The organism is Streptomyces lusitanus (assembly GCF_042647945.1).
GTDB lineage: Bacteria > Actinomycetota > Actinomycetes > Streptomycetales > Streptomycetaceae > Streptomyces > Streptomyces pseudogriseolus.
Genome location: NZ_JBHRWL010000003.1, coordinates 356,786 through 470,921, shown reverse-complemented (window position 1 = coordinate 470,921; position 114,136 = coordinate 356,786). Strand labels below are relative to the sequence as shown.

Here is a 114,136-nt window from a genome sequence, read left to right as displayed (position 1 = left end):
GTCCCGCCCGCGCCCGGCATCCGACCGCCCCTGCGCGTGACCCCGGCGCAGGCGTACGCCGCCAACGCCGGCACCGGCAGCGTGGCCGGGGCCGCCGCCACGCTCCTCGTCACCCACGACACCGGCGAGGCCGCCGAGGCCGTCCTGGCCGGCTCGCCCAAGGCCGCGCGCTACGGCCCCGCCGCCTTCAACTCCGTCCTCGGCACCGAACTCGCCCGCACCGGCGTGCTGGTGCGCGGCGGGGACCGGCTGCGCCAGCTGGAGATCGCCGACTCGCTGGTCCTGCACGCCGACGCGCTGCGCGGCCTGCCCCCGGCCGAGGACGAGGAGCCCGCGCCGTACCACGACCCCGTGCACCCGTGGGCCGAGGCGGTGCTCGACGCGGCCCGCCGGGCCGGGCTGCACGTCGTCGTCACCGGCGGCTCCGAACTGAAGGACATCACCCGCCTCGCCGACGAGGTCGCCCCCGCCGACCTGCCGTTCGGCGACGCCGTCCGCGCCCTCCAGCAGGACGGGCACATCGTCGTCAGCGTGGCCCGGGTGCCCGCCGGCGGGGACCGGGACGTCGCCGACGGGCTGCCCGCGGGAGACGTGGCGATCGCCCTCACCGACGGCCGCTCGGCCGTCCCGTGGGGCGCCGACGCCCTCGCCCCCGGCGGGCTCGCGGACGTCTGGCGGCTCCTCACCGCCATCCCCGCGGCCCGCCGCGTCGGCCGCCGCTCGCAGACCCTGGCCCGCGCGGGCGCCGCCCTCTCCGGCCTGATGGTCGCCCGCGGCGGCACCCCCGGCGGCCGTGTGTGGCGGCGGCTCACCCGGCACGCCCCGGTGAACGTCGCCGCCGCCGGCGCCCTGCTCACCGGCTGGACCGAGGCCGTCCGCGTGGCCCGCGCCACCCCGCCCGAACCCCGGCTGCACGTGCCCTGGCACGCCCTCGAACCCCACGAGGCGCGCACCCTCCTCCGGCACGCCCGCACCGAGGCCGAACCGGTCGGGCTCGCCCTGCTCGGCTCCCGCGTCCGGCAGCGTGCCGCGCGCCTCGCCGCCACCGGCGCCGCCGCGCCCGCCCGCTGGACCTGGGACGCGGCCGGCGCGGTCCGCCGCGAGCTCGACGACCCCCTCACCCCGGTCCTGGCCACCGGCGCGGTCGCCTCGGCGCTGCTCGGCTCGCTGGTGGACGCGCTGCTCGTGGTCGGCGCGATGGACCTCAACGCGGTCGCCGGCGGCCTCCAGCGGCTGCGCGCCGAGCGGGCCCTCGCCCGGCTCGCCGCCCGCCAGCAGCCCCGCGCGCGCCGCCGCCTCACCCCCGGCCGCACCGTCACCGTCGACGCGACGCGGCTGCGGCCGGGCGACCGCATCGACCTCGCCGCCGGAGACGTCGTACCGGCGGACGCGCGGCTGCTGAGCGCCGAGGGTCTCGAGGTCGACGAGTCCTCGCTCACCGGCGAGTCGCTGCCCGTGGCCAAGGACGTCGGACCGACACCGGGCGCACCGGTGGCGCGGCGGACCTGCATGGTCTTCGAGGGCACCACCGTGGTGGCCGGCCGCGCCGAGGCACTGGTCGTGGACACCGGCGACCACACCGAGGCGGGCCGCGCCGTCGCCCTCGCCTCCCGCACCCCGCCGCCCGCCGGTGTGCAGGCCCGGCTCCAGGAGCTCACCCGCAAGGCGCTGCCCGTCACCCTCACCGGCGGCGCGCTGGTGACCGGCCTGTCCCTGCTGCGCGGCAGCCCGCTGCGGCGCGCGGTCAGCGGCGGGGTCGCCGTGGCCGTGGCCGCCGTCCCCGAAGGGCTCCCGCTGGTCGCGACCGTCGCCCAGATGGCCGCCGCCCGCCGCCTGTCCCGCCGGGGCGTGCTGGTACGCACCCCGCGCACCCTGGAGGCGCTCGGCCGGGTCGACACCGTCTGCTTCGACAAGACCGGCACCCTCACCGAGAACCGCCTCCGCCTGGTGCGGGTCGCCACCGCCGACGGCGCCGTCCTAGCCCCGGACGACGGGCGTGCCGTGCCGGTCGTACGGCTCGCGGCGCGCGCCTGTCCCCAGGAGGAGACCGCCGAGGGCCGCAAGGTCGCGCACGCCACCGACGAGGCGGTGCTGGACGCGGCCCCGCCGGACGAGTCCTGGACTCCCCACGGCGAACTGGCCTTCGAGGCCAGCCGCGGCTACGCGGCCGCCGTCGGCAGGGACGGCGAGGACGGCGCGTACCTCGTCGTCAAGGGCGCCCCCGAGACCGTGCTGCCCGCGTGCGCGGACCTGCCCGAGGAGGCGGCCGGAGCCGCCCACACCCTCGCCGGGCAGGGCCTGCGCGTCCTCGCCGTCGCCCGGCGCCGGTACGCCGGCTCCGACCCGGACGCCGAGGTCCAGGCCGGCCTCTCCGGACTGGAGCTCGTCGGGTTCGTCGCCCTCGCCGACGTGCCCCGCGACACCTCCCAGGAACTCCTCACCGCGCTGCGCAAGTCCGGCATCCTGCCCGTCATGCTCACCGGCGACCACCCGGAGACCGCCCGCGCCATCGCCCTGCAACTGGGCTGGCCCGAGGAGACCGAGGTGGTCACCGGGGACGACCTGGTCGCCATGGGCCGCACCGAACGCGTCCGCGCCCTGCACGGCGCCGGGGTCGTCGCCCGCGTCGCGCCCGAGCAGAAGCTGCACGTCGTGGAGGCCCTCCAGCAGGCCGGCCGGGTCGTCGCGATGGCGGGCGACGGCGCCAACGACGCCGCCGCCATCCGCGCCGCCGACGTGGGCGTCGGCATCGAGGCCCGCGGCTCCGCGGCCGCCCGCAACGCCGCCGACATCGTCCTCACCGGCGGCGACCTGTCCGTCCTGGTGGACGCCTTCGCCGAGGGCCGGGCGCTGTGGCGCAGCGTGGCCGACGCGGTGAGCATCCTCATCGGCGGCAACGCCGGCGAGGTCGGCTTCAGCGTCCTGGGCACCCTGCTCGCCGGCTCCTCCCCGCTGTCGACCCGCCAGCTGCTCCTGGTCAACCTGCTCACCGACATGTTCCCGGCCATGGCGGTCGCCGTGACGCCGAGCTCCGACCCGTCCACCGCCGCGCACGCCGCGACCGGCCCCATGGGTCTCGACGTGCTCGGCACGCCGCTGCTGCGCTCCATCCGGCGGCGCGGCGTCACCACCTGCCTGGGCGCCGTCACCGCGTACCTGATCGGCCGGTACACCCCCGGCACCGAGCGCCGCTCCACGACCATGGCCCTGTGCGGGGTGGTCGGCGCACAGCTGGTGCAGACCCTCTCCGGACGCCGCCACAGCACCCTGGTGTGGGTGACCGCGCTGGGCTCCGCCGCGGTCCTCGCCGCCCTGGTGCAGACGCCCGGCGTCAGCCACTTCTTCGGCTGCGTCCCCCTGGGCCCTCTCGCCTGGACCGGCATCGCCCTCGCCATCACCCTCTCCGCCCTCGCCCCCGCCTGGAACGCCTCCCGGCCGTCCACCACCTCTACGCCCTCGCCACCCGCCTCACCCTCCGCCTGTCCGACTCCGCCCGCCACACCCGCGACCTCCTGCACACGGGGATCGCCCGGCCGGTCGCCTGAGGGGCGTCCACGGCTTCGAGCCGCAACGCCCTCTCGGTGCCGGTGGGGGCGGTTGCGGGGCCGGTTCTCCGCGGCGGTGGGGCGGGGGACCGCGCGCGGCGGCTGTTGAGCGCGGGAGCGCGAAGGTACGGGCATCGGCCCGGTCCGGGGCGCCATCGGCCCGGCTCGCCCCGGACCGCTCACCGGGCCTGACGCCGGCCAACTCGACCCGGCCGCAGGCCCGGCCCTCGGCGCGAGGCCGCTGGTTCGGCGGTTGCAGGCGCGTCGGTGTGGGGCGGCCGCGTCGGCTGTGGGCCGCGCGGTTCCGCCGGCGGGATCGGCACCCTGGCTGCCTCGGCCGTCTCGGTCCAGGCGAACCGGCGTCCCGGCGGGCGATCCGACCCCGTTTCCGGCCGGGCCGCAGGCCCGGGCTTCGATCGCGGTGCTGTCGGCCTGGCGAAAACCCCCCCGCCCACCGGCCGCGGACCACACGGCGCTGACGGCGGAGCGCGGTGACCCGGCCGTTCCGGGCCTCGGAGGAGCGATGCCCGTCGGACAGGCCCAGCCCGGCACGAGCACCGCAGGCCCGTCCCGGCCGCGTCCTCGGGCACGGGCTCGCTCGTCGGGGCGACGCCGCCCGGGGACGTGGGGGTGTCGGGTGGCCGCGGGGGCGGCGGGGCCGTGTGCCGGCGGCGGGGCGCAGTGGCCCGGCCGTGCCCGGCCCGGGGGCAGGCCCCCGCCCGACGTTGCCGGACCCGCCCACCGCACGCGCGGGCGCCGTCACGGAGGGTGCCCGCACCTCACCCCGCCCGTGGCGGCGAAACGGGCACACCGCGCACACACTGGAAGTGCAGGGCGGTTCCGGAGACCCCGGCTCCGCCGACGCAGGCGGGCGCGCGCGCCCGGCGTCGAGCCCGCCGCTCAGCGAGAAGGGTGAGGATCGGCATGAAGGGTTACGTCTTCCACGGCCCCGGGCAGTCCGCCTGGGAGGAGGTTCCCGATCCGGAGATCCGGGAGCCCGGCGACGTCATCGTCCGCGTCGACGCCGTCACCATCTGCGGGACGGACCTGCACATCCTCAAGGGCGACGTGCCCGAGGTGCGCCCCGGGACCGTCCTCGGACACGAGGCGGTCGGCGAGGTGGTCGAGACCGGCGCCGACGTCCGCACCGTACGGCCCGGCGACCGGGTCCTGGTCTCCTGCATCACCGCGTGCGGCCGCTGCCGCTTCTGCCGCGAGGGCGTGTACGGGCAGTGCCGGGGCGGCGGGGGCTGGATCCTCGGGCACCTCGTCGACGGCACGCAGGCCGAGTACGTGCGGGTGCCGTTCGCCGACCTGTCGGTGTACCCGCTGCCCGGCGGCCTCGCCGACGAGGACGCGGTGCTGCTGGCGGACATCTTCCCCACCGCCTACGAGGTGGGCGTGCTCAACGGCCGGGTACGGCCCGGGGACACCGTCGTCGTGGTCGGCGCCGGACCGGTCGGGCTGGCCGCGATCGCCGCGGCCCAGCTGTTCGGCCCGGAACGCGTCGTCGCGGTGGACCTGGCGGCGTCCCGGCTCCAGGCGGCCAAGGAGTTCGGCGCCGACGCGGTGGCCGACGCGAGCGAGGGCCCCGAGCAGCTGGTCGAGGATCTCACCGGGGAACTCGGCGCGGACGTGGTGATCGAGGCGGTCGGCCGCCCGGAGACCTTCGAACTGTGCACCCGGGTGGTGCGCCCCGGAGGGCACGTCGCCAACATCGGCGTGCACGGCGCGCCCGCCACGCTGCACCTAGAGGACCTCTGGATCAGGAACGTCACCATCACCACCGGCCTCGTCGACACGCATTCCACCCCCACGCTGCTGCGGATGGCCGCCGCCGGCCGGCTGCCCACCCGCGGTCTGGTCTCCCACGCCTTCCCCCTGGACCAGATGCAGGAGGCGTACGACGTCTTCGCGGGCGCCGCCGAGACGGGTGCGCTCAAGGTCGTCCTCGGCGTCCCGCAGCACGAGGTCGTCCCGGTGCGTCCGACGGCCGGCTGACCCACCGGTCCGGGCGAAATCGCCCGACGGTCCGGATAAGGACCCGTTTCGCGAAAAGGCCCGTTCCGCCCGTGCGGGACGGGGGAGAACGGGCCACCCTGGAGGTGGTGGCGCGGACGGCACCCGCGCGAGGAGGTGACCTCCCATGGCGACGACGCATGGCGCGAGGCCCAGGGTGCCCTGGTGGCGATGGCGGGACAACCCGCTGTGCCGCCGCAGCGACATCGCCGAGGCCTGGCTGCTGATCGCCACGGCCGTCCTCGCCCTGGTCCTCTCGGGGTTCGCCGGACTCGCGGCGGCCGGCGGGGTGGGCGCGTCCCTCGACGACCGCCGCGAGCGCACCCGCCCGGTCCCGGCCGTGCTGGTCGAGGACGCACGCGACGCGGCCCCCGCGCTGGAGTCGGAGAACGGCGGCAGCGGCGTCTGGGCCGAGGTGCGCTGGACCGCACCCGACGGCACCCGCCACACCGGACGGGCCGAGGTCCCCGTGGGCAGCAAGAAGGGCGCCGAGGTCACCGTCCACAACGACGAGGCCGGCCGCCTCGTGTCCGCGCCGCCCGCGGGCGCCGAGGCGCATTTCCAGATCGCCATGGCCGGCATCACGGTCGCCGTCGTCACCGGGGGCATCGTGCTGCTCTGCGGATGGGCCGCCCGGGCCCGGCTCCGGCTGCGGCGCCTGGACCGGTGGGAGGAGGAATGGCGCCAGGTCGAGCCGATGTGGCGCAAGCGGATGACCGGCTGAGCCCCGCCGAAGCCACCCTCAACCACACAGCGTCCCGATCCCTCAACCACACAGCGTCCCGATCCGACGCAGTGATCTGCTGAATTGCAAATTTTCGCAAGTCACTACATGCTTGCCTCGTCATGTCGTCGTGAACGAAGCAGAGGGGCTGTGTCCGTACCGCTGTCACCGGCCGGGTTCCGGTCCCGCATCACCTCGCTGCTCCCCGCCCGCGCCGACCTCCGCCAGGCCCGCCGCCGTCCCCGCCGGGACCTGCTGGCCGGGCTGACCGTCGCGGTCGTCGCGCTGCCGCTCGCCCTCGGCTTCGGGGTCTCCTCCGGTCTCGGCGCGGAGGCCGGACTGGCCACCGCTGTGGTCGCCGGCGCCCTCGCGGCCGTGTTCGGCGGCTCCAACCTCCAGGTGTCCGGACCCACCGGCGCGATGACCGTGGTCCTCGTGCCGATCGTCGCCGACCACGGACCCGCCGGCGTCCTCACTGTCGGACTGATGGCGGGCGTCATCCTCGTCGGCCTGGCCCTGCTGCGGGCCGGCGGCAGCATGCGCTACGTGCCCGCGCCCGTCGTGGAGGGCTTCACCCTCGGCATCGCCTGCGTGATCGGGCTCCAGCAGATCCCCAACGCCCTCGGCGTGGCCCAGCCGGACGGCGAACGCGTCCTGACCGTCGCCTGGCACGCGGCGCGGGAGTTCGCCCGCGACCCGCAGTGGACCGCGCCCGCGCTGGCCGCCGCCGTCGCGGCCGTGATGCTGGCGGGCGCGCGCTGGAAGCCCACCGTCCCCTTCTCCGTCCTCGCCGTGATCGCGGCCACCGTCGTCGTCGAGACCACGGGACTCGACGGCGTACGGCCCATCGGCGACCTGCCGGCCGGGCTGCCCGCGCCCTCCCTGTCGTTCCTGGACGCCGGCGCCATGGGCAGTCTGCTCGCCCCCGCCCTCGCGGTCGCGGCGCTCGCCGCGCTGGAGTCGCTGCTGTCCGCCTCCGTCGCCGACGGCATGACCGTCGGACAGCGGCACGACCCCGACCGGGAGCTGTTCGGCCAGGGGCTCGCCAACATCGCCGCCCCGCTGTTCGGCGGCGTCCCCGCCACCGGCGCGATCGCCCGCACCGCCGTCAACGTCCGCACCGGCGCCACCTCGCGACTGGCCTCCCTCACCCACGCCGCAGTACTCGCCGTGATCGTCTTCGCCGCCGCCCCGCTCGTGTCGCGGATCCCGCTGGCCGCCCTCGCCGGGGTGCTGCTGGCGACCGCGGTGCGCATGGTGGAGGTGGGCTCGCTGCGGGCGATGACCCGGGCCACCCGCTCCGACGCGGTGATCCTCGTCCTCACGGCCGTCGCCACGCTCGTCCTCGACCTCGTCCAGGCGGTGATCATCGGCCTGGTCGTCGCCGGCGTGCTCGCCCTGCGCGCGGTCGCCCGGCAGGCCCGGCTCGCCCCGCTGCCGCTCGACCGCGGCGACCACACCGACGAGGAGCACGAGCTGCTCGCGCAGCACATCGTCGCCTACCGCATCGACGGCCCGCTGTTCTTCGCCGCCGCCCACCGCTTCCTGCTGGAGCTCACCGAGCTGGCCGAGGTCCGCGTGGTCATCCTGCGGATGTCCCACGTCAGCGTCGTCGACGCCACCGGGGCGCTGGTCCTCAAGGACGCGGTGACCAAGCTGCGGCGGCGCGGCATCGTCGTCATGGTCTCCGGCGTCCGCCCCGGCCAGCGCCGCGCCCTCGACTCCGTCGGCGTCCTCGACCTGCTGCGCCACGAGGGCCGGGAGTACGCCACCACCCCCGAGGCGATCGAGGCGGCCCGCGCGCACCTGGAGCGCGACGGGGTGCTGCGCACCGGCGGCGCCCCGGCCGCGGCGGCGCCCGTGCCCACCGGTGACGCGCGGTGAGGTCCGCGACCCCGCAGGCCGCGCTGCCGCACCGGCACGTGCTCACCGTGCCCACCGGCCCCGGCGCCGTGCGCGTCGCCCGCGAGACCGCCGAGCGGGCCCTGGCGGAGTGGGGGATCGACGAGCGGCACCCGGCGGTCGGACCGGCCCTGCTGATCCTCGGCGAACTGGTCGCCAACACCGTCCGCCACGCCGCCGCCCTGTCCCCGCAGACCACCGTGTACTACGCGGCGGGCCCCGACTGCCTGGTGCTCGCCGTGCACGACCGCCACCCCCAGCGCCCCGACCTCACCGGAGGGCACGCCACCGGCCCCGGCGGGCTGGCCACGGTCCTGGAGCTCACCCACGCCCTGGGCGGCACCGCGGTCGTCCGGGGCGACGCCGACGGCCCGGGGAAGAGCGTCTGGATCACGCTCCCGCTGTGAACCGGGCACGCGCCGGGCACCTCACGGGCCAGGGACGGCCGGGACAGGGCCGGGCACCTGACGAATTGCTAATGTCGGAAACTGTCGAGGCCGATGGCGACGCACAGACGAGGCGAGGGACCGAGGACCGGGTGAACGGGCCGTACCGCTGCCGCGCCGGAAAGGGGACGGCACGATGACCACGCCGCTGTACCAGCTGAAGGCCGAGTTCTTCAAGACGCTGGGCCATCCCGCCCGCATCCGGGTGCTGGAGCTGCTCAGCGAACGCGAGCACTCGGTCGGCGAGATGCTGCCCCACGTGGGCATCGAGCCCGCGCACCTCTCCCAGCAGCTGGCGGTGCTGCGCCGCGCCAACCTGGTCGTCGGCCGCAAGGAGGGCTCGACCGTCTACTACTCGCTGACCGACCCGCATGTGGCGGAGCTGCTGCGGGTCGCGCGCACCATCCTGTCCGGCGTCCTCACCGGCCAGGCCGAACTCCTCGCGGACCTCCAGGCGGCCCAGGGGGAGACCCGGTCCGTGTCGTGACAACCCGGGCAGCCGGGCAGCAGCCGGGCAGCCGGGTCGTCAGGCCGCCTCGCCGCGCCGGCAGTGCAGGAACAGCTGCGGCTCCGGGCGGGCCGCCGGATGGCTCGGGGTGAACATCGTGCTCTCCTCCCACTCCACCTCCAGCCCCGCCTCCCGCACCAGGGCGTGGACGTCCTGCGCGGCGAAGCTGGTGACCCGCACCGGCTGTCCCATGAAGACCCCGTCGAACTCCTCCACGTCCAGCGGCACGGTGGCCAGCACCAGCAGGCCGCCCGGCCTGAGCGCGGCCGTCAGCCGGCCCACCAGCTCCCGCTGCTCCTCCCGGGCCATCTGGAGCAGCGAGAAGTACACGCAGACCGCGTCGTACGAGCCTTCCGGGAGCGCCATCCGCCGGACGTCGTCGCACCGGAACTCCGCCTCGGGCACCTGCCGGGAGGCGATCTCCACCATCACGGGGGACACGTCGACGCCCAGCACCCGGTGCCCCGCGCCGGCCAGCGTGGCGGCCGTGGGCCGTCCGGTGCCGCTGCCCACGTCCAGCACGGCGCTGCCGGGGGAGAGCCGTTCGAGCAGCCAGGCCAGCGACGCCCGGTGCGCCGTGGAGGACGCGAAGGCCTTCTCGTAGTCGACGCCCAGCGCGTCGAACACGTCCGCCGCCGGGGACCCGTGCACCTCGTCGCCCACGCCACCGCCTCGCTTCCCAGTCGCCGATGCCGGGCATCGTGCCACTCGTGTGCCGCCGTCACAACGGCACACGGAGGGATCCCGGCTTGCGGGCGCGGCGGCCGGCACGGCAGGGTCGTGCCTGTGCCGACCCTGCTGATCGTCCACCACACGCCCTCGCCGAACTGCCAGGCGATGTTCGAGGCCGTCGTCTCCGGCGCCACCGCCCCGGAGATCGAGGGCGTGAAGGTGGTGCGCCGCGCCGCGCTGTCCGCGACCGCCGCCGACGTCCTGCACGCCGACGGCTTCCTGCTCGGCACCCCCGCCAACCTCGGCTACATGTCGGGCGCGCTCAAGCACTTCTTCGACCAGGTCTACTACCCCTGCCTGGACGCCACGAAGGGCAGGCCCTTCGGGTACTACGTGCACGGCGGCAACGACGTCACCGGCGCCGTGCGGGGGATCGAGTCGGTCACCACCGGCCTCGGCTGGCGCCGCGCCGCCGAGGCGGTGACCGTCACGGGCGAGCCGGACAAGGCCGCCCTGGAGCGCTGCTGGGAACTGGGCGCCACCCTCGCGGCGGGGCTGGCGGACTGACGCCCGCCGGGCCCCGCCCGGCCGGACCGACGCCAGCCAAGACCGACGCCAGCCAAGACCGACGCCCGCGGCCCGCGTCGCACGTCCCGTCAGGCGCCGTCCATCTTCTCCCGGTCCTGCTCGTCCCAGGCGCGGGTGTCACGCGGCTGCGTGTACGGCTCCTCCTCCGGCGGATGCCCGCCGGCGATGGCCCGCTGCCGGGCGATCTCCGCGTCGAACTCCAGCCCGAGCAGGATCGCCAGATTGGTGATCCACAGCCAGATCAGGAAGATGATGACACCGGCCATCGTGCCGTACGTCTTGTTGTACGAGCCGAAGTTGGCGACGTAGACGGCGAACCCGGCGGAGGCGGCCAGCCAGATCAGCAGGGCCAGGAAACTGCCCGGGGTGACCCAGCGGAACCCCTTGACCTTGGCGTTCGGGGCGGCCCAGTACAGCAGCGCGATCATGACCGTCACCAGCAGGACCAGCACCGGCCACTTGGCGATCGACCAGACCGTGAGGGCCGTGTCGCCCAGCCCCAGCAGATCGCCCGCCTGACGGGCCAGACCGCCGGTGAAGACCACGATCAGCGCGCTGATCCCGGCCATCAGCAGCAGTGCGACCGTCACCCCGACACGGACCGGCAGCACCTTCCACACCGGGCGCCCCTCGGGCATGTCGTACACGGCGTTCGCCGAGCGCATGAACGCCGCCACATAGCCGGACGCCGACCAGACGGCGAGCAGCAGACCGACGACCGCGACAAGCGAACCGACGCCCGCGCCGCCCTGAAGCTGCTCGATCGCCTGGGTGATGATGTCCCGCGCCGCACCCGGGGCGGTGAGCTCCTGGACGTTCTCCAGCACCTTGTCCGTGGTCGATCTGCCGGTGAGGCCGAGGATCGAGACCAGCGCCAGCAGCGCCGGGAACAGCGCCAGCACCCCGTAGTACGTCAGGGCGGCGGCGCGGTCGGTGAGTTCGTCGTCCTTGAACTCCCGCACACTGCCCTTCAGGGCGGCCTTCCAGGCGCCCTTGGGCAGCTTGGCCGGGCTGTCCGGCGCCGCGCGCTCCACCGCGTCGCTCGGGCCCGGCTCCTGCGCCGGCTGCCCGGCCCCCCGCGAGGATGCGGACTCGTCCGGCGCGTCCTGGTGTGCCGGCCGGTCGTCCCGGCCCGGGATATGCAGCTTCATGGCCACCGGGTGCCCCCGGTCCGCCATGTCACGCCCGGGCGCACGGGTGAGCGGGGCCGGACACCAGGGGCTTGTGGGAGCGCTCCCATGAGTGCAGGATGTCGGTCATGGCCGAGTCTCCCGCCGTCCGTCCGTACCGCCCCGAGGACCGTGCGGCCCTCGACGACATCTGCGTCCGCACCGCCCACAACGGCCAGGACAGCCGCCCCCACTACGCCGACCCCTCCGTCTTCACCGCCGCCTTCGCCGCCCCCTACGCGCATCTGGAGCCCGAGCTGGCCTTCGTGCTGGACGACGGGCGGGGGAACGCGGTCGGCTACGTGGTCGGCGCCGCCGACACCGCCCGGTTCGCCGAGCGGTTCCGCGCCGAGTGGCTCCCGCTGGTCGCCGAGCGCCACCCCGAGCCGTCCGGCCCGCCGGCCACCCCGGACGAGACGATCGCCTGGCTGCTGCACCACCCCGAGCGGATGGTCGTGCCGGAACTCGCCCCCTGGCCCGCCCATCTGCACATCGACCTGCTGCCCGAATGGCAGGGGTGCGGTCACGGGCGGCAGCTGATGCGCACCCTGCTCGCGGCCCTGGCGGGGCGCGGGGTCCCGGCCGTGCACCTGGTGATGGCGGTCGCCAACAAGCCCGCCCGCGCCTTCTACGACCGGTTGGGCTTCGAGGAGATCGAGGGCGTGCCGATGGACGCCTCGGTCGTCTGCCTCGGCCGCGCGACGGGCGCTCTCGACCGCCTCTGACAAGGTCCGTCCGACTTCCGCCGTCGAACGTGTCGAACACGCCACCGGGTGACGGAAGTGGCGGGATCGAAGGGTTGCCCCTTCCGTCGTCCGGAGGCAGATTTCCCCTGGGAGCGCTCCCACCGGGCGTGCGGCAGGTGCGCGCGCCCGCACTCCATGACCCCCACGGCGGAAAGAAGGAACCCATGAGTTGGCATGCGCATGCTCTGTTATCGCGAGACCTGCTGCGGGGCCGGCCCCGGCTCGCGCTCGTCCTGAGCGCCGTCGTCGCCGCGCTGCTCTGCCTTGTCCCCTGGAGCGGCACGGCACACGCCCACGGCTCCGTGGTGGACCCCGCGTCCCGCAACTACGGCTGCTGGCAGCGGTGGGGGAGCGACTTCCAGAACCCGGCGATGGCCCAGCAGGACCCGATGTGCTGGCAGGCCTGGCAGGACAACCCCAACGCCATGTGGAACTGGAACGGCCTCTACCGTGACGGCTCGGCCGGCGACTTCCGCGCGGTCGTCCCCGACGGCACGCTGTGCAGCGGCGGCAACACCGAGAACGGCCGCTACCGCTCCATGGACACACCCGGCGCCTGGAAGAAGACGAGGGTGGGGAGCAGCTTCACCGTCAACCTGTACGACCAGGCCCGCCACGGCGCCGACTACTTCCTCGTCTACGTGACCAGGCAGGGCTTCGACCCCACCACCCAGCGGCTGCGCTGGGACGACCTCCAGCTGCTGACCCGCACCGGCTCCTACGCCCCGGCCGGCGACTACGCGATCCCGGTGAGCACGTCCGGCCTGACCGGCCACCACGTCGTCTACACGATCTGGCAGGCCTCGCACTCGGACCAGTCGTACTTCCTGTGCAGCGACGTGGACTTCGGCTGAGCGGGACCGGCCAAGGCGGCCAAGCCTGACCCGCCCCGACCGGCGAAGACGTCACGCGATCGCCCTCCGGGCCCTCGCCGGACGCCCCTGTCCGGCGAGGGCCGTGTGCGTCCCAAGTGGCGTGCGGTTGCCGAGATTTCCGGAAGAAGTTGTGAGCCGGTTGAACACGACGCGGTCCGCCTGCGTATGACGCGTGGGAATCGAATGCCCGTCCCCCGCGACAGAAGCGTAGGAGTACTGCCTTGGCACGCAACACACGCAGACGCCCCAAACAGCGCGCGACACTCGCCGCTTTCGCCTTGATCCTCGGCGGCGGCGGCATGATGGCGGCCAACGTCTACGCTTCCGCCACGGACGGCGGGACGACGGACGCGCAGGTCCTGTCGGGCGCCGCCACCGTCGACTGCCCCGACGTGGCCACCCAGCTCACCGCGGTGCCCGACCAGGCCCGCGCGGAGGTGGACAAGGAACTCGCCAACCTGGACGCCCAGATCGCCGAGGCGTACAAGCGGATCGGCGAGTCGGCCGACGCGATCCGCCAGGACCCCGGCTTCGCCGAGAACGCCATCGCCGGACCGCTGAAGGACAAGCGGGCCGCCGTGCTGGGCCGTATCGGGGCCGCCGTCGAGAAGGCCGGCGGCGAACTGCCGCAGGGCTTCGACGACCTCGCCGCCTGTGCGGTGCGCGACTCCGGCAACGCCCCCGCCCCCGAGGAGGGCGGCGACGGCGGTGACCAGGCCGGCGACGGCCAGGACCAGCAGAACGGCGACGGCCAGCAGCAGGGCGACGGCCAGCAGGACGGCGGCGACCAGCAGGGCGGCGACCAGGGCGGCCAGGACGGCGGCCAGGACCAGGGCGGCAACGGCGGCCAGGCGGGCAACGGCCCGGTGGCCGGCGACTACGTCTCCATCGAGAGCGTCCAGCCCAACGTCAACAAGCCGCAGCCGTCGGGGGACGCCTCCACCGGCACCTTCGTCAGTGACTGCGGCGTCAACGCGAACGGCGTGTTCAACTCGGACAACGTCATCGCCGCGCCCGGCGTGAGCAACGGCGCCCACCACTTCCACGACTACATCGGCAACCAGGCCACCAACGCCTTCGTCAGCGACGACGAGCTGACGAAGGCTGAGACCAGCTGCGCGGACCAGCGCGACAAGTCCTCCTACTACTGGCCGGTGCTGCGCCTCCAGAACGGCACCGAGGAGCGCGACGCCCAGTCCCCGGGCGGCGGCATCGAGGGCAACGCCGGTGAGATCGTCACCCCGAAGGACGTCACGCTGACCTTCGTCGGCAACCCGAAGGGCAAGGTCACGGCCATGCCCCGGCTGCTGCGCATCATCACCGGCGACGCCAAGTCCTTCGTCAACGGCCCGGCCAACGCCAACGCCTCCTGGAGCTGCACCGGTTTCGAGGACCGGCAGCTGAAGGACAAGTACCCGCTCTGCCCCGAGGGCAGTGACGTGGTGCGCTCGTTCGCCTTCCAGAGCTGCTGGGACGGCCGCAACATCGACAGCGCCAACCACCGTACGCACATGGCGTTCACGGACGCCGAGGGCAACTGCCCGGCCGGCTTCCAGCCGATCCCGCAGCTCGTCCAGCGCATCGTGTACGACGTCGACGCGCCGAGCCTGGAGGACGGCGGCAAGACGGTCCCGCTGTTCGCGGTGGACTCCTTCCCCGAGCAGCTGCACAAGCCGATCACGGACCACGGCGACTTCATCAACGTCTTCGAGGAAGACCTGATGAACGAGATGGTCGCGTGCATCAACGAGGGCCGTGAGTGCGGCGCCGGCGGCGACAACGGCGGCGGCGACAACGGCGGCGACAACGGCAACGGCGGAGACGACGGCAACGCCGGTGGTGACAACGGCGGAGACGACGGCAACGCCGGTGGTGACAACGGCAACGGCGGCGGCGACAACGGCGGTGACGACGCCGGCGGCGACAACGGCGCCGAGCAGCCCTCCGCCACGCCCGACGACCCGGGCCAGGGCGACAACGGCGGCCAGGACGACGGCAACCAGGGTGGTGACAATCAGGGCGGCGGTCAGGACGACGCCGACCAGGGCGGCAACCAGGGCGGCGACCAGGGCGGTCAGGACGGCGGCCAGGAGCAGCCCCCGGCGACCGAGCAGCCCGCGGACGACCAGGCCACGGCCCAGCCGGACGTGAAGGTCTCGGAGCCGGCCGACGCCGGTGGTCAGGACAACGGCGACCAGGGCGGCGGCCAGGACGAGGGCAACGGCGACGACGGCGGCCAGGCGGCGCAGGCCTCCCAGGTGCCCGGCAGCCTCCCCGAGCTCGAGAACAGCGCCCAGGCCCAGGGCGGCAGCGGCAGCCTCGCCGAGACCGGCGCGCAGCTGTGGCCGGCCGCCATCGGCGGAGTGCTGGTGATCTTCGGCTTCTTCGTGCTCCGCAGCGTGCGGCGCAACGCCTGACGGTCACACCCGACACACCGGGCGGCAGGACCCTTCGGGGCCCTGCCGCCCTTGTGCGTGCCGGACCGGACGCCGGGCGCGTTCAGCGGTCCGCCGCCGTGCTCGTGCTCTCGCCCGCGTCCTCGCCCTCCGCGTCGATGTGCGGCAGCAGGCGGTCCAGGCGGCGCGGTGTCCACCAGGCGTGCGCGCCCAGCAGCGTCATCACCGCCGGCACCAGCAGCAGCCGTACCACCGTCGCGTCGATCAGGACGCTGACCGCCAGGCCCAGGCCCAGCATCTTCACCACCACGTTGTCGCTGACCACGAACGCCGCGAACACGCTGACCATGATCAGCGCGGCGCAGGTGATGACCCGCGCGGTGATCTCCAGGGCGTGCGCCACCGAGGCCCGCGCGTCCCGGGTGCGCCGCCAGGCCTCGTGGACGCGGGAGAGCAGGAAGATCTCGTAGTCCATGCTGAGGCCGAAGACGATCGCGAACATCATCATGGGCACGTAGCTCTCGATCGGCACCGTGCCCGACACCCCCAGCGCCGGACCGCCCCAGCCCCACTGGAACACCGCGACGACCACGCCGTACGAGGCCGTGATGGACAGAACGTTGAGCACGGCCGCCTTCACCGCGACGAGCAGGCCGCGGAACACCGCGAGGATGATCAGGAACGCCAGGGCGACGACCACGGCGATGATCCACGGCAGCCGTTCGGCGACCAGGTCGCGGAAGTCGACCTGCGCGGCCGTCGTGCCGGTGACGTACGTCGAGGCGTCCGTGCCGCGCACCGCCTGAGGCAGCGTGTCGTCCACCAGGCGGTTGGCCAGGTCGGTGGTGGTGGCGCTCTGCGGGCTCGCCGTGGAGTACACCGTGCCCACCAGCACGTCGCCGTCCTGCGTGGGCGTCAGCGGCGTGACCACGGCCGCCCCCTCGACGCCGTCCAGCGTCTGCTGCGCCTGCGAGGCGAGGGAGGAGCGCTGCGACTGCGGCACGGAGGACTGGTCGACGACCACGGTGAGCGGGCCGTTGGAGCCCGGCCCGAACGCGTCGGTCATCAGGTCGTAGGCGCGCCGGTCGGTGAACGAGGTGGGGTCCGCGCCGTCGCCGATGTGACCGAGCTGGATGGAGAACACCGGGATCGCCAGCACGGCGATCACGGCGACGCCCGCCGTCAGGAACGTCCACGGCCGGCGCGCCACCCGCTGCGCGTACCGGTGCCAGGCGCCGTGCGGTTCGGCTCCCGGCCCGGCGCCGGTCTCCGCCACGGTCCCGCGCACCCGCCAGCGGTCGATCCGGCCGCCGGCCAGCCCCAGCAGCGCCGGCACCAGGGTCAGCGCGCCGAGGACGGCGGAGACCACCGTGACGGCGGCGGCCAGTCCCAGCTTGGCGATGAACGACACGCCGGACGCGGACAGTCCGGCCAGGGCGACGATCACCGTGCAGCCGGAGACCAGCACCGCCCGGCCGCTGGTGGACGTGGCGTGCCCGGCCGCCCGCACCGGGTCCGTGCCGTTCATCAGGTCCTGCCGGTGACGGGTGATCAGGAACAGCGCGTAGTCGATGCCGACGCCCAGACCGATCATCGTGGCGAGGGTCGGGGAGACGGTGGCGAACGTGGTGGCCACGGCCAGCAGCCCGAGCACGGCCAGCCCGGCGACCACCGCGATCAGCGCGGTCAGCAACGGCATGACGGCGGCGAGCACGCTGCCGAACCCGATCAGCAGCACCACGACGGCGACCCCGAAGCCGATCAGCTCGCTGATCCGGTCGTCCGGCGCGGGCCGGGCCAGCTCGCCCAGGGGACCCCCGTACTCGACCTGCGCGCCCGCCTCCCGCAGCGGGCGCACGGCGTCGTTCACCCCGCTCAGATAGCCGTCGCCGAGCGTCGAGGGCTGCACGTCGAAACGCACCGTGATGTACGCGGTCCTGCCGTCGGACGACAGCGGTCCCACGTCGGGCTGCGACGAGCCGGAGGACGAGCCCGCGGCGGTCAGCGGGTTCTGCGCGGACAGGACGTGCGGGAGTTGTTCGAGGGCGGAGACCGTCGAGGACGTCTGCGAGCCGAGGGCGGTCAGTTGCCGCTGGTCGTCGTGGAGGACGATCTGGCTGCTGTAGCCGCCGGCCTGCGGGTCGTGCCGCTGGAGGACCTCGACGCCCTTCTGCGACTGGGAGTCGGAGAGCGTGAAGTTGTCCGAGTAGGCGCCGCCGACGGCCCGGCTGACGACCTGGAGCACCACCAGGGCGACCAGCCAGGCGACGATCACCACCACGAAGTGGCGCGCGCACCACTCGCCCAGCCGGCGCAGCACACCCGCCCGGGGTCCGGCGCCCGCCCCACCGCGTGTCGACGGCATCGACGTGCTCTCCTCCGCCCGGCCGGGCGGATCCCGGCGCCTGCTGCCCATTAGAGGGCGGGGCGGTCGCCCCGGCATCCCCGCGCGGCGGCCCGGGGGAGCGGGCTCACCTGCCCGGCGGGCCGGCGCGTCCGACCGCCGGACCCCGGACCGCGCACGCCCCGGTCCGTCACGCCGTCCGTGTGTGACACTTGATCGCACGAGGCCGCGGCGCTGTCCGAGGGGGGAGCGCCGGCCGCCGGAGAGGGGAAGCGCCGTGAGCCGTGACGCCGTACGCGCACAGGAGGACGACGACGTGGCCGCCCGGGCCCGCCACGCCCGTTTCGGGAGCCTGCCGGAGCCCGTCCGGGTGGAGGACCTGATCGAGGAGCGGCCCGCCGTGGCGCCGGACCCGGCCCGCTTCGCCTACGACTCCGACGAGTGGCTGGTGCGGTACTGCGCCTGAGCGCGCCCGCCCCGTGCGTCCGACCCCTGCCGGCCCCGGCCCGCGCGGGTCAGCGGGGCTCCGCCGCGTCGTACGCGGTGAGCAGCAGCGCCACGTCGTCCGGCCGGTCCTCCGCGCGGCGGGCCGCACCGAGCATCCGGTCGGCCAGCTCCTCCATGGAGTCGGTCCGGCTGACGCCCAGACACATGCGGACCGTGTCGATGCCGGTCGCGATGTCGCTGCCGGGCACCTCGACCAGCCCGTCGGTGTAGAGCGCCAGGACGCTGCCCGGCTCCAAGGTGAGTTCGGTGACCGGGTAGTCGGCGTCCGACTGCACCCCCAGCAGCACACCGCCCGCCAGTTCCAGGCTCTCCGTGCTCCCGTCGGGGCGCCGCAGCAGCGGCGGCGGGTGGCCCGCGCGCACGGCCCGGGCGTGCCCGGTCGCCGGGTCCAGCTCGATGTAGCAGCAGGTGGCGAAGACGTCGGTCTCCAGCTCGACGAGCAGCTGGTTGGTGTGCGTGATGACCTCCTGCGGCGGCCGCCCGCTCGCGGCGAAGGCGTGCACCGCACTGCGCAGCTGCCCCATGACGGCCGCGGCGCCCACGCTGTGCCCCTCCACGTCCCCGATGACCAGCGCCACCCCGCTCCCCGTCCGGATGACGTCGTACCAGTCGCCGCCGATGTCCATGCCCTTGGTGCCGGGCAGATAGCGGGCCGTGATGCGCAGCCGGTCGATGGCGGGCAGCCGGTGCGGGAGCAGCCCCTCCTGAAGCCCGCGCGCCACCGCCGACTCCGCGTCGTACAGCCGCGCCCGCTCCATCGCCTGCGCGGCCAGCCCGGCCAGCGCGGTCAGCGCGCTGCGCTCCTCGGCGGTGAAGCGGTGCGCGGTGTTCCAGCCGAGTATGCAGGAGCCGATCGCGTGCCCGGAGGCGATCAGCGGCAGGAACGCCCAGGACGTCATGGGGTCCAGCGCCAGCCTCGGGTACGCGCCGACCAGTTCCTCCGGCGACTCGAAGAACAGCGGCAGGCGCGCGGTCAGCGCGTGCACCCCGGGCAGCTCCGCCTCCAGCGGCACCCCCTCGAACGGATCGAGGAAGTGCTGCGGATAGCCGTCCTCCCACAGCAGGTACATCCGCCCGTCGCGCACGGTGTACAGGGCGACCTCCTGCGCCCCGAACGCGGGCAGGAGCTGCTCGGACACGGCCCGGCACACGTCCTGGACGGTGACGGACTCGGTGAGCACGCTCGCCATCTGCACCACGTGGTAGAGCGCCCCCGCGCGGGCCGTGGTGACCAGCCCGGTCGGCGGCACCGCCGGCTGCTCCGCGGCGGGCGTCAGCGGCCGTCCCGGCTCCGCCCCGGCGGGGGCGGCCGTGCGGAAGACCCGGCCGGTCAGCCCGTGCGCGCCCGGGTAGAGCACGAAGCCCAGCCACACGCCGTCCGGGTCGTGCACCAGGTACGACACCGGCTGCTGCGTCAGCATCGCCGCCCGGTAGCGGTCCTCGTACGCCGGGTCGCGCAGCCAGGTCAGCACCTGCCAGGGGTGGTGGCCCAGCAGCCGCTCCAGATCGCAGCCGAGCAGGTCCTGGCAGCGGCGGTTGGCGTAGATGACCCTGCCGTCCTGGTCCAGCGAGAACAGCCCGTCGGGCAGCCGCTCGGCCGCCTCCGCCGCGGTGACCCCGCCCGCCACGTCCACCAGGGCGCCCACCAGCAGCCGTTCGGTGTCGCCCGCCCGCACCACGTGTCCCCACAGCTCCACCGGCCGGTAGTGGACCGTCTCGCTGTCGTCCTGCGACTCGTCCAGCACCCGGAAGTGCCGGCCCCGGATCTGCCCGGTGTCCTCGGCCTCCCGGCGCGCCGCCCGCAGTTCGTACAGGTCGTCCGGTGTCACCCGCACCTCGACCGCGGCCATGGTGCCGTCGAACTCCTCGCGGGACACCCCCAGCAGTTCCAGCGCGTCGTCGTCGCCCGACCAGCGGTCGCTGTCCAGGTCCCACTCGATCATCCCGACCGCGACCGCCTGCGCGGGCGGCGTCGGCAGCCGCACACTGACCGGCTGGTCGTCGTACTCGATGCCGTACGACAGCGCGTCCGCGTCCGTGCGGCCCGGCAGCCCGCGCGCGAACCCGGCGAGGCGCTCCTCCATGTCCAGCCCGGCCAGGCGCAGCGCCTCGCGCACCTCCCGCTCGCCGGCCGGCTCCTGGGCGGAGGAGTGCAGCACCGCGAGGACGCCCACCGTCTCCCCGCCGACCCGCACCGGGTGGTAGGCGTGCGCGAACGAGTACGGCAGGGCCGCCGTGAACTGTGGGAAGCGCAGCATCGTCGCCCGGTCGTCGGGCAGATAGAGGGTTTCGCCGCTGCGGAACGCCTCGCACATCGGCAGCGTGCCGCTCACCGGGATCCGCCACCACGGCTTGAGCAGCGAGCGGGGTACGCCGGACATCACGCACAGCACCAGTGACCTGCGGTCCCGCGACCGGAGGTAGACCGCCCCGCCGTACCCGCCGGTGTTCTGCACGGCCGTCACCACGGCGTCCGCGAGCGCGTCCTCGACACGGTTCTCGCCGCGCAGGGTCCGGCTCTCCTCCGCGTCGGGCGCTGGCACGCCCGCCGGCCGCTTCCCGCGCGGTGCGGCGGCTGCACCACCCATGTAGCGCCCTCCCGGTGCACATGGAACGGGACGTTCGTCCGCTCCCCACCAGCATGTGCCATGCGCGCCGGTACGGCGACCGGCCGAACGTACCGCAACCATCGGGTCATCCCGGTCGTCTCACCCGATACCAGAACGATGGCGTCCCAGGGGGCCGAAATGATTCAATCAAGAACAATCTGCGCGACGGTGGTGCTGCTCGGCGCCACGCTGGCGACGGCGGCGGTTCCGGCCGTGGCCGCCCCGCCCGCCGCGCCCGCCGCGGCCACGGCCTGCCCCACCGGCTGGGGCAGCGGCGACAAGGCGGCCGGCGCCGCCACCGCCGAGTCCGTGCGGAACGTCCGCACCGGCCGGCACGACTGCTACGACCGGATGGTCGTCGACGTGCCCGGCGCCGCGCGCGGCGACCTCGGATACTCCGTCCGCTACGTCGACCGGCTCCACCAGGACGGCTCGGGACGGCACATCCCCGTCTCCGGCGGCGCGGTCCTCGAGGTGCGCGTCACCGCGCCCGCGTACGACCCCGGGACGGGCGGCGCCACCTACCCCGCGCGCGCCGGACGTCCCCTGCCGGGCGTCGACCTCACCGGGTACCGCACGTTCCGCGACGCGCGGTTCGCCGGCAGCTTCGAGGGCGACACGCAGCTCGGCCTCGGGGTGCGCGGACGGCTGCCGTTCCGCGTGCAGCAGCTCGACGGGCGTCTCGTGATCGACGTCGCCCACACCTGGACCGGCGCCGCCCGCTGAGCACGCGCGGGGCGGTGGGCGCCGGGCGGCGGGCCGGGCGCCGCGCGGCGGGCCGGGCGGTCAGCGGTCCGCGCCGCCCGGCCCGCAGATCTCCCGTGCCACGTCCCGCAGCTTGGTGTTGGTGCGCTGCGACCGGGTGCGCAGCAGATCGAACGCCTGGTCCTCCGTGACGTGGTACCGGCCCATCAGGATGCCCATCGCCTCGCCGATCAGATGACGCGTGGTGATGGCCTCCTGCATCTGCTCGTCGGTGCGGGCGGCGGCGAAGGCGACCGCCGCGTGCGACGCCAGCAGCCAGCCCGCCGTCTCGCTGTCCTCGGTGAACGTCCCCGGCTTGCGGGAGTACATGTTGAGGGCGCCCAGCTCCTCCTCCCGCGTGTACAGCAGGAAGCCCATCATGCTGCCCACCCCGAGCTCCCGGCACCGGGGCACGAAGTGCGGCCAGCGCTCCGGGGGCGCCGTCAGGTCGGGTATGCGGAAGAGCCGCTCCGGGTGGTCGGGCCGCGCCGCGTCGAAGCACGGCCCCTCGCGCAGCTCCCCCTGGAGCCGGTCGCTGTCGGTGACCAGCTCGTCCGTCGGCGCCAGTGACCGCACCCGTCCCTCGCTCAGCACGAGGATGCCCGAGGCGTCGCAGCCGTCCACGAGCTCCACCGCCGAACGTGAGATCTGCTCCAGCGTCGCGTCGAGCGTGTGCTCCGCGAGCAGATCCCGGGCCATCGACGCCATCCGCTGGGCGAACACCCGCCAGTCCACGTCCGTCTCCTCCGTCCGGCCGGGCTCCCGGCCATCGTGGCATCCCCTCACGGATCGCATCTTTCCCACCCCGCACGAAAACAGGCCGCCCACCCCGTGAACCGGTGAACACCCCGGTGCGGTGAACACCCCGGTGCGGTGAACACCCCGGTCCGGTGAGCGCGCCGATCGGGGGCAGACGGCGTACGTGATCTTCGGCGTGCCCGGTCGGCAGGGACGCCGGGGCGGTCCGGCTGTCCACAGAGAGGAGTCACCACGGTGACCATGCCCGAGCGTCGTACCCGTGCGCTGCGCCCCGGCCGGCGCTTCGACCTGCGTTCCACCGCCATGTTCTTCGGCCTGCTCGCCGCGGCTCTGGTCACCGGGGGCCTGGCGGTGCGCGCACTGGCCGGGGCGGTGCAGCGGCGCCCGGTGTGGGCCGTCGTGCTGCTCTGCCTGGTCCTCGCCGTCGCCGTGGCCCGGGGCCGCCGCAGACGGCGGCTGTCGGCGGCGCGGATCGCCCGGCAGGCCGGACGCGCACTCGCCCGGGGTACGTCCACCGCCCTCGACGCCCTGGACACCCCGCCGCCCGCCCCGCTCACCGTCCCCGCCCAGGCCGGCCCGCCCGACGAGGTCACCTCACCGCTTCCCGTGGCCCAGGGCATCGACCACGAGGCCCTGACGCCCGACGAGTTCGAGGCCGCCACCGCCGAGCTGTGCGCCCGGGAGGGCTGCACGCGGGTGGAGGTGGTGGGCGGCGCGGGCGACCTCGGCGCCGACGTGACGGCCCTGACCCCGGACGGCCGCCGCCTCGTCGTCCAGTGCAAGCGCTACGGCGAGGACAACAAGGTCGGCTCACAGGACCTCCAGCGCTTCGGCGGCACCTGCTTCACCGTCCACGAGGCCGACGTCGCCGTCGTCGTCACCACCGGGGAGTTCACCGTTCCGGCGCTGGAGTACGCCGAGCGGTGCGGCATCGTCTGCGTCGACGGCGAGGGGCTGCTCGCCTGGAGCCAGGGCCGCGCGGCGGCGCCGTGGGCGGCGGTGGCGTCGGAGGAGCCGGCGTAGCGGCCGTCCCCCCCCCGGGCCGTTGTCAGTGCCGGATGTCACCCTGCCGTCATGGACGAGACGGAGTTCATGCGCGGCCGGGTGTACGGGGCGGACCACGACGACCCGGGACCGCGCGAGGGACGGGTGTACGCGGAGCTGTCCGGCGGCCCGCTGGACGGGCTGCTGCTGGACGTGACCGACCACGGCCCGGCGGAGCAGCGGCACGGCGTGGGCCTGCCCACCGAGATAGGCCGCTACGGCCCCGGCGGCCGCGCGGTCTACGCGCCCCGCGCGCCCGGCGACCGGGTGTACGAGTGGCGGGGCGACGTCCCCTGACCCGCCCCGCCTCGCACAGGACCGTCCCGCCTCGCACACGGGTACGACACCGGCGACCGGGGCAGACGTAGCCGTAGGACACCGGCCGTCCCGGCCGGCGGGAGGAGGCGCCACCGGCATGAAACGGATCGCCGAACCCGCCTCGGCGCTGCGCGACCGCATCGGCCACGCCATCTTCTCCCGCGTGGCCGGACCGGACGGGCCGGACAACCGCGCCCGCATCCACGGCACCCCCGGCCCCCGCTGGTTCGGCCCCGACCGGCCGGTGCGCCAGGTGCACGGCGACGCGTCGATGTTCATCGGCGGACTGTCCGCCCTGCTGCTCCAGTCGCTCCACCCGCTCGCCATGGCCGCCGTCGCCGCCCACTCCGGCTTCCGCGGCGACCCCTGGGGCCGGCTCCAGCGCACCAGCACCTTCCTCGCCGTCACCACGTACGGCACCGCCGACAGCGCCCAGCAGGCCGTCGACCGGGTGCGCGCCGTCCACGACACGGTCCGCGGCACCGCGCCCGACGGCCGGGAGTACCGGGCCGCCGACCCGCACCTGCTGTGCTGGGTGCACGTCGCCGAGGTCGACATGTTTCTGCGCGCCCACCAGCGCTACGGCGCCCGCCCGCTGGACGACGCCGGCTGCGACGGGTACGTCGCCGACATGGCGCGCATCGCCACCGCCCTCGGCGTCCCCGACCCGCCCGTGAACCGGGCCCAGCTTGCCGAGCGGCTGGCCGCCTACCGCGACGAACTGCACGCCACCCCCGACGCCCTGGCCACCGCCCGGTTCCTGCTGCTCGACCCGCCCGTCCCGCTGCTCGCCCGGCTGCCCTACGGCGTCCTCGCCGCCAACGCCGTCTCCCTGCTGCCGCCGTGGGCGTCCCGCGAGCTGCGGGTGCCCCGCCTGCCCGCCGAGGGCGTGTGCGTCCGCCCGCTCGGCACCGCCGTCACCGCCGGCATCCGCTGGGCGCTGGCCCCCACCCGCCCCGCCGCCTGACCCGTCCGGCGGCCCCTCCTGGTTGACGGCGGCCAGACGGGGCACTCAAAGCTGACCGGTGGCGCTCAGGGACACAGGAGGCAACAGTGGCGGTTCGTCATCGCTTGATCCGCACCGACCCGCGGTCCGTATGGGCCGTGCTGGAGGACGGCACCCGCTACGCCGACTGGGTGGTCGGCACGTCCTCGTCGAAGCCGGTGCGCGGCCACTGGCCGCAGCTCGGCTCCGCGATCGGCTACGAGGTGCGCCTCGGCCCGCTGACACTGCACAACGAGTCCGTCGTCCGGAACGTCGTCCCCGGCGAGCTGATCGAACTCGAGGCCAAGGCCGGACCGCTGGGCACCGCGCGCGTCGCCATCGAGATCCGGCCCTGGGGCGACCAGACCCTCGTCAAGGTCGACGAGCACCCTCTGCGAGGCGCGGGCGGCCTCGTGCACAACGTGGCCGTCGAGGCGCTCATCCAGATCCGCCACCGGGCCATGCTCGCCCGGCTCGCGCACCTCGTGGAGTCGGAGGCGGCCGAGGCGGAGGAGCGCCGGCACCTCGGCCAGGTCGTGGCGCCCGAGCCCGACGCGGGAGGCGCCCGTGGCTGACGCCGTCGTCATCGGCGCCGGACCCAACGGCCTGGTCGCGGCGAACCTGCTCGCCGACGCCGGCTGGAGCGTCACGGTCCTGGAGGAACAGCCCGAACCCGGCGGCGCCGTCCGCCACGACCACGGCGTCCACCCCGACTTCGCCAGCGACCTGTTCAGCTCCTTCTACCCGCTCGCCGCCGCCTCCCCGGTCGTCTCCGGGCTCGGCCTGGAGGACCACGGGCTGCGCTGGAGCCACGCCCCGCACGTCGTCGCCCACCCGCTGAGCGACGGCCGCTGCGCGATCCTCGACCGTGACGTCGACGTCACCGCCGACTCCCTCGAGGCCTTCGCGCCCGGCGACGGCGACGCCTGGCGGCGGCTGCACGCCATGTGGGACAAGCTGCGCCCCGACCTGCTGGACGCCCTGTTCACGCCGTTCCCGCCGGTCCGCTCCGGGCTCCGGCTCGCCGTACGGCTGCGCGGCACCGGCGGGCTGCGCATGGCGCGCACCCTGGTCCTGCCCGTGCGGCGCATGGCGGAGGAGGAGTTCCGCGGCGAGGGCGGCGGACTGCTGCTGGCGGGCAACGCCCTGCACGCCGACCTCGCGCCCGAGGCCGCCGGCAGCGGCGGCTTCGGCTGGCTGATGTCCATGCTCGGCCAGACGTACGGCTTCCCCGTGCCGGTCGGCGGCGCGGGCGCGCTCACCGACGCCCTGGTGCGGCGCCTGGAGGCACGCGGGGGAGTGCTGCGGTGCGGGCGGCCCGTGCGACGCGTCGTCGTGCGCGACGGGCGCGCGGTCGCGGTGCGGCTCGCCGACGGGGAGACCGTCCCCGCCCGGCGCGCCGTCCTCGCCGACGTGTCCGTACCCGCCCTCTACGGCGAGCTCGTCGCCCCCGAGGACCTGCCGCAGCAGTGGCTGTCCGACCTGGAGCGCTTCCAGTGGGACTTCGCCACGTTCAAGGTCGACTGGGCGCTGGACGGGCCCGTGCCGTGGCGGTGCGAGCAGGCCGCGGGCGCCGGGACCGTGCACCTCGCCGACGGGCTCGACGAACTCACCCGCTTCGCCGCCCAGCTCGCCATGGGGCGAGTGCCCGACCGCCCGTTCTCGCTGTTCGGGCAGATGACCACCTCCGACCCCTCCCGCTCCCCGCGGGGCACCGAGTCCGCCTGGGCCTACACCCATGTCCCGCACCGCGTCGTCGCGGACGCGGGCGACGACGGGCTCACCGGCTCCTGGGACAAGGACGAGCAGGAACGCATGGCCGACCGCGTGGAACGCCACGTGGAGCGCTTCGCGCCCGGCTTCCGCGACCGGATCCGGGCCCGCCGCATCCTCGCCCCGCCCACCCTGGAGTCCCTCGACCGGAACCTGCACGGCGGCGCCATCAACGGCGGCACCACCGCCATGCACCAGCAGCTGTTCTTCCGTCCCGCCCCCGGCACCGGACGGCCCGAGACCCCCGTCAGGGGCCTGTACCTGGCGTCCGCCGGCGCCCATCCGGGCGGCGGCGTGCACGGCGCGCCCGGCGCCAACGCCGCACGGGCCGCGCTGCGCCCGTCCTTCGGGCCCGGCCTGGCCGCCGCCCAGCGGCTGCTGGCCCACCGCGACCGCACCGGACGCTGGCAGCCCGACCGCGGCGAACGGCACGCCTGACCGAATACAGCGACCACAGAAGGAGGCGAGACGATGAGCGGACAGGACGGACAGCCCGACGACGGCCCGGACCGCCGGCACCGGCGCCCGGAGGGCGTCAGCGACGAGACGGTCGAGGCGCTGGGATCACTGTCGAAGGCACTGGAGACCACCGAACGGGCCCGCGGCCACCTCTACAGCTTCCACCAGCTCACCGGCACCGCCGACCTGGAACTGGACCGGGCCGTGGAACTCCTGCACAAGGCCGGACACCCGGACTGGGCGGAGACCGTGCGCACCCAGGTGCTCGGCCGCAACGTCATCCCCGGCCACTGGACGTTCCAGATCGTCGAGGCGTACGACCACACGTACTACCGGCCGTTCCGGGAGCTGGAGCAGGCCGCGCTGGAGGAGCTGGCCGACGGCCGCGACCACCTGTACGAGGCGGAGATGAAGGAGGCCCGCAGGACCGCCGGCCACCCGCACCACACCGCCCGCCCCGACACCGACCCCCAGGTGACCGGCGGGGACGACGGATGAGGCGCGGCCCGCTGAGCGGACGGACCGCCGTGGTCACCGGGGCCGCGCGGGGGATAGGCGCAGCCCTGGCCCGCGACCTCGCCGGACGCGGCATGCGGGTGGCGCTGCTCGGCCACGAGGGCGACCGGCTGCGACGGCTCGCCGACGAACTGCCCGTGCCCGCCCTCGCCCACGAGGTCGACGTCACCGACGACGCGGCGCTGGCGGTCGCGGCGGACGCGGTCCGCACCGGGCTCGGGACGCCGTCCGTCGTCGTCGCCAACGCGGCCGTGGCGGACGCCGGGCTGTTCGCCGACTCCGACCCGGCGCGGTGGCGGCGCGTCATCGACGTCAACCTCACCGGCAGCGCCGCGACCGCCCGCACGTTCCTGCCCGACCTGACGGCGACCAAGGGCTACCACCTCCAGGTCGCCTCGCTGGCCTCCATCGGGGCCGCCCCCCTGATGAGCGCGTACTGCGCCTCCAAGGCGGGCGCGGAGGCCTTCGCCCACTCCCTGCGCGCCGAGGTCGCCCACCTCGGCGTGGCCGTCGGCCTCGGCTACCTCACCTGGATCGGCACCGACCTGATCGAGGACGCCGACCGCCACAGCGTGATGCGGGAACTGCGCGGGCACATGCCGTGGCCGGTGCGGGACGTGTACCCGGTGGACCGCGCGGCGGCCCGCCTCGCCCTGGCGGTGGAACGCCGCAGCACGGCCGTCTACTACCCCCGCTGGCTCCGCCTGGCCCAGCCGGTACGCGCCGCGATGCCGGCCGTGGTCACCAGGGCGACCCGCCACTACCTCCCACGCATCGAGGCGCGCTCGCCCTTGCGCCACACGGACCTCCTGGGCGGAGGCGGCACGGCGGACGCGGAGGCGACGGGGCGGCCCTGAGACGAGGCCCCGCGTCGTTCCGCCCGCCGCGCTGAGGGTGCGCGTTGCTTCGCCATCCCGTCCGGCCTGTCGGCCGGGCCGCCGGTGGCTGAGGACGCCCGGACGCCCCTGCTCCGGCGCGAGATCCGGCAGCCGTCCACGTGCCTCGTCCCGCCTGTCGGCCGTGGGCCGGTTCACGCGGTCGGCGGCTGCACGGCAGGACGTCGGAACGGGCCGCGCGGCGGAGTGCGCCGCGGCCGGTGCGCCGCGCCCGGCCGGTGGACCCGGTGCGTCGGGCTGCCGGACCTGCCGGGTCCGGTGCCGTGTCTTCGGTGCGGCCGTCGTTCGGCCGTGTGGCGAGATGTGCCGCCCCGGCGTGCGGGTTGTCTCATCGGTGGGTCTGGTGTGCCGGGATGTTCGAACGCATGGGGCCTGGCGCTGTGCCGCTGGTGGGCCGTCGTCCGGCCGCGCGGCGGAATGCGCCGCGGCCGGTGCGCCGCGTCCGGCCGGTGGGCCCGGTGCGTCGGGCTGCCGGACCTGCCGGGTCCGGTGCCGTGTCTTCGGTGCGGCCGCCGTTCGGCCGCGTGGCGAGATGTGCCGCCCCGGCGTGCGAGTCGTCCCGCCGTGAGTCCGGTGGGCCGGGACCTCCGAACGTGCCGGGCGCGGCGCCGTACCGCTGACGGGGCCGCCGCCGGCACGGTGAAGCCGCCGCCCGTCCGGCCCGCCCGGTGAACCCACCGGGCGGGCCCCCTCACGCCCCCGGGAACCGTCCCGTCGAGCGGAGTGCCCAGCGGCGTTCCGCGTAGGCGAGGTCGTCGCGCCACAGGCGGGCCGACGCCGTGCGGACCAGGGGGCGCAGGAGGGGCGCGGCGGCTCGGGCGAGGGCGAAGCCGCGGCGGTCGGACGCGGCGACCACCGCCTCGATCACCGCCGTGCGCGGCCGGCCCGACGCGTCCGGGCCCAGGGGAGTGGCGTGGGTCTCGACCACGGAGCCGGCCCCCTCGCCCTCGGTGATGTGCATGACGACCGTGCGCGGCTCGGGAGCCGTGAACACCGCCCGCACCGGCACCACCAGACGCCCCGCCACCTTGAACGACACGTCCACCGCGAACGCGTCCTCGTCCGGGCCCACGGGGCCGTCCGAGGCGTCCGGCGTGTCCACCACCGTGAGGTCGACGAACGAGTACGGGTGGAACCACGCCCCGTGCCAGGGGTCCAGCCGGTTCGCCACGACGTCCTCCGGCTCGCAGACGCCGGCCCCCGCGTACACCGCCGTCAGCGCGCGCGCCGGGACCGGGCGGCGCGGCACCACCGGCGCGTCGAGCGGCTCCTCGCCGCCCACCGCGTCCAGCCGTACCCACACCAGCACCCCGTCGTCGTGCGCGGGGAACGGCTCCCAGCCGGCGAACGGCCCGCCCTTCAGGGAGAGCCCGTGCCAGTGGCAGACGAGGGTGCCGCAGCGCACCGGGCTGTCCCGCAGCGGCGCGCCCAGGTGCGGGCAGACGCCCGGTCCCGCGACCGTACGGCCGTCCGCGTCCCGCCAGACCACGACTTCCTGCCCCGCGACCGTCCGGCCCAGCGGGCGGTCGCCGCCGAGGCCGCGGGAGGCGCCCACGACGTACCAGTTGCCCGACGGGCGTGCCTGCGCCCGCTTCAGCGCGCCGGCGATCAGGGCGGGCCTGGCGTCCCGCCAGGTGGGGCGCTGCCGTTCCCACGCCACCGCGTCGCGGCGCAGGGAGAGCGGCAGCCGCCGGCGCCTGCGTCCGTCATCCGCCATCACGCGACCTCCTCGACCATCCGCGGCCCGACCGGGCCCGCGCCCGTCAGCGGGACGCCGTTCGCTTCGCCGGCGGCGGCCGACCTGGCCCGCAGCCGGGCCGCGGCCACCCGGGCCAGCCCGTCCGCGGCGACCACGGCGCGCCGTCTGCGCGGCACCACCGACCGCCGGTGCAGCACCGCGTACCCGTCCTCGGCCACCGCGTCCAGGATCCCCCCGTACAGGACGAACGCGGTGCGGATGCACGGGCGGGACACCGGTTCGAGCATCGCGAGGCCCGGCACCGCCTGCCGGTACACGCCCCGGGTCAGCCGTTCGAACGCGCGCAGCGCCGAGGTGATGCGCGGGTCGCGGCGGCCGGAGTCCCGGCTCCACCGCAGCCGCTCCCGGTCGACGCCGTGCGCGGCGAGCAGGTCCGCGGGCAGGTACACCCGGCCCCGGTCCAGGTCCTCGCCCACGTCCCGCAGGAAGTTGGTCAGCTGGAAGGCGACGCCGAGGGCCGCCGCGTGCGGGGCCGCCGTCTCCCGGTCGGTGACCGTGCCGAGGACGGGCAGCATCTCAAGCCCGATCACCGCCGCCGACCCGTGCATGTACCGGCGCAGGGCCGCGTAGTCGGCGTAGTCGGTGACCACCAGGTCGGACCGCATGGCGGCCATGAAGTCGGCGAAGTGGGCGTGGTCGATGCGGTAGCGGCGCGCCGTGTCGGCGAGGGCCCGCACCACCGGCTCGGCGCTCTCCCCGTCCCGCAGCCCCTGCTCCAGCTCCCGCTCGAGGACCGCCAGTTCGGCGTCCCGGCGGGCGGTGTCCGCGCCCGTGCCGAGCGCGTCGACGATGTCGTCCGCCCAGCGGGCGAAGCCGTACAGGGCGTGCACGGCGGGCCGCCGCTCCACGGGCAGCAGCCGGGTGGCGAGGAAGTACGTCCGGCCGTGCCGGGCGTTGAGCCGGCGGCAGTGGCGGTACGCCTCGCGCAGCACGGGATCGGCGACACCCGCCGCGTCCAGTTCACGCTCGGTCATGGGGGGCCTCCTGGGCGGAAGACGAGGTGGACGCGCGACCGGCGGGGCCGCGGGCGCCGGTGACGCGCCGCGCCGCCAGCTTCCCGGACAGCAGCACGGTCGGCACGCCGACACCGGGGGTGGTGCCGCAGCCGGCCAGCACCGCGTTGTCGGCGGAGCGCACCAGGTTGCGGGGCCGGAAGGGGCCCGTCTGGGCGAAGGTGTGGGCGGTGGCGAACGGCGTCCCGGCCGCGTGCCCCTGCGCGGCCCAGTCGGCGGGCGTGACCACGCACTCCGCCTCGATCGCGGAGGCGAGCCCGGTCAGGCCGCGCCCCTCCAGCGTCCGCAGCACCGCGTCGCGGTAGCGGGGCGCCAGGTCCGTCCAGTCGGCCGCGCCCGGCCCGATGTCGGTGTTCGGGCACGGCGCGAGGACGTAGTGCAGATGGCGTCCGGGCGGCGCGAGCGACGGGTCGGTGGCGGTGGGCCGGGTGATCAGCAGCGACGGGTCGCTCATCAGCCGCCCGGCGCGGGTCAGCTCGTCGAAGGTGCCGCGCCACGCCGTCCCGAAGGACAGGGTGTGGTGCGCGAGTTCGGGCCATGTCCGGTCGGTGCCGAGGTGCAGCACCACCGCCGACGGCGAGTGCCTCAGCCGCACCGGCCGCCGGGGCGCCCCGCCCAGCAGCCGGTAGGCGACGGGCAGGTCCGGGGTGAGGACGACCGCGTCGCAGGGGATCCGCTCCTCGCCCGCGACCACCGCCGTGACCCGGCCGCCGGACCGCTCCAGCCGGGTCACCTCCCGCGCGAACCGCAGGTCGGCGCCCGCGTCGGCGGCGGCGTCCGCCATCGCCCGCGGCAGCGCGTGCATGCCGCCGCGCGGGAAGTACACCCCGGCCACCGTGTCCATGTACGCGATCACCGCGTACGCGGCCAGCGCCCGCGCCGGCGGGACGCCCGCGTACAGCGCCTGGAAGGAGAACACCCGGCGCAGCCGCTCGTCCTTCAGGAAGCTCCCGATGCGCGCGTCCAGCCGGCCGAACCCGCCCAGTGCCGCCAGCCGCACGAGGTCCGGGTGGAGCAGACCGAGCGGCGAGTCGAAGTTCGCGTCGATGAACCGGCCCATCTGCGCCCGGTACAGCCGCCCCAGCCAGTCGCGCAGCCGCAGATAGCCCGCCGCCTCACGGGCCCCGGCGAACCGCTCCACCTCGGCGGCCATCGCCTCGGCCCCGGTGTGCACGTCCAGGCCGCTGCCGTCGGCGAACCGAGCCCGGTAGGCGGGGCGCAGCTCCACCAGCTCCACCCGCTTGCGCAGGCTGTCCCCGACCGCGGCGAACGGCTCGTCCGCCAGGTCGGGCATGGTCAGCACGGTGGGCCCGGTGTCGATCCGGTACCCGTCCAGCTCCAGCCGCCCGGCGCGCCCGCCCGGCTGCTCGTCGCGCTCGACGACCGTCACCCGCCGTCCCGCGCCCAGGAGGTGCAGCGCCGCCGACAGACCGGCGAGCCCGGCCCCCACGACGACGACATGGTCCGTGCGCCCCGGAACGGTGCGGGTCACCGTCCGGCCCCCGCCCCGGCGGTACGGCACGGCACACGGCGCCCCGCCGTACGACCGTCCGCGGCCCCTGTCACCGCAACGGTCCGCACCCGGACGGTGGGTCGCGGCGGACGAGCCGGGCGCGGCGCGCGCGACCGGGTCGTCGCGCGGTGTCTCTTGGCCCCGATCGGGAGCATCCGGTGTTTCCTTCCCTCGGCATGCGCATCGCTCCGGTACGCAGGACGACCGGCGCATGCCTTCCCGGCCGCGCCCGTCGTCTCACGTCCGAGTGACCCGGATCCGACCGGGCACACGGACGGGAACAACCGGCCGTGCGTAACCGCACGGGGTCGCAGCGAGGAGGGTGGTGCCGGCGTGCTGGAGGCGGACGTGGCGATCGTCGGGGCGGGGGCGGCCGGGCTGTCCCTCGCCCACCGGCTGGCCGGTCCCGGCAGCGGGCCCCGGCCGCCGTCCGTCGCCCTGCTGGAGGCGCCCCCCGGACCGCTGCGGCCGCCGCGCCGCACCTGGTGCTTCTGGGAGGCCGGTCCTGGCCGCTTCGACGCCGCCGTCACCGCGTCCTGGCGGCGGCTGCGGGTCCGCGACCGGGCGGGCCGCTCCATCGACGGGGACATCGCGCCGCTGCGCTACAAGATGATCCGCTCCGACGACTTCGAGCACCTCGTCGCCCGCGACCTGGCGGGCCAGGACGGGGTACGGCGCGTCGAGGGCACCGTCGACACCGTGGAGGACGTGCCCGGCGGGGCGCTGGTACGGCTGCGCGACGGCGACGGCAACCCGCGCGCCGTACACGCCCGCTGGGTGTTCGACTCGCGCCCGCCCAGCAGCCTGCCGGCCGCCCGCACCACGCTGCTCCAGCACTTCCACGGCTGGTTCGTGCGCACCGCCCGGCCCGCCTTCGCCCCCGGCACCGCCGAACTGATGGACTTCCGCACCCCGCAGCCCGCCGACGGCCTGTCCTTCGGCTACGTCCTGCCGCTCGGCCGGCACGACGCCCTGGTGGAGTACACCGAGTTCTCCCCCCGCCCCCTCACCCCCGACGCCTACGAGGCCGCCGTACGGCACTACACCGACGACGTGCTCCGGCTCGGCGACCTGGAGGTGCTGTCCACCGAGACGGGCGTCATCCCGATGACCGACGCGGTGCTGCCCCGCCGCACCGGCCAGTCCGTGTTCCGCATCGGCGCGGCGGGCGGCGCCACCCGCCCCGCCACCGGCTACACCTTCGCCGGCCTCCAGCGCCAGACCCGTGCCGTCGCCGCCGCCCTCCGCGCGGGCCGCCGCCCGGCGCCGCCGCCCGCCCACTCGGCCCGCTCCCGGGCCATGGACGCCGTGCTGCTGCGCGCCCTGGCAGGCGGCCGCGCCGACGGACCCGCCCTGTTCTGCCGCCTGTTCGACCGCGTCCCCATGCGGCGGCTGCTGCGCTTCCTCGACGGCGACACCCGCCTCCACGAGGACCTCGCCGTCGGCCTGCACGCGCCGGTCGGCCCGATGCTCCGCTCCGCGCTCGAACTGCCCGGCCTGCCCCGCCGCCCCTACGAAGGCCCCCCACGCCCCTGACGCGTCCCGCCCCTGCCACCCCGGAGACCCCATGACCCTCCTGCGCGACGAGCACCTCGCCGCCGCCTTCGACCACGCCGCCCGCAGCTACGACACCCTCGTGGCCGCCAACCCCGGCTACCACGCCCATCTGCGGCGCTCCGCACGCCGCCTCGGCCTGCCCCGCGGCGGCGAGGGGCTGCGCGTGCTCGACCTCGGCTGCGGCACCGGCGCCTCCACCGCCGCCCTCGCCGAGGTGCTGCCGAGCGCCGGCATCACCGCCGTGGACGCCTCCGCCGGCATGCTGGAGCGGGCCGCCGCCAAGACCTGGCCGCCGAACGTCACCTTCACCCACGCGCCCGCCGAACGGCTCGCCGAGGCCGGCGTGACCGGACCCTTCGACGCGGTGTTCGCCGCCTACCTCTTCCGCAACGTCACCGACCCCGACGCCGTGCTGCGCACCGTGCGCGACCTGCTCACCCCCGGCGGACGCCTCGCCGTGCACGAGTACACCCTCGGCGGACGCCGCACCGACCGCGCCGTGTGGACCCTGGTCTGCCGGGGCGTCGTCCAGCCCGTGGCGACCCTCCTCGGCGACGGCGACCTCTACCGCCATCTGTGGCGCAGCGTCGTCGAGTTCGACACCGCCGGCCGCTTCGCCGACCGGCTGCGGGCGAACGGCTTCGACAGCGTGCGCCGCCTGCCGCTGCCCGGCTGGCAGACCGGCATCACCCACACCTTCACCGGGCGCCGCCCCACCACGACGGAGACCGCCCGATGACCCGGCCGCGCCGCCCGGCCGCCGCCCGCCGCGGCCGTGACCGCCGCGCCCGCGTGCTGATGCCCCCGCCCGGCGCGCCCCGCGTCGACGGCGACCGCCGGCCCAGCACCGCCGTCGTCGGCGGCGGCATCGCCGGACTGGCCGCCGCCACCGCCCTCGCCGAACGCGGCGTCGACGTCACCCTCTACGAGGCCCGCCCCTACCTCGGCGGACGCGTCGGCGGCCGGCCCGTCGCCCTGAAGGACGGCACACCCGCGACGATGAGCCGCGGCTTCCACGCCTTCTTCCGGCAGTACTACAACCTGCGCGGCCTGCTCCGGCGCACCGACCCCGCCCTGGAACGCCTCACCCCGCTGCCCGACTACCCGCTGCGGCACAGCGACGGCATGCACGACAGCTTCCGGCACGTGCCGCGCACCCCGCCGTGGAGCGCGCTCGCCTTCGCCGCGCTCAGCCCGTCCTTCCCGCTGCGCGACCTGCCCCGGATCGACGCGGCGGCCGCGCTGCCGCTGCTCGACGTCCGCGTGCCCGAGGTGTACGAACGCCTCGACACGGTCAGCGCGCACGACTTCCTCGACGCCGTCCGCTTCCCGGCGAGCGCCCGGCATCTGGCATTCGAGGTGTTCTCGCGCAGCTTCTTCGCCGACCCGCGGCTGCTGTCGGCGGCCGAGATGGCGCTGATGTTCCACATCTACTTCCTCGGCTCCTCCGAGGGCCTGCTCTTCGACGTGCCGAACGCCCCTTTCCCCACGGCCCTGTGGGAGCCGCTCGCCGCCCTGCTCGCACGGCACGGCGCCGACCTGCGCACCTCCACCCCCGTCGAGCACGTCGACCCCCTGGACGACGGCGGGTACGCGGTCGCCACCGACCGGGACGAGCGCCGCCACGACACCGTGGTGCTCGCCCTGGACGCCGCCGGACTGCGCGCCCTCGTCGACCGCTCCGGCCGGCTCGGCGACACACCCTGGCGGGAGCGGATCGCCCGGCTGCGCAACGCCCCGCCCTTCCTGGTCTCCCGCCTCTGGCTGGACCGCCCCGTCGCCCCCGACCGGCCCGGCTTCCTCGGCACCAGCGGCTACGGCACCCTCGACAACGTCAGCGTTCTCGAACGGTACGAGGACGAGGCCGCCCGCTGGGCCGCCCGCACCGGCGGCTCCGTCGTCGAACTGCACGCATACGCCCTGCCCCCGGAGGCGTCCTGGGAGGTCGAACAGAAGCGGCTGCTGGAGCAGTTGCACCGGATCTACCCGGAGACCCGGAGGGCGGGGATCGTCGACGCCCGCCACGAGTGGGGCACCGACTGCCCGCTCTTCCCGGTGGGCGGCTACCAGGACCGGCCCACGGTCCGCACACCCGACCCGGGCCTGACGGTCGCCGGCGACCTGGTGCGCACGCCCCTGCCGGTCGCCCTGATGGAGCGCGCGGCGACCACCGGCTTCCTCGCCGCGAACGCCCTGCTGGAACGCTGGGGCGTCCGGGGCCAGCCCCTCTGGACCGTCCCGGACCGAGGCCGCAGCGCGGTCCTGCGCGCGCTGGCGGGGGCGGTGGGGCGGCGCAGGTGACGTGGTGTCACGGGGGCGTGCGAACGGAGGCGTGCACGTGAGGGCGGCATGCGGGGGAGTGTCCGCGCACGCCCCCCGTCAGACCACCGTGTCCGTGACCGCCGGGTCGGTCCGGCCCGTCAGACGGGCGGCGCCCGCCCGCACCGTGGTGAGGGCGCGCGGGAAGTCGTGCAGACGGTCGGCGAGGATGTCCAGGCCGGTCACCAGGGAGTGCGGCGGCACGTTGCGCGCGGACAGCACGTCCGCCGTCCAGCCCAGGAACTCGGTGAACACCTCGACGGCGTCGACGTAGAGGGCGGTCGCCAGGAAGTCGACGACGTGCGCCAGGTCCTCGGCCGTACGCTCACGCTGCGCCACGCTGTACTCCCGCATCGGCGGGAAGCGGCGCTCCAGCTCCGCCAGCGTCTCCTTGACCAGCCGGCCGCGCGACTGCGTGACCATGCTGTACTCCTGGTCGGCCAGGTGCGGCAGGTCGTCGACGGCCTGCCGGACCCCCGTCGGCCTCGCGAGCCCCGCCTCCAGCACGGCCGCCGCTCCCCGCGCGTCCGGGGCCCACGCGTCGGCGCCCAGGGCACGCGCGTACCGCCCGTCCACGCCGAACGCCCGGCCGCCCACCACCACCGGCACGCCCACGGACCGGCAGGCGGTGATCGCGGTGTGCGCCCGCGGCAGATGCGTGGGGATCGAACCGGAGAGCAGCACGGCGTCGGAGTTGGTGTGGTGCTGGTGCGCGACCAGGTGCGGGGTCGGTGTCTGGGCGCCGAGGTAGTCGACCTGCCAGCCGCGCAGCCGCAGCGTCTCGGCGACCAGCCGCGCGGGGAACGCGTGCCACTCGCCGTCGACGCAGCTCACCGTGACCCGGCCCCGGACGGCGGCGGGGCGGGTGCCGGAGCGGTGGTGCACCAGGGCGGTGATCACCCGCTCGTTGATCGCCGTCGCCGCGTGCTCCTGGGCGACGGTGATGCGGTCGGCCGCCCACTCGAGGCCGATCCTCGCCTGCACCGCCGCGACCACGTCCAGCAGCAGGTCCTCCTCCTGCCAGCCCCCCGCCATCGCGCCGCCGACCACGTCGACGGCGTCGTACTCGTCGCCGTCGATCACGGCCTTCCACAGCGCCTCGCCCAGTTCGCCGGCCGAGGCCCTGGGTCCGCTCATGCCGTCCTCCGTGCTCGTCCGCCCGCACCGTCCGGTGCGCGGTCGTCCGCCGTGGGGCCGGTGCGCGGAGCGCCGATGGCCACGACGGCCATGTCGTCGTGCCGGCTCCCCGGCTCCAGCCACTGCGCGGCCAGCATCTGTACGTGTTCCACCATCGCCTCGCCCGGCATGCCGCCGCATCCTTCGAGGGCCGACCGCAGCCGCTCCTCGCCGAACAGCTCGTCGCCCAGGGGGCCGCCGCGGGCCTCGGTGATGCCGTCGGTGTAGAGCAGACACGAGTCGCCGGGCGCGAGGACCGTCTCCACGGTGTGCGCGGTGACCTCGGGCAGCGCTCCCACGAGGGTGCCCCGCGTGAGCATCTCCTCGACCCGGCCGTCCGCGCGCACCACCAGCGGCGGCAGGTGCCCGGCGCTGGTGAGCCGCAGCCGTACCGAACCGCCGTCCTGGCGCTTCACGGACGCCAGCACCAGCGTGGCGAACCGGGCGTGGTGGGAGGTGAGCAGGGCGCCGTTCAGCAGCCGCAGCACCTTCAGGTGGTCGGAGGCGAGCGGCAGCAGCGCGTGCAGCGTGTTGCGGATCTTCCCGGTGAGGACCGCCGCGTCCAGGCCCTTGCCGGCCACGTCGCCCAGCGCGACGAACGTCTCGGCGGACGCGTCCGGGCCGGGGTGGACGTCGTAGAAGTCGCCGCCGACCCGCTCGTGGTCCAGGGCGGTGCGGTAGCGGCCCGCGTAGTCCACGCCGTGCACTCGGCTCAGCGGCGGCGGCAGCAGCTCCCGCATCAGGGTGCCGGTGACGGCCGTCTGCTCGCTGTACAGGCGCGCCGCCGACAGCGCGGTGCCCGCGCGGGAGGCGAACAGCCGGGCGAACACCTCCTCCTCGGGCGAGAACCCCTTCTCGGTGTCCGCGCGCAGCAGGATCAGCGCGCCCGCGGGCACCCCGTGCCCGGGCAGCGGCGTCACCAGCACGGAACCGACAGGACCGGAGAAGCCTTCCGGGATCACCCAGTCCGGGACGGCGTCCGGGTTGATCCAGCGGGCCGGCACCGGCGGGAAACCGCGCAGCGCCTCGTCGAGCCCCGGCACGGTGAGCGGGTCGATCTGCCGCGTCTCCTGCACCACGCGCCGGCCGCGCAGGGCGTGGGTGACGGCGTACCGGTGGCCGGCCGGCGGGGTGATCAGCACGGCGGCCTCGGCGAGGTGGTCGGTGGCCATGCGGGCGGCGACCTCCGCGCAGCGCGGCACGTTCAGGGAGGACAGCAGGGTGCTGAAGAGGTCGGAGGTGGCGTCGGCCCGCTCACGGGTCTCCCGTACGGTCTCGTGGGCCCGTACGAGGTCGGTGCGGTCGAACAGCCACCAGGCCACACGGCCGTCGGGGAGGGGCGAGGGCCGGGCCTCGAAGGAGCGGCCGGCGAGGATCCCGGCCGGCGTGCCCGCCGTCGCGCCGAGCGTGCCGGCGACATGACGCCGGTGCGCCTCGGCCAGCCACGACGGCGGTACGTCGGAGGAGGAGGCGGCGGAGGACGGGGCGGGGGAGGACGCGGTGAGGCGGCGGGCGGCGCGGTTGCGGCCGGCGATGCGGCCGCGGGAGTCCAGCACCAGAACAGGGCAGGGCGCGTCGTCCCACGTGGGGACGGACCCGTCGCGCGTATCGCACGGATCGGCGCTGGAACCGGGGGAAGAAATCACGAAGGAGGTGCGCGTCGCGCACCCACCTCCTCTCTCGTCGCCGTCAGCGGGTACGGCGGCAACGGTCCCCCATCCGTGCCCGCGAAGCAACCTGCCTGTCCGGCAAGGCAGTCCCTACCGCACTCAGTATCCCGGAGCAGGTGTGTGATGTCTCACGGCAGCGTCCCGCACCGCCCGGTGCACGGCCCGCGCCAGCCGCGCCCCCCACAGCGACCGTGGACCGGCGAACGCGTGCGTCTCCCGGCCGGGGGCCGGGGCGTCGGCGACCACGCACACCGCGTCGGTCGGGGTGCCGGAGCAGTCGAGGCCGCTCTCCACCAGCGCCTGGACCTTCGCCTCCGTGGCGGTGGCGACGGCGTTCACCAGGGCCGCGTCCGTCAGCGCGGCCGGCACGGCCACCACGACGTTGATCGTGCCCGGGTCCGGGGCGCCCGCCGCGCCCTCACCGGGCCGCGCGGCCCAGCCGCGCACGTTCACGCCCGCGGTGACGAACGTCTCCGCGCCCCCGTCGCGCGCGTGCGTGTACGCGGACACGTCTGCGGCCGTCATCAGACCCACCCCGGTCCCGCGCATGCCCGCCTGGTCGGCGAGGGCGGCGAGATGACGCTCGGGGTCGGTGCGCCGGTAGCCGTGCGCCACCTGCGCGTTCAGGATCCAGGCGCGCTCACCGATGCCGCCGCCCAGCACGGCGCTGCTGATCATCCGGCGTCCGGGACCCGCGGTCCACAGCAGGGCGTGCAGCCGTTCGCCGTCCTCGGTGCGAGACAGCCGGCGCGGGGCCGGCAGGGCGGGCGTGGCGGGGTGCGGGGGCGGCAGGACGGCGGTCACCGGGCGGGGCTCCTTGCGGGGGTCGGCCCGGCCGATCGTAGGCCGGGCCGGGTCCGCGTCCCGCGCCGGGGTGATCACACCGCCCGGATCGGTCACACCGCGGCTGTGGCCTCCGGCGCGCGGAAGCAGGCGGTGACCGTCTTGCCGTGCGGGCAGGGCCGGGCCTCCCACGTGTCGGCCAGGACGTCGACCAGCATCATGCCGCGCCCGCCGACGCGCTCCTCGCTCGGTTCGCGCGGCGTGGGCAGCGCGGCGGACCCGTCGTGCACGGAGATGTGCAGGCAGCGGGTGTCCCACGACATGACCAGCTGCGCGTCGCTGCGGGCGTGCACGTGCGCGTTGGTGACCAGCTCCGACACCGTGAGCAGCACGGCGTGGACCGTCTCGGGCGCGGTCTCGTCCCACCCCAGGGAGGCGAGGTGCTCCTGTGCCCAGTCACGGGCGGCCTTCACCCCCTGGCCCATCGGCAGGGAGCGGGCCCAGCCCACGGTGCGGACCGACGATTCGTTCATGGAGTCCTTTCCGGTGATCGGCCCGCGGTCCGCACGCTCGCGCGCGGCACCGTCAGGCCCCAGGGCGGCTCAGCGCCGGCCGCCGCGCAGCCGTCCCAGCAGCCGCTGGGCCTGCGCCCGCCGCCGGGGGTCGGCCGCGGCCCGCCGTACCTGCTCGGCCGTGCGGCGCCCCTGCGGACTCCGTGCGAACTGCTTGATGCGCTCCACCATGCCGGGCATGGGGACTCCTCTCGGTGGGCGACGTGCTTGCCGTCATCCTCGTACCCCCGAAAGGCGGGCGCAGCCCGGCGCGGCGCGGAATTCCGCGAACCGTTCCCCGGCTTCGGCCCGTTGACCGCGTTGGACCGCGTTGGACCGCGTTGGACCGCGTTGGCCCGCGTTGACCGTGAGCGGCGCCTCGTGACCCGATGTGTTTGCCGGGCCGCCCTGCGGCAAACCGGTGTCCATGACCGAACAGAACAAGAATGCGAACCGGAAGACCTCGACCGCCGGATCCACGGGATCCACGGCATCCGCGGCGTCCAAGGCGTCCAAGGCCGCCTCGGCCGCCGACCGGACCACCGGCAAGGCGACCGAGTCCGCGAAGAGCGCCGCCAACGGCGCCACCGGCAAGGCGGGTGACGCCGCGTCGGCCGCCGCGTCCGGCACCGAGCGCGCGGCCCGCGCGGCGAACGGCGCCGCACGGTCCGCCGTCAAGGGCGTGGAGGCCGGCCGTCGCGCCGTCGTCACCGCCTCCGGGCAGGTCGCCGCCGGCGCCAAGACCGCCTGGACGGTCGTCGCCAACCGCCGCCTGGTCGCCGCGGGCGCGGCCGCCGGACTGACCGCGCTGACCGCCGCCTCCTACGCCGTGGGCCGCCGCGCCGAACGCCACACCCACGGGCCCCTGACCCGGATGACCGGCGGACGCATCTGACGCGGGCGGGGCCGGGGAAGCCCACTCGCGCGGCGACGGCCCGGCGGGGAAAGATGTCCCCCGCAAGCGTGACAACCGACCTTCTGCCAAGGAGTGGGCACATGCAGCACGAGCGAGCGGGCGGTCCGGCCGGTCCCGAGGACCTCGTCGACGTCGCTCGGCTGGTCACGGCGTACTACGCGCTCCACCCCGACCTCGACGACCCGGGGCAGCGCGTCGCGTTCGGCACCTCGGGGCACCGCGGCTCGTCACTGACGGCCGCGTTCACCGAGGACCACATCGCCGCGACCAGCCAGGCCATCTGCGAGTACCGCGCCGCGCAGGGCACCGACGGACCGCTCTTCCTCGGCGCGGACACCCACGCCCTCTCCGAACCGGCGCGGGTCACCGCCCTGGAGGTGTTCGCCGCCAACGGCGTGACGGTGCTCGTCGACAGCGCCGACGGCTACACGCCCACCCCGGCCGTCTCGCACGCCGTGCTCACCCACAACCGGGGCCGCGGCACCGGACTCGCCGACGGCGTCGTCGTCACCCCGTCCCACAACCCGCCCGCCGACGGCGGGTTCAAGTACAACCCGCCCAGCGGCGGCCCCGCCGGCTCGGACGCCACCGGCTGGATCCAGGACCGCGCAAACGAGATCATCCGCGGCGGCCTCAAGGACGTCCGCCGCATCCCGTACGCCCGCGCCCTCGCCGCGCCCACTACCGGCCGGTACGACTTCCTCGGCACGTACGTCGCCGACCTGCCGGGCGTGCTGGACCTGGACGCGGTCCGCGCGGCCGGCGTCCGGATCGGCGCCGACCCGCTGGGCGGGGCGTCCGTCGCCTACTGGGGCCGCATCGCCGAGGAGCACCGCCTGGACCTCACGGTGGTCAACCCGCTCACCGACCCCACCTGGCGGTTCATGACGCTCGACTGGGACGGCAGGATCCGCATGGACTGCTCGTCGCCGTACGCGATGGCGTCCCTCATCGAACAGCGCGACCGCTTCGACATCGCGACCGGCAACGACGCCGACGCCGACCGGCACGGCATCGTCACCCCGGACGCCGGCCTGATGAACCCCAACCACTATCTCGCCGTCGCGATCGGCTACCTGTACGCGCACCGCGAGCGGTGGCCCTCCGCCGCGGGCGTCGGCAAGACGCTGGTGTCGTCCGCGATGATCGACCGGGTCGCCGCCGACCTGAAGCGCGAACTGGTCGAAGTGCCGGTCGGCTTCAAGTGGTTCGTGGACGGACTGGCCGGCGGCACCCTCGGCTTCGGCGGCGAGGAGTCGGCCGGGGCGTCCTTCCTGCGCCGCGACGGCTCGGTGTGGACCACCGACAAGGACGGCATCATCCTGGCGCTGCTCGCCTCCGAGATCACCGCGGTCACCGGGAAGACGCCGTCGCAGCACTACGGCGAACTCACCGCGCGCTTCGGCGAACCCGCCTACGAGCGCATCGACGCCCCCGCGACCCGCGAGGAGAAGGCCCGCCTGGCGAAGCTCTCCCCGGCCCAGGTCACCGCGGACACGCTGGCGGGGGAGCCGGTCACCGCGGTGCTCACCGAAGCGCCCGGCAATGGCGCGTCCGTCGGCGGCATCAAGGTGACCACGGAAAGCGCCTGGTTCGCGGCCCGCCCGTCGGGCACGGAGGACGTGTACAAGATCTACGCCGAGTCCTTCCAGGGCCCCGAGCATCTGCGCCGGGTCCAGGAGGAGGCGAAGGGGGTCGTCCTGGCGGCGCTGGGCGGCTGAACGGACGCCTCCGCCCCGGCCGGCCCGGCAGCCGGCCGGTCGGTCAGCCGGTCCGGATCTCCGTGGCGGACGGGGTGGTGAGCCCGGCCGGCACGGAGGTCCCCGAGGGCAGCGTCACCGGGGCCTCGGACTGCTGGAGCACCGTGTCGCCGGGCCCCTCGACCGGAGTCCCGGCGCCGGTGGACAGCTGGGACCAGGCGCCCAGCGCCAGGGCGATCGCGGCGGCCGTCCCCACGACGCGCCCGACCCGGCGCAGCCGGGCCCGCCCGTCGAGGTCCCGCCAGGCCGGACCCTCCCACGGATCGTCCGGCGCCCACAGGTCGCCCACGGCGTCCGGGACGTCGTGGCGCGGCGGCTGCCGCACCGCGTGCGGCGGGACGTGTGGGGACCGTCCCGCCGCACGCTGCGACGCGGACGGCTCCTTCGGCGCGGACGTACGGATCGCCTGCTCGCTGTCCCCGAGGAACCGCTGCCAGACGTCGTCGGGCAGGGACGGCACGCCGTCCTCCCGCTCCTGCGGCGTTCCGCCGTCGCCCGGTCCCTGCGCGGTCACGTCCGTCCGCCTCTCGTGTCCTGGAGCCCGCCGGCGACACCGCGACGCACGCGCGCCCCCGGGCCCGCCAGGATCATCGCACAGCGCTGGGACGGCACAGCGGGGGACCGGCACGCGGGTTCCGCGAGGCGGGGCGGGGTTTGCGAAACCGGCAACATCGCTCGCCGTCCGACGCCGCCGCGGCGCATGCTCGGCGTACGAGCCGGCCCCCGGGCCCGCGCACGCCGAACGACACTGGAGCAAGCCGTGCAGCCACCGACGTCACCCCGCCCGGCGGGAGCGCCCGTCCACCGTCTGGTTCCCTCGCCCGCGGGGCGCACGCATCTGGTGGAACAGGGCAGCGGCCCGCTGGTGCTGCTCCTGCACGGCTTCCCCGAGAGCTGGTACTCCTGGCGTCACCAGCTGCCCGCGCTGGCGGCGGCGGGCTACCGGGCGGTGGCCGTCGACGTGCGCGGCTACGGCCGTTCCTCCCGGCCCGCCGGCCTGGACGCGTACCGGGTGCGGGAGCTGGTGGCGGACGCCGTCGCGGTGGTCGAGGCGCTGGGGGAGCGGACCGCCGTCGTCGTCGGCCACGACTGGGGCTCGTCCGTCGCCACCAACGCCGCCCTCATGCGGCCGGACGTCTTCCGCGCGGTGGCGATGCTGAGCGTGCCCTACGCCCCGCGCGGCGGCCCGCGGCCCACCAGCGTCTTCGCGTCGATGGGCGGCGACGAGGAGTTCTACGTCTCCTACTTCCAGGAGCCGGGCCGCGCCGAGGCCGAGATCGAGCCCGACGTACGCGGCTGGCTCGCCGGCTTCTACGCGGCCCTGTCCGCCGACACCATGCCCGGCCCCGGCGCGCCCTCGCCCCACTTCACCGGGCCGGGCGGAACCCTCCGCGAACGCCTCCCGGCGGACCGGCTCCCCGCGTGGCTCACCGACACCGAACTCGACGTGTTCGCGGGTGAGTTCGAGCGCGCCGGGCTGACCGGCGCGCTGGCCCGCTACCGCGTCATGGACCGGGACTGGGAGGACCTCGCCGAGTACGACGGGGCTCCGCTCACCCAGCCGTCCCTGTTCATCGGCGGCGAACTCGACGCGTCCACCACGTGGATGGCCGACGCGATCGACGCGTTCCCGGTCACGCTTCCGGGCCTGGTGTCCTCGCATCTCCTCAAGGGCTGCGGGCACTGGGTCCAGCAGGAACGCCCCGAGGACACCAGCCGCCTCCTCGTCGACTGGCTGGCCGCCCTGCCCCCGGCCGCGTGCTAGGTTCCCGCACGACAGCGAGCGCGTGAGGCCCGGCGCGGCCGGGCTTCGGGGACGGACGGCGGCGATCCATGACGTCGGAGCACACCGGCACACCGGACGGCGAGGCACCTCTGCCCCGCATCCTCTGCGACACGGCCGCACTGGCCGCTGCCGCCGGCGACGACCGCGCCGGCGCGCTGTGGCGGCTCGCCGAGTCCGGACGCCAGCTCGACGCCAACGTCGTCCGGCTGCCGCCCGGCCACCGGGTGGACACCCACCGCGAGCCCGACCTCGACGTCCTCCTGCTGGTCCTCGCCGGCCACGGCACCCTCACCGCCCCGGACGGCGAACACCCCCTGCCCACCGGCGCCCTGACCTGGCTCCCCCACGGCTCCGCCCGCTCCCTGGCGGCGGGCCCCGACGGCCTCACCTACCTCACGGTCCACCGCCGCCGCCCGGGCATGACGATCCGCCCGCGCGAGTCCTGACCGACGCAAGGGAGCCGGGCGGCGTCCGCGGACGCCCGCACGGCCGATCGTTATGATGCCCGCATCGCTCAAACGAACATTCCGTCGCGGGGAGGGGCCTCATGCGCGAGCCGGTCGAGGTCAGGAGGCAGCGGATCCTCGCTGCCGTGGAGTCCCGGGGATCCGCGCGGGTGAGTGATCTCGCCGCCGAGCTCGAGGTGTCCGTGGTGACCGTGCGGCGGGACGTGGAGGAGCTGGCCCGGGAGGGGCGGCTGCGGCGCGGGCACGGTGTCGTGCGCTCCACCCTCGCCGCCCGTGACATCCCCGCCCCGCGCCCGCCGGACGGCGACACCGTGGCCGTCGTCGTGCCGGAGCGCCACACCTACCTGTACGAGTCCCTGCACGGCGCCCGCTCGGTGCTGGAGGCCTCCGGCAAGCGCATCGCCCTGCACATCGCGCCCCAGGTCGCGGGCGCCGAACGCCCGCTGGTGGAGCGCGCGTTGGAGGACGGCGCCGCCGGGCTGCTGCTCGCCCCGCGCTGGCGCACCCTCGCCGACGAGGAGGCCGACCACCCCTGGCTCGCCGCGCTGGAGGTGCCCGCCGTGCTGATGGAGCGGCGCCCCGCCGCGGGCAGCGCGCTGCACGCGATGGACTCGGTCTGCTCCGACCACGTCCACGGCGTCCACCTGGCCGTGGAGCACCTGGTGGGCCTCGGACACCGGCGGATCGTGTTCGCCACCCGCGACGACAGCCCCACCGCGCGCACCCTGCGGTCGGCGTGCGCGCGGATCGCCGGGGCGCACCCGCTGGTGGAGGCGTGGGCGTGGCTGCTGAGCGCTCCCGAGGCCGGGCAGGAGGGCCCGTACGCCCCGGAGGAGACCGCCGGGCTGCACGAGGTGCTGCGGCGGACGGGCGCCACGGCGGCGGTGCTGCACGGCGACGTCGACGCGCTGATGCTGGTGCAGCGGCTCGCGGACCACGGGGTGCGGGTGCCGGAGGACTGCTCCGTCGTGGCCTACGACGACGTGGTGGCCGGCCTCGGCACCACACCCCTCACCGCCGTCGCCCCGCCGAAGGCGGACGTGGGCCGGGCCGCCGCCGGACTGCTGCTCGAGCGGCTGGACTCCGAGGCGGGCGGGCACACCCCCGTCCGCAGGGTGGAGCTGCTGCCCTCCCTGTCCGTCCGCGGCTCCACGCGACCGCTCTGACCTCCGCACACGGCACATGAGCGTTTGAACGTTTTAGTTTCTTCTGATCGATCTATTGACCGTTCAGTGGTGCGGCCCCGACGATTCCCGTGTCCCGAACAGCCGTGTCCCCGACACGCCAGGAGCCGCGGGAGGCGCCATGCCCGGTCGACACCGCCGTCGGTCCGTGCTCGCCACGATGGCCGCCGCGCCGCTTGCAGGAGCCCTGGGCGCCTGCAGCGGGAGCGCGGACGACGCCCCATCAGGCAGCAGCAGCACCGGCGGGAAGAAGCCCGTACGCATCACCTTCTGGTCCGCACTGCGCGGCAGCCAGGAAGTGGTCGACGCCTTCAACCGCACCCACGACCGCGTCCAGGTCGACTTCCAGCAGATCCCTTCTACACGCCCGGCATCAGCCCGGTCATCGACCTGTTCGCCCGCGCCGACATCACCGTCGACTTCCTCGGCGTCCACACCGTCCTGCCGTCCATCGTCAACATCGCCCTGTGGAGCAACCTCGGCTACAACATGGTGATCTTCTACGCCGCCCTCCAGGCCGTGCCCCGCGAGGTGATCGAGGCCGCCGTGGTCGACGGCGCCGGACCCGTGCGCACCGCGCTCCAGGTGAAGACGCCGCTGGTGCGGGCCTCCGTCGTGACGGTCGCCATGTTCACCCTCATCTGGGCGCTCCAACTGTTCACCGAGCCGATGCTGCTCAGCCAGTCCTCCCCGATGATCAACTCCCGTTTCTCGCCCAGCATGTACATCTACGACGCGGCCTTCACCCGCAACAACTACAGCCTCGCCGCGGCCGCCTCGGTGATCCTGCTGCTGTGCACCGTCGCCCTCTCCTACGGCGTCACCCGCCTCACCAGCCGCGAGTCCACCGCCGAGGAGGCCCGATGAGCGCCACCGGCTCCACCCTGCCGCGCCCCCGCCTGCTCGGCCGGGCCACCGTCAACGCCGTCGTCGCGATCTCCGTCCTCTACACCCTGCTGCCCGTGCTGTGGCTGGTGCTCGCCGCGGCCAAGAACCGCGACGCCCTGTTCGGCAGCGACCTGCTCTCCCTGGACGGCTTCTCCTTCGGCCGCAACCTGACCGACCTGTTCGCCATGGACGGCGGCCTGTACGGACGCTGGTACGTCAACAGCCTGCTGTACGCGGTGCTCGGCGCCGCCGTCGGCGCCCTGGTGAGCGTCGCCTGCGGCTACGCCTTCGACAAGTACCGCTTCCGGCACAAGGAGAAGCTGTTCGGGCTGGTCCTCGCCGCCGTGATGGTGCCGCAGACCGTGCTCGCCCTGCCGCTGTACCTGATGGCCTCCGAGGCCGGCCTGGTCAACACCTTCTGGGCGGTGTTCGTCCCGGTCCTGTTCAACCCGTTCGGCGTCTACCTCGGCCGCGTCTTCAGCCAGGGCTACGTCCCCGACGAGGTGCTGGAGGCCGCCCGCATCGACGGCGCCGGCGAACTCACCATGTACGCGAGGGTCGCCCTGCGGATGCTCGGGCCCGGCCTGGTGACCGTCTTCCTGTTCCAGCTCACCGCCATCTGGAACAACTTCTTCCTGCCCATGGTGATGCTCTCCGACCAGGACCTGTATCCCGTCAGCCTCGGCCTGTACACGTGGAACAGCTCCGCGTCGGTCTCCCCCGAGTACTACCCGGTGGTCATCATGGGATCGCTGCTCGCCGTGGTGCCGCTGATCCTGGCCTTCGTCCTGCTCCAGCGCTTCTGGCGCAGCGGTCTGACCGCCGGCGCCGTCAAGTGAACGCCCACGCAAGGAGTCACCGCACCGCATGACCGAGCCCACGCCCGGCCCCCGTCCCCGCGCCGCCCTCGCCATGTCCCCGGACGTCGCCTCGGCCGTCCTCGACCCCGAGTCGCGCGCCGCCCTCGACGCCCTGTGCGACCTCGCCCCGACGGTGCTGGAGGATTTCACCACCTCCGCCGCACGCACCGTGCTCGCCGACCGCGAGCTGCTGATCACCGGCTGGGGCTGCCCGCCCCTGGACGACGACGTGCTGCGGGCGGCGCCCCGGCTGCGGGCCGTCGTGCACACCGCCGGCAGCGTCCGCGGCCATGTCACCGACGCCTGCTGGGACCGGGGCGTCGAGGTGTCCTCCGCCGCCGCGGCCAACGCCCTCCCCGTCGCCGAGTACACCCTCGCGATGATCCTCCTGACGGGCAAACAGGTCCTGGAGAGCGCCCGCGCGTACCGCGCCGCCCGCACCCGCGCCGACTGGCTGCGCACCCCCCGCACGGTCGGCAACCACCGCCGCACCGTCGGCATCCTCTCCGCGTCCCTCATCGGCCGCCGCGTGATCGACCTGCTGCGCCCGCACGACATCGACGTCCTGCTGCACGACCCGTACGTCGACGAGGCGGAGGCGGCCCGGCTCGGCGTACGCCCGGTCGGACTCGCGGAGCTGTTCCGGCGCAGCGACACCGTCAGCGTGCACACCCCGCTGCTGCCCGAGACCCGCCGGCTGGTCTCCCGCGAACTGATCGACTCCCTGCGGCCCGGCGCCGTGCTCATCAACACCGCGCGCGGCGCCGTCGTCGACCAGGACGCGCTCACCGACGCCGCCCTGGCCGGCCGCATCCGCGCCGTGCTCGACGTGACCGACCCCGAAGTCCTGCCGCCCGACCACCCGTTGTGGGACTGCGAGCACGTCCTGATCACCCCGCACCTCGCCGGCTCGCAGGGCAACGAGTGGCGCCGGCTCGCCGACACCGCCGTCTCCGAGGTCGCCCGCTGGGTCTCGGGAGAGGGCTTCCTGCACCCCGTCCGACGCGAAAGGCTGGCGTTCCTCGCATGAGCATCCCGTTCCACCTGCCCGCCGACGACCACGACCTCAGCCCCCGCACCGGATACACCCGCGCCCACTGGGAGGCGGTGGCGGACGGGCTGCTCACGGCCGCCCGGCGGTGGGCCACCCCCGGCGGCGCCCTGCTGCACCTGCCCGGCCGCCCCTCCCGGTCGGGGGTGCGCTCCGACGGCCTCGAGGGCTACGCCAGGACGTTCCTCGCCGCCGCCTTCCGCGTCGCGGGCGCCGCCGGCGACGACCCCCACCACCTGCTGGAGCGGTACGCCGACGGGCTCGCCGCCGGCACCCGCACGCCCGGCCGCGACGACACCGAGTCCTGGCCGCTGATCCTCGACGTCGACGTCCAGGGCCAGCCAATGGTGGAGTCCGCGTCCGTCGCGCTCGGCCTGCGGCTCACCGCGCCCTGGCTGTGGGACACGCTGGATTCGGCCGTGCAGGACCGCGCCGAGGAGTGGCTGCGAGGTGCACTCAGGCACACTCCCGCCCCGAACAACTGGTACCTCTTCCCGTACACCGTCGCGGGGTTCCTTCAGTCCGTCGGCCGGGGCGACGCCGAGACCGCCGCCGCCCGCCGGCGGGCGCAGGACCTGCTGGAGAGCTGGTACCGCGGCGACGGCTGGTACGCCGACGGCGACGGACGCGCCTTCGACCACTACAACGGCTGGGCCCTGCACCTGTACCCGGTCCTCGACGCCCACCTCGCCGGTGACGCCGACGCCCTCGCCCACCACGGCGGACGCCTCCGCGCCCATCTCGACGCCCTCTCGATGATGTTCGGCGCGGACGGCGCCCCGCTGCACTTCGGCCGCTCGCTCACGTACCGCTTCGCCGCGTCCGCCGCCGTCTCGCTGGGCGCGGTCACCGGCCACACCCCGCTGACACCGGGCGCCTCGCGCCGCATCGCGAGCGGCGCCCTGCGCCACTTCCTCGACCGGGGCGCGCTCACCTCCGACGGGCTGCTGTCCCTCGGCTGGTACGGCCCGCACGAGGCAAGCCTCCAGGAGTACTCCGGTCCCGCGTCGCCCTACTGGGCGTCGAAGGCCTTCGTCGCGCTGCTCGCGCCGGCGGACCACGCCCTGTGGACCGACGCCGAGGAGCCCGCCCCGGTGGAGGAGGCCGACCGGGTGCTGTCCCTGCCCGGACCCGGCCTGCTCCTCCAGGCCACCCGCGCCGACGGCACCGTACGGCTGCACAACCACGGCAGCGACCATGTGCGGCCGCACGAGGGCGAGTCGGCGGCCGACGACGACCCGCACTACGGCCGCCTGGCCTACTCCACCCGCACCGGACCCACCGCGAGGGCGAACGTGGCCGACAACCACCTGTCGGTGGAGGTGGCCGGCCGGCCCAGTGTGCGCCGGCGCATCCACCCTCTGGGCGCGGGGCACGGCGACGGCTGGGGCTGGGCCGCCTCGTGGCACCGGCCCGTGTTCGTCGCGGGCCCGCCGATGGTGCCGGGCCTGAGGGTCGAGAGCGTCACCGTCGCGTACGGCGAACTGGAGCTGCGCGTGCACCGCGTGGTGGGGGCGCCGCCCGGATCGCGGGTCACCCTCACCGGCTGGGCCACCGGCCCCGAGGAGCCCACGGTCTCCGCCCTGCACGGCCTGTACGGCTGGGACGACCCGTCCCCGGAGACGGTCCCCGCGCCGCAGGGCACCGCCTGGACCCCCTGGGCCCGCGTGCCGCGCCTCACCGGCGGCTGCGGGGGCACCAGCGTGCATCTCGCCCTGGCGTGTCTCACGGCCGGCCCGGACGCCCCGTCGCTGGGGCGGGCGGTCACCGACGTGCGCGTGGAGGCCCAGGCCGTGGAGCTGACCTGGACGGAGGACGGCTCCCGCACCCGTGTCTCGTTCGAGCCGCCGGAGGTGCGCCACACGCGGCCGTGAACGCGCCCTGCCGGACTCAGGACCGGGCGTCCGCCGCACGCTCCGGGGCCGGCGTGCCGCCGTCGGGCGCGGTGTAGAACACCGAGGTGCCCTGCTTGCTGCGCTGGGCCTGGTTGCGCGCGACGAGGCCCTCCAGGGTGGAGCGGATCACCGTGACCTTGACGGTGCGTCCGGGATGGGCCTGGCCCAGCGCCGCCGCGATCTCCGCCGCCGAGCGCGGCTCCTTCTGCTCGCCCAGGTGACCGCGGACCAGGTCGACGAGCTTCGGCGCGTCCGTCTGTGCGGACTGCGCGGCCTTCGCCGGCGCCTTGCGCGGGGTCTTCGCCGCCGATGCCTTCCCTTCGGGCGCGGGGGCGGCCGGCTTGCGCCCGGCCTTGGCACCGGCGGCCTTCGCCGGACCGGACTTCGACGCGCCTGTGCTCTTGGCCGCGCCCCCGGCCGTCACCTTCTTCCGCTCCCGCTTCGGCTTCTGCGCCCCGGACGTGACGCCGCCGCGGCTGCGCGGCGCGGGCACGGTCGCGCGACCGGACGCGGCGGTCCCCTCAGCCGGCCGGGCGGTCTCGTCCGAGGTCTCGGTGACGGCGGAGGGCTCGCCGACCGCGACGGCTTCGGCGACCCCTGCGTCCTCGGCGGTGTCCTCGGCGGCGTCCGCCGCGGAGTCCGCGGGCGCCGCCGCGAGATTCAGCGCCTGCCGCATCTTCACCAGCAGGGCGTGGTCGCGCCGCAGCGCGGCCAACTGCCCCTGCAACTCGGCGATCTCCGCGCCGACCCGCTCCTGCTCCTTGGCGTTGCGCTCGAGGTCGTTCGCGACCTGGGCGACGTACTGCGAGGTGAGATCGGTGGCGACGGTCGAGTGGTCGGACATGTGGGTGTCCTTTCGTCGTGTGGTCTGCCGGTGGCCAGTCATGGTACGGCCGGGCGGGGTTGACCGTTTCTCCTCCGCGGCCTCCCGGAGAGGTGCCCGGTTGACGCCCGTGAGGCGCGAGGTGCCCCCGTTCTCTTCCGGATGCCGTGTCCACGCCATTGACAAGTGATGCGCGAGCCGGAAACTTCAAAGCGAGAGCCGCAAGAAATGAACGACGTCCCGCAAATTACGCATCAGGCGTCGGCAATCCACGGCAGGGGCATCGGGCTGCCCGGGTGGCCGCACGCCCTCGACACCCGCCGTGGAACGAGGACTTCATGAGACGCACGCGTTTCGGCCTGCGTACGATCACCGGCCTGCTCCTGGCCGGCCTGGTCGCCGCCGGCCTCTCACCCGGTACGGCCGGAGCCGCCGCGCAGGCGGTCCGCGGACCCGACCTGGCGCTCGGCAGAGGCGTCACGGCCACCGGGTCCCATCCCGAGTACCCCGCGACCAATCTGACCGACGGCCAACAACTCACGTACTGGGAAGGCCCCTTGGGCTCCTTCCCGCAGTCCGTGCGCGTCGACCTGGGCGGCGCCGTCCGGGTCGACGAGGTCGTGCTGAAGCTGCCGGCCGCCTGGGAGGCACGCACCCAGACCCTCACCGTGGAGGGCAGCACCGACGGCTCGTCGTTCACCGCGCTGTCCGCCTCGGCCGCCCACCGCTTCGACCCGGACCGGGCCAACACCGTCACGCTCACCTTTCCGGCGCGCGACGTACGCCACCTGAGGGTCCGCGTCACCGCCAACACCGGCTGGAACGCCGCCCAGCTGTCCGCGATCGAGGTGTACGGCGAGGACGGGGGAGGGGAACCGGAGCAGCCACCGGCCGACGGGACCGATCTGGCGCGCGGCAAACCGGTCGAGGCGTCCTCCACGATTCACTCCTTCGTGGCGGCCAACGCCAACGACGGGCGCCTCGACACCTACTGGGAGTCGGCCGGTCACCCCGCGACTCTCACCGTCCACCTCGGCGCCGAGGCCGACCTCACCGCCGTCGTCGTCAAGCTGAACCCGGACGCGGCATGGGAACGGCGCACCCAGAGCATCGAGATCCTCGGACGCGACAGCGCGTCCAGCACGTACACCACGCTGAAGGCCCGCGCCGACCACACCTTCGACCCGGCCGGCAACGGCAACAGCGTCACCGTCCCGGTCACCGGACGCGTCGCCGACGTGCAGCTGAGGTTCACCCACAACTCCGCCGGTTACGGCGCCCAGGTCGCCGAGCTGGAGGTCCGGGGCACGGCCGCGCCCAACCCCGACCTCACCGTCACCACCCTCGACTGGACCCCCGCCGCCCCCACCGAGACCGACCCCGTCACCGTCCGCGCGACCGTGCGCAACGCCGGCACCGCGCCGTCCGCCGCCACCACCCTGGACGTCAGCCTGGAGGGCACCGTCGTGGGCAGCGCCCCCGTCGGCGCGCTCGAACCGGGCGGCTCCGCCACCGTGGCCGTGGACGCGGGCACCCGAGCCCGGGGCAGCTACACCGTGTCCGCCGTGGCCGACCCCACCGACACCGTCCCCGAGCTGGACGAGACCAACAACAGCCGGACCGCCACCGACCGGCTGACCGTCGCCCAGTCCCCGGGGCCCGACCTGGAGGTCACCGCGATCCGCACCAGCCCGGCCACGCCCGCCGCGGGCGCGCCGGTGTCGTTCACCGTCTCCGTGCACAACCGGGGCACCTCACCCGTCGCCGCCGGCTCGGTCACCCGGCTCACCGTGGCCGGACGCACCGTCGACGGGACCACCGGCGCGATCGCCGCCGGCGCCACCGCCGAGGTCGCGCTCGCCGGCACCTGGACCGCCACCGAGGGCCCCGCCGTCCTCACCGCCACCGCGGACGCCACCGGCACGGTCACCGAGACCGACGAGGACAACAACGTCCTCACCCGCTCCCTCGTCGTCGGCCGCGGCGCCGTCGTCCCGTACACCGAGTACGAGGCGGAGGACGGCGCCTACCGGGGCACCCTGCTGACCGCCGACGCACAACGCACCTTCGGGCACACCAACTTCGGCACCGAGTCCTCCGGCCGCAGCTCCGTCCGGCTCGACTCCGCCGGCCAGTACGTGGAGTTCACCTCGACCGACGCCGCCAACTCGATCGTCGTACGCAACTCCATCCCCGACGCCCCGGGCGGCGGCGGCACCGAGGCCACCCTCAGCCTCTACGCCGACGGGACGTTCGTGCGCAAGCTCGGACTCAGCTCCAAGCACAGCTGGCTGTACGGCAGGACCGACGACCCCGAGGGACTCACCAACACCCCCCAGGCTGACGCGCGCCGCCTGTTCGACGAGTCCCACGCGCTGCTCGACGGCAGCTACCCGGCGGGCACCGTGTTCCGGCTCCAGCGCGACGCCGACGACACCGCCGCCTTCTACGTCGTCGACCTGATCGACCTGGAGCAGGTGGCCCCGCCCGCCGAGCGGCCCGCCGGGTGCGTCTCCATCACCGAGTACGGCGCCGTCCCCAACGACGGCATCGACGACACGGCCGCCATCCAGCGGGCCGTCACCGCCGACCAGCGCGGCGAGATCGGCTGCGTGTGGATCCCGGCCGGGCAGTGGCGCCAGGAGCAGAAGATCCTCACCGACGACCCGCTGGACCGCGGCCAGTTCAACCAGGTCGGCATCCGTGACGTCACCGTCCGCGGCGCCGGCATGTGGCACTCCCAGCTCTACACCCTGACGCCCCCGCACCAGGCGGGCGGCATCAACCACCCGCACGAGGGCAACTTCGGCTTCGACATCGACGACAACACCAAGATCTCCGACCTGGCCATCTTCGGCTCCGGCACCATCCGGGGCGGCGACGGGGGCGCCGAGGGCGGCGTCGGCCTCAACGGGCGCTTCGGGAAGAACACCCGCATCAGCAACGTGTGGATCGAGCACGCCAACGTCGGCGTCTGGGCCGGCCGTGACTACTCCAACATCCCCGAGCTGTGGAACCCGGCCGACGGACTGGAGTTCACCGGCATGCGGATCCGCAACACCTACGCGGACGGCATCAACCTCACCAACGGCAGCCACGACTCCACCGTCCAGAACTCCTCGTTCCGCAACACCGGCGACGACGCCCTCGCCGTGTGGTCCAGCAAGTACGTCAAGAACCCGGCGACCGACATCGGCCACGACAACCACTTCCGCAACAACACCGTCCAACTGCCCTGGCGCGCCAACGGCATCGCGGTCTACGGCGGGTACGGCAACACGATCGAGAACAACCTCGTGTACGACACCATGAACTACCCGGGCATCATGCTGGCCACCGACCACGACCCCACACCGTTCTCCGGCCAGACCCTGATCGCCGGCAACGGGCTGTACCGCACCGGCGGCGCCTTCTGGAACGAGGACCAGGAGTTCGGCGCCATCACCCTGTTCGCCCAGGGCCCCGACATCCCCGGCGTGGTCATCCGCGACACCGACATCCACGACTCGACGTACGACGGCATCCAGTTCAAGACCGGCGGCGGCGCCATGCCGGACGTGCGGATCTCGGACGTGACCATCAGCGAGTCCAACAACGGCTCCGGCATCCTCGCCATGAGCGGGGCCCGGGGCAGCGCCACCCTGACGAACGTCACCATCACCGGATCGGCGGAAGGCGACGTACGGATCGAACCCGGCTCGACCTTCGTGATCAACCGGTAGGCGTTCACACGCCGATTGCTCCGTCCGGCGGGCCCGCACCCCACGCGAGGGTGCGGGCCCGTCACCCGTACGGGCCCTTGCCGGAAGGCGCCCCGCTGCGGGCGGCACCGGTCGCCGGCGGCGCAGACGGGGGACTTCACGCGGACGCGCGCGGGGAGCCGAGGCGATCGCGGGGAGACGAAGTCACGCTGAGTCCATGGCTTCATCGACCGACCGCCCGGACCGCGCGCCCCGCGCCGAGTCCGGCGCCGCCCGGCGGCCGTCCGCCGGACCCGTCCGCCTCCGTACCGGGGTGTGGCTGCGGGCCGTCGTCCTCGTCGTCCTCGCCGCCCTCACCGGGTGCGGGGCGGGCAACGGCACCGACGCCCGGGACGACCCCGCCGCCACCGGCGGCACCGCGCGCGCGAACCCGTCCGCGACCGCCCCGGCGGCCGGCGCGCCCGGAGCGGCCGGCACCGCGCAGGGCCGCCCGGCCACCGAGGCGCCCGCCGTGATCCCCGGCCTCGGCCCCCGCACCCGCGCCTGGATCCCGGCCACGGCCCGTCAGGTGGTCGTGGTCACCGGACGCGACCGGGACGCCAACCGCTCCCAGGCCGTGCTGTACCGGCACACCGGGACCGGCTGGCAGGCCGGCCCGGTCTGGCCCGCCCGCAACGCGCTCCGCGGCTGGACCGACGACCACTGGGCCGGCGACCTGCGCTCGCCCATCGGGGTCTACACCCTCACCGACGCCGGCGGACTGCTCCCCGACCCCGGCACCCGGCTGCCCTACGACCGGTCGGACGGCTTCGCCGTCAGCGGCACCGGATTCGAGGGCGAGCCGCTGGACGGGTCCTTCGACTACGTCGTCGCCATCGACTACAACCGCGCACCCGGCACCTCCCCGCTGGACCTCACCCGGCCGCTGGGCGCCGACCGGGGCGGCGGCATCTGGCTGCACGTCGACCACGACGGCCCCACCCAGGGCTGTGTGAGCCTGAGCGAGCAGCACATGCGGGACCTGCTGCTCGCCCTCGACCCGGCGCTGCACCCGGTGGTCGTCATGGGCGACGCCGCCTCCCTGCGCGAGTGACCGCCGCCCCGGCGCGTCACGGCGCGATGCCGACCCCGGGGACGCGGCTCCACGCCTTCTCCTGCGCGGCCGTCATCGCCGGCCAGGACGTGCCGCCCGGGCGGGGCCGCACCCGCGACGCGTACGGCGCCGGGCGGAACCCGGGGTCGTAGAAGCAGCCGGTGCCGTACACCTCGTCGAACGCGGGGCAGGACGCGGCGACCGAACGCGGCGTGGGCCGCTGGCCGGTGCGCGCCCAGCGGTCCAGCGCCGCGATCGACGTGGCGTACTCGGCGTCGCTCAGCGCGGAGTGCTCGTGCTCGCCGGTGAACGTCTGCACCAGCCACCGGTCGCGGCCCGCGCCCCGCAGCGTGTCGCGGTAGGCCGCCTCGTGCTCGACGAACGCGGTCGGGTCGTCCGTGGCGTGCAGGGTCAGCACCGGGATCGCCACCCGCCCGGTGAGATCGCTGTCGTACGACAGGTCGCGCACCGCCGCCGGGTCGGCGGAGAACCGCTCCACGCCCGCGTTGAGCGCCGTGTCGTCGTGCGAACCGGAGTACCGCACCCCGCGGTTCGAGAACGGGTTACGGCCGCCCAGCCGCTCGTGCACGATGTCCCGGAACGTGAACACCGAGAAGCGCAGGTGCGACTCCAGCGTCCGCTCCGGGATCCCGGTGACGTTCAGGATGTCGTCCAGGTTGCGCTGCTGGAGAGCGGTGCGCTCCCCGGGCGGCGACGCGTACCCGGTGCACTCCTGGAGCCGGGCGCGCAGCCCCGCCGAGGTCAGTGTGGAGCCGCGGCGCAGCCCCTGCCACAGCGGGTACTGCGGCTCCTCGGGCCGGGGCAGGTTGGCGCAGTAGTACTGGTAGACCACGCGCAGGTCGACGCGGTAGTCGTAGCCGCGCGAACCGCCGCCCAGCACCCCGTTGGTGAGCAGCGCCCCGTCGTACGGGCCGGCCTTCCCGGCGTAGGTCTCGACGACCTTGGCGGCCACGTCGCCGCCCCACGACTGGCCGTGCACGTACGTCCGCCGCGGCTCGCCGAACTCCTCGACGAAGAGCCGCCTCACGTTCTCGGTGTCCGCGGCGGCCATCCGGGTGCCGTAGCCGCCCCTGCGGTACGACGACCCGGCCCAGGCGTACCCCTGGTCCACCATCACCCGCCAGCGCCCCAGGTCCTCGACGCTGCGCGCCGGGTCCGAGGCGTCGCCCAGGTCGGGGCCGCCGTGCGCGTGCACGACGAGCCCGCCGTTCCACCGCTCGGGTACCGCGATCGCGTAGTGGGCGCCGTTCGCGTCCGTGCCGGTCCAGCAGGCTGCGCCGGCCGGCAGCCCGGCGGGACAGTCGGCCGGCCGGGGCCCGGTGTCCCGGGCCTGCGCGGCCGGAGCCGGGGCGAGGGCACCGGCCAGCGTCCCGGCGAGCAGCAGGCCCGCCACCCGCCGGCGGGAGCGCGGCGGGCGGGGAGAGCGGGGGAGACGGAGGGCAGGACGGAATCTGTTCACGGTGCGGCTCCTGGTTCGGCGGCGCGTTGCTGCGCACGGGCGGCGATGCTAGGAAGGCCGGCCGCCGAGGACCACGGGCGGAGCGGTTGCGTTCATACTGTTCTGCCGCGACGCACCCGCGGGCGCGGCCGGTTCGCCTCCGCCGTTCAGCTCTCGCCGGGGCCCTCCTCCCGCTGCGGCCGCACCCGCGGGGCGGGCTCGCCCGCCGTCAGATGCTCCAGCACCTGCACCAGTTCCCGGCACGCCTGCTCCACCGAGCGCCGGGTGTGGTGCTGCTCGGTGATCACCGCCGACAGCAGGAGGGCCGTCAGGGCCGCCGCCGCGTTGAAGGCATGCAGATTGATCATGATCTGGGTGTCCGGGAGATCCTCGAAGGGGCCCGCCCGCGCGGTCGCCGCCCCGGTGGCCAGGACGGACGCGAACAGGGCGCACAGTATGCTGCCGGGCAGCTCGAACCGCAGGGCCGCCCAGATCAGCAGCGGGTAGACGGAGAAGAGCAGACTGCCCGGGTTGTACGTGGCGAACGGCACCAGTGCGCCCGTGACGACGGCCAGGGCCACCCCTTCCTTCCAGCGCGACCAGCGGGCGGGGGAGCGCACCCGGGGCAGCACCAGCAGCACCGGGGCGATGAGCAGCACCCCCATCGCGTCGCCCACCCACCAGGGCAGCCACACCGACCAGAAGTGCCCGGCCGGCACGTCGCCGGAGAGGACCAGCAGCCCGGCGCCGATCGTCGAGCTGACCAGCATGGCGACGAAGCCGCCGAGGAACACGAGGCTCAGGCAGTCCCGTAATCGGGCGAGGTCGGTGCGGAACCCGGCCGCCCGCAGCAGCAGGTACGCGCACAGCGGCGCGGCGGTGTTGCCGAACACCGTGCCCAGCGAGACCGGTTGCAGCGAGGTGAGGTGGACGAGGACGAGGAGTGAGCCCAGGGCGATGCCCGGCCAGACGCGCGGTCCGAGCAGCAGCAGGGACGCGACGGCGATGCCGGTCGGCGGCCAGACGGGTGACACCACCGAGCCGTTGATCCGCAGGTCGTACAGCAGCCCGAGCCGGCCTCCGGCGTAGTAGCAGGCGGCGACGGCCAGCGCCTCAAGCACGAAGAGGGCCGGTGCACGGAGATCCTGGCGAGCCACCACACCTGCCATCAGACACCGAGGCCGCCCCGACGGCGAGGTGAGAGGCGCGGCGCTGTCGGCCCTATGGCTGACCGGCCGGCTCGTCGTGCCCGATCACCAGGACCGCCGCGTCGTCGTCGTGCCCCACCTCGGCCGCCCCCTTGATCAGGGCGGCGGCGAGCGCGTCCACGTCCATCCGCGCGACCGCCGCGACGCCCGCGAGCCGCGCCACCTGGTCCATCCCCTCGTCCAGACGCATCGACGGGCCCTCCACCACCCCGTCGGTGACCATCACGAACACCCCGCCGGAGTCCAGCCGGTAGCGCGTCACCGGGAACGCCGCCCCGGACTGCACGCCCAGCGGCGGACCGCCCTCGTCCTCCGTCACGCCCGAGCGGCCGTCGGCCGTGGCCCACACGCACGGCAGATGACCGGCGCGGGCACTCTCCAGCAGCCGGGTCTCCGGGTCGAGCCGCATGAAGGTGCAGGTCGCGAACAGGTCCCCGCCCAGCGTCATCAGCAGCTCGTTCGTCCGCGCCAGGAGTTCGCCCGGGTGGCTGTCCACGGAGGCGAGCGCCCGCAGCCCGACCCGCACCTGCCCCATGAAGGCGGCCGCCTCGATGTTGTGCCCCTGCACGTCGCCGATCGACAGCCCGATCCGGCCGTCGGGCATGGTGAAGGCGTCGTACCAGTCACCGCCCACGTTGAGCCCCTGGTTGGCGGGCACGTACCGCACCGCGAGCCGTACGCCGTCGGCTTCGGGCAGCCCCCTCGGCAGCATCCCGCGCTGCAGGGCGACGGCCAGCTCCACCCGGGAGCGCTGCACCTCCGCCGCCGCACGCGCCTGGGCCGTCAGCGTCCCGAGCCTGGTCAGCAGCTCGTCGCCGTGGTCCTTGGGGCCGGTGCGGGACATGGATCACTCACTCGGGCGGGGACACTCCGGGCCGCCCCCGGCGGGGACGAACCGCAGGAAAGCCGCACTCACCGAGATGATAGGCAGATCGCGTTTGGCCGGGCCAGTCGGTGTAAAGGCATGGCCGCATGGAGCAGCGGGAGATCATGCAGCGGTGCGTCGGCATCCTCACGGAGGCCCTGGAGATGCGCCGCCGGCTGCGCGCCGACCCGGACGCCGACGTGACCGCCGACAGCGCCGTGGCCGGGCTCCTCGAGGACATGCTGCCGCGCATCCAGCTCCCGGCCGAGGCCGGCGCCCGCGAGGTCGCGGAGATCGTCACCGAGAAGCTCGGGCCCGCCATCGTGCAGATCACCTCCGCGCTCACCTTCGCGTTCGTCCAGCTCGCCGAGATCCACGACGAGGGCCGCACCGACGTCTCCTCCGCCGACGTCCTGCGCTCCATCTCGCTGCACTACGAGCGGGGCACGTCCTGACCCGCGCCCAACCGCCGTCTGACGGGTGGTGGTTGAGACACGGGTGAGTGGGAAGGGTTGACCCCGAACCAAGGCCGACAACGATGTCACCTCTTGGACGGAGGCCCCCGTGCCCAGACCGTCGCGCATGTCGCCAGGCATACCGCGCCCGACGCTCCTCCCCGCCCTGCTCACCCTGCTGCTCTCCGCCGCGCTCGCCCTCACCACGCTCACCGTGCCCGCGCGGGCCGCCGGCCCCGGCGGCGCCTGGACCGTGCGTGAGCCCGGCGCGCCTCGGGACGGCGTCACGGCCGTCGTCCGTCTCGATCCCGCGGACGGCACCCTCACCCTGACCGCCCGCAAGGGCGCCGTCACGGTGCTCGAACCGGCGCCCCTCGGCATCGTCACCTCCGCCGCCGACCTCACCTCGGGGCTGGTCGCCAAGTCCCGCCACACCCGGCAGGTGACCGAGCGGTACTCCATGACCACCGGCAAGCAGCTCCGCCGCACCGCGCGGATGACGGAGACCCGGTTCACCTTCTCCGGCCGGGACGGCGCCCGTCTCGGCCTGGTGGTCCGGGTCGCCGACGACGGCGTCGCCTACCGCTACGTCCTGCCCGGCTCCGGCACGGTCACCGTGGAGCGGGAGGCGTCCGCGTTCCGGCCGCCCGCCGGCGCGCGGGCCTGGCTCACGCCGTACTCGGTCAACTACGAGCGCCTGTACGCCCCGACCACCGCGGCGGAGGCGGCCCCCGGCGCCTACGCCTACCCGGCGCTGTTCCAGGTCGGCGACACCTACGCCCTGCTCACCGAGTCGGACGTGGACGGCCGCTACGACGCGAGCCGGCTGGTCCACGAGGGCGACGGGCGCTACACCGTGCGCCTGGCCGACCCGGAAGTGACGTCCGAGGGTCCGCTGGCCACACCCTGGCGCACGGCCGTCGTCGGCGATCTCGCCACCGTCACGGAGTCCACCCTCGTCGACGACCTCGCCCCCGCCTCACGCATCGCCGACACCTCCTGGATACGGCCCGGCAAGGTCGCCTGGTCCTGGCTGGACGGCTTCGGCCCCGGCCAGCGCGACCTCGCCGCCCAGAAGCGCTTCGTCGACCTCGCCGCGGCCCACGGCTGGCCGTACACCCTGATCGACGACGGCTGGAAGACCACCGACTGGATGCCCGAGCTGATCGCGTACGCCCGGCAGCGGGGCGTCGACGTCCTGCTGTGGGTGCACTACACCGACCTCGACACGGCGGCCGAGCGCGCCGAGTTCCTGCCCCGCGTCAAGGAGTGGGGCGCGGCCGGGCTGAAGATCGACTTCATGGACTCCGACTCCCAGGAGCGCTTCCGCTGGTACGACGACATCCTCGAGGACACCGCCCGGTACCGGCTGCTGGTCAACTTCCACGGCGCGACCCTCCCCAAAGGCATCCAGCGGACCTGGCCGCACGTGATGAGCCTGGAGGCGGTGTACGGCGCCGAGCAGGGCAACGTGCCCGCGCCGGCGCTGACGGCGCTGCCGTACACGCGCAACGTGGTCGGCTCGATGGACTACACGCCGATGGGCTTCCAGTTCGGCACCCGTACCGTCTCCGACGCGGCCGAACTGGCGCTGTCGGTGGTGTTCGAGTCCGGCTTCCAGAACTTCGCCGGGTCCCTCGCCGCCTACCGCGAGCGGCCGGAGCTGGCCCGGTTCCTGGAGCAGGTGCCGACGGTGTGGGACGAGACGCGGCTGCTGGCCGGGCGGCCGGGCGAGAGCGCGACCTTCGCCCGGCGCCACGGCGACCGCTGGTTCCTGGGCTCCGTCCACGCCGGTGAGGCGGCGACGGAGCGGGTTCCGCTGGACTTCCTGGGCGGCGGGCGCTGGCTGGCGGAGGTCGTCCGGGACGGCGAGGACGGCGCTCTGCTGCGCGAACGGCACGTCGTCACCCGCCGGGACGCCCTGGAGGTGCCGACGGCCGGACACGGCGGTTTCGCCGGGCAGATCTGCCGGGCCACGCCCGGACGCGACACCTGCGACGAGCCGGTGACCCGGCTGCCGCTGACCGCGCTCACCGCCGACCCGGCGCGCGCCGAGGCCGAGCCGGGCGGCACCGCCGCCGTGACCGGCCGGTTCGCCGTGGAGACGTCCGGGCCGGCCGCCGACGTCCGCCTCACGCTCGACGTCCCCGACGGATGGACCGCCGACGGCGACGACCCCACGGCCGCCGAACTGCGCACGGGTGAGGCGCTGTCGGGCGACTGGAGCGTGCGGGTGCCGTCCGACGTGCGCCCCGGCGGCTACGACCTGACCGTGCGCGCCGAGTACCGCGCACCGGACCGGCCGGGTGCCGGGGTGCTCCAGGTGGAGCGCCCGGTGCGGGTGTTCGTGCCGGAGCCGGGCGTCACCTACGTGAGCGACCTGCCGTTCACCTCCGAGAGCAACGGGTGGGGGCCGGTCGAGCGGGACGGGTCCAACGGCGAGACCGACCCCGCCGACGGGGGCCCGCTCACGCTGGCGGGCGCGGTGTACGACAAGGGCCTCGGGATGCACGCGGCCGGTGAGGTGGTCGTCGAACTCGACGGCGGACACCGGCGGTTCAGGGCCGAGGTCGGCGTCGACGACGAGGTGGGCGGCAAGGGCACCGTTGCCTTCGAAGTCCTCGGCGACGGCAGGAGTCTGCTGACCACCGGGGTGCTCGACGGCGCCGACCCGGCCTTCTCCGTCGACGTGGACGTCACCGGCGTACGGCAGTTGACCCTGCGCGTGCTGGACGGCGGGGACGGGGTCGACTCCGACCACGCCGACTGGGCGGACGCGCGGCTCGTGCCGTAGCGGCGACCGGGCGGGGTCCACGGGCGCGGCGCCCGTGGACCCCGCCTTCCCGCGTCGGCGTGCGCGGGCTCTTGACGGCGTACGCGCGAGTGGCGATGCTCCCCGAGGGGGTTGCAGAGGTCATGACAACTTTGGTCATGGCCGCTCCGTCGACGGAGGGACCCGCCGATGACCACCTCTCGCGCCGGACGGCACGCAGGGATCGTGACGCTGCTCCTCCTCGTCCTGGCCGCCGCGCTCACGCCCACGTCCAGCTCCGCGGCCGACGGCGGCTGGTGGGACCCGGTCGCCCGGCCCGCGCCGGACTCGCGCATCGGGGTGACCGGCGAGCCGTTCCGGGGCACCGACTCCGCCGGCAGGGTGCGCGGATTCGTCGACGCGCACGACCACATCATGTCCAACGAGGCCTTCGGCGGCCGGCTCATCTGCGGCAGGCCGTTCTCCGCGCGGGGCGTCGCCGACGCGCTCAAGGACTGCCCCGAGCACTATCCCGACGGCACCCTCGCCGTCTTCGACTTCCTCACCAACGGCGGCGACGGCCGCCACGACCCGGACGGCTGGCCCACCTTCGCCGACTGGCCCGCGCACGACTCGCTCACCCACCAGCAGAACTACTACGCCTGGATCGAGCGCGCCTGGCGCGGCGGCCAGCGCGTACTGGTCAACGACCTGGTCACCAACGGCGTGATCTGCTCGGTGTACTTCTTCAAGGACCGCGGCTGCGACGAGATGACCTCCATCCGGCTCCAGGCCCGCCTCACCTACGAGATGCAGGATTACGTCGACGCCATGTACGGCGGGCCGGGAAAGGGATGGTTCCGGATCGTCACCGACAGCGCGCAGGCGCGTGAGGTGATCGAGCAGGGCAAACTGGCCGTGGTGCTGGGCGTCGAGACCTCGGAGCCCTTCGGCTGCAAGCAGATCCTGGACGTCGCGCAGTGCGACCGGGACGACATCGACGCGGGCCTCGACGAGCTGTACGACCTGGGCGTGCGCAGCATGTTCCTGTGCCACAAGTTCGACAACGCGCTGTGCGGCGTGCGCTTCGACTCCGGGGCGCTCGGCACGGCCGTCAACGTCGGGCAGTTCCTGTCCACCGGCACCTTCTGGCGCACTGAGCCGTGCACCGGCCCGCAGCACGACAACCCCATCGGCCTCGCCTCCGCCCCCGCCGCCGAGCGGCGTCTTCCCGCGGGCGTGCAGGTCCCCGCCTACGACGCGGACGCCCGGTGCAACGTGCGCGGGCTGACCGAGCTGGGCGAGTACGCCGTGCGCGGCATGATGCGGCGCAACATGATGCTCGAGATCGACCACATGAGCGTCAAGGCCGCCGGCCGGGTCCTCGACCTGTTCGAGTCCGCGTCCTACCCGGGCGTCCTGTCCTCGCACAGCTGGATGGACCCGAACTGGACCGAACGCGTCTACCGGCTCGGCGGGTTCACCGCCCAGTACATGAACGGCTCCGAGCAGTTCGTCGCCGAGGCCGGGCGCACCGAAGCACTGCGGGACCGCTACGGCGTCGGCTACGGCTTCGGCACCGACATGAACGGCGTCGGCGGCTGGCCCGCCCCGCGCGGCGCCGACGCGCCGGACCCCGTCATCTACCCCTTCCGCAGCGTCGACGGCGGCTCCGTCCTCGACCGGCAGACCACCGGGCAGCGCACCTGGGACCTGAACACCGACGGAGCCGCGCACTACGGTCTGGTGCCCGACTGGATCGAGGACATCCGGCGCGTCGGCGGACAGCACGTCGTGGACGACCTCTTCCGCGGCGCCGAGTCCTACCTCACCACCTGGGGCGCGACCGAAGCGCACCGCCCGGCGGCGAACCTCGCCCGGGGCGCCCACGCCACGGCCTCCTCCGCCGAGTGGAACCCGTTCACCAGTCACGCGCCCGCCCGGGCCGTCGACGGGGACCGGGGCACCCGCTGGGCCAGCGACTGGAGCGACGGCCAGTGGCTGCGCCTCGACCTGGGCGCCGTGCACCGGATCGGCCGCGTCACCCTCGACTGGGAACGGGCGTACGCGACGTCGTACCGCGTGGACGTGTCCGCCGACGGCGTGAACTGGCGCACCGTGTGGTCCACGACGGCCGGCGACGGCGGGCTGGACACGGCCGTGTTCCCCGCGGCCGAGGCACGGCAGGTGCGCGTCGTCGGCCTGAGCCGAGGCACCCGGTACGGCTACTCGCTGCACGAGGTCGGCGTCCACGCGCGCTGACCCGCGTCAGCCTCCCGCCGCCGCGCCGTCCAGGAGTGCGCGCACCGCGTCCGACGCAGCCGCCCGGTCCGCCGGGACCAGGCCGATGCGGGTGCGGCGGTCCAGGACGTCCTCCTCGTCCAGCGCGCCCTCGTGCCGCACCGCCCACAGCACCTCGGCGCCCGTGACCGGGTATCCGGGCAGCACCGGCTCGGCGAGGCGGGGGTCCCGCTCGGCCAGGGCCAGGACCGCCTGTGCCTCGGTGCCGTGGCGGCGCACCAGACGGCGGGGCGCGGACAGCCCGGCGAGGACGTGCGGCGCCGCCGCGCCCACCAGCGGCAGCGACGCCGTGCGGGACGGCCCGGCGGCCAGACCCCGGAGCCGTACGGCCGCGTCGACGGCGTCCTCGGCCATGCGCCGGTAGGTGGTCAGCTTGCCGCCCACCACCGTGACGACACCGTCCGGCGAGGTGAGCACGGCGTGCCGCCGGGAGATGTCGGCGGTCCGGGGCGGGGCGTCCGCGTGCTCGGGCGTGGTGTCCAGCAGGGGCCGCAGCCCGGCGAACGCGCCCACCACGTCGTCGCGGTGCACGGGCATGTGCAGGACCGAGCAGAGGACGTCCAGCAGGAAGCCGATGTCCGTCTCCGGCGGCTCGGTGACGTCGGGGATGTCGCCGTCCACGGGCTCGTCCGTGAGGCCGACGTACACCCGGCCGTCGTCCTGGGGGAGGACCAGCACGAAGCGGTTGGTCTCGCCGGGCACGGGGATGTGCAGTCCCGCCGTCAGCGGGCCGAGGCTCTCCGGGCGCAGCACCAGGTGCGTGCCGCGGGAGGGGCGGATGCGGACCCCGTCGACGAGGCCGCCGGCCCACACCCCGGCGGCGTTGACCACCACGCGGGCGCGGATCTCGCCCTCCTCGCCGGTGAGTTCGTCACGGACCCGGGCGCCCGTGCCGGTCAGCTCCAGCGCCCGGACCCGGGTGAGGATCCGCGCGCCGCGCCCCGCGGCCGTGCGGGCCAGGGCGGTCACCAGCCGGGCGTCGTCGGTGAGCCGGCCGTCCCACGACAGCAGCCCGCCGCGCAGCCCGGCCGGCCGCAGCGCGGGCGCGAGACGGCGGGTCTCCACCGCGGACAGCCGGCGCGGCGCCGGGAGGGTGGCCCGCGCCGTGCGCGCGGCCAGCCGCAGCGTGTCCCCGGCGTGGAACCCGGCCCGCGCCAGAGCGGCCTGCCCGCGCGACACCAGCGGCGTGAGCGGCAGGACGAACGGCTGGGCGTGGACCAGATGGGGCGCCGTGCGCTCCATCAGGATCCCGCGCTCCACCGCGCTCTCGTGGGCGACGTCGAGCCGCCCGGAGGCCAGGTAGCGCAGCCCGCCGTGGACCAGCTTGCTGCTGAAGCGGGAGGTGCCGAACGCCAGGTCGTGCGCGTCGACCGCCACCACCCGCAGTCCGCGCGCCGCGGCGTCCAGGGCGACGCCCGTGCCGGTCACGCCGAGGCCGACGACCAGCACGTCCACGGCGGAGGTCGCCGCGTCGGCCAGGTCGCGGGCGCGCCGGGCCGCGGACAGGGACGTGCCGCTGAGGGGGGTCATGGCGTGAGGGTCCTCTCCAGGATGCCGCGCAGCTCGCCGAGGAACGCCTCGGCGGACAGCTCGGGGTCGTCCTCGTCGGTCACGGTCCGCAGGGACAGGGTGAAGGACTGCACGATCAACAGCACCGAGCGCGCCTGCCGTTCGACGGGCACGCGGCGCACCGAGCCGTCGGCGTGCCCCTCGCGCAGCACGCCGGCCAGCAGCTCGAGGAGGGCCTCCTGGCTCGCCCCGCGGCGGTCCAGGACGTAGGGCAGGAGCAGCTCGGGGTCGACGTCGAGGATCTTCCGGAAGAGCGGATGGGCGACGAAGTCCCGCACCGCGTCCACGAGTCCCTCGGTGAGCAGCCCGCGCGCGGTCACGTCCGGTCTGCGCCCGGGCATGGCCCCGGTGGCCACCGCGATCCACTCCCGGGTCATCAGGTCGCCGACCAGCGACCGTACGTCGGGCCAGCGCCGGTACAGCGTCATGCGCGAGACACCGGCGCGGCGTGCCACGTCGGTGAGCGTGGTGCGGCGGACCCCGACGGCGAGCACGCAGTCGCGCACCGCGTCGAGCACCGCGTCGTTGTCCGAACCTGCCGAGCCGTTGTGACGAATAGGCGTCATGTGTCACAGTGTAACGCCACGTGAGGCCGTCGGGCGACGGCATCGCTCTCTTCCGACCCGTCAGGACGGACGACCCATGAGGACGACAGACATGGACATGCTCTGGAGCGGCTGGGGCGACCCGGAGCGGGCGGCCCCGCTGCCCGACGCGGTGACCGGGCTGCTGCGCGACCTGCTCGGCGTCAAGCCGCGCGAGGCGGCGACCGTCGCGCTCGAGGACCTCGCCGTCCCCGCGAGCCCGCTCACCCCCGAGGCGCACCAGGCCCTGGCCGCCGCGCTCGGCGACGAGGCCCACGTCCGCACCGACGCCGAGACCCGTGTCCGGCACACCCGCGGCAAGTCCACCCCCGACCTGCTGCGCATGCGCGACGGCGACCTCGCCGCCGCGCTCCCCGCGGCCGTCCTGCTGCCCGCCACCCACGACGAGGTGCTGGCCGTGCTCCGGCTGTGCGGCCGACACGGCCTGGCCGCCGTCCCGTTCGGCGGCGGCACCTCCGTCGTCGGCGGACTCGCCCCCGACACGCGCGGCCCCTTCGTCGCCCTCGATCTGCGGCGCATGAACCGCCTGCTCGACCTCGACCCGGTCTCCCGCACCGCCACCCTCCAGCCCGGCCTGCGCGCCCCTCAGGCCGAGGCGCTCCTCGCCGCACACGGCTTCACCCTCGGCCACTTCCCGCAGTCCTACGAATGGGCCTCCATCGGCGGTTTCGCGGCCACCCGCTCCAGCGGGCAGGCCTCCGCCGGCTACGGCCGCTTCGACGAGATGGTCCTCGCCCTCACCCTCGCCACCCCCGAGGGCACCCTCGACACCGGCCGCGCCCCGCGCTCCGCCGCCGGACCCGACCTGCGCCAGCTCCTCCTCGGCTCGGAGGGCGCGTTCGGCGTCATCACCTCGGTGACCGTGCGCGTCCGGCCCGTGCCGCGGACCCGCCGCTACGAGGGCTGGAGCTTCCCCAGCTTCGACGCCGGCGCCGCCGCCCTGCGCCGGCTCGCCCAGGACGGACCCCGGCCCACCGTGCTGCGCCTGTCCGACGAGACCGAGACCCTCGTCGGCCTGGCCAACCCCGAGGCGATCGGCTCCGGCGAGCTCAAGGCCGACGGATGCACCGCCGTCGCCGGCTACGAGGGCACCGAGGAGGACACGGCGTACCGGCGCGAGCGCGCCGCCGCCGTCCTGCGGGAGTGCGGCGGCACGCCCCTCGGCGAGGAGCCCGGCCGGCGCTGGGCCCACGGCCGCTACGCGGCGCCGTACCTGCGCGACGCCCTCCTCGACGCCGGGGCCTTCGCGGAGACCCTGGAGACGGCGACGTTCTGGTCCCGCCTCCCCGGGCTCTACGCCGCCGTCCGCGACGCGCTCACCGCCACCCTCACCGAGGCCGGCACCCCACCGCTCGTCATGTGCCACATCTCGCACGTCTACGAGAACGGCGCCTCCCTGTACTTCACGGTGGTGTCCGCGCAGGGCGAGGACCCCGTGGCGCACTGGACGCGCGCGAAGCACGCCGCCAACGAGGCGATCCTCGCCGCGGGCGGCACCATCAGCCACCACCACGGCGTCGGCACCGACCACCGCGACTGGTACCTCCGAGAGATCGGCCCCCTCGGCGCGGAGGCGCTCCGCGCGGTGAAACACCGGCTCGACCCGGAGGGCGTGCTCAACCCGGGCGTACTGGTGCCTGCCGAGTGAGGCTCGACCGCCGGCGGGTGCGGGACCGCGACTGGCCGCCGCCCCTCACCGCGCCCGCCCCGGCGGGTCCCGTGCACCCCATCCCGTAGCCCGTCCCCCCGGAGGCATCCCGATGCGACAGTTCACCGCCGTCGTCAACCCCACCGCGGGCGCGGCCGGTTCCGCGGCCGCGCTGCTCGCCGTCGCCCGGCATCTGCGGGAAGCGGGTGCGGAGCTGGTGACCGAGTACAGCCGGAGTCTGGCGCACGCCAGGGAACTCGCGGTCGCCGCCGGCACGGCGGGCCGCACCGTGCTGGCCGTCGGCGGGGACGGCATGGCCGGCTGTGTCGGCGGCGCCCTCAGCGGCACCGGCGCCACCCTCGGCCTGGTCCCGGCCGGCCGGGGCAACGACTTCGCCCGGGCGCTCGGCCTGCCCCGGGACCCGGAGGCCCTGGCGGCGATCCTGCTCCACGCCGACCCGCGCCCCGTCGACACGATCGAGGTCACCTCGGCCACGCACGACCGCGTCGTCGTGCTCGGCAGCGTCTACGCCGGGGTGGACGCCCTCGCCAACCTCCACGCCAACCGCTCCCGCCTGCTGCGCGGATCCGCGTCCTACTACGCGGGCGGACTGCGGGCCGTCACCACCTGGCGCCCTGCCCGCTACCGGGTCACCGTCGACGGCACGGAACACACCCACACGGGCTACACCGTGGTCGCCGCCAACTCCGGCACGTACGGATCCGGCCGTCTCATCGCCCCGGACGCCCGGCTCGACGACGGCCTCCTCGACGTCGTCCTGATCGGCCACGCGCCCCGCCTGCTGTTCTTCGCCCTGATGAACGAACTGCGCACCGGCGCCCACCTGCACCGCCCCCAGGTGCGCGTCCTGCGCGGCCGCGAGATCCGCGTCGAGGCCGACCGGGCGATCCCGTACGGCACGGACGGCGAGGTCGACGCGACCCTGCCCGTCACGGCGAGAATCCTTCCGGGGGCGCTCGACGTCCTGCACTGAGCGCCCGGCTCCCGCACGAAGTCCCTGGTCGGACCCTTCGTCGGGCCAGGTGGCCGGCGCTCCCGCGCCCGGTGCCGTGCGCAACCCGGGAGCCACCCCCCGTTACCGGACACGCCCCAGGAATGGATCCGTTCGTTCTCTGGAATTGTTCGCGTCTTCGGCGGTAGGTTCGGCCCATGACCGCATCCCGGCCGTCGACCACCGCCGAGGAGCTGCGCGGTGCGGGGCTCCGCGTGACCGCCGCCCGCGTCGCGCTCCTCGACACCGTCCGCGAGGGCGGCCATCTCGGCGTCGACACCGTCGCCGCCGAGGTGCGCCGGCGCATAGGACATGTGTCGCTCCAGGCGGTGTACGAGGGGCTGAACGCGCTGAGCGCCGCCGGCCTGGTGCGTCGCATCGTCCCGGCGGGCGGCGCCGCCCTCTACGAGGGACGCGTCGGGGACAACCACCACCATCTGGTGTGCCGTTCCTGCGGCGCCGTGGCCGACGTGGACTGTGCGGTGGGCGAGGCGCCCTGCCTGACCGCGTCCGACGGCCACGGCTTCGAGGTCGACGAGGCCGAAGTCGTCTACTGGGGCCTGTGCCCCGGATGTTCCACCTCCCGCAGTGCCTGAACTGCGCGAACGTTTTCGCCCGGAAGGACTCCCATGACCGAGAACCATGACGCGATCGTCACCGAACCCAAGGCGGAGGAGGCAGGCGGCTGCCCGGTGGCGCACGGTCGCGCGCCGCACCCCACCCAGGGCGGCGGCAACCGTCAGTGGTGGCCCGACCGTCTCAATCTGAAGATCCTCGCGAAGAACCCGCCGGTCACGAACCCGCTCGGCGAGGACTTCGACTACGCGGCGGCGTTCCAGTCCCTCGACCTCCCCGCGGTGAAGCGGGACATCGCCGAGGTCCTCACCACCTCGCAGGACTGGTGGCCGGCCGACTTCGGCAACTACGGCCCGCTGATCGTCCGCATGGCCTGGCACAGCGCCGGCACCTACCGCATCAGCGACGGCCGCGGCGGCGCCGGCGCCGGCCAGCAGCGGTTCGCCCCGCTCAACAGCTGGCCGGACAACGCCAACCTCGACAAGGCCCGCCGTCTGCTGTGGCCGGTGAAGAAGAAGTACGGCCAGAGCCTGTCCTGGGCCGACCTGATGATCCTCGCGGGCAACGTCGCCCTGGAGACCATGGGCTTCGAGACCTTCGGCTTCGGCGGCGGCCGCGAGGACGTGTGGGAGCCGGAGGAGGACGTCTACTGGGGTCCCGAGACCACCTGGCTCGACGACAAGCGCTACTCCGGCGACCGCGACCTGGAGAACCCGCTCGGCGCCGTCCAGATGGGCCTCATCTACGTCAACCCCGAGGGCCCCAACGGCAACCCCGACCCGATCGCCGCGGCCCGCGACATCCGCGAGACGTTCCGCCGCATGGCGATGAACGACGAGGAGACCGTCGCGCTGATCGCCGGCGGCCACACCTTCGGCAAGACCCACGGCGCCGGTCCCGCCGACCACGTCGGCGACGACCCCGAGGCCGCGTCCATGGAGGAGCAGGGCCTGGGCTGGCGGAACACCTACGGCACCGGCAAGGGCGGCGACACCATCACCTCCGGCCTGGAGGTCACCTGGACCGCCACGCCGACCCGGTGGAGCAACGGGTTCTTCAAGAACCTGTTCGAGTACGAGTACGAGCTGACCGAGTCCCCGGCGGGCGCCAAGCAGTGGGTGGCGAAGAACGCCGAGCCGATCATCCCCGACGCGCACGACCCGGCGAAGAAGCACCTGCCGACGATGCTCACCACCGACCTGGCGCTGCGCTTCGACCCGGTCTACGAGCAGATCTCGCGCCGCTTCTACGAGAACCCGGACGAGTTCGCCGACGCCTTCGCCCGCGCCTGGTACAAGCTCACCCACCGCGACATGGGCCCGAAGTCCCTCTACCTCGGCCCCGAGGTTCCCGAGGAGACGCTGCTGTGGCAGGACCCGCTGCCGGAGCGTGACCACGAGCTGGTCGACGCCGCCGACATCGCCTCCCTCAAGGAGCGCGTCCTCGCCACCGGCGTGTCCGTGTCCGACCTGGTGTCGACGGCGTGGGCGGCGGCCTCCTCCTTCCGCGTCAGCGACAAGCGCGGCGGCGCCAACGGCGGCCGGATCCGCCTGGAGCCGCAGCGCGGCTGGGAGGCCAACGACCCCGACCGCCTGGCCGGCGTCGTCCGTGCCCTGGAGGGCGTCCAGGAGGCGTTCAACGCCGCGCAGACCGGCGGCAAGCGGGTCTCCTTCGCCGACCTGGTGGTGCTCGGCGGTGTCGCCGCCGTGGAGAAGGCCGCCAAGGACGCGGGCCACGACATCGAGGTGCCCTTCACCCCGGGCCGCGTCGACGCCACGCAGGAGCAGACGGACGTCGAGTCGTTCGCCGCGCTCGAGCCGACCGCCGACGGCTTCCGGAACTACCTGGGCAAGGGCAACCGGCTCCAGGCCGAGTACCTGCTGGTCGACAAGGCCAACCTGCTCGACCTAAGCGCCCCCGAGATGACGGTGCTCGTCGGCGGCCTGCGGGCCCTCGGCGCCACCTACCAGCAGTCCACGCAGGGCGTGCTGACCGAGACCCCGGGCGTCCTCACCAACGACTTCTTCGTGAACCTGCTCGACCTGGGCATCACCTGGAAGTCGACGTCCGAGGACCAGACCGCGTTCGAGGGCCGTGACGCCGCCACCGGCGAGGTGAAGTGGACCGGCTCCCGTGCCGACCTGGTGTTCGGCTCGAACTCCGAGCTGCGCGCCCTCGCCGAGGTCTACGCGAGCGACGACGCCAGGGAGAAGTTCGTCCAGGACTTCGTCAAGGCGTGGGACAAGGTCATGAACCTCGACCGGTTCGACCTCGTCTGATCCGCACCGGTCCGCCGGTACGTCCGGCGCGCTGACCGACCCGTCCGGGCCGGTCCCCTCCGCGGGGGCCGGCCCGGACGGCTGTCCGCCCGAGATGCGCGTCGCCGCCGCTGCCGCCAGGGTGGGAAACGGCCCGACGGTCGACACGAAGGAGGCGCCGGACATGGCGAAGGACGGCAAGAAGTCCGGGAAGGACCTGCACGAGGGCGACCACGTCGCCTGGAGCAGCCACGGCAGCGAGACGACGGGCGAGGTCGAGCAGAAGATCACCGAGCGGACCGAGGCGGCCGGACGCACCGTCGCGGCCTCGGAGGACGATCCGCAGTACGAGGTGCGCAGCGACAAGTCCGGAAAGACGGCGGTGCACAAGCCGTCCGCGCTCAAGAAGAAGAAGTGAGCGCCGTGGCCGCGGACGACGAGGAGACCTGGAACGAGTTCCGGGAGCTGGTCAACATGACCCCCGGCGACCTGGAGAAGTGGCTCGAGACGGACGAGTCGCGAAGCGCCGGCCAGCACAAGGACGGCGGGGAGTCGACCGGGCACGCCTCCGGACGGCGCATCGTCGAGCTGCTGCGCGCCAAGCGCGCCGACCTCACCGAGGACGACTACGCCCACATGCGCAAGGTCGTCGGCTACATCCACCGCCACCTCGCGCAGCGGCCGTCCGGCGACGTCACCGACTCGCGCTGGCGGCACTCGCTGATGAACTGGGGCCACGACCCGCTCGCCGGCAACTGACGGCGGACGCCTGGCAGTTCGTCACGGTCGTCATGTCGACACGTCGACCGGGAACGTCCGAAAACCGTCGCACGTTGTCGGTGTGAGGTTGCACAATGATCGGAAAAGGAGATCAACTCCGGCGCGGTGCTGGGTAGACGGTCTCGTGTCCGGCTCCGGAAAGGTCCTTCAGATGCTTGCCACCGTCGACCGCTCGACCACCCTCGTCGACCTGCCGTCCGTCCGCCGACGGCGCGCCCGGGCGGCCGTCGCCGCCCCGGCCCGGGCCGCCGCGCCCGCGACTCCCACGACGCCCGGGACGACGGCTGACGTGCTGCGCATCATCGCGAACCCGCGCACCCCCACGTACGTGACGGTGTTCGCCAACGGCCGCCGCCGGTACAGCTACTGGCGCCCGATCGACCCGGCGACGGGCGCCGGCGGCTGCTACGCCGCGCTGCCCACCGCCGAGTGCGACGCGCTGTACGCGAGCGGCCGGATCACGCTCGGCGAGCCGGTCGTCGACCCCAACCGCACGACGTACCGCGTCCGTACGGCCGCCCGCGTCACCGCGGCCCCCGCCGCCCGCCCGGCGGTCGCCCCGGAGCGGCGGAGGGTGGCCTGACGGCCGGTGGAGGGCCCTCCGAGCGGCTCGGTCGGCGGCAACAGCATTGCCACCGTCCCGGTGGTTCCTGGACCAATTGAAGGCACTGCGCGCCCAGAGGGCGCGGAGTGCCCTTCAGGGGCGCGGGGAACCGCGCGCCCAGCCACGACGCGACCGCACCCGGCATACAACAGCCCCCGGCACCCCGGTAGCCGTACGGGGGTGAGGCGCAGGCCCGTTGAGGGGTGCCGCTTGGGCGCGTCGGCGCGGCCGGCAGGGGCTCCGTACTTTCCGGTAACGCTCCGATAGAGCCAACTTCACGGGCGCCGTGTCCGTCCCGTGACCCCGGGATGCTCATCGGCTGCGCCCGTTGCGGGGCCGCCGGCATCGGTCGGCCGCGCGGACATCGCCCGGCTGGGCACCCGCGCTCCGGCAGCCGACCGCGCTGGGCGGCGCAGAGGTCCGGCTGGGTCGGACCACCGGACGTCGGTTCTCGGGTGCTCGCCGGCGGAAACCAGCGGTGGTGGGGCCACGGTGCCGCCGGTGCCCCGGCACGCCGGACGGCGCATGCCGACGCCGTTCGTACGGTGACCAGCCGGCCCGGCGGCCGACAGAGCGAGGTGACCGCGCGCGACGGGGGCTCCGCGGCCTTCCGCGGCTGCTCCCCGGCATCCGGAAACGGCGGGCTCGGACGGCACGGTCACGGCCCGCCGGGCACGCGGCGGCAGCTTCGTCGGCCGCGGCTTCGGCGACCCCGTCGGTCCACGCCCTCCGGAGCCGTGTCCTCGTGGCCGAGGAGGTCCGCCGCGAGGGTGCCGGGGTGCACCGCCCGGAACACCCGTACCGTCCGCGCGCCGCCCGGGCGGTGACGCTCGGACGTCGGCAGGCGATGAGGCGTCCTCAGGCTATGGACGCCGAAATGACCGCCGACACCGCGATGTTGCAGGACGCCGTCACCCAGACCGCCGGGTGCGGTTCGACCTCCACCAGCGTCGCGCCCAGCCGTCCCGGGGTGACCAGGTCGATCACGAAGAACGCCACGGCCATCATGACCAGACCCAGCAGGCCGAACACCGCCGTGGAGGCCAGGCCCTTGCCGAAGTCCTCGTAGGTCGTCCAGATCGAGGTGAACACGATGCCGCCGATGCCGAGCAGCGCGGAGCTCAGCACCAGCGCGGCGTTGCGGTTGCGCTCCTGCCAGATCTGCCGGCCGAGCTTTCCGGGCGTCAGCATGTCGACCAGGAAGATGCCGAGGACCAGCAGGACCAGGCCGAGTGCGCCGTAGGCGCCAGCCCGGCCGAGTCCGTTGACGATGTCGCTCATGAGGTTGCCGGCTCCGTAAGGTGAGTGATCGCGGTCAAGGGCGAGCAAAATGTAGCGCACCCGTTCGGCTCCGTGACCTGCTGCCCCGTCATCCGTCCCCGCCGCCGATGTCGTCGGCGCGGGCCACGAAGTGCGCGGCGCCGCCGCTGATCCGGTACAGGAAGGCGCCGCCGTCCCGGTCGGCGTCGTAGAACTGGCCGCCGGGATCGTAGGAGAAGCGGCGGGTGATGCCCTGCCAGGGGGCGCGCAGCAGTTCGGAGCGGAGGGCGGAGGGGCCGTCGGCGCCGGCTTCGGCCAGGCCGTGGGCGGCGAACCGCACGGCGTCGTAGGCCTCGGCCGCCCAGGGCGCGGGGGAGTCGCCGTGGAGTTCGCGGTGGGCGGCGGCGAAGGTCCGCAGGCGCGGGTCCGCGCCGGCGTCGGCGTAGGCGGTGCCCACCATCCAGCCCTCCGCCTCGGCGAGGAAGCGTCCGCCCAGTACCGGTTCGTCCGCCACGCGGGCCCCGCGGTGTCCCGCCTCCCGCAGCGCGCGGTCCAGCGAAGCGGCACGCTCCGGGCGCAGACCCGCGAACAGGACGGCGTCCTTTGGGCGTTCGGCGATGCGCCGGGCGACGGCGGTGAAACCCGCGTTCGCCGCCACCTCCTCCACCACCACGGCCGGGGCGTCGAGCTTGCCGAACACGGTGACGACGCGCACGAACGCGGAGGTCTCGGCGGCGTCGCTGAGATCGTGCACGACCACGGCCCGCTCGGGCTTCACCTCGCGGTTGAGGTGGCGCAGGACGGCCGGCGGCCCCGCCGTCCTGGTCGGGCGCAGCAGCAGCGCGGTGGTGAGGTTGGCGCTGTCCAGCAGGCTGGTGTCGGCCCGGGTCACCAGCGCGGTGGTCCGGGTGCGGGTGAGGGCCGTCACGGCCGCGGGGACGGTCGCGTTGGTGCCGGCGCAGATCACCACGGCGAGGTTCCGCCCGGCGACCAGCCCGGCCGCGCCCCGCGTGGAACCCTCCGCGGTGCCCCCGTCGTCGGCGGTGCGCAGCACGAGGTCGAACGTCCGCGCGGGGTCGTGGTTGTGCTCGTCGACGGCGAGACGCGCACCGTGCTCCTGAGCCGTGAAGGCGCCGTCCGCCCGGCGCCCCAGCAGTCCGACGACGTACGTGGGCCGGTTGCCGGGCGGGGGAGGCGCGGGGGCGCCCCGGGACCTGAGCCACCACGCGCCGGCCCCCGCGGCGGTGAGGCCGAGCACCGACCCGGTGGCGAGCAGACGCCGCCGGGTGAGGGAGGGACCGCCCGGACCGGTATCGCCCGGACCGGTATCGCCCGGACCGGTACCGCCCGGACCCGGACCGCCCGGCTCGCCGCCGACGACGGTGGGCTCGGGCACGGGCAGGTCGACCACACGCGTGGCCTGCGCCGCGATCAGCGCCGGGAGCCCCTCCGGCAGCCACCCGTCCGCCGTGAACTCACCGAAGAACGCGCGTAGTTCGGCGACACCGGGGCGCCGCTCAGGTTCCTTCTCCAGACACCGCCGCACGATCGGGGCGAGTCCGGGCGGCACGCCGTCCAGGTCCGGCGGCTCGTGCACGGTCCGGTACAGCACCGCCGCCGCCCCGCCCGTGCCGAACACGGCCCGGCCGGTGGCCGCGTGGGCGAGGACGCAGCCGAGGGAGAAGACGTCGCTCGCGGGGCCCACCGTGCGGCCCCTGGCCTGCTCCGGCGAGAGATAGCCGGGCGAGCCCACCACCGAGCCGTCGGCGGTGAGCGCGGTCGCCCCGACCGCCCGGGCGATGCCGAAGTCGATCAGCCGGGGGCCGTCCGCGGTGAGCAGCACGTTCGCCGGTTTCACGTCCCGGTGGACCAGCCCGGCCGTGTGCACCTCGTCCAGGGCCTGGGCCAACGCGGCGGCCAGGAGCCGCAGTTGTTCCTCGGGCCAGACGCCGTGCCGGGCGATGGCGTCGGCGAGCGACGGGCCCGGCACATAGGCGGTGGCCAGCCACGGGGAGGCGGCGTCCGCGTCGGCCGCGACGACCGGCACGGTCCACCGCCCGCCCAGCCGCGCCGCCAGCTCCGCCTCCCGCCGGAACCGGGCCCGGAAGCCCGGGTCGTCGGCGTGCTCGGCCCGGATGACCTTGAGCGCGCACCACACACCGAGCGGGGACCGCGCGAGGTAGACGACACCCATGCCGCCCGAGCCGAGCCGGGCCGCCAGCCGGTGACCGCCGACGGCCGAGGGGTCGGCCGGCCGCAGCCGCTCCATGCCCCTAGGCCTCCGTCGCGCGCTGAAGGTCCGCGAGCGAACCCCGCTGCGTGAACCGCCCGTCGTGCACCTGGTGGACGTACGTGCTGTTCAGCCAGCCCGGGTTGTCGCTCTTGTACTCGTGGAAGTCGCCGAAGGCGTAGGTACGGGAGACGCCCGTGTACGTGGCCTTCGCCATCCGGGCGCCGAGCGCGGCCCGCGCCGGACGGCGCCCGCCGCGGGCCGGAACCGTCCGCGCGAACTCCGCCAGCAGCATCCGCACGGAGTCGTACGCCTCGGCCGCGTACGGCCCCGGCGCGGAGTCGAACCGGCTGCGCCACGCCTTGACGAAGGCCCGCGCCTTCGCGGTTCTCAGCGCGCCGGCGTCCACGGCCGCCGTCACCGCGTACCAGCCCTCACCGGCGGCGCCCGCCCGCCGCGGGAAGTCCGAGCCGTACAGCTGGCTCTGCATCCAGCACGGCCCGTCGAAGCCGGCCGCGGCCAGCTGCCGGGCGGCACGGACGGTGGCGTCCAGCGGACCGAAATAGGCGAAGGACGCGATGCCCCGCGTCAGCAGGGAGCGCACGGCCGCGGGCGCGTCGTCCGTCTCCTCGGCCACCACCTCGGGCACGGCCTCGGCGCCGAGGGTGTCCCGCCACTGCCTGATCAGCAAAGTGCCCTGGTCCTGGACGGTCGTCCCGCCCGACCGGTCGATCAGCACGCCGATCCTGCCCAGCTGCTTGGTCACCAGGGCGTGCAGGGCGATCCAGGTGCCCAGCGCCGCATGGGGCGCGCCGCTCTGGAACGAGGACGTCGGGGACGTCAGGAAGAAGTCCTGCTGGCCCGTGGTGCTGGACACATGGGTGAGCCCGGCCTCGCCGTAGACGTTCGCCGCGGTCCGCATCGCGATCTCGGTGACCGGCCCGAGGACGGCGACGACGTCCCGGTCGGCGGTGAGGGAACGGGCCACCTCCCGGGCGCTCCCGGAGTCCCCGCGGTCCCGCACCACCCGCACCGCCAGGTCGTAGACGCGGCGCGGGTCGGCGTTGTGCTCCGCGACGGCGAGGCGCGCCGCGCGCTCTACGGCCCGGTCGAACAGGGCGGTGGAGGCGCCGGTGGTGGAGTGCACGCCGAGCGTGTACACGGGGCGTTCCGTACCGGAGCCCTCGGGCTCGTCGTCGCGGGAGGCGAGCACCGCCGCCGTGGCCGTGCCGCCCGCCGCCAGCAGCAGCGCCCCGCCGGCCAGCAGCAGCCGTCGCCGGCCCGGGCGCCGGACGGCGTCCTCGGGGGCGGCGTCCGGCGCGGCGCCCTCCGCGCCCTCGTCCACGACCGTCGGCTCGACACCGGGCAGCGCGAGACTCTCGGCGGAGCGCACGGCGACCATCCGGGCCACCGGGTCGGGGAGCCAGCCGGGGCCGTCCGGGACGTCCTCGGCGAGCTCTCCCGCCACCTCGGCCGCCGTGGGGCGCCTCTCCGGGTCCTTGTCGAGACAGCGGGCGACCAGCGGCCGCAGCGCGCCGTCCACCCCTTTGAGGTCCGGGTCGTCGTGGACCGTGCGGTACAGCAGCGCGTCCGGCTCACCCGTGCCGAACGGCGGCCGGCCGGACGTCGCGTACGCCAGGACGCAGCCCAGCGCGAAGACGTCGCTCGCGGACGTGGCCGCTTCGCCGCGCGCCTGCTCCGGGGCGAGGAAGCCGGGCGTGCCGACCACCAGGCCCGAGGCCGTCAGCGCGGTGTCGTCGGCGGCACGGGCGATGCCGAAGTCGATGAGCCGCGGCCCGTCCGGCGCCAGCAGGACGTTCCCGGGTTTGACGTCCCGGTGCACCAGTCCCGCCCCGTGCACGGCGGCCAGCGCGCCCGCGAGCAGCCCGCCCAGCACCCGGGCGGCCGGCGCGGGCAGCGGGCCGTGCGCGGCCACCGCCTCGGCGAGCGAGGGGCCAGGGACGAAGGCGGTGGCCAGCCACGGCGTCCGCGCGTCGGCGTCCGCGCCGAGCACCGGCACGACCCAGGGGTTGTCGACCCGCCGGGCCAGCTCCGTCTCCCGCGCGAACCGGGCCCGGAAGTCCTCCTCCTCGGCGCTCTCGGCATGGATCACCTTGACCGCGGCGAGCTGTCCGGCGTCGGTGCGGCCCAGGTAGACCACGCCCATGCCGCCCGCGCCGAGGCGCCGCAGCAGCCGGAAGTCCGCGATGCGGGAGGGATCGGAGGATCGCAGCGGCTCACTCATCGCGACGCCGCCTTCCCGCTCGGCCCGCCCGCGCCGGCCAGCCGGTCGATGTCGGCGGCGACGAAGCTGACGCCCTTGGCCACCTCCGACGAGACGGCGCTCCGTTCCTCCTCGGTGCGTCCGGCGCCGATCCGGGCGGTCGCGGCCACGGTGACCGGTCCGAGCCGGTACTTGTACCAGTTGAAGGGACGCGCCTGCTCGTCCCCGTCCACCAGGTACTCCCCGTACTCCACGAGGTCGTCGTCGGCGATGGCGTTGCGCTCCTCCTCGAACGGATTGGCCTGCGAGTACAGCCCCCGGACCCGCTGGGTGGCGTTGAGCCGCTGCTCGGGACAGCGCAGCGACTCCTCCAGTGACACCGCCATGTCCCGTCGCCCTCCCGTGACGTCCGCGTGCACGGTGACGGTGAGGGACACCTGCACGGGTTCCTTGTCCTTCGTCGCGGGCAGCACGAACGCCCGGGTGAGACTGGCCAGCACCCCGTCCGGCAGCGGCTCGCGGCGCCACACGCAGTCCTCGCCCAGCACCGCCCACCGGGCCGGATCGCCGTCGTACGGCTCGCCCTCGCGGTAACCCGCGCCGAAGTAGTCCGGCCGTACGGGGAGTTCGCGCACGAACTCGACCGCCTCGGCCCGGGTGGCGGGCGCCCGGTCCTCCGCCACGGTATACGGATCGGAGGACGACGGACCGGAACCGGGTTCCCCCGCCGTACCGCTGCTCCTGCCCGACGGCTTCCGGGTGTCGGTGCCGGTGTCCCCGTCGGACCCACCGGTGCACCCCACCAGCATCAGCGTCCCCGCCATCACGGCCACAACCGGTCTGTGCGCGACCATGCCCCAGCCCCCCCGCTCCCCAACGGCCCCGGCTTCTCGTAGGCAGTGTGACGCAAGAGGCGCCGCGTAGGTAGTAACTCGCCCGCACTGGGCGGGAGTTGAGGTCGATTTCGGCGCACTGTCATGGAGTGACGCTTCCGGGGCATCAGATGTCCGTCGGACCGCAGGACCGTAGGGGAGACGAGCATGAGCAGGGGCAGCCGGGTTCTCACCGTCATGTACGCCGTCGTCGCCCTGTGGCTCGCCTTCTGCACGGTGCGCACCTGGGGCGCCGTGCCGGCCTGGACCACCCTGGCCATGGCCGCCGCCTCCCTCGCGCCCGTCCTGGGCGTGGTCCGTGAGACCGTCATCGCCGACGAACGGCGGGCCGTCGCCGCGCTGCGCGAGCGTGAGGGGCGCCGGGCGGCATGGCGGGACGCGGCCGCCGCCGCGGTGGCCCGGGCCGAGGTGGAGGCGGCGTGCTGCGAGCGCTGGTGGACGTCGTGCGCGACCGAGCACGACCCGAACTGCGCCCACCGCACCTCCTGGGGCACCACGGCCTGACCTCCCTCCGGGGTGCCCGGAGGACCGGCCCGGTCCGATGTGAATTCCTGGTCCGTACCAGGGGGTTGACGTCTCCTTATCTCACATCTTGAATCAAGTGGTTGAACCTTCACCCCCCACCACGGTCGGCGCACCCGTTCCCACGGGGCGCCGTACGGAAGGGAGAGCCATGTCCTCTCCGCGCACGCGCCGCAGATGGCTGGCCGCCGCCGCCCTGTCCGCCGCGCTCCTCGCCTCCGGCGTGACCGGCACGACCGCCCAGGCGGAGCCCGCCCGCTCCACCGCCCGGGCCTCCGACGTCTCCGCGGCTGCCGTCGTCTTCTCGGACACCTTCGACGGGCCCGCCGGCGCGGCGGTCGACTCGTCGAAGTGGCAGATCGAGACCGGCGACAACGTCAACAACCACGAACGGCAGTACTACACCGCCGGGAACAACAACGCGGCGCTCGACGGCCAGGGCCACCTGGTCATCACCGCCCGCAAGGAGAACCCGGCCAACTACCAGTGCTGGTACGGCACCTGCCAGTACACCTCGGCCCGGCTCAACACCTCCGGCAAGTTCACCGCGCAGTACGGGCACGTCGAGGCGCGGATGAAGATCCCGCGCGGGCAGGGCATGTGGCCCGCGTTCTGGATGCTCGGCACCCCGGTCAACTGGCCGGACTCCGGCGAGATCGACGTCATGGAGAACGTCGGCTTCGAGCCGTCCACCGTGCACGGCACGATCCACGGCCCCGGCTACTCCGGGTCCGGCGGCATCGGCGCCGGTTACACGCTGCCCGGCGGACAGGCCTTCGCGGACGCCTTCCACACCTTCGCCGTCGACTGGGCGCCGGACCGCATCACCTGGTCCGTGGACGGCAACGTCTACCAGACCCGCACGCCCGCCGACCTGGGCGGCCGGCAGTGGGTGTTCAACAAGCCGTTCTTCCTCATCCTCAACCTCGCGGTCGGCGGCTACTGGCCCGGCGACCCGGACGGCTCCACCGTCTTCCCGCAGCAACTCCTCGTCGACCACGTCTCGGTGACCACCGGCGACACCTCGATCGGCGGCGCGATCCGCGGCCTCGCCGGCAAGTGCGTGGACGTCGCGGGGGCCGACACCGCCAACGGCACCCCCGTCCAGCTCTACGACTGCAACGGCACCGCCGCGCAGCGCTGGACGGTCGGTTCCGACGGCACGATCCGCGCGCTGGGCAAGTGCCTGGACGTGGCCTCGGGAGGCACGGCCGACGGCACGCCCGTGCAACTGTGGGACTGCAACGGCACCGCGGCCCAGCGCTGGGTGGTCACCGCCGCCCGCGACATCGTCAACCCGCAGGCCGACAAGTGCCTGGACGTGACCGGCAACAACTCCGCCAACGGCACAAGGCTCCAGATCTGGACCTGCGCGGGCACCGCGAACCAGAAGTGGACGGTCGGCTGACACCGTGACCCCGCCTCGGGAACGGCGTGCCGGACCCGACGGCACGTGAACGGGTGCGGTCGCAGGTGAGGGGGTCCCCGTGCGGGACCCCCTCGGTGTTTCCCCGGTGTGCGCGGGCGTCAGATGCCGCAGGCCGAGGCCGACCAGAAGCGGCTGCCGCGGTGGTCGACGTGCGTGTGGTCGTTGTGGCCCGGGTAGCCGGGGCCGAGGATGCCGTTGAAGCCGTGGTTGCGGGCCTGCTTGGCCAGGGTGCACAGCGAGTGCGGTCCCGAGCCGAGGTCGGCGGCGTCGCCGTACAGATGGCGGCTGTTGCTCGCGCCGCCCACCGCGCTGTTGCAGGACTGGGAGCGGAAACCGCTGGTGACCCGGATCGGCTGGTCGCCGAGCGCGTGCCGCAGCGCCTCCAGCTTCCACATCGTGCGCAGGGCGTTCGCCTTCGCCGTCGCGGCGCTCACGGCGCCGCCCGCCCAGGTCGAGTTGCAGCGGTTCAGCTCCGCGTAGTCGAAGTGGACCGGCGTGCAGTCGTCGTCCTGGAGGGCGTACAGCTTGCTGAAGGTGTTGGGGCCGGCCACGCCGTCGGCGGTGAGGCCGTAGGCGGACTGGAAGCGCTTGAGGGCGGCGGCGGTGGCCGGGCCGAACTCGCCGTCGACGGCCAGCACGGCGCCGTACCCGGGGTAGCCGCTCAGCCGGATCTGGAGCTGGGTGACGTCGGCGCCGGACGCGCCCTGGGACAGGGTGCGGTTCCAGGTGTAGCAGCCGTCGGCGTGCGCGGTCCCGGCGGTGGCGAGGGACCCCGCCGCCAGTCCGGCCATGAGCATGACAACAGACAACACAAGTCTCAGTGCGCGTTTCAACATGCGGTCTCCGCTTCCGGTACGGGATCGGGTGAGCAACGAGCCATGTGACGCGCGTCAACCATGGGGCAAACACGCGGCCGTGCGCAAGGTGGTGCCGACCGGAGCACACCTCGCACGCGTGAGCCCTGTACGCGCCCCCGGCCGGCTGGTGAGAATGCGGTGCCGGTCCTCCCCTCCCCGTGAAGTGCCGTACGTCCCGCCCCAGTTGGACCATGCGCCGAGGAAAGCAGGTCGATCGCCGTGTTGCTGCGTCTGCCCACGTCCCTGTCCGAAGCCCGGCGGTGTCTGGCCGAGGGGGCGGTGCCCGTCGGCGGGGCCACGCTCGTCTGGGCCCAGTGGCAGCGCGACGGTTTCCCGGAGCAGGCGCTGTCCCTGCGCCGGCTGCCCGAGGCCACCGTGGTGGACGGCGAGACCCTGGGGGCCGCCGTGCTGCTGCACCAGGTCGACGAGCGGGTGCCGGAGGTGCTGCGCCGGGCCGCCGCCTCCGTCGGCACCGGAGCCGTGCGCCGGACGGCCACCGTCGGCGGCAACATCGTCGGCAGCACCCTGCGCTGTCTCCTGCCCCCGGCGCTGGTACTCGACGCGCGGGCGACCGTCATGGACCACGACGGCACCTACGAGGCCGAACTGGCGGAGGTCGTGGCCAAACGCCCCCTCATGCTGGCCCTCCGCTGGCGCAGCCCGCTCGCCAGCGCCTACTACAAGGCGCCCGGCGACCTGGGCGGCCCGCCGCCCCTGGTGGTCGCCACCGCCGTGCACGCCGAAGGGGTCGGCGGGCGGCGGCTGTTCACCGCCGTACGGGACGGCGGCGAGGTCGTCAGCGGCAGCGTCCCCGCTCCGGCGGACCCGGGCCGGGTGCTCGACTCCCTGGAGGGCACGGCCCTGAGCGGCCTGACCGGCGAGGCGCGGGAGGCGGTGCTGCGGGAGGTGACGGACGTCCTGCGGCGGGCCGGCGACTGACCGCACGGGGCCGGCGCCCGCACCTCACTCCACGGGCCAGGTGTGCACCGGCGCGTTCAGATGCATGTAGTCGATGTACTGCTGCGTCATGCGGCGCAGCGCCTCGTGCCGCCCGCAGTGCGCGGTCGCGTCGATGTGGTGGAACATCTCCTTCTGCCACACCGCGCCGTTGCGTCCCGTCACACAGCGCTGCTCGATGATGCCGAGCAGCGGCTCCCGCCACGCGTCGTCCATCCCGGACAGCTCCAGGCCTCGGTGCGCCAGCGGCAGCAGCCGCCGCAGGACCAGCTCCGCCGCCGGCACCTCGCCCATCCCGGGCCAGTACAGCCGCGCGTCGATGCCGTACCGGGCCGCCGTGCGCAGGTTGTCCTCGGCGGCGGAGAAGGACATCCGCGACCACACCGGCCGCTCCTCCTCCACCAGAGCGCGGGTGAGCCCGTAGTAGAAGGCGCCGTTGGCGAGCGTGTCGGCGACGGTCGGGCCGGCGGGCAGCACCCGGTTCTCCACGCGCACGTGCGGCTTGTCGCGGGAGACCGCGTACACCGGGCGGTTCCAGCGGTAGATGGTGCCGTTGTGCAGCGTCAGCTCGCCGAGCTCCGGAACGTCGCCGCGCAGCAGGGTCTCCGCGGGGTCCTGGTCGTCGCACAGGGGGAGCAGGGCGGGGAAGTAGCGCAGATTCTCCTCGAACAGGTCGAACACGCTGGTGATCCACCGCTCCCCGAACCACACCCGGGGCCGCACCCCCTGCACCTTGATCTCCTCGGGGCGGGTGTCGGTGGCCTGCTCGAACAGCGGGATCCGCGTCTCGTGCCAGAGCTCCTTGCCGAACAGGAAGGGCGAGTTGGCCGCGAGGGCCACCTGCACCCCGGCGATCGCCTGCGCCGCGTTCCAGTACGCCGCGAAGTCCTCCGGGTCGACCTGGAGGTGGAACTGCGTGCTGGTGCAGGCGGCCTCCGGGGTGATGGTGTCCGCGTAGGTGCGCAGCCGGTCGATGCCGGTCACCTCGATGTGCAGGTCCTCGCCGCGCGCCGCGAAGATCTGGTCGTTGAGCAGCCGGTAGCGCGGGTTCTCCGACAGGGCGCCCTCCCCGACGTCCTCGTGGCGCAGGGTGGGGAGGACGCCCGTCATGATCAGGTGCGTGCCGATGGAACGGGCGCGCTCCTCCGCGTGGTTCAGGGCGGAGCGGATCTCGGACTCCCACGCGTCGGGACCGCCCTCGGTGAGCCGCCGGGGCGCGATGTTGATCTCGAGGTTGAACCGGCCCAGCTCGGTGTCCCAGGCCGGGTCCGCGATCGCCTCCAGCGCGTCGGTGTTGCGCATCGCGGGCTCGGCGCGGTCGTCGACCAGGTTCAGCTCGATCTCGAGTCCCACCTGGGGCCGCTCGGCCTCGAAACGCGACTCGCGCAGCATCTGCGCGAGCGCGTCGAGGCACTGCTGCATCTTGACCCGGTAGCGGCGGCGGTCCTCGCGGGTGAAGGTGAGCGCCGGGACGTCCCGTCCCATCGGTCTCCCTCCAGGCTGTTCGTCCGGAACCTGACCACCCCAGCGTCGCACCGGTGGGCGTCCGCGACCACGCGAGTCCGTCAGCCCGCAGGATCCTCCCCGAGGAACCGGCCGTCGTCCGGACCGGACCCGCGTGACAGGTGAATCGGCTCGCCAGACGGCGGGTACCCGGCCGGTCCTCGCGCGGACACGCCGCGCCGGAAGCACCACGGGAGGCTCGCCATGGCCGACCTCAGCCCGATCGACCTGCAGAAGGCACTCAAGGGCGCCGACTACCCCGCCGCCAAGGACGACCTCGTCTCGGTGGCGAAGAGCAACGGCGCCGACGACAGCCTCGTCAGGAAGCTCTCGGAGACCGGGACCAAGCGGTTCGACGGTCCCAACGAGGTGCAGAAGGCCGTCTTCGGCAACGAATGACCCGCGCGCCGGGGCCGCCGCCCGCCGCCGTGGGCCGGCCCCGGACGCCCGCGACCGACCGAGGACGGTGCACCGATGACCGAGTACGAGCGCTCGCACACGATGCCGGCCCCGCCCGAGCAGGTCTTCGACCAGGCGGCGAACGTCGGCCAGATGGGTGACTGGCTGCCCGCGGACCTGCATGTGCGCGCCGAGCGGCTGCCCGCCGTGACCGTGCACGAGGACCGCACCGACGAGGACACCTCCGCCCTGCTGCGCGCCGAGCGGGACCAGATGCGCATCGAATGGGGGACACGGGAACAGGGCGGCTATGCCGGGTGGCTCCAGGTCGCCGGCATCGACAGCGGGGCCAGCGAGGTGACCGTGCACCTCTCCTTCTTCGAGGGCGGCCACGACCCGGGCGAGGAGCAGGTGACCGGCGCCCTCGACGACAGCCTGCGGCGCCTGGAGCGGCAGGTCCGGCTACGCGTCGACAACGCCGCCGGCTGATCCCTCACGCGCCCAGTGGGCGGGGCGGCCCAGCGACGGCGGCAGCGTCGTCGCCGCGTCGCCCCGTGCCGCGGTCAGCTGCGCCTGGGTGAGGAACAGGGCGCCGGTGAGATCGGCGCCCGACAGGTCCGCACCGCGCAGGTCGGCGCCGATCAGGTCCGCGTCGCGCAGGTCCGCACCACGCAGGTCGGCGCCGACGAGCAGCGCCCCGCGCAGACTCGCCCCGCGCAGATCCGCCCCGGACAGCCGCGCGCCCATCAGGTCCGCGCCGCGGTGATCCTTCCTCTTCCCCGGCACCCGTGCCCGCGTCAGCTCACTGGCCCGCAGCAGCAGCGGATTGACCTCCCCGCGCAGCGCGTTCACGTCGAGCGCGACGACCGACTCGGCGTCGCCCCGGGTCAGCTTCTCGATCCGCGCCAGCGCCCGGCGCAGCTCGCGGTGCACGGGGCGGGCCGCCGGAAGGTCCAGCGCCTCGGCGGTGTAGGCGAGCAGTTCGTGCAGCTGCCGCATGACCGGGAAGACCTCGAACATCGCGGACGCCGACGCCGGATCCCGCCGCCAGTCGGTGCCGCCGAAGGTGACCTGCGAGACCTTCTGCCCGGCGCCGAAGCAGTCGAAGACGGTGCAGCCCCGGTAGCCCTCGTCGCGCAGCCGGGCGTGGATGCCGCAGCCGAAGTCGTCCCGCAGATGGCCGCACGCCCGTCCGGCGGGCTTGTCCCGGGCGAAGTCGGCGGAGCGGGCGAACGGCAGGGCCACACAGCACAGGCCGAAGCAGGAGGAGCAGTCGGCGCGCAGATCGTCACGGTCCACGACGGCGGGCGCACGGTCCGGGCCGGGCTCCGTCCGGTCGCGCCGCCTGGGCCGTCCGCCGCCGTGCGCGGACGAGCGGGTTCCGTGCTGTGGCGACACCGTGAACGCTCCTGGACCGACGAGGGGCGCCGCGTGCGGGGCGCCCGGTGAACGCCGCCCATTCTCGCAGACGGCACGCCCCCCGACGCCGTGCGCCGCTTCACTCCCCGGCCCGTGCCTCCCCGGCAGCCGCCCCGGCGGTCCGCTGCCTGCGGCGGGCCCGGGACGCGCGCAGGTTCGCGGCGTTCCCGCACCGGCGGACGTCGTGCCAGACGCCGCTGTTGTTGCGCGAGCGGTCGTAGAACGCGGACCGGCAGCCCGGCTCCCGGCACAGCTTGAGCCGCTGCCAGGTGCCGTCCGTCTGCGCGAGCAGCACCTGCGCCCACACGGACGCCTCCAGCCACTCGCCCGGGCTCCCGACCGGCACCAGGGCCACCCGGCCCGCCTCGTCCAGAGCGGGCCGCAGGGAGACGTCGGTGGGCGCCCGCGCCGGCTCGGCCTCACCGGTCACCAGGGCGGCGAGCCGCTCCCGCAGCGCCCTCACCCGCTCCAGGTCCCCGGCGTGCGGCTCCCCCGAGGGACCCGGCCGGCCCTGGGCCCCGGCCCACGCGGCGGTCACGTCCCGCAGCCACCGGCCGCCGCTCTCCTCGTCGGCGAGCACGTCCTCGCCGTGCGGCGGGATGGCGCGGGTGTTGAGGAGCTCCTGCACCAGCACGAGCCCGCCCGGGGCGGGGCGGATGAAGTAGCGCTCGGTCGAGGTCCATGACATAGGTCAATCGTACTTGACTCTGTCGCGATTTCGGCGCACTGTGGGCGACAGAAGCAAAACGCTTTTACTTACGTCGCACCCCGTCGCGCTTCGACGCGCGTGCGTGTGCATCCATGCGAGGAGCAGAGCAATGACCGAGATCAAGGGCGCCCGAGCGCTGGTCACCGGCGGCCAGAGGGGGCTGGGTGAGGCCTTCGCCGCCGCGCTGCTCGAGGCCGGCGCCGAGACGGTGTACGTCACCGCCCGCCACCCCGAGCCGTCGGCGGACCCGCGGCTCGTGCCGCTGGCCCTGGAGGTCACCGACGAGGCGTCCGTGGCCCGGCTGGCCGAGCAGGCGCCGGACGTCGACATCGTGATCAACAACGCGGGCGCCACCATCCCGGGCGGCCTGCTGCGCAACGGCGTCGCCGACGTCGCGCACCTGTTCGACATCAACGTCCTGGGCGCGCTGCGCGTCAGCCAGGCGTTCGCCCCGGTGCTCGCCCGCAGGGGCGGGGGAGCGCTGGTGAACGTGCACTCGGTGTTGTCGTGGGCGTCCGGCGCGGGCGCGTACGGCGCGAGCAAGGCCGCCCTGTGGTCGCTCACCAACTCCCTGCGCGGGGAGCTCGCGGACCAGGGCACCCAGGTCGTCGGCGTCCACCTCGGCTACACCGACACCGACATGGTCCGCGCCCTGGACGTGCCGAAGAACGACCCGCGTGACGTCGCCGCCCAGGTGGTGGAGGCGCTGCTCAAGGGCGAGAGCGAGGTGCTCGCCGACGAGGTGACCCGGCACTTCAAGGCCGCGCTGTCCGGCCCCGTCGAGGGACTCGCGGTGGCCTGACCGGTCTCACCGCCCCGCGGTCACCGCACCGTCGTCTCCCAGGTGTCCACCGCGTAGTGCAGCGTGAGCCCGTGCCGCTCGTACAGCCGGGGCGCACCGGTCGCGTTGCGCGTGTCCACGCCGAGCCCCACCGTGTCCCGGCCGCGCGCCGCGAAGACCCCGAAGGCGTGGCGCAGCAGGAGACCGGCCAGACCCCGGCCGCGCGCGGCGGGCGAGACGCCGATGCTGCGGATCCAGGCCATCGCCGCGCGGTCGTCGCGCGCCATCAGGAAGCCGCAGTCGCCCAGGTCGTCGGCGGTGACGATCCACACCAGGTTCCAGTCCAGCCCGCGGGCGTCCACATCGTGCAGCCAGGCCGCGTAGGAGCGCGGCTGGAAGTCGAAGTGTCCGGCGAAGGACTCCTGGTACAGGGCGTGCACCCGGACCCGGTCCTCCTCGGTGACGCAGGCGCGCACCCGCACGCCGGCGGGGGGTTCGGGCAGTGGGTCCCGCGCGGGGTCGAGGGGGCGGTGCAGCACGTGGTAGCGGCGGACCACCCGCCAGCCCCGCTCCGTCAGCAGCCCGGTGTCGAGCGTGGGCGCCGCGTTGAGGTGCAGGTGCACCACGGCATGCGCGGCGCCGTTGGCCCGGGCCTTCTCCAGCGCCCTGGCCTCCATCGCCGCCAGCGTCCGGGCCGCGTCCGCCTGGTGGGAGGGCAGCGCGTAGAGGTCCACGTCGATGCGCTCACCGCTCGACGGGTCCCACAACAGGCCGAAGACCACGACCTGTCCGTCGTCCTTCACCAGCCAGGAGTCCCGCTCCAGGTCGGTGTCGGGATGCTCCAGGTCGGCCAGCACGGTGTGCAGATCGGTCTCGGGGCGGCCGATCTCCAGCTCGTCGACCTGGTTCATCAAGGCGGTGACGGCGGCGGCGTCGGCCGGGGTCGCGGGCCGGATCGTGGAGGTGGGCATGGGCACCAAGCGTCGGGCGGCGGCCCGCCCCGCGCAACGGATTTTCCCGCGCCCGCGCCCGCGCCCGCGTCCGCGCACGACGACGGCGGCACCCGTTCCCGACGGGTGCCGCCGTGCGCGGGTCACCGGGTCAGCGGGCGGCGCCCGCCGCGCGCTGACCGGTGAGGACCGCCGTCAGCAGCTCCGGGTCGAACAGGGAGACGTCGGCGAGCCGGGTCGGGGCGGCGAGGGACTGGAGCATCGCTTTGGTGACCCGCACCGCCGACGCCGGACGCCGCAGCACGGGCTTCGCCCACGCCATGACCGCGTCGTCGAGCGCGTCCGCCGGCACCACCTTGTGCAGCACGGACAGAGCCAGGGCCTCCTGGGCGTCGAAGACCCGCGCGGTGAGGATCAGTTCGCGCACCCGCGCCACCCCGACCTCGCTGATCAGCCGGGGGAGCAGCCCGCCCCAGGCGGGCGGCACCCCGAGGGCCAGCTCCGGCAGCCGGAACGTGGCCGTGTCCACGCCCACCCGGAGGTCGCAGGCGAGCAGCAGACCCACGCCCGCGCCGATCGCCCTGCCCTGGACCCGGGCGACGGTGACGGCCGGGTTGGCGGTGAGCGCCTCGCACACCCGCAGCGCCTTCTTCCCGGAGACGCGTATGCCGTCGCCGGTCGGGTCGGCGTCCAGGTGCTGCGGGAACTCGCGCCGGTCGCCGCCGAGGCAGAACGCGTCCCCGGCCGCCGACAGCACCAGGACCCGTACGCCGGGGTCCTGGTGGTCGAGGACGGTGAGGAGGTCGTCCAGCATGGCGTCGCCGACCGCGTTCCCCTCCTCGGGAAGGTGCAGTTCGACCGTGAGCAGGGGCCCCTGCCGGTAGGTGCGCACGGTCTTCAGCACCTGGTCGGCGGGGAGTTCGGCGAGGGGCGATGCGGTCATGCGGTCACCTTCAGGGACGTGATGCGGCGGAAGACGAGACGGGAGTTGTCGTAGGCGGGCGGCCCGGCCGGGCGGAGCGTGGGGAAGCGCTCCAGGATCTGCGCGATCGCCTCGCGCGCCTCGAACCGGGCGAGGGGAGCGCCCAGACAGTAGTGCGCGCCGCTGCCGAACGTGATGTGGCCGCCGTCGCGCAGGATGTCGAAGACGTGCGGGTCGGGGTTGCGGCGCGGATCGTGGGCCGCCGCCCCGTACAGGATGTGCACGGTGGTGTCCTTGGCGAGCGGGGTGCCGGCCAGCACCGTGTCGTCGGCGGCCACATGGGAGTTGAGCCACACCGGGGGGTCGTAGCGCAGCGTCTCCTCGATCAGGTCGTCGATGTGCTCGGGGTGCGCCCGCAGCCACTCGGCGCGGGCGGGCTCCTGGGTCGCGAAGCGGACCGCGTTGGTCAGCAGCACCGCGCTGGTCTCCAGCGAGGCGATGGTGATGAACATGGTCAGGTGGTAGATCACCCGCGCCGCGGCCTGAGGGTCGTCCGCGAAGTGCGCGTCCCAGTGGCGGATCCAGCCGGTGAGGACATCGTTGCCAGGACGCGCCCGCCGCTCGCGGACCAGCTCGCCGAAGAAGGCCCGCATCTCCAGCGTGGCCTGCCCCGCCTGCGCCAGCTGCTCCTTGGTCGGGAAGAGCTCCTGCGCGTACGCCTGCCGGTGGGCGAAGTCCAGGATGTGCGCGTGGTGCTCCTCGGGGATGCCCAGCCACTCGCCGACCGTGCGGACGGGCAGCAGCTCGGCGACCGTCTGCACGAAGTCGGCCTCCCCGTCCGCCCGCAGCCGCTCCTCCAGGCCGTCGAGCAGGCCGGTGACGATCCGGGCGACCGCCGGGCGCAGGCCCTCCAGGGTGGTGCGGTCGAAGGGGTTGCCGAGCGCGCGGCGCTGGCAGGTGTGCGAGGGGGCGTTGATCCGGGACAGGGTGCCCGTGAGCTCCTGGGTGGCGAGCTCCTGCCAGCGGCGCGGGTCGGGCTGCCGCTCCTGCCAGGCGAAGTCCGGCACCAGCCAGTTCCTGGACCGCAGGACCTGGCTGCATGCCTCGAACGAGGTGACGAAGTAGGCGCCCCAGGGGGCGCGCACCACGTCCCCCAGAGAGCGCAGCCCTTCCCAGACGGGCAGGGGGTCGGCCTGCCCCTCCGGCGAACGAAGGTGACGGAGAAGGGAAATGACGGCTCGGCGGTCGCTGATGGTGGGGCCGCTTATGTCGCCAACGGCGGTCACGTGGTGCTCCTTCGGCTGGACGCTACCGTTACCGCCGGAACCTACCCTTCCGACTATGTATGTCATGTGTCGTTGAGTGTTGCACCTGTCACATGCCGTGGGCTTGCCAACTGCCCCTCAAGCGCCCGCAGTTCCGTCGATCCCGGTTCCGTCACACGCGGAAGACGTCCAGGAAGCTGCTCCAGAACCCCTTCCTGCGCGAAGGTGCCTGACGGGCCGGCTGGGCCGACGCGACGGCCGCCGGCCGCTCCGCCTCGGGCATCGCGGCGGCCCGCTCGCGCAGCGCCGTGGCCGCGCGGGTGGCCGGCGTGGGGCTGAACGTCACGGGCAGCGCCACCAGCGCCCGGTGGAACGGCCCGGGACGCCACTCGAGCTCCTTCTCCGGCACGGCGAGCGTCAGGTCCGGCAGGGCGTTGAGCAGCCGCTCGACCGCGGTGGTCGCGATGACCTGCGCGGGGTCCTTCGCGGGGCAGGCGTGCGGGCCCGCGCCCCAGGCCAGATGGGCGCCCTTGCTGTGCGCGCGGCGGGCCTCCTCCAGCGCCGGGTCGGCGTTGGCGCCCGCGAAGGAGATGACGACCGGGGTGTCGGCTGGGGCCACATGGCCGCCCAGGTCCACGTCCCGCACCGGGTAGTGCGTGGCGTAGTTGGCGATCGGCGTCTGGTTCCACAGCACGTGGTCCATCGCCTCCTCGATCAGCATGCCGCTGTCCCGGGCACCCGACCCGGACAGCAGCAGCATCAGCGAACTGCCGATGAGGTTGCGCTCCGGCTCGATGCCGGCGCCCATCAACAGCACCAGCTGGTCCTTGAGTTCCTCGTCGGTCAGCCCGGCGGGGTGCTGGATCAGCCAGGAGGTGACGTCGTCCTCGGGCCGGCGGCGCTTGAGCGCGATCAACTCCATCAGGGCCACGGTCAGTTCCTCGTTGGCCCGCATCGCGTCCTTGCCGTCGAAGATCGCCGACATGGAGGCGGTGACGGTGTCGCCGATGTCCGCCGGGCAGCCGAACATCTTGTTGAACAGCAGCAGCGGCAGCAGCTTGGCGTAGTCGCCCAGCAGGTCGGCCCGGCCCAGCTCGCTGAACCGGTCGATCAGGTAGTCGGCGATCGGCTCGACGTCACGCCGGATCCGCGTGGTGCTGAGCCGCGCCAGACTGTCCACCACGGCCTTGCGCAGCCGCAGGTGCACCGCGCCGTCGGTGAACAGACAGCTCGGCCGGTACGCCATCATCGGCAGCACCGGGCTGTCCAGGGCGATACGGCCCTCGTTCAGGTCCTTCCAGCGGCGGGCGTCACGGGCGAACAGCTCCGTGTTCTGGAGCACCCGCAGCGCCATCTCGTGCCCGACGACCAGCGTGGCGTCCACACCGGGGGCCAGCTCGACCGGACCGGCCGGGGCGTGCTCCCGCAGCCGGTCGTAGACCTCGTGCGGATCGGTGGCGAAACGGGCGTCGTGCATCGGGCATCTGCCCGCACCCGACGCGGACGGGGAGTGAGCTTCCATGAAGTCTTCCTTAGTGAACCGTGAGCCGGGGACCGGAGCCGGGGGCCGGAAGGCCGAGGCCCCGGCCCCCGGACCGGGCGGACGCGAGGGGGTCAGGACGTGCGGTCGAGCAGGTGCCGCACCAGCGCGATCAGCGCCTTCGCGGACGACTGCTGGTCCCGGGCGTCGCAGTGGACGACCGGGGTGTCCGGCAGCAGGTCGAGCGCCTCACGCACCTCCGCCTCCTCGTACATGGGGGCGGTGTCGAAGCAGTTGACGGCGATGGCGTACTCCAGGCCGTACCCCTCGATGAGGTCGATGACCGGGAAGGTCTCCTCCAGCCGTGCCGGGTCGACCAGCAGCAGTGCCCCGAGCGCCCCGCGCGCCATGTCCTCCCACAGCTGCATGAACCGCTGCTGTCCCGGTGTGCCGAAGAGGTACAGCACCAGGTCGTCGCTGAGGGTGAGACGGCCGAAGTCCAGGGCGACCGTGGTGGTGGTCTTCCCGGTGACGCCCCTGAGGTCGTCGACGTGCGCCGACGCCTGGGTCATCTTCTCCTCGGTACGCAGCGGCGTGATCTCCGACAGCGAGCCGATGAAGGTCGTCTTGCCCACGGCGAAGTGCCCGACGACGAGGATCTTTGCGGCGTTGGTCACCGCGCTGGAGACGTAGATGGACTTCTGGGCCGTCTCAGCCGATGAGGGATTGGAGTCCATGCAGAACCTTCTCGAGGGTCGCTCTGTCAACGTTCTGGGCCCGGGGCGGCTCGGCCCGGCGGAGCAGATGCCCCTGTTCCGATAAATCGGTGAGCAGCAGCCGGGCCACCCCGACCGGCAGGCCGAGGTGGCCGGCCACCTCGGCGACCGACAGGTAGCCACCCGAGCACAGCTCCCAGATCGCCCTCACCTCGGGGCCGGCCCCGAGCGGCAGCGTCCGCTCGGGGGCCAGCGTGACGAGGGTGTGCAGCGCCAGTTCGTCCGAGGACGGCAGGCTCCGGCCGCCGGTGATGACGTAGGAGCGGACGAAGTCACTGGTGACGGGTGATTCCTCGGCGGGACCCGTCATCAGCCGACACCGTTGTCGGAGCGGGGAGCCACGCTCATGGCCTTGTTCAGCGCCGTCACCGTCTTCTGCATGCGGAACGACACCGCCTCCATGTCGACGTCCACCGCCGCCGAGACCGCCAGGTAGGAGCCCTGTCCGGCCGCGATCAGGAAGATCCAGCCGCCGTCGTACTCCAGCAGCGTCTGCTTCCAGATGCCGTGCCCCGCGCCGACGAACCCGGCGACCGCCCGGCTCAGCGACTGCATGGAGCTCATCGCGGCCGCGTTGGTCTCCGCGTCGTCACGCGAGATGTCGTCCGAACGCTGGAGCAGCAGGCCGTCGCCCGAGACGAGGACGGCGTGGCGGGCGCCGCGCACCTCGAGCACGTCGTTCAGCACCCACGACAGGTCGGTCTTCACTGGTGGTCAGGTCCTTCCGTGGTGTTCGTGGTCCGTCCGAGGTGGGTGCCGCGTGCGAACGCCCCCAGGCGCGACGCGGTGACCTCGCCGGACGACTCCGAGGTCTCCTCGTCGACGGTGGCCGGGTCCGGCGGGGGCGGCACCACGGCGATGGGGCCCTGACGGCGCCGCCGCTTGGGCAGCCCGCCGGACGTCGTGCCCACCACGCGCGACGGGCCCACGGGCACCGGTGCCAGGCGCTGCGGAGCGTCCTCCTGCCCCTCCTCGGCGGGCTGCCGCTCCGGCTCGGCGGGCGCGACCACGTCGGCCGTCAGCAGGGTCTCCGGCACCCGGATCACCGCGCGCACACCGCCGTACGGGGACACCGAGCCGACGGAGACGTGGAAGCCGTAGCGGTTGGCGAGCATGCCGCACACCGCGAAGCCGAACCGGGGCGGGTCGCCGAGACCGGTGATGTCGACCGCGCCCTCGGCGGACAGCAGGGCCGCGGCCCGGTCCTTGGTCTCCTGGTCCATGCCCAGACCGGCGTCGTCCACGATGAAGCACACACCCGACGGCACGGCCTGGATGTTGACCTCCACGGGGGTGCCCGGCGCGCTGTAGGTCGTGGCGTTGTCCAGCAGCTCCGCCAGCACCACGGCCACCGGCTCGACCGCCTTGCCGGCCACGGCGACACTCACCTGGGCGTGGATGCTCACCCGGTTGAAGTCCTTGATGCGGCCCTGCGCGCTGCGGGCGACGTCGTAGACGGTCGCCGCGCCGTCGCGGCGGCCCAGCCAGCCGCCGCACAGCACCGAGATGCCCTTGGCCCGGCGGCTGAACTGGCTGCCGGTGTGGTCCACCGACATCAGATCGGCCAGTACCTCGCTGTCGTTGCCGTACTTCTTCAGCAGTTGGTCCAGCAGCAGTTGCTGCTCCTCGGCGAGCGACTGGAGGGTGCCCATCGCGGACTTGAGCACGGCCTTGGTGGCCGACTCGGCGTCCGCCCGCACATCGGCCAGCTCACCGCGGTGCTGGGTGTCCAGCGTGCCTATGTGGGCTTCCAGTTGCCCGATCCGTCCCTGGGCCTGGCCAAGGCCCGCCTCCAGATCCTTCCTCGTTCTTCGGAGCGCCAGATTGGTTCTCCGGGCCCGCAGCACTGCGAGGACCGCAGCGGCGAGCACCACCAGCAGGATCCACAGCAGTGGATCCTTGATCAATGACGTCATGAGACTCTCTTCAAGTCGCATCGCGTCGGAAGTACGAGAGTGCCCGCGCACACGGATAACCGGTCCGGGCCGTCGAGCAGCACGGACCCACGGCGGGACAAAGCCTCAACTCCTCAGCGACGGGGCCTTAGAGACTGTCCCCCGTACGCGTTCATGACGCGTCGCCAGCCTGCTGAAAGTTCGTTGATCGTATCAGCCCCGGGGGCCCAACACGCCTGGTGCCGGTGGCACTTGACAACCCCTTACGAGACGTTCACACGGGCAGGTGACAGGGGCCTTTCGGGCATCCCCCGGACACCGCCGGCCACGGTGTCGCCGTTGCGACATGTCCCACCTGTGCCACGGCGAAACGGTGACACGGCCCGCGCCGGCGACCGAACCTGTGCAGCACCGACGGCACCGCGGGCCGGGTGAACAGCAGATGGACGCGACGTGTCGCACGCCGCGTACGACGAAGGGCACAGGAGTGAGACAACGGATGCGTATCGCGGCCGCCGTCGCGGCAGGGCTGACCCTGTCCGCCGGCGCCGTGACACCGGTCGCGGCCGACCCGGCCGGGACCACCACCCCTTTGGCGCGGGCCGCCGCACCGGCGGCGGAGGCCGCCGCCACCGTACGGCTGGTCACCGGCGACCGGGTCACCGTCCGCACGGACGTGACCGGCCGCCGCACCGCGTCGGTGACACCGGGGGAGGGCCGGCGGCACCTGCTCTTCCGCACCGTCGAGGAGGACGGCCACCTCACCGTCCTGCCGTCCGACGCGGCCGGCCTCGTCACCGCCGGACGCCTGGACCGCGGCCTGTTCGACGTGACCGCGCTGATCGCCCAGGGCTACGACGAGGCGCACACCGGCACGCTGCCGCTGATCGTCGCCGACGGCGCGGGCGTCCCGGACGCCTCGCTGCGCCGCCTCACCGGCCTGGCCGCCGAGGGCACGCCGGTGCGCCGCCTGGAGACCATCGACGCGGACGCCGTCCGCGTCCCCGCCGCCGACCTCGGCACGTTCTGGAAGCGCCTCGCCCCCGCCGACGCCCCCGCCGCCCGCGCCGCCTCCGTGCCGCGCGTCTGGCTGGACGGCCGGGTGCGCGCCGCACTGGACCGCAGCACCGCCCAGATCGGCGCCCCGGAGGTCTGGAAGAGCGGCAACCGGGGCGAGGACGTGAAGGTCGCCGTGCTGGACACCGGCGCCGACGCCTCCCACCCCGACCTGGCCGGACGCATCAGCGAGGCACAGGACTTCTCCGGCAGCTCCGGCACCGGCGACGCCTTCGGGCACGGCACCCACGTCGCCTCGATCGTCGGCGGCTCCGGCGCTGCCTCCGGCGGCGCCCGCAAGGGCGTGGCGCCCGGCGTGGACCTGCTGGTCGGCAAGGTCCTCGGCGACGACGGCTTCGGCACCGAGTCCCAGGTCATCGACGGCATGGAGTGGGCCGTCGCGCGCGGCGCCGACGTGATCAACATGTCGCTCGGCTCGGACGCGCCCAGCGACGGCACCGACCCGATGAGCCGCACGCTCAACGAACTCTCCGCCGCCTCCGGCGCGTTGTTCGTCGTCGCCGCGGGCAACGCGGGCCCGGGCCAGGGCACGATCGGATCCCCCGCCGCCGCGGACGCCGCCCTCACGGTCGGCGCGGTGGACCGCGACGACTCCCTGGCGGACTTCTCCGGCCGCGGCCCCCGGCCCGGCGACGACGCCGTCAAGCCCGACGTGACCGCGCCCGGCGTGGACATCGTGGCCGCCCGCGCCGCCGGCACCACGATGGGCCAGGTCGTCGACGCCGCGTACGTGGCCGCCTCCGGCACCTCGATGGCGGCGCCGCACGTGGCGGGCGCCGCCGCGCTGCTCGCCCGGCAGCACCCCGACTGGACCGCGAGCCGCCTCAAGGACGCCCTGACCAGCACCGCGCGCCTGATCCAGGGGCAGCGGGTCACCGAACAGGGCGGCGGCCGCGTCGACGTCGCCGCCGCGAGCCGCACCCCGGTCCTCGCCACCGCCGGCCTCGCCCTCGGCACGTACGGCGCCGACGACACCGGCACCCGCACGTACACCGTCCGCTACACCAACGTCTCCGACCGGGACGTCACCCTCGACGTGCGTACCGCGCTGGCCACCACCGGCGGCCGGGAGATCGCGGACGGGGTGGTGACCCCGGCCGCGCGCACCGTCACCGTCCCGGCCGGCCGCACCGCGGACCTGCCGCTCACCGTCGACCCGGCCCGCGCGCAGCGGGGCGCCTACTACGGCCACGTCACGGCCACCGCCGCCGACGGCTCGGTGACCGTGCACACCACACTCAGCCTGGTCGTCCGCGGCCCCGTGCACCGCCTCACGGTCGTCTCCTACGACAACGACGGCAACCGCGTGCACAGCCTGCCGATGATCTGGGGCGCCGAGGGCTTCGTCGGCTACACCGACCGGGACAACGCCGTCGCCGAGGTCGAGGAGGGCACCTACCAGATCACCTCCGGCGGCCCCGAACGGACGGCCGACGGCGGTGAGGTGCTGCGCCAGGTCGTCCTGCCCGAGATCAAGGTCACCGGCGACACCACCGTCGTGGTCGACCCGCGCAGGACGGTCAAGGTCGAGATCCGCACCCCGAAGCCCGCCGAACAGAGCGGCATCCTGCACTACCAGACGTACCGTCGGATCGACGGGCACGCCTGGATCGACGGCACCATGTACTTCGACAGCGCCAAGGCGCTCTACGTCAGCCCCACCCCCCAGGTCACCGACGGTGAGTTCGAGTTCGCGTCCCGCTGGCAGCTGGTCGCCCCGCTGCTCGAGGCCGGCGTGGTCGGCGGCGGCGAGCTCGACGCCTACTACATGCCCGAGTCGCCGCTGTTCGACCAGCGGGGCGAGCGGCTGCGTGCCGTGAACGCGGGCAGCGCGGACGCCCCCGACTTCCGCGGGGCACGCGGACGGCTCGCCGTCGTCACGGACGAACAGGGCGTCGCCGGGCCGCAGCTCGCCGAGCGTGCCGCCCAGGCAGGCGTCCGCGCGGTGCTGGTCGTCCACTTCGGCCCCAGCGGCTGGACCCGCTGGACACCCCACGGGGAGCGCTGGAAGGTGCCCGTCGTGCGCGTCGGCTCCGACGAGGGCGCCGAACTGCTCAGCCGCGTCGCGCGGCGCACCACCACGGTCGCCTTCGGCGGCACCGCCCGCAGCCCCTACCTGTACGACGTCATGCAGATCAGCGCGGGACGCATCCCCGACCGCGTGGTGCACACCGTGTCGGAGCGCAACAGCGCCGTGGTGCGGTCCGAGTACGCCGACAACGGCGGCGTGGAGTGGGCCGCCGAGCAGCGGTTCGCCCGCCGTCCGTACCAGGAGTTCACCTGGCTCCAGTACACCCGCCACGTGCCCACCGCCTTCGCCCGCACCGAGTACGTCACCTCCGGCACCACCGAGTGGGATCACGTCGTGAGCCACCGGACGGTCCGCGACGTCGACGCGCCGCTGAACACCGGGCTCCATGACACGCCCCGCACCTACCGCGCCGGTGAGCGGGTCACCGAGCGGTGGCAGGGCGCCCTGGTCCGGCCCGCCGTCCCGCGCGAGGGCGTGCCCGCCAGCGTCCGCGACGGCGACGTGCTGCGGCTCAGGATCCCCGAGTTCACCGACTCGGCCGCCGGCCACTGGTCCCGGCTCACCCTTGGCGGCGACACGGGCATCGGCGTACGGACGGCGGCGCCCGAGACGGCCGAGGCGCAGCTCTACCGCGACGGCCGGAAACTGGCCGACCTCGCCGACGCGTGGCGTGACGTCGAGGTGCCGGGCGGCGACGCCGAGTACCGGCTCCGGCTGCGCACCACCCGCGACTCGGCGGAGTGGACGTACGCCACGGCGACCGACACCACCTGGACCTTCCCGAGCGGGACGGTCGCGGGACAGGCCCGGCTGCCGCTGCTCCAGGTCGACCACGCCGTACCGGCCGACCTGCGCAACACCGTCGGACCCGGCCGCACCCACACCCTGCGGCTGACCGTCCGCCACCAGGACGGGCTCGCCGCGCCGCGCGGGGTGCGCACCACGGTCGAGGTCTCCTACGACGACGGCCGGCACTTCGAGCGGGCGCCGGTGCGCGCCGGGAAGGGCAACACCTTCACGGCCGCCGTCACCCGGCCGGCCCAGGTCCGCGGCGACGCCTACGTGACCCTGCGCGTCACCGCGCGGGACGCGTCCGGCGCCTCGGTCCGCCAGACCGTGACCCGGGCGTACGGGCACCGCGGCTGAGCGGGACGGCGGGGGAACGGGGCACGGCCGCCCGTTCCCCCGCCGGCTGTTGTACGGTATTCAACCGTTCAGGCGTTTGAATACCGTCGTGCGGGGAGGGCGCCGTGACGTTGGAGGCCGCCGGGGTCACCGGCACCGAGGAGACCGTCTACCGCCTGCTGGTGACGCTGGGCCGGGCCACCGCCCGCGAGGTCGCCGACCGGTCCGGGCTCGAACCCGAGCACGCCCGGCACGTGCTGGACGCGCTGGCCGCGAAGAACCTGGTCAGCCAGAGTGACGGACTGCCCCGCCACTACCGCCCCACCCCGCCCGACGTGGCCCTGCTGCCCCGCCTCAAGCGCCGCGCCGACGCGCTCGACCTGGCCCGCGCCGAGGCGACCGCCCTGCTGGAGTCCTACCGCGAGACCGTGCGCCGCCAGGACCTCGGCCAGCTCATCGAGGTCATCACCGGCGCGGAGGCGCTGCGTCAGCACCTGCGCCAGATCCAGGACGGCGCCCGGGACGAGATGCTGTGGTTCTGCAAGGCGCAGTACGTGGCCATGCCGTCCGGCAGCAACCGCGCCGAGTACGACGCGCTGGCCCGGGGCGTGCGCTACCGGGTGCTGTACGAGAAGGCGTTCTTCGACGACGAGGGCGCCGTGGATAACGTTGTCGAGGGCGTCAGGGCGGGCGAGACGGCCCGCGCCGTGCCGCATCTGCCGCTGCGCCTCGCGGTCGCGGACCGCGCCATCGCCATCTGCCCGCTGGTGCCGGGCGGCCCCGACGGCAGCCCCGAGGAACCCACCTCCGCGCTGGTGCGCGACAGCAACCTGCTGGCGGCGCTGGTCGCCCTCTTCGAGCGGTACTGGGAGGACGCCGTCCCGCTCGACGTCGACGACACGGGCACGGTCGCCGGCACGGACGCGGCCGGCCCGCCCGACCCCCTCGGCCCCACCGACCGCCGCATCCTCGCCCTCCTGATCGCGGGCGTGGCGGACAAGGCCGTGGCCACCCAGATGGGCCTCAGCCGCCGCACGGTGCAGCGCCGCATCCAACGCCTGATGGAACTGGCGGGCGCGACGACCCGCATGCAGCTCGCCTGGCAGGCGGCGCGGAGGGGGTGGCTGTGAGGCGGGGGGTGCGCGGTGCGGCCGGCCGCCCGGTACGGGGGATGGGGGCGCCCCCGCGCGTCGCGGGGAGCGGCGCGCGCAGCCCGGGCGGACTCGGGTGCCCGGGTGGTGACGGCGGCACCGACCGGGCGGGGTCGCGGTTGCGGCTGACGGGGAGGTGAGCCGTTCCCGGTGGCCGAAGGCCTGGGCTCGCGGGCGTGCGCGGCCCGGGTGCCCGGGCGCGGCCGGGTGGCGTTGGCAGCGCCGACTGCGCTGGGCGGCCGGAGGGCCTGCGTGGGCTGGTGCGGTTGCGGTCGACCGCGGAGTGAGCCCGGTCGCACCGCCGGGCCGCCCGAGGGAATGCGCGTGTGCGCCGCCCGCGTGCGAGGGCGCGGCCGCCCGACCGGACCGGCCGTGGGCGCCCGCCAGGGCCGGCGCCTGCGGCAGCCGAGTGCCGGAGGGAGCCGGTCGTCCCGCCGGGAGACCGGCGTAGGCCGCCCGCGTGCCCAGGCAACCGGCGTGCGTGGCCCGTGTGCCCCGGGACTGCCGCCGTGCGCGACACGCGCCCAGGCCAGGCCGGGGCGTCGGCCGTCCGCTGACGTAGATGCTGCCGCGCCGGAGCGGGCTCGCGCCGCGGTCACCGTTCGTCCGGGGGAGCCGGTTGCCCCAGCCGCCGGCTGGAGTGAGGCTGGCTGGGAAGGGGGCCGGAGTGCCACCGCAACCCGCCGCCGCGTGCGAAGGCGGGCCGTGAACCGGTCGGCCGCCCCTGGTCCGATGAGGGCCGAACGGCCCTGGCCGACCGGCCCCGGACCGGTGAGGATCCTGGTGGAACACCCACGCGCACAGCAAGGAGCAAGCGATGGCGGACGGCGCGCAGCCCGGCCCCGGCCTCGGCCCAGGTCCCGGTGACCCGATCCGGGTCTTCCTCCTGGACGACCACGAGGTGGTCCGGCGCGGGGTGCACGACCTGCTGAACGACGAGCCGGACATCTCGGTGGTCGGCGAGGCCGCCACCGTCGAGCAGGCCCTGGTACGCGTCCCCGCCCTGCGCCCGCGCGTCGCGGTCCTGGACGTGCGGCTGCCGGACGGTGACGGCGTGACCGTCTGCCGGGAACTGCGCTCCCGGATGCCGGACCTCGCGTGTCTGATGCTCACCTCGTTCGACGACGAGGAGGCCCTGCTGGACTCGATCATGGCGGGCGCGTCCGGCTACGTGCTCAAGCAGATCCGCGGCTCCGACCTCGTCGAGGCCGTCCGCACGGTCGCGCGCGGCCAGTCGCTGCTCGACCCGAGCGCCACCGCCAAGCTGATGGAGCGCCTGCGCGGCGGCCCCCGGAAGGAACAGGAGGAGGACGTCCTGCCCGGCCTCACCGAGCGGGAGCGGGAGATCCTCGAGCTGATCGGCGAGGGGCTCACCAACCGCCAGATCGGCCGGCGGCTCTACCTCGCGGAGAAGACCGTGAAGAACCACATCTCCCGCCTGCTCGCCAAGCTCGGCGTGGAGCGCCGTATCCAGGCCGCGGTGATCGCCACCGAGGCCCGGGACCGGCTGCGTCACGATCGCGACGGCCGCTGACAGGCGCCGCCCGTCGCGAAGCGCCGCGGGTCCCCGGCCGGACGGCGCCCGGCCGGGGACCCGCGGCGACCGGTCAGTCGCGGGCGATCTGCGGCGCGATGTCCTCGGTGAAGCGCTCCGTGGAGGCGGCGGCCCGCCGCACCGCGGCCGCCGGGTCGGTGCCGCAGAAGGACGCGTCGAGCGTGGCGCCGAGCGTGGTGTTCACCGTGCCGTTGTTGGAGGTGTTCGCCAGCGACGCCATGCTGCGGCGGCCGTCGCTCGTGGTGAAGGCGTACGTGTAGTAACCCTGCACGGTGCCCGTGTGCCCGTACACCGTGGTGCCGCAGGACAGCGTCCGCCCGCGCAGCCCCAGACCGTACGACTGCTTGCCGTCGGCGGTCACCGGGACCATGGTGGTCATCTCCCGCAGCTGCTCCTCGGGCAGCAGCTTCCCGGAGAGCAGCGCGGAGAAGAACCGGTTGAGATCCTTGGCGTTGGAGATGACCGCGCCCGCGGACTGGGCCCAGGAGACGGTCTGCTCGGTGGAGTCCACCAGCGGCAGCGTGGTGTCGTCCTGCCGGAGGTAACCGCGCGCGTACGAACCGGAGATGGTCGTCCGCGGGTGGACGTACGAGGTGTGCTTCAGCCGCAGGGGCGTGAAGATGCGCTCCTGGTAGTGCGTGGCGACCGGCGTGCCCGTCACGTGCTCGACGATGGCGCCCAGCGCGACGAAGTTGGTGTTGGAGTAGCTGTACGCGGCGCCCGGCGTGTTGTTCAGCGGCCGCGCCGTCGACAGGTCGATGAGCTCCTGGTAGCTGAACACCTTGTTCCGTACCGCCTCGAAGCCGGGCACGGTGTTGTAGAACATGTCGTTGGTGTAGTCGTACAACCCGCTGCGGTGGCTGAGCAGATGACGGACCGTGATCCGCTCGTCGGGCAGCGGCTCGGGCAGGTAGCGGTTGGCCGGCGCGTCGAGGTCGACCTTGCCCTCGGCGACGAGCTGGAGCAGCACCACCGAGGTGAAGGTCTTGCTGACGCTGCCCACGCGGAACCGCCGCCCGGTGTCCATCGGCGTGTGGGCGGCGGTGTCGGCCTCACCGGTGGCGACGCGGTAGCTCCGCGGCCCCTCGTCGATCCGGGTCAGCGCGCCGGGCGCGCCCTGCGACAGCGCCGTACGGTGCACCGCGGCCACGGCGGCGACGTCGGGCGCCGGCAGGGCGGGCGTGGTGGTGCCGGCGAGGGCGGGCGTGGTGGTGCCGGCGAGGGCGGGGGACGCCGCCAGCACGACGACCAGGGTGGAACCGACGAGCGCGACGCTCACGTCTTTGATCCGCATCCGCTTCTTTCCTGAGTGTGGGGAAGGGACAGGCGCCTGCGGCCGACATCGCCTCAACGCCCCTGCAGCGCAAGGAAGTTGACCGTGTCACGTGAGGCCGGGGCGGCAACGTCTGCATCGTAGTGCAGCAGCGCCCCACGGCCCGTCCCTCGAACACGGCGTGGCGGAAACGGTGTTGCCTCACCCGCCCGTGCGGACCGGGTAGTGGTGCGCCTCCGCCGACCCGCGGGGCACCGCCTCCGGCCACACGTGGTCCAGCACCGACGCCGACGGACCGAACAGCGCGGTCGGCACCGCGTCGCGCGCGAACCACTCCCAGCGCGCGATCTTGTCCGGTTCCGTCACCACGGGCGTGCCCGTCGCCCCCTCGGCGACCGCGGCGGCCGTCACCCGGGTCGGTCCGCGCAGACCGTCCACCACCACCGCCAGCACCCGTACCGCCGTGGCCGGCACCGACAGCCCGGTCTCCTCGGCCAGCTCCCGCGCCGCCGCCGTCTCGAAGCTCTCACCCGGGTCCACCTTGCCGCCCGGCAGCTCCCAGCGGCCGTCGTGGCCGAGTCCGAGCAGGACGCGGCCGGTGTCGTCGAGGACGGCGACGCCGACCCCCGTCAGGCTGTGCGGTGTGGGGCGAGCGCGCTCGGGGCGCTCGGCGGCGTGGTGTCCGGTGGTGTTCACCGGTCCCTTCTACACGGTCACGGCTCTGCATGGTCACGGGCCCGCCCCGGCGCGGGGTGACGCACGTCACCGGGCCGAGGCGTGCGAGTGCGGGTGGCGCGGCGGCGACAGTGGTGGAACGGACTGTTCCGCACAAGACGCCCGCGAGGCGTGCCGGCCGCCGCCGACGTCGTGATCGGACCTTTGCACGACGACTCTTGACGCACGCGATGGCTGAAAATATCTTTCAGGCTCAAGTGATCCACCGAAAGTAAATTTCGACACCGGGAGTGTGACCCTCGTGCCCGCCGCAGACGCCGTGGAGAGCGGCCGGTTGCGTGAGCAACTGGCCACCATGACCACGGAGGCGTACCGCCCGGAGCTGGCGGACATCGACCGCCTGCCCACCCTCGACATCGCCCGCTTCATGAACGCGGAGGACGCCACCGTCACCACGGCCGTCGCCGCCCGGCTGCCGGAGATCGCCGCCGCGATCGACGGCGTCACCGCGCGCATGGCCCGCGGCGGCCGGCTGGTCCACGTCGGCGCCGGCACGGCCGGCCGGCTCGGCATCCTCGACGCCTCCGAGTGCCCGCCCACCTTCAACACCGACCCCGCGCAGGTCGTCGGCCTCATCGCGGGCGGTCCCACGGCCGTGGTCAGCGCCGTGGAGGGAGCCGAGGACCGCGAGGACGCCGCCCGCGCGGACCTCGACGCCCTGGCCCTCACCGCGGACGACGTGGTCGTCGGCATCTCCGCCTCGGGCCGCACCCCGTACGCCGTCGCCGCCGTACGGCACGCCCGCGCCCTCGGCGCCCTCACCGTCGGCCTGTCCTGCAACGAGGACAGCGCGCTCGCGGCGGCCGCCGACCACGGCATCGAGGTGGTCGTCGGACCAGAGACGCTGACCGGTTCCACCCGGCTCAAGGCGGGCACGGCGCAGAAGCTCGTGCTCAACATGATCTCGACGATCACCATGATCAAGCTGGGGAAGACCTACGGGAACCTGATGGTCGACCTCCGCGCCTCCAACGAGAAGCTCAAGGCGCGCGCCCACCGGATCGTCTCCCTCGCCACCGGCGCGCGCGACGAGTCCGTCGAGACCGCCCTCGCCGACAACGACGGCGAGGTCAAGAACGCCGTCCTCACCCTCCTGGCGTCCGTGGACGCCCCGACCGCCGCCCGCCTGCTCCAGGATGCCCACGGGCACCTGCGCAAGGCCCTGGAAGCCGCAGCCGCCTGACGCGGCCTGCCCCACCTCACAGCAAGGCATGACCGCACCATGAGCGAAGAGAACAAGCATCGCGCCACTGCTGCCGCCATCCTCCCCCTGGTCGGGGGCGCGGCGAACGTGACGTCGGTGGCCCATTGCATGACCCGGCTCCGGCTCGGGCTGCGCGACCGGTCCCTCGTCCAGGAGGAGGTACTCAAGGCACTGCCCGCGGTCATGGGGGTCGTCGAGGACGACACCTACCAGATCGTGCTGGGACCGGGCACCGTCTCCCGGGTCACCCCGGAGTTCGAGGCCCTGGTCGGTGCCGAGCGCGCCGGCGCCCCGGAGGAGCCCGCCGCTCCCGCCGCCCCGGCCGGCGGGTCCGACCCGGTGACCGCCGAGGAGCTGGCGGCCCAGGGGGCGGCGCTCAGGGCGGAGCGGAAGGCGAAGAACGCCACCCCGTTCAAGCTGTTCCTGCGGCGCATCGCGAACATCTTCGTGCCGCTCATCCCCGCGCTCATCGGCTGCGGCATCATCGCCGGCCTCAACGGCCTGCTCGTCAACCTTCAGTGGCTGCCCGCCGTCACCCCGGCCCTGGCCGCCATCGCCTCCGGCTTCATGGCGCTGATCGCCGTCTTCGTCGGCTACAACACGGCCAAGGAGTTCGGCGGCACCCCGATCCTCGGCGGCGCCGTCGCGTCGATCATCGTGTACGCGAAGGTGGCGGACGTCGAGGCGTTCGGCCAGCACCTCTCACCGGGCCAGGGCGGCGTGCTCGGCGCGCTCGCCGCGGCCTGCCTCGGCGTGTACGTCGAGAAGCGGTGCCGCCGCTGGGTCCCGGAGTCCGTCGACGTGCTGGTCACGCCCACCGTCACCGTGCTGGTCTCGGGCCTCGCGACCCTGTTCGGGCTGATGTTCCTGGCCGGTGAGGTGTCCACCTGGATCGGCGACGCCGCCGACTGGCTGCTCGCCCACGGCGGCGCGGGCGCCGGGTTCCTCCTCGGCGGTCTGTTCCTGCCGCTGGTGATGCTGGGCCTGCACCAGGCGCTCATCCCCATCCACACGACGCTGATCGAGGGCGCGGGCTTCACCGTGCTGCTGCCGATCCTCGCCATGGCCGGAGCGGGCCAGGTCGGCGCGGCCCTCGCGATCTACCTGCGGCTGCCGCGCAACACCTCGATCCGCACGACGATCAAGTCGGCGCTGTGGCCGGGCTTCCTCGGCGTCGGCGAGCCGCTGATCTACGGCGTCTCCCTGCCGCTGGGCCGCCCGTTCGTCACCGCGTGCGCGGGCGGCGCCTTCGGCGGCGCGTTCGTCGGCCTGTTCAACCAGCTGGGCACGGACGTGGGCTCCACGGCGATCGGCCCCTCCGGCTGGGCGCTGTTCCCCCTGCTCGACGGCAACCACGGCCTGGCGCAGACGATCGCGATCTACGCGGCCGGCCTGATCGTCGGCTACGTGGCGGGCTTCGTGGCGACGTACTGGTTCGGCTTCACGAAGACGATGCTCGCGGAGCTGAACGCGGCCCCCGACGAGCCGGCGCCGGCGTCTTCGGCCCCGGTGGCGGCGGATGAGCGCGTCGCGGAGAAGGTCTGACGTCCGGCTCCGGACACACAGAAGTCCGGCCGGACACCGGCCGTCCGGACGGCGCAGGGCCGGCCCCTTCCCGGGGCCGGCCCTGCGCCGCTCACCGGGAGGCGAGGAAGGTCACGGACTCGACCCGGGTGAGCTTCTCGGGGTTGCGGACGTAGTACAGCCGCGTCACCTGGCCGTCCTCCACCCGGGCGGCCAGCACACCGTCGATCTCGCCGTCCAGGCGCAGGACCAGAGCCGGGTTGCCGTTGACCGTGGTGGCCTCGCCGGTGAGGACGCCGCCCGCCTTGCCGAGACTGCCGGCCATGTAGCGCAGCACCTTGCCCGCGCCGACGACCGGCCGCAGGGCCGCCAGCTTCAGGCCGCCGCCGTCGCTGACGAAGACGACGTCGGGGGCGAGCACGTCGAGCAGCGCCTGGAGGTCGCCCGTGACCAGCGCGGACCGGAACGAGTCGAGCGCGGCCCGGGTCTCCTCCGCGGACACCGGCGTGCGGGGGCGGCGGGCGTCGACGTGCCTGCGCGCCCGGTAGGCCGTCTGGCGTGCCGCGGCGGGGGTCTTGCCGAGGGCGGCGGCGATCGAGTCGAAGTCGAAGTCGAACACCTCGTGCAGGACGAACACGGCGCGTTCGGTGGGGGACAGGGTCTCCAGGATGTGCAGGAGCGCGAGGGACAGACTCTCGGCGAGTTCGGCGTCCTCCGCCACGTCCGGGGCGGTGAGCAGGGGCTCGGGAAGCCAGGGGCCGACGTAGGTCTCCTTGCGGCGCTTCAGGGTGCGGAGCCGGTTGAGGGCCTGGCGGGTGGTGACCCGCACCAGGTAGGCGCGCCGGTCCCGCACCTGCGCCAGGTCGACCTCGGTCCACCGCAGCCAGGTCTCCTGAAGGACGTCCTCGGCGTCCGCGGCGGAGCCGAGCATCTCGTAGGCGACGGTGAACAGCAGGTTCCGGTGGGTGAGGAAGGCCTCGGTCGCGGGGTCGGTCGCGGGCTTGGTGACGTGGTCGTTCATGTCGTGTGTGTCGCTCTCTCGTGGCCGGCCCCGCGACGGAGGCCGCGGTGGTTCAGGCGGGGATGTTCGGGCGCGGGTCGCGGCCGTCGCTCCTGACCGGACGGGAACTGGCCTTGCGCGCCCCGGACACCAGCTGACGGAGGGTGGAGCGGCAGACGAACTCCTTGACGCCGGCGGCGGGCCGGCCGCTGAGGCGCAGCGCGTTCACCCGGTCGTCCAGGGACGAGAACTGGGTGAGGCCCTCCTGCCGGCCGAGGCTCAGGCACTGTCCGGCGAACAGCAGCCGCGCGGGCGCCGCGGGCTTGCCCGCGATCCGGCTCAGCACCGTGTCGGCGGCCTTCGTGCCCAGCTGCACGGCAGCCTGGCAGCTCATCCGGACCGGCCGGTCCGTGATCACCCCCGCGTCCCCCGCGGCGACGACACGGGCGTCGTCCACGCTGGTCAGCGTCGCGTCCGTGACCAGACGGCCGTAGGAGTCGGTGCTCAGCCCGCTGCGCGCGGCCAGGTCCGGGACGCGGAACCCCGCGGTCCAGACGGTCACCGCGCTGGGCACGTCCCGGCCGTCCGCGAGCCGTACGGCGTCGCGCGTCACCTCCGTCACCCGCGTCCCGGCCCCTTCGAGGACGGTCACGCCCAGCGCGGCGAGCCGGCGGGCGACCGGACGGCGGACCCGGGCGTGCAGGGACGGGCCGAGCACCCCGCCGCAGACCAGGGTGACGTGGCGTCCCGTCTCCGCCAGCTCCGAGGCCGTCTCCAGGCCGGTCAGGCCTGCCCCGACCACCGTCACCGGTGCCGTGACGGGCGCCTCGGCCAGCGCCGACCGCAGCCGTCGCGCCCCGTCGAGGTCCGCCACCGCGTGCGCGAACTCGGCGGCCCCGGGCACATCGGGGTCGGAGGCGCCGCTGCCCACCGCGTAGACCAGGTAGTCGTAGGCGAGGGTGCCGCCGCCGGCCAGGGACACCGTGCGCTCCGCGGTCGCGATCAGCGTGGCGGTGTCGACCACCAGACGGACGTTCGCGCCCAGCACCTCCCCGAAGCCTTCGACCGCGTCGTCGGAGCCGGTCACCAGCTGGTGCAGGCGGATGCGCTCGACGAAGTCGGGCCGCGGGTTGACCAGCGTCACCGACACGCCCGCCCGGCGCGCCAGCCGGTTGGCGGCCTTGACGCCGCCGTAGCCGCCGCCCAGGACGACGACCTCGGTGTTCTCGCTCATGATGTCTCCCTTCGTGGAACCGGACTGCGGCATGGAGACACCGGCGGGGAGCCCGGCGTAACACCTGCCGTCCGTGCGGCCGGAAAATGCCCGCCGCGGCCTCCAGCCCTGGTGCCTGGACGCCGTCACGGGCGCCCGGTGTTCCAGGAGCGGAGTTTGTCGGGGTTGACGACGACCCACATCCGTACGACCTCCGCGCCGGCGACCTCCAGGCTCAGGACGGCGACCACGCGCCGGTCGTGGCGGACGACGAGGCCGGTGCGCCCGTTGACGGAGTGGGCGGCGAGGGTGGTGGTGTGCGGGGGGCGGTCGAGCAGACGCAGCACACTGCGGGCGACCCGGTCGCGGCCGTGCACGGGCGCGACGAGCGTGCGGATCTTCCCGCCGCCGTCGAAGAAGGCGGAGGCGTCGGGCGCCAGCAGGGAGAGGAGCATGTCCTCGTCCGCCGTCACGCAGGCACGGCGCACGGCGTGCACCACGGCGTCGTGCCGGCGGAGGGTCGTGGGCTCCGGCGCGAGGGGCGGGGCGGCGACGATCACGTCCGGGACGGTGGGGACGACGTCCTCGGCGCCCGCGTCCTCGCCCGGGCCCGGCAGCGCCAGCCGGGCGAGACAGATTCCGCCGACGCTGCCGGCCAGCCAGGACCGCGGCACGGCGATGCGCTCCCGCTCACGGTCGGACAGCGCGTACCAGCGCCGGTAGCACTCGTCCACGGCGCTCTCCGCGTCGCGGAGGCTGCCGAGGACGCGGTGGGCGAGGGTGACCAGATGCCGCCGCTCGTCGAGCAGGTCCGCGAGCGGGGAGCCGTCGTCGACGCGGTCCACACCCTCACCTCCCTCGCACACGGCCACCCGGCGGCGGCACACCGCTGGAGCAGAGAGACCGAACAGCCGGGCCATCTGTGACACGCGGTCCGTTCGCCCTGTTTTGTCACGCCTGGGTCCGCGGCCCGGTCATGGAGGCGAAAGGCGACGACGTACCGCCACCCCCGGCGGCACCGCCTTCCGACGGAAAGGCCCAGCCATGTTCCACCGTTCCCGCGCCCCCAAGCCCACCGTGGTTCTCGTCCACGGCGCCTTCGCCGACTCGACCAGTTGGAACGACGTGGCACGCGAACTGCGGCGCGAGGGCCACCCCGTGGTGGCCGCCGCGAACCCGCTGCGCGGACTGAGCAGCGACGCGGCGTACCTCCGCGAGGTCCTCGCCGGCATCGAGGGACCGGTCGTCCTCGTCGGCCACTCCTACGGCGGCGCGGTCGTCACCGCCGCGGCGGTGGGCGCGGACAACGTGCGGGCGCTGGTGTACGTCGCCGCGTTCGTCCCGGACAAGGGCGAGAGCGCGCTCGACCTGGCGGCGCGGTTCCCGGGCAGCAGCCTCGGCGAGGCGCTGCACCCGGTGCCGATCACGCTGCCGGACGGTTCGCCGGGGGTGGAGTTCACCATCGACCAGGCGAAGTTCCCGCACCAGTTCGCGGCGGACGTGCCGGAGGGCGTGGCCCAGCTGATGGCCGTCACCCAGCGTCCGGTGACCGGCGCGGCACTTCAGGAGCCGGCCCCGGAGCCGGGGTGGCGGACGCTGCCGTCCTGGGCCGTGGTCGCCACGGAGGACCTCAACATCCCGGCGGCCGCGCAGCGTCACATGGCGGAGCGCGCCGGCGCGCAGGCGCGGGAGGTCCAGGCATCGCACGCGGTGAGCGTCTCGCATCCCCAGGAGGTCACGAGCGTCGTGCTGGAGGCGGCGGCTTCCGTGACGCGGTAGCGGACCACTGTGGGTATGGTGCCGTCGGTCCACCCGGGCCGGCGGCACCGCTTGTCGTGCCGGGCGCCGCCGAGTCGAAACATTTCGACGACGCGACGACGGGCGTACCGTGCCGCCAGTGGCCGCGTGAACAGGAACTGTGCGGTCCACCAGGGCGCGTCCCCTCATGCCGGCCGTGGTGCCGGGCGGAAGCGAGCCGAACGTCTCCCCGAAACCGTTTCGTTCGCTCCACGAAACCTGCATGCCCACCTTCTACCTTGGGAGCGCTCCCATCACGTTTCACCCACAGGATTGGAGTCATCCCCCCATGCACAACTCGCGTTTATCCGCCGGTACTTCCCGGCCGGCCCGGCGCCGTCTCTTCCAGGCGTTCCTGATGCTGTTCGCCCTGGTGGCCGGCGCGCTGTCGTTCTCGGGCACCGCCCAGGCGCACGGTTCCGTCGTCGGTCCCGCCTCCCGCGCGTACCACTGCTGGGAGGAGTGGGGCAGTGACCACATGAACCCCGCCATGGCGGACGAGGACCCCATGTGCTGGCAGGCCTACCAGGCCAACCCCAACACCATGTGGAACTGGATGAGCATGCTCCAGGACGGCC

Annotated in this window: 96 protein-coding genes and 1 pseudogene (2 of these 97 cut by a window edge); 56 read left to right on the top strand and 41 right to left on the bottom strand. The window is 74.5% G+C overall.

Translation table 11 applies throughout. From position 1 onward, the window contains the following. The 6 genes from ACFOSY_RS06555 to ACFOSY_RS06530 form a co-directional block, all read left to right on the top strand. Positions 1-3,654, top strand: partial view of a cation-translocating P-type ATPase gene (locus ACFOSY_RS06555; protein ID WP_394305760.1) — the 3' portion only. It extends 780 nt beyond the left edge of the window; 3,654 of the gene's 4,434 nt are visible here — the last part of the coding sequence; the start codon falls outside the window, past its left edge; the stop codon is at positions 3,652-3,654. An 815-nt stretch (positions 3,655-4,469) separates the two neighbouring features. Then, on the top strand, positions 4,470-5,546 hold the full coding sequence (locus ACFOSY_RS06550) for an alcohol dehydrogenase catalytic domain-containing protein (protein WP_394305759.1): 1,077 nt from the start codon (positions 4,470-4,472) through the stop codon (positions 5,544-5,546). 145 nt (positions 5,547-5,691) lie between these two features. Next, the gene (locus ACFOSY_RS06545) at positions 5,692-6,288 is read left to right on the top strand and encodes an Rv1733c family protein (protein ID WP_394305758.1); all 597 of its coding nucleotides are present in this window, start codon (positions 5,692-5,694) and stop codon (positions 6,286-6,288) included. 150 nt (positions 6,289-6,438) lie between these two features. Continuing rightward, positions 6,439-8,172, top strand: coding sequence for a SulP family inorganic anion transporter (locus ACFOSY_RS06540; RefSeq protein WP_394305757.1), 1,734 nt, complete (start codon positions 6,439-6,441; stop codon positions 8,170-8,172). Continuing rightward, positions 8,169-8,597, top strand: coding sequence for an ATP-binding protein (locus tag ACFOSY_RS06535; protein WP_394305756.1), 429 nt, complete (start codon positions 8,169-8,171; stop codon positions 8,595-8,597). The genes ACFOSY_RS06540 and ACFOSY_RS06535 overlap by 4 nt, the downstream gene beginning before the upstream one ends. 175 nt (positions 8,598-8,772) lie before the next feature. Then, complete coding sequence (locus ACFOSY_RS06530; protein WP_394305755.1) at positions 8,773-9,123, top strand: ArsR/SmtB family transcription factor; 351 nt, start codon at positions 8,773-8,775, stop codon at positions 9,121-9,123. A gap of 39 nt (positions 9,124-9,162) precedes the next feature. Here ACFOSY_RS06530 and ACFOSY_RS06525 read toward each other — a convergent pair whose 3' ends face one another. Beyond that, positions 9,163-9,807, bottom strand: coding sequence for a class I SAM-dependent methyltransferase (locus ACFOSY_RS06525; RefSeq protein ID WP_394305754.1), 645 nt, complete (start codon positions 9,805-9,807; stop codon positions 9,163-9,165). A 123-nt stretch (positions 9,808-9,930) separates the two neighbouring features. On the opposite strand from ACFOSY_RS06525, the gene ACFOSY_RS06520 reads away from it, so the two are divergent. Continuing rightward, complete coding sequence (locus tag ACFOSY_RS06520) at positions 9,931-10,383, top strand: flavodoxin family protein (RefSeq protein ID WP_394305798.1); 453 nt, start codon at positions 9,931-9,933, stop codon at positions 10,381-10,383. An 89-nt stretch (positions 10,384-10,472) separates the two neighbouring features. Here the strand turns inward: ACFOSY_RS06520 and ACFOSY_RS06515 are convergent, their stop codons facing one another. Continuing rightward, a complete protein-coding gene (locus tag ACFOSY_RS06515) occupies positions 10,473-11,555 on the bottom strand; it encodes a YihY/virulence factor BrkB family protein (RefSeq protein WP_394305753.1) in 1,083 nt (360 codons plus the stop codon). Positions 11,556-11,662: 107 nt separating this feature from the next. Between ACFOSY_RS06515 and ACFOSY_RS06510 the strand changes: the two genes are divergently transcribed. From ACFOSY_RS06510 to ACFOSY_RS06500, 3 genes are all read left to right on the top strand, one after another. Next, entirely contained in the window at positions 11,663-12,298 is a 636-nt protein-coding gene (locus ACFOSY_RS06510; protein WP_394305752.1) for a GNAT family N-acetyltransferase, read from the top strand. A 185-nt stretch (positions 12,299-12,483) separates the two neighbouring features. Then, positions 12,484-13,173 (top strand): lytic polysaccharide monooxygenase auxiliary activity family 9 protein, encoded by a 690-nt coding sequence (locus tag ACFOSY_RS06505; protein ID WP_394305751.1) that lies wholly within the window; start codon positions 12,484-12,486, stop codon positions 13,171-13,173. Between the two features lie 323 nt (positions 13,174-13,496). Then, a complete protein-coding gene (locus tag ACFOSY_RS06500) occupies positions 13,497-15,611 on the top strand; it encodes a DUF1996 domain-containing protein (protein ID WP_394305797.1) in 2,115 nt (704 codons plus the stop codon). 82 nt (positions 15,612-15,693) lie between these two features. Here the strand turns inward: ACFOSY_RS06500 and ACFOSY_RS06495 are convergent, their stop codons facing one another. Further along, positions 15,694-17,955, bottom strand: a complete 2,262-nt coding sequence (locus ACFOSY_RS06495) for an MMPL family transporter (protein WP_394305750.1) — start codon at positions 17,953-17,955, stop codon at positions 15,694-15,696. 256 nt (positions 17,956-18,211) lie between these two features. Here ACFOSY_RS06495 and ACFOSY_RS06490 point away from each other — a divergent pair, with 256 nt between their 5' ends. Beyond that, on the top strand, positions 18,212-18,400 hold the full coding sequence (locus tag ACFOSY_RS06490) for a hypothetical protein (protein WP_394305749.1): 189 nt from the start codon (positions 18,212-18,214) through the stop codon (positions 18,398-18,400). Positions 18,401-18,449: 49 nt separating this feature from the next. Here the strand turns inward: ACFOSY_RS06490 and ACFOSY_RS06485 are convergent, their stop codons facing one another. Beyond that, entirely contained in the window at positions 18,450-21,029 is a 2,580-nt protein-coding gene (locus ACFOSY_RS06485) for a SpoIIE family protein phosphatase (RefSeq protein ID WP_394305748.1), read from the bottom strand. 159 nt (positions 21,030-21,188) lie between these two features. Here ACFOSY_RS06485 and ACFOSY_RS06480 point away from each other — a divergent pair, with 159 nt between their 5' ends. Beyond that, positions 21,189-21,776 (top strand): AMIN-like domain-containing (lipo)protein, encoded by a 588-nt coding sequence (locus ACFOSY_RS06480; RefSeq protein ID WP_394305747.1) that lies wholly within the window; start codon positions 21,189-21,191, stop codon positions 21,774-21,776. 60 nt (positions 21,777-21,836) lie between these two features. Here the strand turns inward: ACFOSY_RS06480 and ACFOSY_RS06475 are convergent, their stop codons facing one another. Beyond that, entirely contained in the window at positions 21,837-22,529 is a 693-nt protein-coding gene (locus ACFOSY_RS06475) for a GAF and ANTAR domain-containing protein (protein WP_394305746.1), read from the bottom strand. A 258-nt stretch (positions 22,530-22,787) separates the two neighbouring features. Here ACFOSY_RS06475 and ACFOSY_RS06470 point away from each other — a divergent pair, with 258 nt between their 5' ends. The 7 genes from ACFOSY_RS06470 to ACFOSY_RS06440 all read left to right on the top strand — a co-directional run bounded on the left by ACFOSY_RS06470 (position 22,788) and on the right by ACFOSY_RS06440 (position 28,505). After that, positions 22,788-23,576, top strand: a complete 789-nt coding sequence (locus tag ACFOSY_RS06470; RefSeq protein ID WP_394305745.1) for a restriction endonuclease — start codon at positions 22,788-22,790, stop codon at positions 23,574-23,576. 51 nt (positions 23,577-23,627) lie between these two features. Next, entirely contained in the window at positions 23,628-23,894 is a 267-nt protein-coding gene (locus tag ACFOSY_RS06465) for a hypothetical protein (protein WP_394305744.1), read from the top strand. Between the two features lie 118 nt (positions 23,895-24,012). Then, positions 24,013-24,882 (top strand): oxygenase MpaB family protein, encoded by an 870-nt coding sequence (locus ACFOSY_RS06460; RefSeq protein ID WP_394305743.1) that lies wholly within the window; start codon positions 24,013-24,015, stop codon positions 24,880-24,882. A gap of 86 nt (positions 24,883-24,968) precedes the next feature. After that, the gene (locus tag ACFOSY_RS06455; protein ID WP_394305742.1) at positions 24,969-25,475 is read left to right on the top strand and encodes an SRPBCC family protein; all 507 of its coding nucleotides are present in this window, start codon (positions 24,969-24,971) and stop codon (positions 25,473-25,475) included. After that, positions 25,468-27,111, top strand: a complete 1,644-nt coding sequence (locus tag ACFOSY_RS06450) for a phytoene desaturase family protein (RefSeq protein WP_394305741.1) — start codon at positions 25,468-25,470, stop codon at positions 27,109-27,111. Before ACFOSY_RS06455 ends, ACFOSY_RS06450 begins: the two co-directional genes overlap by 8 nt. Before the next feature lie 33 nt (positions 27,112-27,144). After that, the gene (locus ACFOSY_RS06445; protein ID WP_394305740.1) at positions 27,145-27,630 is read left to right on the top strand and encodes a hypothetical protein; all 486 of its coding nucleotides are present in this window, start codon (positions 27,145-27,147) and stop codon (positions 27,628-27,630) included. After that, complete coding sequence (locus tag ACFOSY_RS06440; protein ID WP_394305739.1) at positions 27,627-28,505, top strand: SDR family oxidoreductase; 879 nt, start codon at positions 27,627-27,629, stop codon at positions 28,503-28,505. Before ACFOSY_RS06445 ends, ACFOSY_RS06440 begins: the two co-directional genes overlap by 4 nt. 730 nt (positions 28,506-29,235) lie before the next feature. On the opposite strand, the gene ACFOSY_RS06435 is transcribed toward ACFOSY_RS06440, so the two are convergent. From ACFOSY_RS06435 to ACFOSY_RS06425, 3 genes are read right to left on the bottom strand one after another with little or no spacing between them, the layout of a single operon-like run. After that, positions 29,236-30,261, bottom strand: a complete 1,026-nt coding sequence (locus ACFOSY_RS06435; RefSeq protein ID WP_394305738.1) for a DUF5914 domain-containing protein — start codon at positions 30,259-30,261, stop codon at positions 29,236-29,238. Then, on the bottom strand, positions 30,261-31,277 hold the full coding sequence (locus tag ACFOSY_RS06430) for a phytoene/squalene synthase family protein (RefSeq protein ID WP_394305737.1): 1,017 nt from the start codon (positions 31,275-31,277) through the stop codon (positions 30,261-30,263). Before ACFOSY_RS06430 ends, ACFOSY_RS06435 begins: the two co-directional genes overlap by 1 nt. After that, positions 31,264-32,808, bottom strand: a complete 1,545-nt coding sequence (locus tag ACFOSY_RS06425; protein WP_394305736.1) for a phytoene desaturase — start codon at positions 32,806-32,808, stop codon at positions 31,264-31,266. Before ACFOSY_RS06425 ends, ACFOSY_RS06430 begins: the two co-directional genes overlap by 14 nt. Before the next feature lie 354 nt (positions 32,809-33,162). Between ACFOSY_RS06425 and ACFOSY_RS06420 the strand changes: the two genes are divergently transcribed. From ACFOSY_RS06420 to ACFOSY_RS06410, 3 genes are read left to right on the top strand one after another with little or no spacing between them, the layout of a single operon-like run. After that, positions 33,163-34,365: a lycopene cyclase family protein gene (locus ACFOSY_RS06420; protein ID WP_394305735.1), complete on the top strand. Its 1,203-nt coding sequence runs from the start codon at positions 33,163-33,165 to the stop codon at positions 34,363-34,365. A gap of 31 nt (positions 34,366-34,396) precedes the next feature. Continuing rightward, positions 34,397-35,125 carry a class I SAM-dependent methyltransferase gene (locus ACFOSY_RS06415; RefSeq protein ID WP_394305734.1) on the top strand — a complete coding sequence of 243 codons (729 nt, stop codon included), beginning with the start codon at positions 34,397-34,399 and terminating at the stop codon, positions 35,123-35,125. Further along, the gene (locus ACFOSY_RS06410; RefSeq protein WP_394305733.1) at positions 35,122-36,687 is read left to right on the top strand and encodes an FAD-dependent oxidoreductase; all 1,566 of its coding nucleotides are present in this window, start codon (positions 35,122-35,124) and stop codon (positions 36,685-36,687) included. Before ACFOSY_RS06415 ends, ACFOSY_RS06410 begins: the two co-directional genes overlap by 4 nt. A 78-nt stretch (positions 36,688-36,765) precedes the next feature. On the opposite strand, the gene ACFOSY_RS06405 is transcribed toward ACFOSY_RS06410, so the two are convergent. From ACFOSY_RS06405 to ACFOSY_RS06385, 5 genes are all read right to left on the bottom strand, one after another. After that, positions 36,766-37,842 carry a cobalamin B12-binding domain-containing protein gene (locus ACFOSY_RS06405; RefSeq protein WP_394305732.1) on the bottom strand — a complete coding sequence of 359 codons (1,077 nt, stop codon included), beginning with the start codon at positions 37,840-37,842 and terminating at the stop codon, positions 36,766-36,768. Further along, positions 37,839-39,437 carry a PP2C family protein-serine/threonine phosphatase gene (locus tag ACFOSY_RS06400; protein WP_394305731.1) on the bottom strand — a complete coding sequence of 533 codons (1,599 nt, stop codon included), beginning with the start codon at positions 39,435-39,437 and terminating at the stop codon, positions 37,839-37,841. Before ACFOSY_RS06400 ends, ACFOSY_RS06405 begins: the two co-directional genes overlap by 4 nt. 213 nt (positions 39,438-39,650) lie before the next feature. Continuing rightward, positions 39,651-40,355 (bottom strand): adenosylcobinamide amidohydrolase, encoded by a 705-nt coding sequence (locus ACFOSY_RS06395; RefSeq protein WP_394305796.1) that lies wholly within the window; start codon positions 40,353-40,355, stop codon positions 39,651-39,653. Positions 40,356-40,447: 92 nt separating this feature from the next. Further along, a complete protein-coding gene (locus tag ACFOSY_RS06390; protein ID WP_394305730.1) occupies positions 40,448-40,867 on the bottom strand; it encodes an ATP-binding protein in 420 nt (139 codons plus the stop codon). Between the two features lie 69 nt (positions 40,868-40,936). Then, positions 40,937-41,086, bottom strand: a complete 150-nt coding sequence (locus ACFOSY_RS06385) for a hypothetical protein (protein WP_019525643.1) — start codon at positions 41,084-41,086, stop codon at positions 40,937-40,939. A 226-nt stretch (positions 41,087-41,312) separates the two neighbouring features. Between ACFOSY_RS06385 and ACFOSY_RS06380 the strand changes: the two genes are divergently transcribed. Both ACFOSY_RS06380 and pgm read left to right on the top strand, forming a co-directional pair. After that, positions 41,313-41,780, top strand: coding sequence for a hypothetical protein (locus tag ACFOSY_RS06380; RefSeq protein ID WP_394305729.1), 468 nt, complete (start codon positions 41,313-41,315; stop codon positions 41,778-41,780). A gap of 101 nt (positions 41,781-41,881) precedes the next feature. Then, entirely contained in the window at positions 41,882-43,522 is a 1,641-nt protein-coding gene (gene pgm / locus ACFOSY_RS06375) for a phosphoglucomutase (alpha-D-glucose-1,6-bisphosphate-dependent) (protein WP_394305728.1), read from the top strand. A gap of 43 nt (positions 43,523-43,565) precedes the next feature. On the opposite strand, the gene ACFOSY_RS06370 is transcribed toward pgm, so the two are convergent. After that, positions 43,566-44,075, bottom strand: coding sequence for a hypothetical protein (locus ACFOSY_RS06370; protein WP_394305727.1), 510 nt, complete (start codon positions 44,073-44,075; stop codon positions 43,566-43,568). Positions 44,076-44,261: 186 nt separating this feature from the next. Between ACFOSY_RS06370 and ACFOSY_RS06365 the strand changes: the two genes are divergently transcribed. The 7 genes and pseudogenes from ACFOSY_RS06365 (at position 44,262) to ACFOSY_RS06335 (ending at position 51,671) form a co-directional block, all read left to right on the top strand. Further along, the gene (locus ACFOSY_RS06365) at positions 44,262-45,326 is read left to right on the top strand and encodes an alpha/beta fold hydrolase (protein WP_394305726.1); all 1,065 of its coding nucleotides are present in this window, start codon (positions 44,262-44,264) and stop codon (positions 45,324-45,326) included. Between the two features lie 68 nt (positions 45,327-45,394). Beyond that, a complete protein-coding gene (locus ACFOSY_RS06360; protein WP_394305725.1) occupies positions 45,395-45,793 on the top strand; it encodes an AraC family ligand binding domain-containing protein in 399 nt (132 codons plus the stop codon). Between the two features lie 101 nt (positions 45,794-45,894). Continuing rightward, the gene (locus ACFOSY_RS06355) at positions 45,895-46,980 is read left to right on the top strand and encodes a substrate-binding domain-containing protein (protein WP_394305724.1); all 1,086 of its coding nucleotides are present in this window, start codon (positions 45,895-45,897) and stop codon (positions 46,978-46,980) included. A gap of 378 nt (positions 46,981-47,358) precedes the next feature. Continuing rightward, positions 47,359-47,865 (top strand): annotated as a pseudogene (locus tag ACFOSY_RS06350) (carbohydrate ABC transporter permease); the annotation flags it as partial. Further along, on the top strand, positions 47,862-48,725 hold the full coding sequence (locus ACFOSY_RS06345; protein ID WP_394305723.1) for a carbohydrate ABC transporter permease: 864 nt from the start codon (positions 47,862-47,864) through the stop codon (positions 48,723-48,725). The pseudogene ACFOSY_RS06350 and the gene ACFOSY_RS06345, both read left to right, overlap by 4 nt. A gap of 28 nt (positions 48,726-48,753) precedes the next feature. Next, positions 48,754-49,776 carry a hydroxyacid dehydrogenase gene (locus ACFOSY_RS06340; RefSeq protein ID WP_394305722.1) on the top strand — a complete coding sequence of 341 codons (1,023 nt, stop codon included), beginning with the start codon at positions 48,754-48,756 and terminating at the stop codon, positions 49,774-49,776. After that, positions 49,773-51,671, top strand: coding sequence for a DUF2264 domain-containing protein (locus ACFOSY_RS06335; RefSeq protein WP_394305721.1), 1,899 nt, complete (start codon positions 49,773-49,775; stop codon positions 51,669-51,671). The genes ACFOSY_RS06340 and ACFOSY_RS06335 overlap by 4 nt, the downstream gene beginning before the upstream one ends. 16 nt (positions 51,672-51,687) lie before the next feature. Here ACFOSY_RS06335 and ACFOSY_RS06330 read toward each other — a convergent pair whose 3' ends face one another. Then, entirely contained in the window at positions 51,688-52,536 is an 849-nt protein-coding gene (locus ACFOSY_RS06330) for a hypothetical protein (protein WP_394305720.1), read from the bottom strand. A gap of 317 nt (positions 52,537-52,853) precedes the next feature. On the opposite strand from ACFOSY_RS06330, the gene ACFOSY_RS06325 reads away from it, so the two are divergent. Further along, entirely contained in the window at positions 52,854-56,237 is a 3,384-nt protein-coding gene (locus tag ACFOSY_RS06325) for a CARDB domain-containing protein (protein WP_394305719.1), read from the top strand. Between the two features lie 196 nt (positions 56,238-56,433). Continuing rightward, a complete protein-coding gene (locus tag ACFOSY_RS06320; protein ID WP_394305718.1) occupies positions 56,434-57,309 on the top strand; it encodes a L,D-transpeptidase family protein in 876 nt (291 codons plus the stop codon). 16 nt (positions 57,310-57,325) lie between these two features. On the opposite strand, the gene ACFOSY_RS06315 is transcribed toward ACFOSY_RS06320, so the two are convergent. From ACFOSY_RS06315 to ACFOSY_RS06305, 3 genes are all read right to left on the bottom strand, one after another. Beyond that, positions 57,326-58,723 carry a hypothetical protein gene (locus ACFOSY_RS06315; RefSeq protein WP_394305795.1) on the bottom strand — a complete coding sequence of 466 codons (1,398 nt, stop codon included), beginning with the start codon at positions 58,721-58,723 and terminating at the stop codon, positions 57,326-57,328. A 212-nt stretch (positions 58,724-58,935) separates the two neighbouring features. After that, complete coding sequence (locus ACFOSY_RS06310) at positions 58,936-59,928, bottom strand: MASE1 domain-containing protein (RefSeq protein WP_394305717.1); 993 nt, start codon at positions 59,926-59,928, stop codon at positions 58,936-58,938. 61 nt (positions 59,929-59,989) lie between these two features. Beyond that, entirely contained in the window at positions 59,990-60,820 is an 831-nt protein-coding gene (locus ACFOSY_RS06305) for a PP2C family protein-serine/threonine phosphatase (RefSeq protein WP_394305716.1), read from the bottom strand. Positions 60,821-60,948: 128 nt separating this feature from the next. Here ACFOSY_RS06305 and ACFOSY_RS06300 point away from each other — a divergent pair, with 128 nt between their 5' ends. From ACFOSY_RS06300 to ACFOSY_RS06290, 3 genes are all read left to right on the top strand, one after another. Further along, entirely contained in the window at positions 60,949-61,296 is a 348-nt protein-coding gene (locus tag ACFOSY_RS06300) for a hypothetical protein (protein ID WP_394305715.1), read from the top strand. A gap of 127 nt (positions 61,297-61,423) precedes the next feature. Then, positions 61,424-64,090 carry a glycoside hydrolase family 97 catalytic domain-containing protein gene (locus ACFOSY_RS06295; protein WP_394305714.1) on the top strand — a complete coding sequence of 889 codons (2,667 nt, stop codon included), beginning with the start codon at positions 61,424-61,426 and terminating at the stop codon, positions 64,088-64,090. A 168-nt stretch (positions 64,091-64,258) separates the two neighbouring features. After that, complete coding sequence (locus ACFOSY_RS06290; RefSeq protein WP_394305713.1) at positions 64,259-66,310, top strand: discoidin domain-containing protein; 2,052 nt, start codon at positions 64,259-64,261, stop codon at positions 66,308-66,310. A gap of 6 nt (positions 66,311-66,316) precedes the next feature. On the opposite strand, the gene ACFOSY_RS06285 is transcribed toward ACFOSY_RS06290, so the two are convergent. Together ACFOSY_RS06285 and ACFOSY_RS06280 are read right to left on the bottom strand one after the other, a co-directional pair. Further along, complete coding sequence (locus ACFOSY_RS06285; RefSeq protein WP_394305712.1) at positions 66,317-67,879, bottom strand: glycerol-3-phosphate dehydrogenase/oxidase; 1,563 nt, start codon at positions 67,877-67,879, stop codon at positions 66,317-66,319. Next, positions 67,876-68,484 (bottom strand): TetR/AcrR family transcriptional regulator, encoded by a 609-nt coding sequence (locus tag ACFOSY_RS06280; protein WP_394305711.1) that lies wholly within the window; start codon positions 68,482-68,484, stop codon positions 67,876-67,878. Before ACFOSY_RS06280 ends, ACFOSY_RS06285 begins: the two co-directional genes overlap by 4 nt. Positions 68,485-68,575: 91 nt before the next feature. Here ACFOSY_RS06280 and ACFOSY_RS06275 point away from each other — a divergent pair, with 91 nt between their 5' ends. The 7 genes from ACFOSY_RS06275 (at position 68,576) to ACFOSY_RS06245 (ending at position 75,380) form a co-directional block, all read left to right on the top strand. Further along, positions 68,576-70,171, top strand: a complete 1,596-nt coding sequence (locus tag ACFOSY_RS06275; protein ID WP_394305794.1) for an FAD-binding oxidoreductase — start codon at positions 68,576-68,578, stop codon at positions 70,169-70,171. A gap of 112 nt (positions 70,172-70,283) precedes the next feature. Then, positions 70,284-71,165 carry a diacylglycerol/lipid kinase family protein gene (locus ACFOSY_RS06270; RefSeq protein ID WP_394305710.1) on the top strand — a complete coding sequence of 294 codons (882 nt, stop codon included), beginning with the start codon at positions 70,284-70,286 and terminating at the stop codon, positions 71,163-71,165. Positions 71,166-71,341: 176 nt separating this feature from the next. Further along, complete coding sequence (locus ACFOSY_RS06265; RefSeq protein ID WP_394305709.1) at positions 71,342-71,779, top strand: Fur family transcriptional regulator; 438 nt, start codon at positions 71,342-71,344, stop codon at positions 71,777-71,779. 33 nt (positions 71,780-71,812) lie between these two features. Further along, on the top strand, positions 71,813-74,038 hold the full coding sequence (gene katG / locus ACFOSY_RS06260) for a catalase/peroxidase HPI (RefSeq protein ID WP_394305708.1): 2,226 nt from the start codon (positions 71,813-71,815) through the stop codon (positions 74,036-74,038). Positions 74,039-74,201: 163 nt separating this feature from the next. Further along, positions 74,202-74,435 carry a hypervirulence associated TUDOR domain-containing protein gene (locus ACFOSY_RS06255; protein ID WP_031061287.1) on the top strand — a complete coding sequence of 78 codons (234 nt, stop codon included), beginning with the start codon at positions 74,202-74,204 and terminating at the stop codon, positions 74,433-74,435. Further along, positions 74,432-74,776 carry a DUF3140 domain-containing protein gene (locus tag ACFOSY_RS06250; RefSeq protein ID WP_394305707.1) on the top strand — a complete coding sequence of 115 codons (345 nt, stop codon included), beginning with the start codon at positions 74,432-74,434 and terminating at the stop codon, positions 74,774-74,776. The genes ACFOSY_RS06255 and ACFOSY_RS06250 overlap by 4 nt, the downstream gene beginning before the upstream one ends. A gap of 172 nt (positions 74,777-74,948) precedes the next feature. After that, entirely contained in the window at positions 74,949-75,380 is a 432-nt protein-coding gene (locus ACFOSY_RS06245; protein ID WP_394305706.1) for a hypothetical protein, read from the top strand. An 879-nt stretch (positions 75,381-76,259) separates the two neighbouring features. On the opposite strand, the gene ACFOSY_RS06240 is transcribed toward ACFOSY_RS06245, so the two are convergent. The 4 genes from ACFOSY_RS06240 to ACFOSY_RS06225 form a co-directional block, all read right to left on the bottom strand. Next, the gene (locus tag ACFOSY_RS06240; protein WP_394305705.1) at positions 76,260-76,682 is read right to left on the bottom strand and encodes a DUF350 domain-containing protein; all 423 of its coding nucleotides are present in this window, start codon (positions 76,680-76,682) and stop codon (positions 76,260-76,262) included. 88 nt (positions 76,683-76,770) lie between these two features. Then, entirely contained in the window at positions 76,771-78,930 is a 2,160-nt protein-coding gene (locus ACFOSY_RS06235) for a bifunctional serine/threonine-protein kinase/ABC transporter substrate-binding protein (RefSeq protein ID WP_394305704.1), read from the bottom strand. A 4-nt stretch (positions 78,931-78,934) separates the two neighbouring features. Continuing rightward, complete coding sequence (locus ACFOSY_RS06230) at positions 78,935-81,136, bottom strand: bifunctional serine/threonine-protein kinase/ABC transporter substrate-binding protein (RefSeq protein ID WP_394305703.1); 2,202 nt, start codon at positions 81,134-81,136, stop codon at positions 78,935-78,937. Beyond that, positions 81,133-81,798: a hypothetical protein gene (locus tag ACFOSY_RS06225; protein WP_394305702.1), complete on the bottom strand. Its 666-nt coding sequence runs from the start codon at positions 81,796-81,798 to the stop codon at positions 81,133-81,135. The genes ACFOSY_RS06230 and ACFOSY_RS06225 overlap by 4 nt, the downstream gene beginning before the upstream one ends. A 357-nt stretch (positions 81,799-82,155) precedes the next feature. Here ACFOSY_RS06225 and ACFOSY_RS06220 point away from each other — a divergent pair, with 357 nt between their 5' ends. After that, a complete protein-coding gene (locus ACFOSY_RS06220; RefSeq protein WP_394305701.1) occupies positions 82,156-82,512 on the top strand; it encodes a hypothetical protein in 357 nt (118 codons plus the stop codon). Positions 82,513-82,681: 169 nt separating this feature from the next. Next, the gene (locus tag ACFOSY_RS06215) at positions 82,682-83,938 is read left to right on the top strand and encodes a lectin (protein ID WP_394305700.1); all 1,257 of its coding nucleotides are present in this window, start codon (positions 82,682-82,684) and stop codon (positions 83,936-83,938) included. Positions 83,939-84,057: 119 nt separating this feature from the next. On the opposite strand, the gene ACFOSY_RS06210 is transcribed toward ACFOSY_RS06215, so the two are convergent. After that, a complete protein-coding gene (locus tag ACFOSY_RS06210; protein WP_394305699.1) occupies positions 84,058-84,795 on the bottom strand; it encodes a D-Ala-D-Ala carboxypeptidase family metallohydrolase in 738 nt (245 codons plus the stop codon). Positions 84,796-85,035: 240 nt separating this feature from the next. On the opposite strand from ACFOSY_RS06210, the gene ACFOSY_RS06205 reads away from it, so the two are divergent. After that, the gene (locus tag ACFOSY_RS06205; protein ID WP_394305698.1) at positions 85,036-85,755 is read left to right on the top strand and encodes an FAD binding domain-containing protein; all 720 of its coding nucleotides are present in this window, start codon (positions 85,036-85,038) and stop codon (positions 85,753-85,755) included. A 24-nt stretch (positions 85,756-85,779) separates the two neighbouring features. Here ACFOSY_RS06205 and ACFOSY_RS06200 read toward each other — a convergent pair whose 3' ends face one another. Next, positions 85,780-87,258 (bottom strand): glutamate-cysteine ligase family protein, encoded by a 1,479-nt coding sequence (locus tag ACFOSY_RS06200; protein ID WP_394305697.1) that lies wholly within the window; start codon positions 87,256-87,258, stop codon positions 85,780-85,782. Positions 87,259-87,480: 222 nt separating this feature from the next. Between ACFOSY_RS06200 and ACFOSY_RS06195 the strand changes: the two genes are divergently transcribed. Both ACFOSY_RS06195 and ACFOSY_RS06190 read left to right on the top strand, forming a co-directional pair. Beyond that, positions 87,481-87,675 carry a DUF2795 domain-containing protein gene (locus ACFOSY_RS06195; protein ID WP_394305696.1) on the top strand — a complete coding sequence of 65 codons (195 nt, stop codon included), beginning with the start codon at positions 87,481-87,483 and terminating at the stop codon, positions 87,673-87,675. Positions 87,676-87,750: 75 nt separating this feature from the next. Then, on the top strand, positions 87,751-88,164 hold the full coding sequence (locus ACFOSY_RS06190) for an SRPBCC family protein (protein ID WP_394305695.1): 414 nt from the start codon (positions 87,751-87,753) through the stop codon (positions 88,162-88,164). Here ACFOSY_RS06190 and ACFOSY_RS06185 read toward each other — a convergent pair. Continuing rightward, positions 88,138-89,073 carry a pentapeptide repeat-containing protein gene (locus ACFOSY_RS06185; protein ID WP_394305694.1) on the bottom strand — a complete coding sequence of 312 codons (936 nt, stop codon included), beginning with the start codon at positions 89,071-89,073 and terminating at the stop codon, positions 88,138-88,140. The genes ACFOSY_RS06190 and ACFOSY_RS06185 overlap by 27 nt on opposite strands. Positions 89,074-89,173: 100 nt before the next feature. Further along, positions 89,174-89,782: a CGNR zinc finger domain-containing protein gene (locus tag ACFOSY_RS06180; protein WP_394305693.1), complete on the bottom strand. Its 609-nt coding sequence runs from the start codon at positions 89,780-89,782 to the stop codon at positions 89,174-89,176. A gap of 130 nt (positions 89,783-89,912) precedes the next feature. Here ACFOSY_RS06180 and ACFOSY_RS06175 point away from each other — a divergent pair, with 130 nt between their 5' ends. Further along, positions 89,913-90,605 (top strand): SDR family oxidoreductase, encoded by a 693-nt coding sequence (locus ACFOSY_RS06175; RefSeq protein WP_394305692.1) that lies wholly within the window; start codon positions 89,913-89,915, stop codon positions 90,603-90,605. 20 nt (positions 90,606-90,625) lie between these two features. On the opposite strand, the gene ACFOSY_RS06170 is transcribed toward ACFOSY_RS06175, so the two are convergent. The 8 genes from ACFOSY_RS06170 to ACFOSY_RS06135 all read right to left on the bottom strand — a co-directional run bounded on the left by ACFOSY_RS06170 (position 90,626) and on the right by ACFOSY_RS06135 (position 97,893). Beyond that, positions 90,626-91,555, bottom strand: a complete 930-nt coding sequence (locus tag ACFOSY_RS06170) for a GNAT family N-acetyltransferase (RefSeq protein WP_394305691.1) — start codon at positions 91,553-91,555, stop codon at positions 90,626-90,628. Between the two features lie 130 nt (positions 91,556-91,685). Further along, entirely contained in the window at positions 91,686-92,477 is a 792-nt protein-coding gene (locus ACFOSY_RS06165; protein ID WP_394305690.1) for an enoyl-CoA hydratase/isomerase family protein, read from the bottom strand. Further along, on the bottom strand, positions 92,474-93,742 hold the full coding sequence (locus ACFOSY_RS06160) for a cytochrome P450 (RefSeq protein WP_394305689.1): 1,269 nt from the start codon (positions 93,740-93,742) through the stop codon (positions 92,474-92,476). Before ACFOSY_RS06160 ends, ACFOSY_RS06165 begins: the two co-directional genes overlap by 4 nt. A 151-nt stretch (positions 93,743-93,893) precedes the next feature. Continuing rightward, positions 93,894-95,243, bottom strand: a complete 1,350-nt coding sequence (locus tag ACFOSY_RS06155) for a cytochrome P450 (protein WP_394305688.1) — start codon at positions 95,241-95,243, stop codon at positions 93,894-93,896. 92 nt (positions 95,244-95,335) lie between these two features. Beyond that, positions 95,336-95,938, bottom strand: a complete 603-nt coding sequence (locus ACFOSY_RS06150; RefSeq protein WP_225653936.1) for a GTP-binding protein — start codon at positions 95,936-95,938, stop codon at positions 95,336-95,338. Next, on the bottom strand, positions 95,913-96,287 hold the full coding sequence (locus tag ACFOSY_RS06145; RefSeq protein WP_006131096.1) for a DUF742 domain-containing protein: 375 nt from the start codon (positions 96,285-96,287) through the stop codon (positions 95,913-95,915). Before ACFOSY_RS06145 ends, ACFOSY_RS06150 begins: the two co-directional genes overlap by 26 nt. Next, complete coding sequence (locus ACFOSY_RS06140; protein WP_006131095.1) at positions 96,287-96,685, bottom strand: roadblock/LC7 domain-containing protein; 399 nt, start codon at positions 96,683-96,685, stop codon at positions 96,287-96,289. Before ACFOSY_RS06140 ends, ACFOSY_RS06145 begins: the two co-directional genes overlap by 1 nt. Further along, positions 96,682-97,893, bottom strand: a complete 1,212-nt coding sequence (locus ACFOSY_RS06135; RefSeq protein ID WP_394305687.1) for an ATP-binding protein — start codon at positions 97,891-97,893, stop codon at positions 96,682-96,684. The genes ACFOSY_RS06140 and ACFOSY_RS06135 overlap by 4 nt, the downstream gene beginning before the upstream one ends. A gap of 478 nt (positions 97,894-98,371) precedes the next feature. Here ACFOSY_RS06135 and ACFOSY_RS06130 point away from each other — a divergent pair, with 478 nt between their 5' ends. The 3 genes from ACFOSY_RS06130 to ACFOSY_RS06120 all read left to right on the top strand — a co-directional run bounded on the left by ACFOSY_RS06130 (position 98,372) and on the right by ACFOSY_RS06120 (position 104,791). Then, on the top strand, positions 98,372-102,127 hold the full coding sequence (locus ACFOSY_RS06130) for a S8 family serine peptidase (RefSeq protein ID WP_394305686.1): 3,756 nt from the start codon (positions 98,372-98,374) through the stop codon (positions 102,125-102,127). Between the two features lie 104 nt (positions 102,128-102,231). Then, positions 102,232-103,236, top strand: a complete 1,005-nt coding sequence (locus ACFOSY_RS06125; RefSeq protein ID WP_394305685.1) for a helix-turn-helix domain-containing protein — start codon at positions 102,232-102,234, stop codon at positions 103,234-103,236. A gap of 838 nt (positions 103,237-104,074) precedes the next feature. Further along, positions 104,075-104,791, top strand: coding sequence for a response regulator (locus tag ACFOSY_RS06120; RefSeq protein WP_394305684.1), 717 nt, complete (start codon positions 104,075-104,077; stop codon positions 104,789-104,791). Positions 104,792-104,864: 73 nt separating this feature from the next. Here the strand turns inward: ACFOSY_RS06120 and ACFOSY_RS06115 are convergent, their stop codons facing one another. Together ACFOSY_RS06115 and ACFOSY_RS06110 are read right to left on the bottom strand one after the other, a co-directional pair. Next, complete coding sequence (locus ACFOSY_RS06115) at positions 104,865-106,106, bottom strand: serine hydrolase domain-containing protein (protein WP_394305683.1); 1,242 nt, start codon at positions 106,104-106,106, stop codon at positions 104,865-104,867. A 180-nt stretch (positions 106,107-106,286) separates the two neighbouring features. Beyond that, a complete protein-coding gene (locus ACFOSY_RS06110) occupies positions 106,287-106,781 on the bottom strand; it encodes a nucleotide triphosphate diphosphatase NUDT15 (protein ID WP_394305682.1) in 495 nt (164 codons plus the stop codon). 271 nt (positions 106,782-107,052) lie between these two features. On the opposite strand from ACFOSY_RS06110, the gene murQ reads away from it, so the two are divergent. Beyond that, the gene (murQ, locus tag ACFOSY_RS06105) at positions 107,053-108,003 is read left to right on the top strand and encodes an N-acetylmuramic acid 6-phosphate etherase (protein WP_394305681.1); all 951 of its coding nucleotides are present in this window, start codon (positions 107,053-107,055) and stop codon (positions 108,001-108,003) included. Between the two features lie 39 nt (positions 108,004-108,042). Continuing rightward, a complete protein-coding gene (locus tag ACFOSY_RS06100; RefSeq protein ID WP_394305680.1) occupies positions 108,043-109,569 on the top strand; it encodes a PTS transporter subunit EIIC in 1,527 nt (508 codons plus the stop codon). Between the two features lie 91 nt (positions 109,570-109,660). Here the strand turns inward: ACFOSY_RS06100 and ACFOSY_RS06095 are convergent, their stop codons facing one another. From ACFOSY_RS06095 to ACFOSY_RS06085, 3 genes are all read right to left on the bottom strand, one after another. Continuing rightward, positions 109,661-110,569: an RNA polymerase sigma-70 factor gene (locus ACFOSY_RS06095; RefSeq protein WP_394305679.1), complete on the bottom strand. Its 909-nt coding sequence runs from the start codon at positions 110,567-110,569 to the stop codon at positions 109,661-109,663. 52 nt (positions 110,570-110,621) lie between these two features. Continuing rightward, positions 110,622-111,782 (bottom strand): NAD(P)/FAD-dependent oxidoreductase, encoded by a 1,161-nt coding sequence (locus ACFOSY_RS06090; RefSeq protein ID WP_394305678.1) that lies wholly within the window; start codon positions 111,780-111,782, stop codon positions 110,622-110,624. A 125-nt stretch (positions 111,783-111,907) separates the two neighbouring features. After that, complete coding sequence (locus tag ACFOSY_RS06085; RefSeq protein WP_394305677.1) at positions 111,908-112,606, bottom strand: RNA polymerase subunit sigma; 699 nt, start codon at positions 112,604-112,606, stop codon at positions 111,908-111,910. 199 nt (positions 112,607-112,805) lie between these two features. Between ACFOSY_RS06085 and ACFOSY_RS06080 the strand changes: the two genes are divergently transcribed. Both ACFOSY_RS06080 and ACFOSY_RS06075 read left to right on the top strand, forming a co-directional pair. Further along, complete coding sequence (locus ACFOSY_RS06080; protein ID WP_394305676.1) at positions 112,806-113,540, top strand: alpha/beta fold hydrolase; 735 nt, start codon at positions 112,806-112,808, stop codon at positions 113,538-113,540. 376 nt (positions 113,541-113,916) lie between these two features. After that, positions 113,917-114,136, top strand: partial view of a lytic polysaccharide monooxygenase auxiliary activity family 9 protein gene (locus ACFOSY_RS06075; protein ID WP_394305793.1) — the 5' portion only. 386 nt of this gene lie beyond the right edge of the window; the window shows 220 of its 606 coding nt (coding positions 1-220); its start codon is at positions 113,917-113,919; its stop codon lies beyond the right edge, outside the window.

Coding starts and splice junctions, on each gene's coding strand:
- ACFOSY_RS06550 (WP_394305759.1), top strand. CDS start 4,470: ATGAAGGGTTACGTCTTCCACGGCCCCGGGCAGTCCGCCTGGGAGGAG.
- ACFOSY_RS06545 (WP_394305758.1), top strand. CDS start 5,692: ATGGCGACGACGCATGGCGCGAGGCCCAGGGTGCCCTGGTGGCGATGG.
- ACFOSY_RS06530 (WP_394305755.1), top strand. CDS start 8,773: ATGACCACGCCGCTGTACCAGCTGAAGGCCGAGTTCTTCAAGACGCTG.
- ACFOSY_RS06515 (WP_394305753.1), bottom strand. CDS start 11,555: ATGAAGCTGCATATCCCGGGCCGGGACGACCGGCCGGCACACCAGGAC.
- ACFOSY_RS06510 (WP_394305752.1), top strand. CDS start 11,663: ATGGCCGAGTCTCCCGCCGTCCGTCCGTACCGCCCCGAGGACCGTGCG.
- ACFOSY_RS06505 (WP_394305751.1), top strand. CDS start 12,484: ATGAGTTGGCATGCGCATGCTCTGTTATCGCGAGACCTGCTGCGGGGC.
- ACFOSY_RS06500 (WP_394305797.1), top strand. CDS start 13,497: ATGGCGGCCAACGTCTACGCTTCCGCCACGGACGGCGGGACGACGGAC.
- ACFOSY_RS06495 (WP_394305750.1), bottom strand. CDS start 17,955: ATGCCGTCGACACGCGGTGGGGCGGGCGCCGGACCCCGGGCGGGTGTG.
- ACFOSY_RS06485 (WP_394305748.1), bottom strand. CDS start 21,029: ATGGGTGGTGCAGCCGCCGCACCGCGCGGGAAGCGGCCGGCGGGCGTG.
- ACFOSY_RS06480 (WP_394305747.1), top strand. CDS start 21,189: ATGATTCAATCAAGAACAATCTGCGCGACGGTGGTGCTGCTCGGCGCC.
- ACFOSY_RS06465 (WP_394305744.1), top strand. CDS start 23,628: ATGGACGAGACGGAGTTCATGCGCGGCCGGGTGTACGGGGCGGACCAC.
- ACFOSY_RS06460 (WP_394305743.1), top strand. CDS start 24,013: ATGAAACGGATCGCCGAACCCGCCTCGGCGCTGCGCGACCGCATCGGC.
- ACFOSY_RS06445 (WP_394305740.1), top strand. CDS start 27,145: ATGAGCGGACAGGACGGACAGCCCGACGACGGCCCGGACCGCCGGCAC.
- ACFOSY_RS06440 (WP_394305739.1), top strand. CDS start 27,627: ATGAGGCGCGGCCCGCTGAGCGGACGGACCGCCGTGGTCACCGGGGCC.
- ACFOSY_RS06435 (WP_394305738.1), bottom strand. CDS start 30,261: ATGGCGGATGACGGACGCAGGCGCCGGCGGCTGCCGCTCTCCCTGCGC.
- ACFOSY_RS06430 (WP_394305737.1), bottom strand. CDS start 31,277: ATGACCGAGCGTGAACTGGACGCGGCGGGTGTCGCCGATCCCGTGCTG.
- ACFOSY_RS06415 (WP_394305734.1), top strand. CDS start 34,397: ATGACCCTCCTGCGCGACGAGCACCTCGCCGCCGCCTTCGACCACGCC.
- ACFOSY_RS06410 (WP_394305733.1), top strand. CDS start 35,122: ATGACCCGGCCGCGCCGCCCGGCCGCCGCCCGCCGCGGCCGTGACCGC.
- ACFOSY_RS06405 (WP_394305732.1), bottom strand. CDS start 37,842: ATGAGCGGACCCAGGGCCTCGGCCGGCGAACTGGGCGAGGCGCTGTGG.
- ACFOSY_RS06390 (WP_394305730.1), bottom strand. CDS start 40,867: ATGAACGAATCGTCGGTCCGCACCGTGGGCTGGGCCCGCTCCCTGCCG.
- ACFOSY_RS06385 (WP_019525643.1), bottom strand. CDS start 41,086: ATGCCCGGCATGGTGGAGCGCATCAAGCAGTTCGCACGGAGTCCGCAG.
- ACFOSY_RS06380 (WP_394305729.1), top strand. CDS start 41,313: ATGACCGAACAGAACAAGAATGCGAACCGGAAGACCTCGACCGCCGGA.
- pgm (WP_394305728.1), top strand. CDS start 41,882: ATGCAGCACGAGCGAGCGGGCGGTCCGGCCGGTCCCGAGGACCTCGTC.
- ACFOSY_RS06365 (WP_394305726.1), top strand. CDS start 44,262: ATGCTCGGCGTACGAGCCGGCCCCCGGGCCCGCGCACGCCGAACGACA.
- ACFOSY_RS06360 (WP_394305725.1), top strand. CDS start 45,395: ATGACGTCGGAGCACACCGGCACACCGGACGGCGAGGCACCTCTGCCC.
- ACFOSY_RS06355 (WP_394305724.1), top strand. CDS start 45,895: ATGCGCGAGCCGGTCGAGGTCAGGAGGCAGCGGATCCTCGCTGCCGTG.
- ACFOSY_RS06345 (WP_394305723.1), top strand. CDS start 47,862: ATGAGCGCCACCGGCTCCACCCTGCCGCGCCCCCGCCTGCTCGGCCGG.
- ACFOSY_RS06340 (WP_394305722.1), top strand. CDS start 48,754: ATGACCGAGCCCACGCCCGGCCCCCGTCCCCGCGCCGCCCTCGCCATG.
- ACFOSY_RS06335 (WP_394305721.1), top strand. CDS start 49,773: ATGAGCATCCCGTTCCACCTGCCCGCCGACGACCACGACCTCAGCCCC.
- ACFOSY_RS06330 (WP_394305720.1), bottom strand. CDS start 52,536: ATGTCCGACCACTCGACCGTCGCCACCGATCTCACCTCGCAGTACGTC.
- ACFOSY_RS06325 (WP_394305719.1), top strand. CDS start 52,854: ATGAGACGCACGCGTTTCGGCCTGCGTACGATCACCGGCCTGCTCCTG.
- ACFOSY_RS06320 (WP_394305718.1), top strand. CDS start 56,434: ATGGCTTCATCGACCGACCGCCCGGACCGCGCGCCCCGCGCCGAGTCC.
- ACFOSY_RS06305 (WP_394305716.1), bottom strand. CDS start 60,820: ATGTCCCGCACCGGCCCCAAGGACCACGGCGACGAGCTGCTGACCAGG.
- ACFOSY_RS06300 (WP_394305715.1), top strand. CDS start 60,949: ATGGAGCAGCGGGAGATCATGCAGCGGTGCGTCGGCATCCTCACGGAG.
- ACFOSY_RS06295 (WP_394305714.1), top strand. CDS start 61,424: ATGTCGCCAGGCATACCGCGCCCGACGCTCCTCCCCGCCCTGCTCACC.
- ACFOSY_RS06290 (WP_394305713.1), top strand. CDS start 64,259: ATGACCACCTCTCGCGCCGGACGGCACGCAGGGATCGTGACGCTGCTC.
- ACFOSY_RS06285 (WP_394305712.1), bottom strand. CDS start 67,879: ATGACCCCCCTCAGCGGCACGTCCCTGTCCGCGGCCCGGCGCGCCCGC.
- ACFOSY_RS06280 (WP_394305711.1), bottom strand. CDS start 68,484: ATGACGCCTATTCGTCACAACGGCTCGGCAGGTTCGGACAACGACGCG.
- ACFOSY_RS06275 (WP_394305794.1), top strand. CDS start 68,576: ATGGACATGCTCTGGAGCGGCTGGGGCGACCCGGAGCGGGCGGCCCCG.
- ACFOSY_RS06270 (WP_394305710.1), top strand. CDS start 70,284: ATGCGACAGTTCACCGCCGTCGTCAACCCCACCGCGGGCGCGGCCGGT.
- ACFOSY_RS06265 (WP_394305709.1), top strand. CDS start 71,342: ATGACCGCATCCCGGCCGTCGACCACCGCCGAGGAGCTGCGCGGTGCG.
- katG (WP_394305708.1), top strand. CDS start 71,813: ATGACCGAGAACCATGACGCGATCGTCACCGAACCCAAGGCGGAGGAG.
- ACFOSY_RS06255 (WP_031061287.1), top strand. CDS start 74,202: ATGGCGAAGGACGGCAAGAAGTCCGGGAAGGACCTGCACGAGGGCGAC.
- ACFOSY_RS06245 (WP_394305706.1), top strand. CDS start 74,949: ATGCTTGCCACCGTCGACCGCTCGACCACCCTCGTCGACCTGCCGTCC.
- ACFOSY_RS06240 (WP_394305705.1), bottom strand. CDS start 76,682: ATGAGCGACATCGTCAACGGACTCGGCCGGGCTGGCGCCTACGGCGCA.
- ACFOSY_RS06235 (WP_394305704.1), bottom strand. CDS start 78,930: ATGGAGCGGCTGCGGCCGGCCGACCCCTCGGCCGTCGGCGGTCACCGG.
- ACFOSY_RS06230 (WP_394305703.1), bottom strand. CDS start 81,136: ATGAGTGAGCCGCTGCGATCCTCCGATCCCTCCCGCATCGCGGACTTC.
- ACFOSY_RS06220 (WP_394305701.1), top strand. CDS start 82,156: ATGAGCAGGGGCAGCCGGGTTCTCACCGTCATGTACGCCGTCGTCGCC.
- ACFOSY_RS06215 (WP_394305700.1), top strand. CDS start 82,682: ATGTCCTCTCCGCGCACGCGCCGCAGATGGCTGGCCGCCGCCGCCCTG.
- ACFOSY_RS06210 (WP_394305699.1), bottom strand. CDS start 84,795: ATGTTGAAACGCGCACTGAGACTTGTGTTGTCTGTTGTCATGCTCATG.
- ACFOSY_RS06200 (WP_394305697.1), bottom strand. CDS start 87,258: ATGGGACGGGACGTCCCGGCGCTCACCTTCACCCGCGAGGACCGCCGC.
- ACFOSY_RS06195 (WP_394305696.1), top strand. CDS start 87,481: ATGGCCGACCTCAGCCCGATCGACCTGCAGAAGGCACTCAAGGGCGCC.
- ACFOSY_RS06190 (WP_394305695.1), top strand. CDS start 87,751: ATGACCGAGTACGAGCGCTCGCACACGATGCCGGCCCCGCCCGAGCAG.
- ACFOSY_RS06180 (WP_394305693.1), bottom strand. CDS start 89,782: ATGTCATGGACCTCGACCGAGCGCTACTTCATCCGCCCCGCCCCGGGC.
- ACFOSY_RS06175 (WP_394305692.1), top strand. CDS start 89,913: ATGACCGAGATCAAGGGCGCCCGAGCGCTGGTCACCGGCGGCCAGAGG.
- ACFOSY_RS06170 (WP_394305691.1), bottom strand. CDS start 91,555: ATGCCCACCTCCACGATCCGGCCCGCGACCCCGGCCGACGCCGCCGCC.
- ACFOSY_RS06165 (WP_394305690.1), bottom strand. CDS start 92,477: ATGACCGCATCGCCCCTCGCCGAACTCCCCGCCGACCAGGTGCTGAAG.
- ACFOSY_RS06155 (WP_394305688.1), bottom strand. CDS start 95,243: ATGGAAGCTCACTCCCCGTCCGCGTCGGGTGCGGGCAGATGCCCGATG.
- ACFOSY_RS06150 (WP_225653936.1), bottom strand. CDS start 95,938: ATGGACTCCAATCCCTCATCGGCTGAGACGGCCCAGAAGTCCATCTAC.
- ACFOSY_RS06145 (WP_006131096.1), bottom strand. CDS start 96,287: ATGACGGGTCCCGCCGAGGAATCACCCGTCACCAGTGACTTCGTCCGC.
- ACFOSY_RS06135 (WP_394305687.1), bottom strand. CDS start 97,893: ATGACGTCATTGATCAAGGATCCACTGCTGTGGATCCTGCTGGTGGTG.
- ACFOSY_RS06130 (WP_394305686.1), top strand. CDS start 98,372: ATGCGTATCGCGGCCGCCGTCGCGGCAGGGCTGACCCTGTCCGCCGGC.
- ACFOSY_RS06120 (WP_394305684.1), top strand. CDS start 104,075: ATGGCGGACGGCGCGCAGCCCGGCCCCGGCCTCGGCCCAGGTCCCGGT.
- ACFOSY_RS06115 (WP_394305683.1), bottom strand. CDS start 106,106: ATGCGGATCAAAGACGTGAGCGTCGCGCTCGTCGGTTCCACCCTGGTC.
- ACFOSY_RS06100 (WP_394305680.1), top strand. CDS start 108,043: ATGAGCGAAGAGAACAAGCATCGCGCCACTGCTGCCGCCATCCTCCCC.
- ACFOSY_RS06095 (WP_394305679.1), bottom strand. CDS start 110,569: ATGAACGACCACGTCACCAAGCCCGCGACCGACCCCGCGACCGAGGCC.
- ACFOSY_RS06090 (WP_394305678.1), bottom strand. CDS start 111,782: ATGAGCGAGAACACCGAGGTCGTCGTCCTGGGCGGCGGCTACGGCGGC.
- ACFOSY_RS06080 (WP_394305676.1), top strand. CDS start 112,806: ATGTTCCACCGTTCCCGCGCCCCCAAGCCCACCGTGGTTCTCGTCCAC.